Here is a 112,985-nt window from a genome sequence, read left to right on the forward strand (position 1 = left end):
CGTCGTCCTCCAGAAGTACCACTGGGTCGAGAAGATCGACCACGTCCATCACGCGGGCAACTCCTCCGGCATCGTGGACGGTGCCGCGCTCGTCGCGATCGGCTCCCGCGAGACCGGCGAGCGCTACGGACTGACGCCCCGGGCGCGGATCGTCTCCGCCGCCGTCTCCGGCTCCGAGCCGACCATCATGCTCACCGGCCCCGCGCCCGCCAGCCGCAAGGCCCTCGCCAAGGCCGGGCTGACCATCGACGACATCGACCTGGTGGAGATCAACGAGGCGTTCGCGGCGGTCGTCCTGCACTACGCGGCGGAGATGGGCCTGTCCCTGGACAAGGTCAACGTCAACGGTGGCGCCATCGCGCTCGGCCATCCCCTGGGAGCCACCGGCGCGATGATCCTCGGCACGCTGGTGGACGAGCTGGAACGCCAGGACAAGCGGTACGGCCTGGTCACGCTCTGCGTCGGCGGCGGGATGGGAGTCGCCACCGTCGTGGAACGCCTGTGACCGCCTCCGGCCGTTCCCGTCCCCTCCCTCCTCGTCTCCCCTCTCCCCCCTTCTCATCTCCTCTCACGCGGCCTTACGGAGCAGCAGCATGAGCGAGTCCACCACCCCGGTGCCCCCGGTGCCCGCGGCATCCCCGGCGATCCGCTGGGAGCGGGACGGAACCGGCGTCGTCACCCTGGTCCTGGACGATCCGCGACAGTCCGCCAACACCATGAACCAGGAGTTCCGGGCGGCCCTCACGGCCGTCGCCGACCGTGCCGAGACCGAGAAGGACGGTATCCGCGGGATCATCGTCACCTCCGCCAAGAAGACGTTCTTCGCCGGCGGCGACCTGAAGGACATGATCCGGCTCGGCCCCGAGGACGCCCGTGCGGTCTTCGACACCGGCATGGCCGTCAAACGGGCGCTGCGCCGGATCGAGACCCTGGGCAAGCCGGTCGTGGCGGCCCTCAACGGGTCCGCCCTCGGCGGCGGTTACGAGATCGCCCTCGCCTGCCACCACCGCATCGCCCTCGACGCCCCCGGATCCACCGTCGGCCTGCCGGAGGTCACGCTCGGGCTGCTGCCCGCAGGCGGCGGGGTGACCCGTGCCGTACGGCTCCTGGGTATCGCCGACGCGCTGCTCACGGTGCTGCTCGACGGCACGCGGTACCCGCCGCGGCGCGCGCTGGAGCACGGCCTGGTCCACCAGGTCGCCGCCACCCGGGAGGAGATGCTCGACGCCGCCCGCGCGTTCATCGACGCCCATCCGGAGTCCTGGCAGCCGTGGGACGTCGAGGGCCACCGGATCCCCGGCGGTACGCCCGCCGCACCGCGCCTCGCCGCCGAACTCGCGGCCTTCCCCGCCCGGCTGGAGCAGCGGATCGCGGGCGCCCCCTACCCCGCTCCGCGGGCGATCCTGGCGGCGGCCGTCGAGGGCGCGCAGGTCGACTTCGAGACCGCGCAGACCATCGAGGCCCGGTACTTCACCGAGCTGGTCACAGGGCAGATCGCCAAGAACATGACGCAGGCCTTCTTCTTCGACCTCCAGGCCGTCGACTCCGGTGCGAGCAGGCCCCGGTCCGTCGCGCCGCGCGAGGTGCGCAAGGTCGCGGTCCTCGGCGCGGGGACGATGGGCGCGGGTATCGCGTACGCCTGCGCCCGCGCCGGACTCGACGTCGTCCTCAAGGACGTCTCCCGGGAGGCCGCCGAGAACGGCAGGGCGTACTCCGCGCGGCTCCTGGCGAAGGCGATCGCCCGGGGCCGTACGACCGAGAGCGAGCGCGACGCGCTGCTCGCCCGGATCACGCCGGCCGACGGCACCGCCGAACTCGCCGGGTGCGACGTGGTGATCGAGGCGGTCTTCGAGGACGCGGCCCTCAAACGCGAGGTCTTCCAGGACATCCAGGACACCGTCGCGCCGGACGCGCTGCTCTGCTCCAACACCTCGACGCTGCCCGTCACCGGACTGGCCGAGGCCGTCGACCGGCCCGCCGACTTCCTCGGGCTGCACTTCTTCTCGCCCGTCGACAAGATGCCGCTGGTCGAGATCGTCCGGGGCGGGCGGACCGGGGACGAGGCGGTGGCCCGCGCCTTCGACCTGGTGCGCGCCCTCGGGAAGACCCCCGTCGTCGTGGGCGACGCGCGCGGCTTCTTCACCTCCCGGGTGATCGGCCGGTTCCTCGACGAGGGCGTGGCGATGGTCGGTGAGGGCATCGAGCCGGCGTCGGTCGAACAGGCCGCGGCCCAGGCCGGCTATCCAACCAAGGTCCTCGCCCTGATGGACGAGTTGACGCTCACGCTGCCGCGCCGGATCCGTCAGGAGGCGCGGCGGGCGGCCGAGGAGACCGGCGGGGCCCGGCCCGGCCATCCGGCGGACGCGGTCGTCGACCGGATGGTGGACGAGTTCGGACGCACGGGGCGGGCCGGCGGGGCGGGCTTCTACGAGTACGGCGAGGACGGCGCGCGCCTGCGGCTGTGGCCCGGCCTGCGCGAGCACTTCGGCCGGCCGGAGGGAGGGGCCCCGGCGGTGCCGTTCGCCGACATGAAGGAGCGGATGCTCTTCGCGGAGGCGCTGGAGGCCGTGCGCTGCCTGGAGGAGAACGTCGTCTTCTCGGTCGCGGACGCCAACGTCGCCTCCCTCCTGGGGATCGGCTTCCCGGGCTGGACGGGGGGAGTGCTCCAGTACGTCAACGGCTACGAGGGCGGACCGTCCGGATTCGTCGCGCGTGCCCGGAAGCTGGCGGAGCGGTACGGGGAGCGGTTCACGCCGCCCGCCCTGCTGCTGGAGAAGGCGCGCCATGGGGAGACGTTCAGGGACGGGTAGCGGCGGCGCGCGGCGGGGCGGGCCCGGGATCAGGCCGCGCGTGGCTCGCCGCGCACCGGAGACGACGGTGTGACGGCGCTCGACGCCGACCCGCCCGCCCGGCTGACAACGGTGCGCGACATCGGCGAAATGTGGACGTGTGTGCGGCTCGGGCCCGCTCATAGGATCATGCTCATGCGCGTACTCTTCGCCTCGACCGGCGGCTCAGGTCACTTCCAGCCCCTCATCCCGTTCATCGACGCCTGCACCGCGCGGGGGGACGAGGTCCTCGTCGTCGGACCGCCGAAGCTCGAAGCGGCGCTGGCGGCCCGCGCGGAGCCCTACCGGATCGGCGGGGGGCCGTCCGACGAGGAGCTGGGCGCTGTCATCGCGGGGGTGGCGACGATGACGCCGAGGGAGCGGGAGACCACGCTCATCCGGGAGCTGTTCGGCCGGCTGGGCGCCGGCGCGCTGCTGCCCGCTGTCGAGGAGGCGTGCGACGACTGGCGGCCCGACCTGGTCCTGCACGAGGTGGGCGAGTACGCGTCGGTGATCGCCGCCGACCGCCGGGGGATCCCGCACGCCCAGATCTCGGTATCGGCGGCGGAGATGCAGGACTTCGCGCTCGGCGCGGCCACGCCCGTGCTCGAGTCGTACGCGACGGGCCTCGTGGACCGGCTGCGCGCGTCGCCGTTCGTCTCCCGCTTCCCCGGCTCGCTGGACCCGTCCCCCTTCGCCGGGACCCGGCGGTACCACGACGCCGGGGCGCCGAGCGGCGCCGGCTCGCTGCCGGACTGGTGGGAGGGGAACGACGACCCGCTGGTCTACCTGACACTGGGCACCGAGGCCGGCGGGCTGCCGGACACCGCCGCCGTGTACCGGGCGGCGCTGGAGGCCGTGGGCGGGCTGCCGGTGCGCGTACTGCTCACGGCGGGGCGGGCCACCGACGTGTCCGCGCTCGGTCCCATTCCGGCCAATGTGCGCGTCGAGGCGTGGGTCCCCCAGGCGGACGTCCTGGCGGAGGCGTCCGTCGTCCTCTGCCATGGCGGTTCGGGCACCACCTTCGGCGCGGTGGCGGCCGGCCTGCCGCTGGTGATCCTTCCGCTCTTCGCCGACCAGCCGGTGAACGCCCGGCTGGTCGGCGAGGCCGGGGCGGGCCTGGCGGTGACGCCCGCGGGGCCGGAGGAGGGATGGGCCCTGTTCGGTCCGCAGGACGTGCCGAGGATCCGCGCGGCCGTCGAGTCGGTGCTGAAGGAGCCGTCGTACCGTGCGGAGGCCGAGCGCCTGGCGGCCGAGATGCGGGGCACACCCACGGTCGCGCGGGTCCTGGCCGATCTCACCGCCGAGCTGGTGCCGGACCGGCCGTAACCGCGCGGTCGGCGACCCCGCCCGGCCCTCGTACGCCGGGTCCGGCGGGGCCGCCCGGTGTTCCCGCCGTCCGGTCGCCCGGTGTCCTTGCCGTCCGGCCGCGTGGCCGGACGGCCGGCGTCCGCGCCGCTCCCGCGACTCAGGGCCGGGCGCCGGCTCAGGCCGAGGCCCGGCGCACCAGCGTGGTCGGGGTGATCACCGACTCCGGGGCGGGCCCGCCCTCCCGCTGCCGGTCCAGACCGCGCAGCAGCAGCCGGGCCATCAGGCGCCCCTGGCCCTCGACGTCCTGGCGGACGGTGGTCAGGGGCGGGTCGGTGGTGCGGGCGACCGGGTCGATGTCGTCGAAGCCGACCAGCGCCACATCGTCCGGCACCGACCGCCCGCGCGCCTTGAGCACGCCCAGCGCGCCCGACGCCATCAGGTCGTTGGCGGCGAACACCGCGTCCAGGTCCGGACACCGCAGCAGCAGCCGCTCCATCGCCCGCGCCCCGCTCTCCTCGGTGAAGGCGCCCTCGGCGACCAGCTCCGGCTCCGCGTCGGGCAGCACGTCGCGGTAGCCGTCGAGCCGGTCGGTGGCCGAGGTCTGGTCCGGCGGGCCGCCGATGTGCGCGATCCTCCGGCGGCCCAGCCCGCACAGGTACCGCACGGCCGTCCGCGCGCCCCCGCGGTTGTCCGCGTCCACGTACGGCACGGCCTGACCGTCCGCGCCCGCGGTCCAGCCGGGCCGGCCCCCGAAGACCGTCGGCAGGCCGGCCCGGCGGACGAGCGCCGGGATCGGATCGTCCGTGTGGAGTGAGAACGCGAGCGCGCCGTCCACATGGCCGCCCGCCAGATAACGGCCGATCCGGTCGTAATCGCCCGGCCCGTCGACCAGCAGCAGCACCAACTGCGTGTCCTGGGCGGTCAGTTCCCTGCTGATGCCGCGGATCTGCTGGGAGAAGAACGGGTCGGAGAAGATCCGCACCTCCGGCTCCGCGATGATCACGCCGACGGCGCCGGTGCGCCGTGTGACCAGGCTGCGGGCCGCGTGGTTCGGTACGTACCCCAGATCCTCGACCGCCCGCCGCACCCTTTCGGCCAGCGGCCGACGCACTCCCGCACCGCCGTTGACGACCCGGGAGACCGTGGCCCGGGAGACACCGGCGCGTTCGGCGACGGCCTCCAGGGTGGGGCGCGGGGCGGGGCGGGACCCAGGGGACGGCTCGGGCACGGCAGGCGCTCCTCGTCGGCGGTCATGGCGGGGACGGCGCGGCGGCGCCCCGTCGTACGGCGGATCCCCGTCGTACGGGGACGGCCCGCCGGACCGGTACAGCCTACGCCGCGACCGCTCATCTGAGCGCACACCAGGGCGGGCGGACGGCCTCTCCACTCTCCCGACTGCCCTGTTTCGCACAGTAGTTGGACCGGGTACCGTCCGCCCCATGGAGATCAGAGGGCGGAACGCCCGCCGATGGAGCGCGACACCGGTTCTGGCACTCACCGCCGCGCTGCTGGTGTCGCTGCTGGGTCCGGCGGACGCCCGGGCCGCCCAGACCGCACCCGCCGGCCCCGAGCGGCCGGCCCGGGAGAGCGGAGCGGTCTACTCGTACGAGGACGCCATCCGGGAGTCCGTCTGGGTGGACACCGGAATCGACGGCGACGAGGACGGCCGGACCGACCGCGTCGCCGTCGACATCGTCCGGCCGCGGGAGGCCGCGCTCGCGGGCCGCGACATTCCCGTGATCATGGACGCCAGTCCGTACTACTCCTGCTGCGGCCGCGGGAACGAGAACCAGAAGAAGACCTACGACGCGGACGGCGACCCCCTCGGATTCCCCCTCTACTACGACAACTACTTCGTGCCGCGCGGCTACGCCTTCGTCGCCGTCGACCTCGCCGGCACCAACCGCTCCGACGGCTGCGTCGACGTCGGCGGCCGCTCCGACGTCCAGTCCGCCAAGGCCGTGATCGACTGGCTGAACGGCCGCGCCCGCGCCTACGGCAGCCGCACCGGCACCCAGGGCGTGCGCGCCGACTGGACCACCGGCGCCACCGGCATGATCGGCAAGAGCTACGACGGCACCGTCGCCAACGGCGTGGCGGCCACCGGCGTCGAAGGGCTCCGCACGATCGTCCCCATCGGCGCGATCAGCTCCTGGTACGACTACTACTTCGCCCAGGGCGCGCCCCTGTACGACTCCGGCCCCGACTGGCTGTCCGACTACGTGGAGAGCCCCGAGGCCCGCTCCCGCTGCCGGGCCGTCCAACGACGGCTGGTCGAGGGCGCCCCGCGCACCGGCGACTGGACCGGACTGTGGACCGAACGCGACCACGTGAAGGACGCCCGCTCGGTACGCGCGAGCGTCTTCGCCGTCCACGGGATGCAGGACCTCAACGTCCGTACCAAGCACCTCGGCCAGTGGTGGGACGCCCTCGCGTCCGCCGGCGTGGAGCGCAAGATCTGGCTCTCGCAGACCGGGCACGTCGACCCGTTCGACTTCCGCCGCGCCGAGTGGGTCACCACGCTGCACCGCTGGTTCGACCACTACCTGCTCGGTTACGACAACGGCGTCGACCGCGAGCCCATGGCCGACGTCGAGCGCGCGCCGGGCCGCTGGTCCACCGACCGCGTCTGGCCGCCGAGCGGCACCGCCACCACCCTGCGCCCCGGCACGGGCGACGTCCCCGGCGTGGGCACCCTGGGCACCGCCCCCGCGCGGCCCGGTGCGACGGAGACCTTCACGGACGACCCGCGTCAGGGGGAGACCGACTGGGCCACCGACATCGACCGGCCGACCCCCGCGAAGGCCGGCTTCACCACCCGCCCGCTCAGCCGCGACCTGCGGCTGTCCGGCTCCGCCACGGTGACCGTCACCGCCACCCCCTCCACCACGTCCGCCCACCTCTCCGCGGTCTTGGTCGACCTCGGCCCGGACACCATCCGCGACTACGGCGCCGCGGGCGAAGGCATCACCACCCTCACCGAGCGCACCTGCTGGGGCGCGAGCACGGCCTCCGACAGCTCCTGCTACCGCGAGACCGCTCCCCGCACGGCGGACGTCGGCCACACCGTCTTCAGCCGGGGCTGGGCCGACCTGGGAACCGCCGGCTCGCCCGGCCGGGGCCGCCCGCTCACCCCGGGAACGCCCTACACCCTCACGATCCGGCTGGCCGCGAGCGACCACGTCGTCCCCGCCGGACACCGGCTCGCCCTGATCATCGGAGGGACGGACCGGAACCTCATCGACCCGCCGTCCACCACCCCCACCCTCGCCCTCGACCTGGCCCGTACGGCCGCCCGGCTGCCGCTCGTCGGCGGCCCCGACGCCCTCGCCCGTGCCACCACCGGCCCCGCGCCGTCCCTGGGCACGGCACCCGAGTCCCGCCCGAGCGGCGTGGTCGTGCCGCACCGCATCCCACCGATCCCGGGAGACCGCACCTGATGCCGTTCCGCTCCGGTCCCGTACGAGCCGTACGCTCCATACACCCCGTACGCGCCATACGTACCTCACGTGGCGCGCGTTCCGCGCGTGGCACGCGCCCCTTGCGCGCTCTCGCCCTGGCGACGGCCGTCGCCTCCCTCGCCACCCTCGCCGCGCCCGTGGCCACGGCCCCCGCCCACGCGGCCCCGGCCCCGCCGCGCACGGAATTCGAGACCAGCGACGGCGCGCGCTGGACCGGCCAGGCACAGGAGCAGGACTTCCTGGCCGCCGTCGCCGGTGGCGGCGCACGCGTCTCGCTCACCACCATCGGCACGACGAAGCGGGACCGCCCCCTCCAACTGGTCGAACTCGGCGCGCGGCACGCCCCCACGACCGTCCTGCTCGTCTGCAGCCAGCACGGTGACGAGCCGTCCGGCCGTGAGGCCTGCCTGACCACCGTGCGCGACCTCGCCTACACCCAGGACCGGGACACCCGCCGCTTCCTGGACCGGACGAAGGTCCTCGTCGTCCCCACCGCCAACCCGGACGGCCGCGCCGCCGACACCCGGGGCAACTCCGACGGCGTCGACATCAACCGGGACCACATCGCGCTGAGGACCGCGGAGGGCCGGGCCCTGGCCGCGGTCATCCGCGACCGCCGCCCCGACGTCGTCTACGACCTGCACGAGTACGGGGCGACCCCGCCGTACTACGACAAGGACCTGTTCGACCTCTGGCCGCGCAACCTCAACACGGCCGCCCGCGTGCACGACGAGTCCCGCACGCTCTCCGAACACCATGTGCGCCCCGCCGCGCGCGATGCCGGCCACTCCATCGGCACCTACGGCATCTGGACCGACCCGGTCACCGGCGACCCCGTCAAGCAGACCGCGGGCGACGGACAGGAACGCATCCTGCGCAACGCGGTCGGCGTCAAACACGCGGTCGGACTGCTCATCGAGAGCCGCGTCGATCCGCTGACCGATGCCGAGAAGGCCGACGGAGCCCTGAACAACCGGCGCCGGGTCACCAGCCAACTCGATTCACTGAAGGGTCTGTTCTCCTTCGCCGACGAGCGCCGGGGCGCGATCGCCGCCGCCACGGTCACCGCCCGGCTCGCCGGGCTGGCCGACCGCGGCCCGGTCCACCTCGGCGGCGCCGACAACGAGCCGGCGGCCCCGGAGGAGATCCTTCAGGACCCGCCGTGCGGCTACGCCCTCGACGCCGGCCAGTACGCGGACGTGAAGGACGAACTCGCCCTGCACGGCGTGGCGTCCGTGCCCGTCGGCACGGGGGCGTTCGTGCCGCTGCGCCAGTCGCAGCGCGCGCTGGTCCCCCTGCTCCTCGACGCCCGCGCGGAGTACCACCTGACGGAGGGGACGCCCCGGCGGTCCTGCTGACGGCACGCGACGGCACGAGCCTCGGGCGGCGGCGCCGGACGCCCGGCTCATTCCAGCGCGAGCCGGGCGGCCTCCTCCGCACATCCCCAGGCCACGGTGACCCCGGCGCCGCCGTGTCCGTAGTTGTGCACCAGCCGTGCGCCGCCGGGCCGGGTCACGGCCTCCAGCCGGACCCGGGCGCGCCCCGGCCGCAGCCCCACCCGGTGCTCCAGCACGCGCGCGCCCGCCAGCTCGGGACGGACCGCGGCGCAGCGCGCGACGATCACCTCCGCCTCGGCCGGGTCGATCCGCAGGTCCCAGGAGTGCTCGGTCGTCGTGCCGCCGAGCAGCAGACCGTACGGGTGCGGCATCAGGTAGGTCGTGCCGGCCGAGCCGGGCAGGGCCGCCACGAACCACTCGTCGATCCCCGGGTTCTCCACGACCACCACTTGGCCGCGCACGGGATACAGCGACACGTCCGGCGCCAGCTCGCGGGCGCCCAGCCCCGTGCAGTTGACCACGACGGGCGCCAGGCTCGCCGGTTCGGCCAGATCCGTGACCGCGCGCCGCTCGACCGTGCCGCCCGCCGCCCGCAGCCGCGCCTTGAGGTACCGCAGATGAACGGGCATGTCGACGAGCGGCACCGCGGCCCGCACCCCCTGCGCGAACCCGTCGGGCAGCTCCTCGGGACGTGCCTCGCGCAGCTCGCGCACCCGCGCGGCCCAGCCGCCGAGGCTGTCGGGCCGGGTGTTCGCCATCAGCCCGGGGACGATCCGCACCCCGGTCGTTCCGGGGCGCTCCGCGAGCCGCTCGTAGTGGTCCAGCGACCGCTCCAGCCAGGCCGAGACCCGGCGAGCGGGCTCGATGCGGTACGGCCAGACCAGCGCGCCCGCCACCGCCGAGGTGGTCCGGCCGACGGGATCGCGTGTCCACAGGCTCACACGGAGACCGCCCTCCGCGAGTACCACCGCCGTCGTCAGACCGATGACGCCACCACCGACCACGAGCACATCGCTCTTCCTGCCGTTCATGCCCGGGACCGTAGCGGAACGAGGCTTGTCAGGCCCATTCCACGACGCCAGCGGGCCACGGGCGCTCGCCCGGCGGACGCGCGGAGCGGCGCTTCGCGCTTCCCCGCGCCGTCAGTGGCCGGTCGGCGGCGGGGTGGCGGCGGGGTGGCCGCCGGTTAGTATCAGCACCCTGATGACTGCCACGCTCGTAGCCAAGGACCTCTCCGCGGGCCATGGCGACCGCACGCTCTTCTCCGGACTCGACCTGGTCGTGGCGCCCGGTGAGGTGATCGGACTCGTGGGCGCCAACGGGGCCGGAAAGTCCACCCTGCTCCGGCTGCTCGCCGGCCTCGACACCCCCGAGGACGGGGCCCTCGCGCTCTCCCCGCCCACGGCCGCCGTCGGCCATCTGCCCCAGGAGCCCGAGCGCCGCGCGGGGGAGACCGTACGTGACTTCCTGGGCCGCCGTACCGGGGTGACGGCCGCCCAGGCCGCCCTGGACGAGGCCACCGAGGCGCTCGTGGCGAGCGCGCCGGGCGCCGACGACGCCTATGCCCTCGCCCTGGAACGCTGGCTCGGCCTCGGCGGCGCCGACCTGGACGAACGCGCCGAGGAGACCATCACCTCGCTCGGCCTGACCGTCGGCCTCGACCAGCCGATGACCACCCTCTCCGGCGGCCAGGCCGCCCGCGCGGGCCTCGCCTCGCTGCTGCTCTCGCGGTACGACGTCTTCCTGCTGGACGAGCCCACCAACGACCTGGACCTGGACGGCCTGGCCCGGCTGGAGTCCTTCGTGACGGGACTGCGCGCGGCCACGGTCCTCGTCAGCCACGACCGCGAGTTCCTCGCCCGCACCGTCACCAAGGTGCTCGAACTCGACCTGGCGCAGCAGAAGATCACCCTCTACGGCGGTGGCTACGAGGCCTACCTGGAGGAGCGGGAGACCGCGCGCCGCCACGCCCGCGAGGAGTACGAGGAGTACGCGGACCGCAAGGCGGCCCTCCAGGAGCGGGCGCACATGCAGCGGTCCTGGATGGACAAGGGCGTGAAGAACGCCCGGCGCAAGACGACCGACCACGACAAGATGGGCCGCAAGGCCCGGACGGAGGCCAGCGAGAAGCAGGCCGCCAAGGCGCGCCAGACGCAGCGGATGATCGAACGTCTGGACGTGGTCGAGGAGCCCCGCAAGGAGTGGGAACTCCGCATGGAGATCGCCGCCGCGGAGCGCTCGGGAGCCGTCGTGGCCACCCTGCGCGCGGCCGAGGCCCGGCGAGGCGACTTCCGCTTCGGACCCGTCTCGCTCCAGATCGACCGCGGTGACCGCGTCGCCATCACCGGAGCCAACGGTTCCGGCAAGTCCACGCTGCTGGCGGCGCTCCTCGGCCGCCTTCCCCTGGAGGCGGGGCACGCGGCCCTGGGCTCCGGGGTGGTCGTCGGCGAGATCGACCAGGCCCGGGCCCTCTTCCACGGCCCCGAGACCCTCCTGGACGCCTTCCGGCGGGCCGTGCCCGACACCGAGCCCGCCGACGTCCGGACCCTCCTCGCCAAATTCGGCCTGAAATCAGCTCATCTGCTGCGCCCGGCGACCACGCTCTCGCCGGGCGAACGCACCCGCGCGGCGCTGGCCCTGCTCCAGGGCAGGGGCGTGAACCTGCTGGTCCTGGACGAACCCACGAACCACCTGGACCTGCCCGCCATCGAGCAACTGGAGTCCGCGCTCGACTCCTACGCGGGCACGCTTCTGCTGGTCACCCACGACCGCCGCATGCTGCACGCGGTCCGCACGACGCGGAACCTGACGGTGGCGGCGGGCCGGGTGACGGAACACTGAGGCCCGCCCGGCCCGCCGCTCCCAGTGCCGCGACCGGCACTGGACGATCACCGATCCGTCAGTCCCGCCCGTCGCAACGCGTCCGCCATCGCGCTGTTCACCGGCGCCGGCGCCGAGGAGCCCTGACGGCGTGCGCGGCCACCGGCCCCGCGACCCCCGCCCGTCCGCGGCTGCGGCGTACGGCCGCCGTCACCGGACCGCTCCGATCGCTCCCCCCGGTCGGACCGCTCCGAACGCGCCGGGCGAGCCGGGCGCGACCCCCCGGACGCAGGACCCGAGGCCGTGACCTCGTCGTCCAGCCGCAGCGTCAGCGAGATCCGCTTGCGCGGGATGTCGACGTCCAGCACCTTCACCTTGACGACGTCACCCGGCTTCACGACCTCCCGGGGGTCCTTCACGTACGAACGGGACATGGCCGACACGTGCACCAGCCCGTCCTGGTGCACCCCGACGTCCACGAACGCCCCGAACGCCGCCACGTTCGTCACGACGCCCTCCAGCACCATCCCGGGCGCCAGGTCGCCGATCTTCTCCACGCCTTCCTTGAACGTCGCGGTCTTGAAAGCCGGCCGCGGGTCGCGGCCCGGCTTCTCCAACTCGCGCAGGATGTCCGTCACGGTCGGCAGACCGAAGGACTCGTTCACGAAGTCGGCGGGCCGCAGCGACCGCAGCACCGGTCCGTTCCCGATCAGGGCCGCGACCTCGGTGCCCGTGGTCTTCACCATCGACCTGACCACCGGATACGCCTCGGGGTGCACGCTCGACGCGTCCAGCGGGTCGTCGCCGCCGCGGATCCGGAGGAAGCCCGCGCACTGCTCGTACGCCTTCGGACCGAGCCGCGCCACGTCCTTGAGCGCGCGCCTGGAGGCGAACGGACCGTTCGCGTCGCGGTGGGCCACGATGTTCTCCGCGAGGCCCGCGCCGATGCCGGACACCCGGGAGAGCAACGGCGCGGACGCCGTGTTGACGTCCACTCCCACACCGTTCACACAGTCCTCGACCACCGCGTCCAGCGAGCGCGACAGCTTCACCTCGGAGAGGTCGTGCTGGTACTGGCCGACCCCGATGGACTTGGGGTCGATCTTCACCAGCTCGGCGAGCGGGTCCTGCAGGCGCCGCGCGATGGACACCGCGCCGCGCAGCGACACGTCCAGTTCCGGCAGTTCCTGTGAGGCGAACGCGGAGGCCGAGTAGACCGAGGCACCGGCCTCCGAGACCATCACCTTCGTCAGCTTCAGCTCGGGGCGCGCCGCGCACAGCTCCGCGGCGAGCTTGTCGGTCTCCCGGGACGCCGTGCCGTTGCCGATCGCGATCAGCTCGACCTTGTGCACCTCGGCCAGCCGGGCCAGCGTGGCCAGCGACTCCTTCCACCGGTTCGCGGGGACGTGCGGATAGATCGTGTCGGTGGCGACGACCTTGCCCGTGGCGTCCACGACCGCGACCTTCACACCCGTACGGAACCCGGGGTCGAGGCCGAGCGTGGCGCGGGTGCCGGCGGGAGCGGCCAGCAGCAGGTCGCGCAGGTTCGCCGCGAAGACCCGGACCGCCTCGTCCTCCGCGGCCGTGCGCAGCCGCAGCCGCAGGTCGATGCCGAGGTGCACGAGGATACGGGTGCGCCACGCCCACCGGACCGTGTCCGCCAGCCACTTGTCCGCCGGCCGGCCGCGGTCGGCGATGCCGAACCGGTGCGCCACCGAGACCTCGTACGAGCTGGGGCCGGGCTCGTCCGACGGCTCCTCGGGCTCCATCACCAGGTCGAGGACCTCCTCCTTCTCGCCCCTGAGCATCGCCAGGATCCGGTGCGAGGGCAGCTCCGTGAACGGCTCGGCGAAGTCGAAGTAGTCGGCGAACTTGGCACCGGCCTCCTCCTTGCCCTCCCGCACCTTCGCGGCCAGCCGGCCCCGGGCCCACATCCGCTCGCGCAACTCACCGATCAGGTCGGCGTCCTCGGAGAACCGCTCGGTGAGAATGGCCCGCGCGCCCTCCAGCGCGGCGGCGGGCTCCGCGATCCCCTTGTCCGCGTCCACGAACGCGGCCGCCGCCGCGAGCGGTTCGACCGACGGGTCGCCCAGCAGCCCGTCGGCCAGCGGCTCCAGACCAGCTTCCCGGGCGATCTGCGCCTTCGTCCGCCGCTTGGGCTTGAACGGGAGGTAGATGTCCTCCAGACGCGCCTTCGTGCCGGCGGCCCGGATCCGCGCCTCCAGGGCGTCGTCGAGCTTGCCCTGCTCGCGCACGGACTCCAGGATCGTGGTCCGCCGCTCCTCCAACTCCCGCAGGTAGCGCAGCCGCTCCTCGAGGGCGCGCAACTGCGCGTCGTCGAGCATCTCGGTCGCTTCCTTGCGGTAGCGCGCGATGAACGGCACGGTCGACCCGCCGTCGAGCAACTCGACGGCCGCCTTCACCTGCCGCTCCCGTACGCCGAGTTCCTCGGCGATCCTGCCTTCGATGGACGTCGTCACGATCACGCTCCGCTGTTCTGGGGTCCGCCGACTGCATTGTGGCAGGTGGCACCGACAGCGGTGGGCGCGACCGGCTGCGGACCGCGCGGACGCCGTGTGCCGACGGGGGAGGGGCACGGGCGGGTGCGGCGCGCGCGTACGGGCAGGCAGGAGGGCCCGGCGCTTCGCGTGGGGATCAGCCGTGCGCGGCGCCGCCGAAGAGGCGGGCGAGCGCGCGGAAGGGAAGCGTCACCACGGATGCGAGCGTGGAACCGATGGCACGCAACACATCGGCGATGGCACGGAACACGTCGGCCTCCTTTCCAGGTGGCTCCGGGGCGGCCACGTGGACGCCCGCGCACACCGCGCACGGGCCGTCGCCTGCGTGCGGGGCACGCGCCGTGAGCGTCCTTCGTACGGTGGGTGGGACCGTGGCCTCACCACCTGTGGAGAAGCGGGTATCCGGTCGTACGGTTCGTAAACACCGCGCGGCACGGCACCCGGCCCGGCACCCGGCCCGGTCGATCAGCGCTTGGCGAAGATCTGCGCGGGGAACGCCCCCGCCGCCCGTGCCGCCGCGGTGAGTCCGGCGGCCAGCTCGGTCAGCCGGGCCACTCCCGCCGCCCCCAGGTGCTCGTAGGGCGCCGCGTCCAGCCGGTCGGTCTCGTCCTCCAGATCGGCGCGCAGCTTCTCACCCGACGCCGTCAGCCCGCCCGCGTCGTCCAGCAGCCCGCGGTCCCGCAGCCGAGCCTGGGCCGCCGCCCACTCCTCCTCGCTCCAGCCCCGGCTGGAGCGGACCCACCCGGCCGCCGCCCCCTGACTGCTCGCCGTGTGGCTGACCAGCGCCTCCAGCGGGCCGAGCCCGGCTGTCGTCAACGCCATCAGGTGGCCGTCGCCCCGGTGTTCGCGCAGCAGCGTCGCGGCGTGCCAGAACGCCAGGTGCGGCTCGCGCGGGACCGGCAGGTCCGCGTTGGCGGCGTACAGCGGGCGGGCCGGGCGGGCGCACGCCTCGGCGGCCCGCAGCGCCAGCTCCGCCGCCTCGGCCAGTTCCTTCGAGTCCAGTACCTCCTCGCCGAGCAGCCGCCGCAGCAGCGAGTCGACCGCGCGCAGCCGTACGCCGAGGGCCTCCTCGGGCGAGAGGGTCTCCCATATCCGGGGGACGTGGAGCGCCACGAGGTCGTGCTTGAAGTTGTAGAAGGTCGCGGTGACGGCTCCCGCGCCGACCCGGCCCAGCGGGGCGGCCCGGTTCGCGAAGTAGACGGCGGCCGGGGCGTCGAGTCCGGCGGCGGCGAACTCGCGGCCGATCTCGGGGGAGAAGTAGACGGTCGAGTGAATGGGGTTGACGACGGAGTAACAGCGTCGCACGGCGTGCTCGGGCAGAGTGGTCATGGCGCTATGTTACCGACTGGTCGGTACGAACGAACGGCGGATCCAGGCCATGGATGGGCCCGGTTCATCGGTCGTCCCCCTCGTCGGCGGACCCGTCCGCGGCCCCCGGGGCGGTCCAGGTGAAGCGCGGCTCCCGGCGCTCCAGGAAGGCGGCGACTCCCTCCGCCGTCTCCCCGCTGTCGCGCGCCTGCCGGGCCCAGTGGGCGTCGCGGTCGGTGCAGCCCGACACGGACTCCTTGGCCGCGGCCTGGGTCAGCCGCGACCGGGCGACCAGGACGCGGGTGAACTCCGCGACACGCTCGCCGAGTCCGCCCGCGGGCAGCACCTCGTCGACCAGTCCGGTGCGCAGGGCGCGCTCCGTACCGATCAACTCGGCGGAGTACAGCAGGTAAGAGGCGCTGGACGGCCCCACCAGCGAGACCAGTCGGCGGGTGGACGACGCCGGGTAGGCGATGCCCAGGCGCGCCGGAGTGATGCCGAACCACGCTCCCTCCTCCGCGAACCGCAGGTCGCAGGCGACCGCCAACTGGCAGCCGCCGCCCACGCAGTAGCCGCGCACGGCGGCGAGTGTCGGCTTGGGGAAGGCGGCCAGTGCCTCTTCCGCCGCGACCACGGGAGCCCGCGTGTCCTCGTCCGGATCCCGCAGCGAGGAGATGTCGGCCCCGGCGCAGAAGGTGTCGCCCGCGCCGGTCAGGACCAGGACCCGGACGGCGGGGTCGGCCGCCAGACGCGCCAGCAGCGGGGGCAGTCGGCGCCACATCGACGGGGTCATCGCGTTGCGTTTGTCGGGACGGTGTATGACCACGGTCGCGACGCCGTCGGCCACGGTGTGCGGCAGCTGGGGCTCCATGCGCGGGATGCTATCCGCCGGAAGATGCGCTGGTATCCCGGAGGCATGTGCACCTGCTCCAAAAACATTATTAAAAGGTCAAGGCCGAACCTCTTGTCATCATCTGCGTGCACTTCCGGTCGCACTCCACCAATAACCATTGACTTCTGTTCAGTAATTGAGTAGTGCCCGGCGGATCCCAAGACTCGGTCCCTGACGGACGAGGCGCGACATCGTCCGCACCGGTCGAACCGAGGGGAACGAGGGGATGAGGGGATGAGGATGGGGCCGCAGAGGGAGAGCCGCGGGAGTGTTCCGGGCCCGGCGCCGCTGCCGTACGAAGGGGTCTGGCGGTTCACCGCGCCCGCCGTCGACGTCTCCGTACCGAGGACCAGACGCGCGGTGCGGGACCTGCTGGAGCGGCGGTGCGTGCCCGCCGGGGAGGCGGTCGTGGGGGCCCTGCTGCTGATCCTCTCCGAACTGGTCACCAACGCCGTCCGGCACGCCGCCGTGGTGTCACCGGAGATCGCCGTCGAAGTGGGGGTCGGCGCGGGGTGGTTAGGGGTCTGTGTCGAGGACCGCCATCCCTACCGGCCCACGGTCCTGGAGGCCGACCCGGAGCGCACGGGCGGCCGCGGGCTGCTGCTCGTACGGGAGATCACCCAAGAGGCCGGCGGCGGCTTCGACATCGAGCGCACCGCGGACGGCGGAAAGGCCGTCCGGGCGATCCTGCCGTTCGAGCCGTCGGCCACGGTACCCGGGCCCGTCGGGACACCGTCGCGCACGACCGGAGCGCAGGCGCCGACCGGCGAGGCACCGTCGGCCCGGCCCCGTCCCCGCGCCGCCGCGTCGCACGACGCGCTCCCTCGCGCCGTACCGCCCCGTACCCCACGAGACCTCGGACCGCAACAGAGTGACCCGCGGGACGACTTGCGAGAGCGTGACCCACGAGACCGCGACGCGGCGTCGTGGGGCGGTGTCACCAGCCCCCGGCGGACCCCGTGAGCTCCCTGATCGCCGGACGCGCCGCGTCCAGGACGGTCATGAACCACGCCGAGAACGGCGCCGCGGCATGCCGCTCGGCCAGTTCCGCCGGGCTGACGAACGCAGTCTCGCCGACCTCCTCCGGATCGGGCCGGGGCGCCGCCTGCGCCAGCCCGACGAACAGGTGGTTGTACTCCTGCTCGACCAGTCCGGAAAGCGGGTCGGGGTGGTTGTAGCGCACGGTGCCGGCCTCGGCGAGGAGCGAGGGCGAGACGCCCAGTTCCTCGTACGTCCGGCGGGCCGCCGCGGCGAACGGCGACTCGCCGGGGTACGGATGACCACAGCAGGTGTTCGACCACACCCCGGGAGAGTGGTACTTGCCCAGGGCGCGGCGCTGGATCAGCAGCCGCCCCTGCTCGTCGAAGAGGAACACGGAGAACGCCCGGTGCAGCTGTCCCGGCGCCTGGTGCGCCGAGAGCTTCTCGGCGGTGCCGACGGTGTTGCCGCTCTCGTCGACGAGCTCCAGCAGGATCGGTTCTCGGGTGCCGCTCGACGCGTCGCTCGCCGTGCTCGCCGTCGTGACTGGTGTGGTCGGCATAGCCATCCTTCGCTTCGGGCCTGGCACCCAAGTCTGCCCCACGGGGACCCGGTCCTCGCATCTCGGGCGGGTGGGCATGTCCGTTCTCGTCACCGCCCGTGGGTGTCGTCCGCGCCCGCTCCCGCCAGGTCAGGACGGGGGTGCGCCGGGTCGGGACGGGCGCCGTCGGCGGGTCCCGTCCCGACCCGGTGGTCCGCCGGCGGCCGTCAGTGGCAGAGCTTCGCCTCGTGCGCCGCGTGGCCCCGGGGCTCCAGTTGGAAGGTGCAGTGTTCGACGTCGAAGTGGTGACCGAGACAGCCCTGGAGGTCGTGCAGCATCTTCTCGTGCCCCTCCGTGTCCAGCGCCTCCTGGTCCACCACCACGTGGGCCGAGAGCACCGGGAGCCCGGAGGTGATCGTCCAGGCGTGGAGGTCGTGGACGTCCGCCACGCCGGGCAGCGCGAGCATGTGGGCCCGTACCTCGCCCATGTCCACGCCCTTCGGCGCCGCCTCCAGCAGGACGTTCAACGTCTCCCGCAGCAGCTTGACCGTGCGCGGGACGATCATCAGGCCGATCAGCAGGCCCGCGATCGGGTCGGCCTGCTGCCACCCCGTGAGCAGTACGATCCCGGACGAGACCAGGACGGTGAGCGAGCCGAGGGTGTCCGCGAGGACCTCCAGATACGCCCCGCGCACATTGAGGCTGTCCTTCTGGCCCCGTACGAGCAGCGAGAGGGAGACCAGGTTCGCGACCATGCCGACGAAGGCCACGATGAGCGCCAGGCCGCCGCGGGTCTCGGGCGGCGTGACGAAGCGCTCGACGGCCTCGTACAGCAGGAAGCCCCCGACGCCGAGCAGCAGCACACAGTTGGCCAGCGCGGCCAGGATCTCCGCGCGGGCATAACCGAAGGTGCGGTTGGCGGTCGCCGGGCGGTTCGCGAAGTGGATGGCGAGCAGGGCCATCCCGAGCCCCACGGCGTCCGTCGCCATGTGCGCCGCGTCCGCGAACAGCGCGAGGGAACCGGCGGCCACACTGCCGACGATCTCCACCACCATCACCGACAGCGTGATCGCGAGCGCGATGCGCAGCCGCCCCCGGTAGGCCGAGGTCGTCGTTCCCGTCGGTGGTCCGCCGTGCGTGTGCCCGTGACTGTGGCCTGCCCCCATGTGGACGCCTCCCGGTCGTTCCGACGCTCTCGACGATCTGCCGACGACGTCAGTGAACTACGGGTGGGGGGTATCCGGCAACACGGCACTGAACACCGTTGTCATATGCTCTGACCTGCGGAAATGAAACGCAGGTCAGGCGCTCGCGGGGGGAGCCGTACGGCTCTGCGACCGGTCGTCCGGTCGCCGACGCGGCGGAGCCTCAGCGGCGCGCGGCCGCCGGGTGGGACAGCAGCCAGCCCTCCCAGGCGGACTCGACCATCTCGCGCAGGCCCCGGCTCGCGGTCCAGCCCAGCTCCCGTTCGATCAGGCCGACCGCCGCCACCGCCGTCGCGGCGTCGCCCGGCCGACGCCCCTCGACCACCGGCGGCGTGCGGTCACCGGTGACATCGGCCACCAGGTCCGCCAGTTCCCGGACCGAGACACCCTCACCGCGGCCGATGTTGACCGTGAGGTCTCCCGGGTCCCCGGCCGCGTCCCGGTCGGCCAGCCGGCGCGCGGCGGTCAGGTGGGCGTCGGCGAGATCCGCGACATGGATGTAGTCACGGACGCAGGTGCCGTCCGGGGTCGGGTAGTCGTCCCCGAAGATCCGTGGTGCCTCGCCCCGGGTGATCCGGTCGAAGTACATCGGGATGATGTTGAACACCCCGGTGTCGGAGAGCTCGGGCAGCGCGGTCCCCGCCACGTTGAAGTAGCGCAGACATCCGGTGGAGATCCCGTGTGCCCGGCCCGCGGCCCGTACCAGCCACTCGCCCGCGAGCTTCGTCTCGCCGTACGGATTGATCGGTACGGTCGGCGTCCCCTCCGTGATCAACGGCACATCGGGGACCCCGTACACGGCGGCGGAGGAGGAGAAGAGGAAGCGCCGCACCCCCGCCGCGACGACCGCGTCCAGCAGCACGGTGAGCCCGTGCACGTTCTCCCGGTAGTACCGCAGCGGCTGCTCGACGGACTCCCCGACCTGCTTCTTGCCCGCGAGATGCACCACACCGGTGACCCCGTGGCCGGCGAGCGTACGGTCCACCAGCTCCCGGTCCGCCAGCGAGCCGCGGACCAGCGGAACGCTCCCGGGCAGCCGCTCGGCGAGGCCCGACGACAGGTCGTCGAGGACGACCACGCGCTCCCCGGCCCCGGTCATGGACCGCACCACATGTGCCCCGATGTACCCCGCACCGCCTGTGATCAGCCACGTCATCCCGCCACCCTAACGGCGTACGGACCGCGACGGCCTCGTCGCGCCGCCCCGGGCGCGACGTTCCTGCGGCCGGAATCCCGCCCGTGTGGTTTGTGGGGCGGGTCACCGATCGACGATGATGATCTCCGCGCGCACCACTCCCGCCCAGATCAGGGCGTCGGTCGCGTAAACGGGCGGTGAACTAGGCCTTCTGTTCATCCGATAGCCTCTGCCGACACGCCGCCGTCCGGATTCCCGGGCCACGTCTTCGCGCGCCCTGCCCCGCCCTGTCAGTGCCAAGGAGTGAGTTCGTCTGTCGACCGCCATCCTCACCGGTTCCCCGGTACCCGGATCGCCGCTCGAAGGCCATCTGCGGTCGCTGGGTTTCGACGTACGTACCGCGCCGGGCGCCGACGAGGCCCGGAGCCTGCTCGCCTCGGCGCCCGCCGCCGAGCGCGTCGCACTGGTCGACGCCGGCTTCGTCGGCCACCTGCACGCCCTGCGGCTGGCACTGACCGACCCCCGCTTCCCGGCCGCCGCCGTACCCGGGGCGCTCACCGCCAAGCCGGAGGCGCGCGCCGCGCTGCTGCGCGCCCTGGCGTCCGTCGCGGACGGCCCGGGCGAAACGGCGAGTATCCCGAGCACACCGGGGGCGGCGGGCGGTACCGGGGCCCCGTCGGCCGGCGTCGCCGCGCCGGCCCCCACCGACGATCCCTCCGCCGCCCCCGCTGCGGCCCCGGCCGAAGGACCGGCCGCCACCGCCGTCGCTCCGGCCGCCTCGCTCGCCGACCGGGTCGCCGTCGCCCTCGGCACCGGCGGCACCGCCGTGCACCGCCCCGAACTGGGCTCGCTCGTCGCCGCCGTACCGGCCGGCCCCGACGCCCGGGAACAGGCCGAGACGGCCGTGGCCGCCGTGGACGACGAGGCCGTACGCCTGCGCTCCGCCGTGAAGGCGCGCGACGGGTTCTTCACCACCTTCTGCATCAGCCCCTATTCCCGCTACCTCGCGCGCTGGTGCGCGCGCCGGGGCCTGACCCCCAACCAGGTCACCACCGCGTCGCTGTTCACCGCGCTGATAGCGGCGGGCTGCGCCGCCACCGGCACCCGGGGCGGCTATGTCGCCGCCGGGTTGCTGCTCCTCTTCTCGTTCGTGCTCGACTGCACCGACGGCCAGCTCGCCCGCTACTCGCTCCAGTACTCCACGATGGGCGCCTGGCTGGACGCGACCTTCGACCGCGCCAAGGAATACGCGTACTACGCGGGCCTCGCGCTCGGTGCCGCCCGGGGCGGGGACGACGTCTGGGCCCTCGCCCTGGCCGCGATGGTCCTCCAGACCTGCCGCCACGTCGTGGACTTCGCCTTCAACGAGGCACACGTCGACGCCACCGCCGCGACCTCCTCCGGCAAGGCCGTGACCGGCACCCCCACCACCGCGCTCTCCACCCGGCTCGACAGCGTCGGCTGGACGGTGTGGGTACGCCGGATGATCGTGCTCCCGATCGGCGAGCGCTGGGCGATGATCGCCGTGCTGACCGCCCTGACCACGCCCCGCGTCGTCTTCTACGCGCTGCTCGTCGGCTGCGCCTTCGCCGCCTGCTACACCACGGCCGGGCGGGTGCTGCGCTCGGTGACGCGCAAGGCCACCCGTACCGACCGCGCCGCACGGGCGCTGGCCGACCTCGCCGACTCGGGACCGCTCGCCGAGGCCGTCGCACGGGTGCTGCGCAGCCCGGCCGGTAAGCTCCCCGGCCCGCTGCCCCTCCTGATCGCCGTCGCCGGCGCCGCCACGGTCCTCGCGACGGCCGCCCTCGCGCCGCTCACGGCCCCCTCCTCCGGGTACGCGCACTTCGGCGGCCTCGTGATCATCGGCGGTGTGGTGTACGTCCTGACCTCGGGGCTGGCCGTCGCCCGGCGGATGGGCGGCGCGCTCGACTGGCTGATCCCCCCGGTCTTCCGGGCGGCCGAGTACGGCACGATCCTGGTCCTCGCCGCCCGCGCCGACGTGCCCGGCGCTCTCCCGGCGGCGTTCGGGCTGGTGGCGGCGGTCGCCTACCATCACTACGACACGGTGTACCGCATCCGCGGCGGCGCCGGCGCCCCGCCCCGTCGGCTCGTCCGGGCCCTCGGCGGCCACGAGGGCCGCACGCTGCTGGTCATCGTGTTCGCCGCCCTCTCCACGCGCGCATTCGACCTCACGCTGGAGCTGACGCTGATCGCCGCCGCCGTGGCGCTGGTCGCGCTGGTGGAGTCCATCCGGTTCTGGGTGTCCTCCGGAGCCCCAGCCGTACACGACGAAGGAGAACCCGCATGATCGGCCTCGTACTGGCCGCCGGTGCCGGACGGCGTCTGCGCCCCTACACCGACACGCTCCCGAAGGCCCTCGTGCCCGTGGACCCGGCGGGGGAGGGGACCACCACGGTCCTCGACCTCACCCTGGGCAACTTCGCCGAGGTCGGCCTGACCGAGGCCGCGATCGTCGTCGGCTACCGCAAGGAGGCCGTGTACGAGCGCAAGGCCGCGCTGGAGAAGACGTACGGCATCGAGCTCACCCTGGTCGACAACGACAAGGCCGAGGAGTGGAACAACGCCTACTCCCTGTGGTGCGCGCGGGACGTGCTGCGCGAGGGCGTGATCCTCGCCAACGGCGACACCGTCCACCCGGTCTCCGTCGAGAGGACGCTGCTCGGCGCGCGCGGCGCGGGTCGGCGGATCATCCTCGCCCTGGACACGGTCAAGGAACTGGCCGACGAGGAGATGAAGGTCGTCACGGACGGCCCCAAGGGCGTGCGCAGGATCACCAAGCTGATGGACCCGGCCACCGCCACCGGCGAGTACATCGGAGTGACGCTGATCGAGCCCGAGGCCGCGGCGGATCTCGCCGACGCGCTGAAGACCACCTTCGAGCGCGACCCCGACCTCTACTACGAGGACGGCTACCAGGAACTGGTGAACCGCGGCTTCACCCTCGACGTCGCCCCCATCGGCGACGTCCCCTGGGTGGAGATCGACAACCACGACGACCTCGCGAAGGGCCGTGAGATCGCGTGCCTGTACTGACGCGGCTCATCCCGTCGCCCGTCGTCGTCGACATCAGGCCGGGCGCCCTGGACGACCTCGCCGGGCTCCTCGCCGATCAGCGGATCTCCGGCTCGGGCAGGCTGTCGATCGCCATCAGCGGCGGCTCGGGCCGGGCGCTGCGGGAGCGGTTCGCCCCGGTGCTGCCCGGTGCCGACTGGTTCCCGGTCGCGGACGGCACGATCGACTCGGCGGTCAGGCTCGCGGACGACATCAAGGGCAGCCGCCGCTACGACGCCGTCGTCGGACTCGGCGGCGGCAAGATCATCGATGTGGCGAAGTACGCGGCGGCCCGGGTCGGGCTGCCGATGGTGGCCGTGGCCACCAACCTCTCGCACGACGGCATCTGCTCACCGGTCTCCACCCTGGACAACGACAACGGCCGCGGCTCCTACGGCGTCCCCACCCCGATCGCCATGGTCGTGGACCTCGACGTCATCCGGGACGCCCCGGTCCGCTTCGTCCGCTCCGGCATCGGGGACGCCGTCTCCAACATCTCCGCCATCGCCGACTGGGAGCTCTCCCACCGGATCAACGGCGAGCCGGTCGACGGACTGGCCGCCGCCATGGCCCGGACGGCCGGCGAGGCGGTTCTGCGCCACCCGGGCGGGGTCGGCGAGGACGAGTTCCTCTCCGTCCTCGCCGAGGCGCTGGTCCTCTCCGGCATCGCCATGTCGATCAGCGGGGACACCCGCCCCTCGTCCGGCGCCTGCCACGAGATCAGCCACGCCTTCGACCTCCTCCACCCCAAGCGGGCCGCGCTGCACGGCGAGCAGGTCGGCCTCGGCGCCGCCTTCGCCATGCGGCTGCGCGGCGCCCACGAGGAGTCACAGCTGTTCACGGAGGTGCTGCGGCGCCACGGGCTGCCCGTGCTGCCGGAGGAGATCGGCTTCTCCGTGGACGAGTTCGTACGGGCCGTCGCCTACGCGCCGCAGACCCGTCCGGGCCGCTTCACCATCCTCGAGCACCTCGACCTGTCCACCGACCAGATCAGGGACGCGTACTCCGACTATGCCTCGACCATCAGTAGCTGAACTCCGCCCGGTCGTTCACCCGGAGGGAGTGAAGGACCGGCGCAGCGGAGAGCACTGGGCCGGGCGACTGTACATGCGGGAGATCTCGCTGCACGTCGACCCGTTCCTGGTGAACACCAGGATCACGCCGAACCAGCTCACGTACCTCATGGTGGTCGTGGGGATCGCCGGCGGGGCCGTCCTGCTCGTGCCCGGGCTGACCGGGGCGATCCTCGCGGCCGTCCTGTTCCAGATCTACCTGCTGCTCGACTGCGTCGACGGCGAGGTGGCCCGCTGGCGGAAGCAGACCTCCATCACGGGGGTCTACCTCGACCGCATCGGCCACTACCTGTGCGAGGCGGCCCTCCTGGTCGGCTTCGGTGTGCGCGGTGCGGACGTCTTCCACCAGGACGGCTCGTCGACCAACTGGCTGTGGGCCTTCCTCGGCACGGTCGCGGCCCTCGGCGCCATCCTGATCAAGGCGGAGACCGACCTGGTCGACGTGGCCCGCCAGCGCAGCGGGCTGCCCGCAGTCAAGGACGAGGCGTCCACGCCCCGGTCCTCCGGCCTGGCGCTGGCCCGCAGGGCCGCCGCCGCGCTCAAGTTCCACCGGCTCGTCGGGGGGATCGAGGCCAGTCTCTTCATCCTCGTCGTCGCGATCGCCGACATGGTCCGGGGCGACCTGTTCTTCACCCGGCTCGGCATCGCGGTCCTGGCGGGCATCGCCGTCCTCCAGACGCTCCTGCACCTGGTCTCCATCCTGGCGTCCAGCAGGCTGAAGTGAGCGACCTGCGGCTCGGCGCGGTCATCATCACCATGGGTGACCGCCCCGGCGAGCTGCGGGCGCTGATCGACTCGGTCGCGCGGCAGGAGGGCGAGCCGGTCGAGGTCGTGGTGGTCGGCAACGGCGCCCCGGTGGGCGACGTGCCCGCCGGGGTGCGGACGGTGGAGCTGCCCGAGAACCTGGGCATCCCGGGCGGCCGGAACGTCGGTATCGAGGCGTTCGGGCCGGCCGGGCGGGACGTGGACGTGCTGCTCTTCCTCGACGACGACGGGTGCCTGCCGAACGCCGACACCGCGCGGCTGGTCCGCGAGGCGTTCACCGCGGACCCCCGCCTCGGCGTCGTCAGCTTCCGCATCGCCGACCCGGACACCGGCCGCACCCAGCGCCGGCACGTGCCCCGGCTGCGCGCCTCGGACCCGATGCGGTCCTCGCGGGTGACGACGTTCCTGGGCGGGGCCAGCGCCGTGCGCACGCGGGTGATCGCCGAGGTCGGTCCGCTGCCGGGGGAGTTCTTCTACGCGCACGAGGAGACGGATCTCGCCTGGCGGGCCCTGGACGCGGGATGGATGATCGACTACCGGGCCGACCTGGTGCTCACCCACCCCACGACCCAGCCCTCCCGGCACGCCGTCTACCACCGCATGGTGGCCCGCAACCGGGTCTGGCTGGCCCGCCGCAACCTGCCTCTGCCCGTCGTCCCGTGCTACCTGGGCGTATGGCTGCTCCTCACCCTGTTCCGGAGCCCGTCCCGGGCCGCGCTCACGGCGTGGTTCGGCGGGTTCCGGGAAGGCTGGGCGACGCCGTGCGGTCCGCGCCGCCCGATGAAGTGGCGTACGGTATGGCGCCTGACCCGGCTGGGCCGACCGCCTGTCATCTGACAAGCTCGGCTCTGAGAGCATCGGGGGGAGACCGGTCGGTCTCGCCCCCGGGGCCTGGCCCTCTCGCGCCTGTGCCCGTCCGGCTGCGCATCTTGAAGACGAAAGTTTCAACTTGTGAGTGACACAACCCATGAGGGTGCGATCGCTGTGAGCGCCCCCCCGTCGCCCGACGACGGACTCTCCCCGGCCGAGCTCGCCGCCAAGCACGGCCTGTCGGTGAGCGGTGCCCGGCCTTCGCTGGCCGACTACGTACGCCAGCTGTGGGGCCGGCGTCACTTCATCCTGGCGTTCTCCCAGGCGAAGCTCACGGCCCAGTACAGCCAGGCGAAGCTCGGTCAGCTCTGGCAGGTGGCCACCCCCCTGCTGAACGCCTTCGTCTACTACCTGATCTTCGGCCTGATCCTGGGCACGAAGCGGGGCATCCCGCAGGACGTCTTCGTGCCGTTCCTGGTCACCGGCGTCTTCGTGTTCACCTTCACCCAGAGCTCGGTGATGGCCGGCGTGCGCGCGATCTCCGGCAATCTGGGGCTCGTGCGGGCCCTGCACTTCCCCCGGGCGTCCCTGCCGGTCTCGTTCTCGCTCCAGCAGCTCCAGCAGCTGCTGTTCTCGATGATCGTGCTGATCGCCGTGGCGGTCGCCTTCGGCAGCTATCCGCGGCTGAGCTGGCTGCTGGTCCTGCCGGCGCTGGCGCTCCAGTTCGTCTTCAACACCGGCCTCGCGCTGATCATGGCGAGGCTCGGGTCCAAGACCCCCGACCTGGCCCAGCTGATGCCGTTCATCATGCGCACCTGGATGTACGCCTCGGGCGTGATGTTCTCCATTCCCCTCATGCTCAAGGACCGGCCGGGCTGGATCACCGACGTCCTCCAGTACAACCCGGCGGCCGTCTACATGGACCTCGTCCGCTTCGCGATGATCGACGGCTACGGCTCGGAGAACCTGCCCGCGCACGTCTGGCTCGTCGCGGTGGCCTGGGCCGTGCTCCTGGGCATCGCGGGCTTCGTGTATTTCTGGAAGGCGGAGGAGCGGTACGGCCGTGGCTGACGACATCAAGCAGGACCGCGTACCCACCGTCATCGCCGACGACGTGCACATCGTCTACCGCGTCAACGGCGGGGGCGGCGGCCGGGGCAGCGCCACCGCCGCGCTGAGCCGCATACTCCGCCGCGACAAGGGGCAGTCCCGGGGCGTCCGCAAGGTCCACGCCGTACGGGGGGTCAGCTTCACCGCGTACCGCGGCGAGGCGATCGGCCTGATCGGCACCAACGGCTCGGGCAAGTCGACCCTGCTGCGCGCCATCGCGGGTCTGCTGCCCGCCGAGAGCGGCAAGGTCTACACCGACGGCCAGCCCTCGCTGCTGGGTGTCAACGCCGCGCTGATGAACGACCTGACCGGTGAGCGCAACGTGATCCTCGGCGGACTGGCCATGGGGATGACACGGGAACAGATCCGCGACCGCTACCAGTCGATCGTCGACTTCTCCGGCATCAACGAGAAGGGCGACTTCATCACGCTCCCGATGCGGACGTACTCCTCCGGCATGGCCGCCCGGCTGCGCTTCTCCATCGCCGCGGCCAAGGACCACGACGTCCTGATGATCGACGAGGCGCTCGCCACCGGTGACCGGAAGTTCCAGATCCGCTCCGAGGAACGGATCCGTGAGCTGCGCAAGCAGGCCGGCACGGTGTTCCTGGTCAGCCACAGCAACAAGTCGATCCGGGACACCTGTGACCGGGTGCTGTGGCTGGAGAAGGGCGAGTTGCTGATGGACGGCCCGACCGACGAGGTCATCAAGGCGTACGAGAAGGAGACGGGCAAGTGACGCATCCGTAGGGCCGCCGCTCCGCGCCGGTACGCACGCCCGACGGGCCCTCGCCGGATCACCCCGCGAGGGCCTCGCCGTTCCCGCCGTCACGGCGGCCGCCCGGCACGGTGCCCGCCGGCCCGGCCGGCCCGGTCCGGCGGCAACGTAGAGTGATCACTGACCGTCAAGGGCCGGTCAAGTCCACGGGAGCCGGGGATGGTTGGCGCGTCATGCGATGTTCTCGTGGAGGGCACCTCACCCAGCGGTGTTCCGCGCACCTGTACAACGTAAGCTGGACGGGTGCCGATTCGTGGCAAGTGGGGTCATACCCCCGGAGGGCTTCAGCCGCCGGACAGGCTGCTGGACCGGACCGACCGGGCGGCGTGTCCGAAATGAGTTGTATTGCGTCGGCAGTGTAGAACGGGAGATGTGACGGCAATGACAGGAAATCTCCGGCTCTGCGAGGATTCCGCCGTCCCCGTGCCGGGCAGCCCCCAGTGACGGGCCCCCCGCAGGTGCGATCCGTCGATTCCTCGCGTTCCTCGCGTACGACGCTGGACAAGGCCGCGGACGAGAACTTCCCCGTGGCCCCTTTCTTCGTCCCCCGTGCCTGGCGCGCCGACCTGATGGCCGTCTACGGCTACGCCCGGCTCGTGGACGACATCGGCGACGGAGATCTGGCCCCCGGCGGCGCCGACGCCCGCCACCTGGGCGTTCCCCCGGACCGCGGCGACGACCGCGCGGCCCTGCTCGACGCCTTGGAAGCCGACCTGCGGCGCGTCTTCGACCTCGAGGGGCAGGCCCCCGGCCACCCCCTGCTGCGTGCCCTGATCCCCACCGTACGGCGCCGCTCCCTCACTCCCGAGCCCTTCCTCGGGCTGATCGGGGCCAACCGCCAGGACCAGGTCGTGCGCCGCTACGAGACGTACGACGACCTGCTCGCCTACTGCGAGCTGTCCGCCAACCCCGTCGGCCGGCTCGTCCTCGGGATCACCGGCACCACGAGCCCCGAGCGCGTGCGCCGCTCCGACGCCGTCTGCACGGCGCTCCAGATCGTCGAACACCTCCAGGACGTGGCCGAGGACCTCGCCCGGGACCGCGTCTACCTGCCGGCCGAGGACATGAAGCGGTTCCGCGTCACCGAGGCCGACCTCGCCGCTCCCACCGCGAACGCGTCGGTCCGCTCACTGATCGCCTTCGAGGCCGAACGCGCCGGACAGCTGCTGGCCGAGGGAACCGCGCTGGTGGGCAGCGTCCACGGCAGGCTCCGGCTGCTGCTCGCCGGATTCGTCGGCGGCGGGCGCGCCGCCCTCGCCGCGATCGCGGCCGCCGGGCACGATGTGCTCCCCGGACCGCCCAGACCCGCCAAGGCGCGCCTGCTGCGCGAAGTGGGAGCCGTCTTGCGAAATGCACACAGAGAGGGATGAGCCGGACCATGGAGGGAACGACGCCCATGTCCGCGCCGGTACTGGCGGCCTACAGCTACTGCGAGGCCGTCACCGGGCAGCAGGCCCGCAATTTCGCCTACGGCATCAGGCTGCTGCCGGCAGAGAAGCGGCAGGCCATGTCCGCGCTGTACGCCCTCTCGCGGCGGGTGGACGACATCGGCGACGGCACGCTCTCGGCCGAGGCCAAGCAGGTCCGCCTCAAGGAGACCAGGGCCCTGCTCGACCGGGTCAGGGACGGCCGGGTGGCCGAGGACGACACGGACCCGGTCGCCGTCGCCCTGGCGGACGCCGTGCGCCGCTTCCCCATTCCCGTCGGCGGACTGGACGAACTGATCGACGGCGTTCTGATGGACGTGCGGGGCGACACGTACGAGACCTGGGACGACCTGAAGGTGTACTGCCGGTGCGTCGCGGGGGCCATCGGGCGGGTCTCGCTGGGCGTGTTCGGCACGGCGCCCGGCGCGCCCGGCGCGGAGCGTGCCCCGGAGTACGCCGACACCCTCGGCCTCGCCCTCCAGCTCACCAACATCCTCCGGGACGTCCGCGAGGACGCCGCCAACGGCCGTACCTACCTGCCCGCCGACGACCTGGCCAAGTTCGGCTGTTCGGCCGGCTTCCACGGCTCCACCCCGCCGCCCGGCGCCGACTTCCCCGGCCTGGTGCGGTTCGAGGTACGCCGCGCCCGCGCGCTGTTCGCCGAGGGACTGCGGCTGCTGCCCCTGCTCGACCGCCGCAGCGGCGCCTGCACGGCCGCCATGGCCGGGATCTACCGCCGGCTGCTGGACCGGATCGAGCGCGACCCCGCCGCCGTGCTGCGCGGCCGGGTCTCCCTGCCGGGCCACGAGAAGGCGTACGTCGCCGTGCGCGGCCTGTCCGGGCTCGACGCCCGGCAGATCTCCCGGCAGGCCGTCAGGAGGCGCGGCTGATGCGCCATCCGTCCCGCGCCGGCTCCCGCGACTCCCGTGCGGGCGGGCACGCGTCCGGCTCAACCCGGCGTCGTCCCGGCGCGTCCCTGACCGAGAAGGCCGGAGGGGGAGCCGCATGACCACTGCCCAGGGCCCGCGCCCGCGCCCGCGCCGGGCGGTCGTGGTCGGCGGCGGGCTCGCCGGGACCACCGCCGCGCTCCGGCTCGCCGACGCGGGAGTGGAGGTGACGCTCCTGGAAGGGCGCCCCCGGCTCGGCGGACTCGCCTTCTCCTTCCGCCGGGGCTCCCTCACCGTCGACAACGGGCAACACGTCTACCTGCGCTGCTGCACGGCGTACCGCTGGTTCCTGGACCGGGTCGACGGCGCCGCGCTCGCGCCCCTGCAGGACCGGCTGGACGTCCCCGTGCTCGACGTCGGCCGCCCCGGCGGACCGCGGCTGGGACGCATCCGCCGCACCGCGCTGCCCGTGCCCCTGCACCTGGCCCGCGGGCTGGCCGCGTACCCGCACCTCTCGCTCGCCGAGCGCGCCTCCGTCGGGCGGGCCGCGCTCGCCCTGAACCGGCTGGACCCCGCCGACCCCGCCCTGGACGGCATCGACTTCGCCACCTGGCTGGGCCGGCACGGACAGTCCCCACGGGCCGTGGAGGCGCTCTGGGACCTGGTCGGCGTGGCGACGCTCAACGCCACCGCGCCGCACGCCTCCATGGCGCTCGCCGCCATGGTCTTCAAGACCGGTCTGCTCTCCGGGCCGGGCGCCGCCGACATCGGCTGGGCCCGGGTCCCGCTCGGCGACCTGCACGACACGCTGGCCCGCAAGGCCCTGGACTCGGCGGGCGTACGGACCGAGCTGCGCACCAAGGTGTCGGCCCTCACCCGCGCCGAGGACGGCGGCTGGCACGTCGACACCGACGGCGAGCGCCTCGACGCCGGCACCGTCGTCCTCGCCGTACCGCAGCGCGAAGCCCACGCGCTGCTGCCCGACGGCGCGCTCGACCGCCCCGACCGGCTGCTGGACATCGGCACCACGCCGATCCTCAACGTCCACGTCGTGTACGACAGGAAGGTGCTGCGCCGCCCCTTCTTCGCCGCGCTCGGCAGCCCCGTCCAATGGGTCTTCGACCGGACCGAGGCCTCCGGGCTGTCCGACGGGCAGTACCTGGCGCTCTCCCAGTCCGTCGCCGGGGACGAGATCGACACGCCCGTCGCCGAACTGCGCGCCCGCTACCTCCCCGAGCTGGAACGGCTGCTGCCGGCGGCCCGGGGCGCCGGGGTACGGGACTTCTTCGTCACCAGGGAGCGGACGGCGACCTTCGCGCCCGCGCCCGGCGTGGGCCGGCTGCGCCCCGCGGCCAGGACCCGCGCACCCGGCCTCTTCCTGGCCGGCGCATGGACCGCCACCGGCTGGCCCGCGACCATGGAGGGCGCGGTGAGAAGCGGCTTCGCCGCCGCCGACTCGGCCCTCCGCACCGTCGGCCGCGGAGACGAACACCCCTTGCAGGAGGCGGCATGAGCCCGAGTACTGCACCGATGAGTACTGGAACAAGAGGAGAGACCGTGCCGACTGTGCCGCCGGTGAACCCGGCTGTCGACACCGTGGACGTGAACGCGTTGCTGGAGCGCGGCCGGACCCTGGCGACACCGGTGCTGCGCGCCGCCGTCGACCGGCTCGTCCCGCCCATGGACACCGTCGCCGCCTACCACTTCGGCTGGATCGACGCCGAGGGCCGGCCCTCCGACGCCGACGGGGGCAAGGCGGTGCGCCCGGCGCTCGCGCTGCTCTCCGCCGAGGCCGCCGGCGCGCCCGCCGAGACGGGGATCCCCGGCGCCGTCGCCGTGGAGCTCGTCCACAACTTCTCGTTGCTGCACGACGACCTGATGGACGGCGACGAACAGCGCCGGCACCGTGACACCGTCTGGAAGGTGCACGGCCCGGCCCAGGCCATCCTCGTGGGCGACGCGCTCTTCGCGCTCGCCAACGAACTGCTGCTGGAGATCGGCACCGTCGAGGCGGGCCGGGCGACCCGCAGGCTGACCACCGCCACCCGCAAGCTGATCGACGGTCAGGCGCAGGACATCTCCTACGAGCACCGGGAGCGGGTCACCGTCCAGGAGTGCCTGGAGATGGAGGGCAACAAGACCGGCGCGCTGCTCGCCTGCGCCGTCTCCATCGGGGCGGTCCTCGGCGGCGCGGACGACCGGCTGGCCGACACGCTGGAGTCGTACGGCCATCACCTCGGCCTCGCCTTCCAGGCCGTCGACGACCTGCTCGGCATCTGGGGCGACCCCGAGGCCACCGGCAAGCAGACCTGGAGCGACCTGCGCCAGCGCAAGAAGTCCCTGCCGGTCGTCGCCGCGCTGGACGCGGGCGGGCCGGCCTCGAAGCGGCTCGGCGAGCTGCTCGCCGCCGATGCCAAGAGCAGTGACTTCGAGAACTTCTCGGAGGAGGAATTCGCCGCCAGGGCGGAACTCATCGAAGAGGCGGGCGGCCGGGAGTGGACCTCGCAGGAGGCCCGCAGGCAGCACGCCGTCGCGATCGAGGCCCTGAACGGTGTGGAGTTGCCGGAACACGTCCGCGCCCAGCTGACCGCGCTCGCGGACTTCGTCGTCGTACGAAAGAGATGATCACCATTCCCATATGACCCGCAGTCGCCGTCCACGGCCCTCCTCCAGGGCACCGGACGACGTCGGAACCCCAGGCACAGCAGGAAGTACACCACTGCACGAAGGGGAAACCATGACAGCGACGACCGGCGGAAGCACCGGGGCCCTCGACCCCCGGGCGACCACGGCCAGCGGACCGACCGAAACCACACCCCCCGCCGGCGGCGGCCCGCGCGCCGCCGCCGAGCGGGCCACCGCACGCTCCGTCGAGCACCTGCTCGGCCGGCAGGACGCCCAGGGCTGGTGGAAGGGCGATCTGGCCACCAATGTGACGATGGACGCCGAGGACCTGCTGCTCCGTCAGTTCCTCGGGATCCTGGACGCGGACACCGCCGGCGCGGCGGCTCTCTTCATCCGGGGCGAACAGCGCCCGGACGGCACCTGGGCCACCTTCCACGGCGGGCCCGGTGAACTCTCCGCCACCATCGAGGCGTACGTGGCCCTCCGGCTGGCCGGTGACGATCCGGGGGAGCCGCACATGGCGAGTGCCGCCCGGTGGGTGCGCGAGCAGGGCGGCATCGCGCGGAGCCGGGTCTTCACCCGGCTGTGGCTGGCCTTGTTCGGCTGGTGGAAGTGGGACGACCTGCCCGAGCTGCCGCCCGAACTGATCTTCCTGCCCTCCTGGGTGCCGCTCAACATCTACGACTTCGGCTGCTGGGCCCGGCAGACGATCGTGCCGCTCACCATCGTCTTCGCGAAGCGCCCGGTGCGCCCGGCGCCGTTCCCGCTGGACGAGTTGCACACCGACCCCGCGAACCCCGGCCCCGCCACCGCCCTGGCGCCCCTGGTCAGCTGGGAGGGAGTCTTCCAGCGGATCGACAAGGCGCTGCACGTCTACCGCGGGATCGCGCCGCGAAGACTGCGCCGCCTCGCGGTCCAGACGGCGGCGCGCTGGATCATCGAGCGCCAGGAGAACGACGGCTGTTTCGGCGGCATCCAGCCCCCCGCCGTCTACTCCGTGATCGCGCTGCACCTGCTCGGCTACGACCTCGACCACCCGGTGATGCGCGCCGGGCTCGACTCGCTCGACCGCTTCACCGTGTGGCGCGAGGACGGCGCCCGGATGGTGGAGGCCTGCCAGTCCCCGGTCTGGGACACCTGCCTGGCCACCATCGCCCTCGCCGACGCCGGGCTCAGCCCCGACCATCCGGCCCTGGTCAAGGCGGCCGACTGGATGCTCGGGGAGCAGATCGTCCGCCCCGGCGACTGGGCCGTCCGCAGGCCGGGCCTGGTCCCGGGCGGCTGGGCGTTCGAATTCCACAACGACAACTACCCGGACATCGACGACACCGCCGAGGTCGTCCTCGCCCTGCGCCGGGTCGCCCACCCCGACCCGGAACGGGTCGAGGCCGCCGTGCGGCGCGGCGCCCGGTGGAGTGTGGGCATGCAGTCCAGGAACGGGGCGTGGGGCGCCTTCGACGCCGACAACACCAGCCCGTTCCCCAACCGGCTGCCCTTCTGCGACTTCGGTGAGGTCGTCGACCCGCCCTCGGCGGACGTCACCGCGCATGTCGTCGAGATGCTCGCGTACGAGGGCAAGGCCCACCATCCGGCCGCCCGGCGGGGCGTGGCCTGGCTGCTGTCCCACCAGGAGCCGAGCGGTGCCTGGTTCGGGCGCTGGGGCGTCAACTACATCTACGGCACGGGCGCGGTGGTGCCCGCGCTGACCGCCGCCGGGGTGCCCGTCTCCCACCCGGCGGTCCGCCGCGCGGTGGCCTGGCTCACGTCCGTGCAGAACAAGGACGGGGGCTGGGGCGAGGATCTGCGTTCCTACCGCGACCCGGCCTGGATCGGGCGCGGTGACAGCACCGCCTCCCAGACCGCCTGGGCCCTGCTGGCGCTCCTGGCGGCCGGGGAACGCGAGAGCGAGGCCGTCGCACAAGGCGTCGCCTGGCTCGCCGCGACTCAGCGGGAGGACGGCTCGTGGGACGAGCCGTACTTCACCGGCACCGGCTTCCCCTGGGACTTCTCCATCAACTACCACCTCTACCGGCAGGTCTTCCCGCTCACGGCGCTCGGCCGGTATCTCCACGGGGAGCCACGGGCCCTCGCCGCCCGCGCGGCCGGCCGCAAGGCGGGCTGATGACAGGGTCCGCGGGGCCGGCCGGCCCCGGTCGGGGGCGCGGGCCCGACCGGGCGGCCGGACCGGGCCCCCGGCCGTCGGCCGGGCCCCCCGCCGACCGGCCCGGGCCGCCGCTGCTGATCGCCTGCGCGCTCTCCATCGAACGGCTCGCCCTGCGCGGCGGCGACGACGAGCGGACGGCGGCGGGGCCGGTGACCGTACTCCGTACGGGCATGGGCCCCCGTAACGCCGCGCGCGCCGTCAGCCGCGCCCTCGCCCGGCCCGCCGCCCGGGACGCGGCCGTCATCGCCTCCGGCTTCTGCGCCGGACTGGAGCCGGGGATGAGTCCGGGCGATCTGATCGTCGCCGACGAGACGCGGGGTCCCGGCGGCCGTACGGCGTGCACGGGCACCGCGACCCTGGTCGAGGCACTGGCCGCGATCCTGCCCGGCCGTACCGTCCACACCGGTCCGCTGACCGGTTCCGACCATGTCGTGCGCGGTCGTGAACGGGTCGCACTGCGCGCCACGGGGGCGCTCGCGGCGGACATGGAGTCCGCCGCGACGCTCCACAGCGCGCTCAGCGCCGGGCCGCGTCCGGTTGCGGCCGTCCGGGTGGTCGTGGACGCTCCAGAGCATGAGCTGGTCCGGATTGGCACAGTGCGCGGTGGAATATCGGCCTTTCGAGTACTTCGCTCGGTTCTGCCAGCTTTTCATGAATGGCACCGTTCTTCGACGCTCCCCAGGAGGTGAGCCAGATGGCCATGCCGCTCCGCCAGACCATCAGGGTCGGGACATACCTCGTCGAACAGAAGCTCCGCAGGCGCGAGAAATTCCCGCTCATCGTAGAGCTGGAACCCCTTTTCGCCTGCAATCTGAAATGTGAGGGGTGCGGCAAGATCCAGCATCCGGCCGGCGTGCTGAAACAGCGCATGCCCGTCGCGCAGGCCGTCGGGGCCGTCCTGGAATCCGGTGCCCCCATGGTCTCCATCGCCGGCGGCGAACCGCTGATGCACCCGCAGATCGACGAGATCGTGCGGCAGTTGGTGGCCCGGAAGAAATACGTCTTCCTCTGCACCAACGCGATGCTGCTCCGCAAGAAGATCGAGAAATTCACCCCGTCCCCGTATTTCGCGTTCGCCGTGCACATCGACGGGCTGCGGGAGCGGCACGACGAGTCCGTCGCGAAGGAGGGGGTGTTCGACGAGGCCGTGGCGGCCATCAAGGAGGCCAAGCGGCGCGGCTTCCGGGTGACCACCAATTCCACCTTCTTCAACACCGACACCCCGCAGACCGTGATCGAGGTGCTCAATTACCTGAACGACGATCTGAAGGTGGACGAGATGATGATCTCGCCCGCCTTCGCCTATGAGAAGGCACCCGACCAGGAGCACTTCCTGGGCGTGGAACAGACCCGGGAGCTGTTCAAGAAGGCGTTCGCGGGCGGCAACCGGTCACGCTGGCGCCTGAACCACTCACCCCTCTTCCTGGACTTCCTGGAGGGCCGGGCCGACTTCCCGTGCACGGCGTGGGCCATTCCCAACTACTCGCTCTTCGGCTGGCAGCGCCCCTGCTACCTGATGAGCGACGGATACGTACCGACGTACCGGCAGCTCATCGAGGAGACCGACTGGGACAAGTACGGCCGGGGCAAGGACCCGCGCTGCGCCAACTGCATGGCGCACTGCGGTTACGAGCCCACCGCCGTCTTCGCCACCATGGGCTCCCTCAAGGAGTCGCTGCGGGCGGCCCGCGAGACGGTCGCCGGGAACTGAACGGCGACGCGGGGGCGCGGGCCGGGCCGGTGCGGCGCCGGCCCGGCGGGAGGCGGTGGCGACACGGGAGGAGAACGTGGAATGAACAAGGCCGAAGAGCACGACGACACGCCGGAGACCGCTCGGCGCAAGCCGTTCGACCTGGGCCGGCTGCTCGCCGAGCGCGGCGCCGAGCGCTACGAGCTGTACACCCGGCACCTCAACCACCAACTGCCGCGCATGCTGCACACGATCGGCTTCGACCGCGTCTACGAGCGGGCCGAGGGCGCCTACTTCTGGGACGAGGACGGCAACGACTACCTGGACATGCTCGCAGGCTTCGGCGTGATGGGCCTCGGCCGCCACCACCCCGTCGTGCGCGAGGCGCTCCACGACGTCCTCGACGCCTCGCTCGCCGACCTCACCCGGTTCGACTGCCCGCCGCTGCCGGGCCTGCTCGCCGAGAAACTGCTCGCCCACAGCCCGCACCTGGACCGGGTGTTCTTCGGCAACAGCGGTACGGAAGCGGTGGAGACGGCCCTGAAGTTCGCCCGGTACGCGACCGGCAGGCCCCGCGTCCTGTACTGCGCGCACGCCTTCCACGGCCTGACCACCGGATCGCTGTCCGTCAACGGCGAGGCCGGCTTCCGGGACGGCTTCGCCCCGCTGTTGCCCGACACCGCCGTAACCCTCGGGGACCTCGGCGCCCTGGAGCGCGAGCTGGCGCGCGGTGACGTGGCCGCCTTCGTGGTGGAGCCGATCCAGGGCAAGGGCGTCCACGAGGCGCCGCCCGGCTTCCTGCGCGCGGCCCAGGAACTGCTGCGGCGCAAGGGGGCGCTGCTCATCGTGGACGAGGTGCAGACCGGACTGGGCAGGACCGGTGACTTCTACGCGTACCAGCACGAGCCGGGGGTGGAGCCCGACCTCGTATGCGTGGCGAAGGCGCTGTCCGGCGGGTACGTGCCCGTGGGCGCGACCCTCGGCAAGGACTGGATCTTCAAGAAGGTCTACTCCTCGATGGACCGGGTGCTGGTGCACTCGGCGAGCTTCGGCTCCAACGCCCAGGCCATGGCGGCCGGCCTCGCGGTGCTGTCGGTGATGGAGGACGAGGGGATCGTCGCCCGGGCGCGCGCGACCGGGGACCTGCTCAGGAGCAGGCTGGCCGCGCTCGTGGACCGCTACGAGTTGCTGCACGAGGTCCGCGGCCGGGGCCTGATGATCGGCATCGAGTTCGGCCGGCCGGAGTCGCTCAAGCTGCGCGGTCGCTGGGCCATGCTCCAGGCGGCCCGCAAGGGGCTGTTCGCGCAGATGGTGGTCGTACCCCTGCTCCAGAAGCACCGGATCCTCACCCAGGTCTCCGGTGACCATCTGGAAGTGATCAAACTGATTCCGCCGCTGATCATCGGGGAGCGGGAGGTCGACCGGTTCGTCGAGGCGTTCACGGCGGTCATGGACGACGCCCACGGGGGCGGCGGGCTGATGTGGGACTTCGGCAGGACGCTGGTGAAGCAGGCCGTCGCCAACAGGTGACACGGGGCGGAGCGTTTTTTGCCTGTGAGGCAAGAAATTTGCCTCACAGGCAGGATGCTGGCGCAATGGGACCATGAGCACACCGTCCGCGAGGCAGACCTCCGACGCGCTGCCCGATCAGCTTCCCGACGTGGCCCCGCGCCTGCGCGACCTGCGCCGGGGCCGTCGGCTGACGCTGGAGGCCGCGGCCCGGCGGGCGGGACTCTCGCCCGCCCACCTCTCCCGGCTGGAGACGGGCCACCGACAGCCGTCCCTGCCCATGCTGCTGGGGCTCGCCCGTATCTACGGTACGACCGTCTCCGACCTGCTCGGTGAAATCCCGCCGGAACGTGACCCCGTCATCCGGGCCGGCGGCGCGGAGCCCGTGGAGGCCGGCGGCTGGACCTACCACCAGGCGGGCGCCGCCGGGCGGGCCATGCAGCCGCTGCGGGTCAGCGTGCCGTACGGGGCCCAGGGCGATCTCGTCCGAGTGCACCCGGGGGAGGAGTGGCTCCATGTTCTCGAGGGACGGCTGCGGTTGAGCCTCGGAGACGCCACGCATGTGCTCGACCCCGGGGACAGCGCGCACTTCGACTCGCTGACACCGCACCGGATCGCGGCGGACGAGCCCGGCGGGACCGAGCTGCTGTTCGTCCACACCCTGGTGCAGAGCGCCGCCGCGGAGCTGTGTCTCGGCGGGGATGTCCCCCGTCGCTGACGGCTCGTCGTGCCGCGACGTCGCGACGTGCCTGGCGCACCCGACGCACCCCCGGTGCGCGCGATGTCCGCGCCACCCACGCCGTCCCGCCGATTCGCCCGAGAGAGGCCTGCCACGATGACGGAGCGCCCGGCCCAGGACCCCGCCGTACCCGAGAGCGCGCCCGGGGGGCCCGTGCCCTCCGTACCGCCGCCCGCGGCCGGGGGCGAACAGACCATGCGGGAAGAGAAGTCGTTCCCCCGCGGACTGGTCATCAGGCTGTTCGCCTATCTGATCGCCGGGCATCTCTTCGCCGGCTTCCTCTACCTGCTGTTCCACCTGGGGGCAGGGCAGTAGAGCGGGGCGTCGCCTTGCGCCCGCACCGGGGTGCGGGCGGGGTGCCGTCGGCTCAGGGGGAAGCGAGTTCGAGCAGCCGCGCCACCGGCTCGTCGCCGTCCAGGAAATCGACGAGTTCGGCGAGGGTCGGGCCGGTGGCGGGACCGGGCCGGCCGACCGCGAAGGCGCCCGCGGCGTTGGCGCCCCTGGCGGCCGAGAGCGGGTCGAGACCGCTGCCGAGCAGGGCGAGGAAGGCGCCCGTGTGGGCGTCGCCCGCGCCGTTGCTGTCGACAGCGGTCACCGTGCGCCCCGGAACGTGCACGGCCTCCTCACCGGGCGCCACCAGCAGGCACCCGGCCGCGTCGGCCCGTACGACCACGCCGGTGTCCGGTCCCAGCCGGCCGACGAGCGCCGCGGCGATCTGTGCGGCGTCCTCCAGACCGGTGAGCAGCGCTCCCTCGCGCCGGTTGCAGCTGACCCAGTCGCAGCGTTCCAGGACGGGATCCAGCACGCCCCGGGGGATGTCGGCGACCAGCGGCCCCGGATCGAGGAAGATCCGGACCTCCCGGGGCAGCCGGGCGACGAGCGACGCCAGGACGGCACCGCCCGTCGGGTAGGCGAGACCGTACCCGGAGATCTGCACCAGGTCGTGCGGGCGCAGGGCGGCGAGCACCGCCGCCGCGTGGTCCTCGGTCAGCCGGGACTCGGCCCCGAGGCTGGTGGCGAAGGTCCGCTCGCCGTCGTCGTCGACGAGGGCGACACAGAAACCGGTGTCCACGTCCGGCAGCGGGGGCACCAGTACCTCGACGCCCTCACGGGCCAGGTCCGCGCGGACCCGGTCCGCGAACGGCCCCGAGCCATGGGCTCCGGCGTACAGGGCGGGCAGCCCCAGGCGGCGGGCGGCCGCGAGGACGTTGAAGCCGCCCCCGGTGGCGAACGTGGTGTCCGTGGCGATGGTGTCGCCCCCGCGTTCCGGCACTCCCGGCACCCGCATCACCAGGTCGACGATGGCGTTGCCGACGAGGACGAGCCGGCTGTCCTTCCGGCCGCCCATGGCGGCGTTCTCGCTGTTCACACGTGCTCCCGCGCCGTCGGTGCGGTCGGAGCGCGCTCTTCCGTGCGGCGCGCGCCGGCCTCCGTCCCGGCACCGCCCGCCAGCCTCCGCAGCAGGGCGTACAGACCCGCGGCGAGCGTCAGGGTCACCACCCACCCCAGCCCGTTGCTGCCGATCCAGCTGTCCGCGAGCGGTCCGGAGAACCAGACGTCCGTCGCGCCGGTACTGGCCTCCGTGAAGAGCAGACCCACCACGATGGCCGCCGCCCAGGCGGTCGTCGCCGGCCAGGAGAAGCCGCCCCGGTACCAGTAGCGGCTGGTGCGGCCGACATTCATCAGGGCGTCGGTGTCGTATGACCTGCGGAGCAGCATGTCGACGGCGAACACTCCCACCCAGGCGGTGATCGGCACGGCCAGCAGGGTGAGGAAGGTGATGAACGGCCCGTAGAAGTTCTCGGCGATCAGGATGAAGTAGACGCCGCCGACGAAGGTGACGACCATGTCCAGGGCGACGGCCACGGTGCGCCGGACCCGTATGCCCAGGGTGATCATGGTCAGGCCGGCCGAGTACACGGACAGGTGGTTGGAGAGCAGCAGGCCACCGAAGGCGGCGATCAGATACGGGATCGACATCCACGAGGGCAGAATGGTGTTGATCGCCGCCACCGGGTCGGCGGCGGAGGCGAGGCCCGGCTCGCCCGCCGCGAGCAGCGAACCGAGCGAGATGAGGACGATCAGCGGGATACCGGCGCCGAACGCGGAGGCGACGACGAGCCGGCCGCCGGGGATGTCACGGGGCAGGTAACGGGCGTAGTCCGCGCCCGCGTTGGCCCAGCCGATGCCGGTACCGGCGGCGATCATGCCGGTGCCCACGACCATGGCGCTCATCGGCCCCGCCGGCGCCTGCAGGACCCGGTGCCAGTCCACGGTGGCCGCCAGGAAGGCGATCACGACCAGATTGAGCAGGCCGAAGGCGTACGTGGCCCACTTGTTGATCCACATGATGGTGGCGTGCCCCAGACCGCTGATCAGCAGGGTGCAGCCGATGAAGACCAGCAGACAGACCACGGTGAGCACGGTGTTCCGGCGCAGGCCGAAAGCGACGTCGAGCAGCGCCAGCAGGGCGAAGGCCGCCGTGGTGGTGTTGATCGTCTCCCAGCCGAGCCGGCTCAGCCAGGTGACCAGCGTGGGGCCCGCGTTGCCCCGCACCCCGAAGACCGCGCGGGAGAGGGTGAGGGCCGGGGCGCCACCGCGCTTGCCGGCGATGCTGAGCGCTCCCACCAGGGCGAACGAGCCGACGGAGCCGAGCACCGCCACCACCACCGCCTGCCAGATGTTCAGCCCGCGGAAGCTGACCAGCGCCGCGCCGAGCGGCAGGCCGAGAATGCTGATGTTGGCCGCGAACCACGTCCAGAACATCTGTCCCGGATGGCCGTGGCGCTCGGCGTCGGGTACGGGTTCGATGCCCCGTGTCTCCACCGCGCCGACGCGGTCGTTGTCTGATCCGGCCATGGTCGTACCTGTCTCTCTGTTCGGGGAGGTCGAGCCGTCCGCGTGGCCCCCGGGGACGGGTGCGCGACGCGGAGGCGAGCGGGCGGTCACCCGGCCGCGGCGGCCCGCAGCGCGAGGAGGGAAGTGGCCAGCGGCTCGAGATCGAGGCCGTTGACCGAGCGGAGGGTGGCGAGGGCGTCGGCGGGCAGAGCCGACGCTCCACCGAGGGAGCCGGCGACGGCGCCCGCGATGGCGCCGACGGTGTCACAGTCGCCGCCGAGGTTCGCCGCCAGGAGGCACGCGCGCCACGGCTCGCCGTCGGCGAGGGCCAGCACGGCGAACGCCGCGGGAATCGACTCCTGGCTGGCGACGCTGGTGCCCACGAGGTCGCTGATACGGTCCAGGGCCCGCTCCTCGGGGAGTCCGCGCACCAGCTCCACGGCCCACTCGATACGGGCCGCGATCGAGGGCCCGTAGACCCAGTGCCCGCGTTCGGCACCGGCGCGCGCCGCGGTGACCGCCGCCGCGAGCGCGTCCTCCAGGTTGCCGCCGGCGACCCCCCGGCTCACCGCCGCGGCCACGGCCGCGGCCGAGGAGATGCCGAGGGTGGTGTCGTGGGTGACCTGGCATGCCGCCGCGACCCGGTCGACGAAGGACTCCAGCGGCGTGTCCGGAAAAGCGATGCCGACGGGGGTGATCCGCATGGCGGCGCCGTTGGTGGCACCGGACTTGCCCGCTTCCTCGGGGGGCACGCCCCGGGAGACGGCCTCCAGCGCGGCCTTGGTGGAGGGACCGAGCAGGTCGAAGGAGCCCTTGGCCTTCATGACCCGCTCCCACTCCAGGAGTTCCCGGGCGAGCGTGAGCGGGTCGACGCGTCCGTTGCCCTCGGTCAGCAGCCGGCCCACGATGACGGCCTGGTCGGTGTCGTCGGTGACCGACCCGGCGGGCATTCCCGCGCTCACGGGATTGTCGGCGGGGCCCGGTTCGAAGCCGGTGACGGTGCCGAACCGGGCGACGATCGACCTCCGGGACATGATCTGGGTCGGCATGCCGAGGGCGTCGCCCATCGCCAGGCCGTACAGAGCTCCGAGCGCGCGGTCGTGCTGGTCGTTCATCAAGGCTTCCTGTCGGTGCGGGGGGTATGAGGGGGTGCGGCCTGGTGTGGTGGGGATGTCGGGGGCATCGGGGATGCCGGGAGGCTTGGGGAGGCGGCGATTCAGCGGTGCGGCTCCCCCGGCGCGCCGGTCCGGCGGTCAGCGCGCCGGCTCTTCGAATCCGAGGTGGAGTTCGAAGCGGGCGGGGTCCAGCAGACTGGTCACGTGCTCCACGACGTCGCCCTCCGGTCCCCGGCTGACCCGGCGCGTACGAAGGAAGACGTCCCCTTCGCCGCGGCGCAGCAGCGTCGCCTCGCCGGCGTCCAGCCTGGTGACGGACGCCCACTCGTCCCCGTGCGTGGCACGGATGCCCGCGGCGGCCAGGGTCCTGGTCAATGAGCCGTCCACCAGGCCGCGCGCCGGTACTTCGGCGAGGGCCGGCAGCAGGGGGACCCTGCTGCGCTCCAGGGCGACGGGGGCCCCGCCGGGCAGGATGCGCAGTCGGTCCAGGGCCATGAAGTCATGGCCCTCCAGGCCGAGTTCCCCGGCCAGTCCGGGGTCCCGCACCGTCTCCAGGCGCAGCACCTCGGTGGTGATCCGGGCGCCCTGGTCGGCCAGGGCCCTGGTCCAGCCCAGCTGGTTGTCCAGCAGATGGCCGTCGAAGGTGACGAACGAGCCGACACCCGCGTGCGTGGAGATCAGCCCCTGCTTGCTGAGCTCGTCCAGGGCCTGGCGGACGGTGGTCCTGCTGACCGAGAAGCGCCGGGTGAGCGCGTGTTCGCCGGGCAGCTTGCTGCCCGGTTTCAGAGCGCCGCTGTGGATCTCACGGGCCAGAACGCGGGCGATGCGCTGATGCTTGAGCACCCCTTCAGTCATGGCTGGAAACTAGCCATACATGTCCAGTCCTGTCTAGTAGCGGGGTGCGTCTTTCTCCTGGCCGGTTCTTCCGGCGGCAGCGGCGGAGGCGGCCCCGCCGGGTGCCACCCGTCACGGGAGGCGGGTTCGGCGGGGCCGGGCAAACGTTGCCGGTGGCTAGCTGTTCTCGTCGAGAAGGCGGGCGCGCAGTCGCTCCCGGGTCCGGGGGGTCAGGCCGAGCCCCTCGGCGAGATAGCGGTCGGTTCCGCCCCAGGTTGTCTCGATGGTCTCGAACGCGGCGGCGAGGTATTCGGCACGCGCGTCGAACAGCGGGCTCAGCAGTTCCATCACTTCCTGGGACGTACCGGCGGGAGTGCTGTCACTGCGTCGCACCGCATAGCGGCGGCCCGGGGCGTTCGACTTGAGGTAGTCCGCCTCGATCGCGTCGCGCTCGACACCGATCGCGAGCAGACAGACGGCGACCGAGAGCCCGGCGCGGTCCTTGCCCGCCGCGCAGTGCACGAGCGCGGGGAGGCTCTCCTCGGCGAGTGCGTGCAGGACGCGGCTGTGCTCGGCGGTGCGGTCCTTGATGATCGACCGGTACGAATTGATCATTCGGGCCGCGGCCTTTCCGTCCGAGAGCAGGTCCCGCAGCTGATCGAGATCGCCGTCCCTGACCATGCGCCAGAAGTCGGCTCCCTCCGCCGGGTCGGAGAGGGGAATGTTCACATTCCGTACGCCGGGCAGTTCCACGTCCGCGCCGTCCAGCTTCAGATCGGCCGCATTGCGGAAGTCGAAGACGGTATGCAGGCCGAGCGAGGAAAGGAAAGCCGCGTCGGCGGCTGTCGCATTGGCGAGATGGCCACTGCGGAAAAGCCTGCCGTACCCGACCCGGCGGCCGTCGGTGGTCGGTAGTCCGCCCACGTCGCGGAAGTTGCGCACGCCGGTCAGTTCCGGCTCCGTCCGCGCGGACTGCGGCATCTCTCGCGTCACGGCCTGCTCCTCCGTGTCAGCCGCCGACGCCCGCCGCCGACGGTACCGACTGCCGACCCTACGGCATCCATTCCGGCCGCAAAGGGCTCGGCGGCTCGATCCGGATGTGCACGATCCCGGACAATCAACGCCATGGGAATTGACCGTAAATGGCCGTCTGTCCGTATTGCTGTATTGAGACGCATTGGGCCCAACCTGCCCCGGTGGTGACCGAGATGGGTGGTGTCAGGTGAGCAGGATCATATTCGTGACGTTCCGTGCTGGTGATCTTCCGCCCTATCGCGATGCCGTCCGGAAATGAGCCGTGTGAAATCCACGCAGGGTGACGAGCGGGCCCGGCCGATAACCGGGCGGCCGACCCCGTCGGTCAAAGACCTGCTTGTTCCGCCCGGGCGACTCGCTTACGTTCAGCCTCAATCCGGACGGAACGCCGAATCCTGCCGCCGCCCGGAATTCGCATCCATCGATCCACGCGTGGCAGGAGCGGGGGACCCAGGTAGTACGCCGGGCGGGTCTACGGACCCGGACGGCTCGGGGTGAAGTCACGCGCACGCGTGGCCGGGCAGCTCCAGCCCGAACCCGACAGCTCACCTCGTAGGCGCCGGAGAGGAATGCGCCATGCCCGGTAAGGGTAAGCACCGACGCCCCAAGACCCGTACGTTCTCGCGGGGGTTCGCCGCCGCCGGAACGGGCGGAGCCGCCATCGCCCTGCCGTTCATCGCCGCCACCGGCGCGCACGCCGCCCCGAAGGCCGCGCCCGCCACCGCGCCGCAGGCCGTCTCCGCCCACGCGGCCGAGGGCGTGTCCCGCACCGCCCAGGCGTCCGTGACGCAGACGTCCACCGCGCCGCGTCAGGCCGCGGCCGCGGCGACCACGACGTACGCCGTGGTCGCGGGCGACTACCTGTCGAAGATCGCGGACGAGCACAAGGTCCGGGGCGGCTGGCAGAAGCTGTACGCGGACAACCGCTCGGTCGTGGGTGACGACCCGTCGCTGATCCACCCCGGTCTCGAACTGACCATCGGCGGGAAGTCCGCCGGGGGCGACGGCGCCAAGAAGCCGTCGTCGGCGCGCTCCGAGACGCCCCGGGCCTCCTCGGCTTCCGCCGCTCCCGCGGCCGAGGGCGCGGGGAAGGCCACCGGCGGCACGGCCGCGAAGTCCGCGGCCGACACTGCCGCGAAGAGCGACACCGGCGGCTTCACCAAGCCGGTCGACGCGCCGGTGAGCACGCCGTACCGCGCCTCCGGCGGCATGTGGTCCAGCGGCTACCACACCGGTGTGGACTTCACGGCGTCCTCCGGCACTCCGGTCAAGGCGGTCGGCGCCGGTACGGTCGTGACCGCGGGCTGGGGCGGCTCGTACGGCAACCAGGTCGTCATCAAGCACGACGACGGCCGGTACTCCCAGTACGGGCACCTGTCGTCCCTGGCGGTCTCCGCCGGCCAGTCCGTCGGCGCGGGGCAGCAGATAGGCCTCTCCGGAGCCACCGGCAACGTCACGGGCCCGCACCTGCACTTCGAGATCCGCACCGGTCCCGAGTACGGCTCGGACGTCGACCCGATCGCCTACCTCCGTCAGAACGGCGTCAGCCTCTGATCCGAGGGTCCGGCCCGGCAGGTCTTCCGGGAGCCGCTCCGGAGACGTCCCCGTCGCCCCCGCCCGGCACCGCGCGTGCCGGGCGCCGGGCGGCGGGGACGAGCGACGCCCGGGCTATTCCCGCTTGGGCGAAAATTGACCGATGGCATATATCACGCGTCGTCAACCCCTCCTTACGGTCGCGTAGGTCACATCCGCGGGTGAAGGATGAACGGCTGTGGGAGACGACGATTCGAGAACAAGTAAGAGTGGCGTATTCGGGTCGTACGCAGCGCTCGGGGACAGCTTCACGGAGGGCGTGGGCGACCCCGGACCCGACGGGCTGTTCGTCGGCTGGGCGGACCGGCTGGCGGTCCTGCTCGCCGACCAGCTGCCGTCCTCGGGCGACACGCCCGACACCGCGCACGGCGACTTCCGGTACGCCAACCTCGCGGTACGCGGCAAGCTCCTCGACCAGATCGTGGCGGACCAGCTGCCCCGGGCGCGAGAACTGGCCCCGGACCTGGTGACGTTCTGCGCCGGCGGCAACGACATCATCCGGCCGGGCAGTGACCCGGACGATGTCGCCGAGCGGTTCGAGCGGGCCGTCGCGGACCTGACCGGTGTGGTCGGCACGGTCATGGTGACCACCGGCTTCGACACCCGTGGCGTACCCGTCCTGCGCCATCTGCGCGGCAAGGTCGCCACGTACACCGCGCACGTCCGCGCCATCGCCGACCGGTACGGCTGCCCGGTGCTCGACCTGTGGTCCCTCAGGTCCGTCCAGGACCGGCGGGCCTGGGACGGCGACCGGCTCCATCTCTCGCCCGAGGGCCACACCCGGGTCGCGCTGCGCGCCGCGCAGGTGCTGGGCGTACCGGTGCCCGCCGACCCGGACCAGGCGTGGCCGCCGCAGGCCCCCCGGGGCACGCTGGAGACACGCCGGGACGACCTCCACTGGGCGCGTGAGTACCTGGTGCCCTGGATCGGCCGCCGCCTGCGGGGCGAATCGTCAGGTGATCACGTGGCGGCAAAACGGCCCGACCTCCTGCCCCTGGAACGCTGAGCGCCTCCCGGCGGGCCCTTCGGACGCCGGGGAGAACGGGCCCCGGGGCCCTGCCGGGGCTTGTCCGCGCCCGTACGGGCCGCGGGGCGGTACCGCGCGGCCCCGGCAGGTCCGTCAGGCTCTCGCCGGGATCCTCTCCAGCACGCCGCCCGCGAAGACGTCGTACAGCGGCAGCGTCTCCAGGTGCACGTAGCCGATGTGGCAGTCGCACACCGCCAGCGGGCACGCGCGGGGCGCCAGTGCCCGGCGGTACGAGCCGTCGTACAGGTTGCCCAGCTCGGACGGCACGAAGTGGCAGCGCCGTACGGTCCCTTCGCCGTCCACCGAGATCACGGACTCGCCCGTGCGGCACGGCAGGCCGGCCGAGCGGTGGGGGTGCCGGCTGTAGGGGAAGAGCGGGTCGAGGTCCGTCCAGCGGGCGGCCTCCTCGTCCGTGTAGGTGTGCCCCTCGGCCGCGTTGATCCACAGGTAGACATGGCCCGGCAGCGCGGCACGCAGCCTGCGGGCGTGCTCCAGGTGCTCGGGCAGGCCGACGACGCCCACGCTGAACCGGGCCCCACGGTCCGCGAGGTCATGGCACTTGGCGAGGAAACGGTCGTACGGCGTCTGCCCCGGGTGGTACGTGCACCACAGGGCCAGCGTCCCGAGGTCGGCGTCCGCCAGCCAGTCCGTACGACAGCTGAGGTTGGTCTGGATGGCCACCCGGCGCAGATGCGGCAGGTGGGACAGCTCGGCGAGGGTCCGCCGGTACCAGGAGCGCACCAGACCCTCGCCCCAGGGCGTGAACAGCACGGACAGCCGGTCCCGCGACTGCTGTGCCGCCCAGTCGGCGAAACGTTCCAGCGCGGCCCGGTCGGCACGCAGCCGCTCGGGGCTGTCCCGCCGCTTGGCGAAGGGACAGTACGGACAGTCGTAGTCGCAGGAGGCGAGCGGGCCGCGGTACAGGATCGTCAGGTCCATGCCGGGCTCACTTCCACGCGTACGCGGCCATCGCGGCCCGTACGGCGGGTGAGAAGAGCGCGGGTCCCAGCGCGTCCGAGTACGCCAGCCCCTCGGGCGACAGCCGGAGCAGGCCCGGGTCCACGTCCTCGGCCAGCCAGCCGAGCGCGGCGAACCGCGCCAGTTCGGCGGGGAAGTCCTCGGCGGGGGTGGTGCCGAACCGCCCTCGGTAGTCCGCCACTTCCATGCCCCGCGCCTGGAGCAGCGACTGGAGCAGATGACGGCGGCGTGCCTCGTCACCGTCGACGCGTCGGCCGACCTCGGCCCGGGAGAAGTCCTCGGTGGTGGTGTAGGTGTCGATGATGCGGCGGATCTCGCGCATGTCGACGGCGTAGTCCAGGGAGTAGTGCAGCGTGGACGTGTACGAGCGGGCTCCGCAGCCGAGGCCGATCATGCCGTCGGTCTGGCAGGCGTAGTCGTCCGCCCCCTGGGGCGGGGCGTCCGCCCGGCGGAACATCCGCATGGAGACCTGCTCGTATCCCTGGGCGAGCACGTGGTCGCGGCCCTGCCGGTACAGGCGCAGCCGCTGGTCGTCCCAGGCCGCGTCGCCGTGCGCGCCGAGCCTGCCGAGGCCGGTGAGGGGCCGGACGTAGAGCGGGTACAGGTACAGCTCCTCGGGCCGCCAGGCGAGCGCGGCGTCCAGGGAACGGCGCCAGGTGTGTTCCGTCTGGCCGTCGATGCCGTAGATGAGGTCGATGTTGAGGACCGGGATCCGCGCCTCGCGTATCCGCCCGAGCGCCGCCTCCACGTCGGCGCGCCGCTGCGGCCGCACGGCGGCCCTCGCCTCGGCGTCGTCGAAGCTCTGGACTCCGATGCTCACGCGGGTGGCGCCCCGGTCGGCGAGCACGGCCAGCCGGTCGGCGGTGGCCGTGGCGGGGGAGGTCTCCACGGAGAGCGGGACGTCCGTCAGCCGCACCCCCATGCGCCGCTCCGCGATGTCGCAGAGCCGCGTCAGCTCGGCGGCGTCGAGGAAGGTGGGGGTGCCCCCGCCGAAGGCGGCGGTGGCGAACCGTACGGTGGCGGCACCGGCCCGGGCCGCCGCCCCGTCGAGCGCCTCCCGCACCGCTGTCGCCTGTCGGTCCAGGGCGTCCAGGTAGCGCGTCGTCAGCTCGTCCGGGGCGCCGATCCGGGTGAAGAGGTTGCAGAAGCCGCAGCGGACCTCGCAGAAGGGGATGTGCAGGTAGAGCGAGAGCGCGTCCAGGCGCTCGCCCGCCCACAGGTCGCGCAGCGCGGGACGGTCCGGCAGCGGACGGTAGGCCGTCTTGTGCGGATAGGCGTAGACGTAATTCTCGTACGGGCGTGGTGTGGTGGCGCTCGCCGCGACCGGCTCCGCACCGGGATCGGTGGCCGCGTCCTCATGGGCGCGGAGGGTGTCAGTGGTGCTCATCAAGGGCCCCGTTTTCCAGGAAGAAATGGGCGTACGGCACGGTCCAGACGGACTCGTGGGCCAGGCGGTGACCGGTCCAGCCGTCGTCGCCGTAGGCGGTGCCGTGGTCGGAACAGACGATGGTGAAGCAGCGCCGCCGGCTGCTCGCGGCGGCGAAGAGCCGGCCGATGTGCCGGTCGACGTAGGTGAGCGCGGCGGCGTGCGTGGCGCGGGAGTCGCCCGCCTCGCGGGTGGCGCCGGGCAGATGGAACCAGTTGGGCTGGTGCAGGGCGGCCACATTGACGAAGAGGAACAGCCGCTGCTCGCGCGGCAGGCCGGCCACGACCTGTTCCGCGCGGGTGACCTGTGCCTCGAACGAGGTGGGTGAGGCCACGCCGAACTCCGGTTCCCAGTGGCTCTCCTGGAACATGCCGGGCAGGACCGAGCCCAGCGCGCCCCGCTTGTTGAAGAAGCCGACGCCGCCGACGCACACCGTGCGGTAGCCCGCCGCCGCGAGGGCCGAGGGCAGATCCGGCGTGTCGAAGACGTAGGTCCGGCCCGCTGTCGTCTCACTGCCGCCGAAACGCCCGGCGAACAGCCGGGGGTGGCGGCCCGGCACCGCCGGGGTGGGCAGGAACCCGGCGAACATCGCCTGGTGGGAGGCGTAGGTGAAGCTGCCGGGGGCGTGGCGTTCCTCCCAGCGCCCGCCCGGCAGATGCCGGGCGAGGTGGGGGATGCGGCCTTCGGCGGCGAGTTCGCTCGCCACGTCGTGGCGCAGGGTGTCGAGGGTGACGAACAGGAGATCGTCCCGGCCGACGACCTCGTTCATGTCAGGAATCACGTCGGGCGTTGTGTCGGCAGGCGGGTGTGCCGGTGTCAGCTCGGGCGGGTGCATTGCCGCACCTCCTTCCCCGGACTGCGGGGCATGCTCCGGGGCAGCGTGGCGAGCTGCGCTCCGTAGGTGTCCAGACCCTCGCCGGCGCTGCCGGGCAGGCCGGTCAGCCGGGGCAGCAGGTCACCGAAGGCGTTGACCTCGCAGACCGCGAACCGCCGCCAGTTCGGGGCCGCCAGCAGATCGACGCCCACGCAGTGCGTGCCCGGAAAACACTCGGCCGCCCGCTCGCACACGGCCATGGCCGCGGCCCAACCGGCTCCGGACGCGTCCATCGCCGCCCGTGCCGCGCCGAGATCCCCACGGGAGCCGCCCAGATGGAGATTGGTCATCGGGGAGCCGCTGGTGCGCACCACCGCGTGGGTGGCACGCCCGGCGACGATGACGACGCGCAGATCGGCCGACCGGCCGCCCTGTGTCGCCTTGGGCAGCCACTTCTCGATGTGCAGCCCGTCGGGGGCGAGGGTGTCCACGATCGCGGCCACCTCCGCCTCCGTCGTATAGCGACGCACCCGCAGCGAGTTGAACAGACGTCCCTCCGGGTCACGTTCGACGGAGGTCGTGGCCCGCACCCGGCCGGGCCCCGCCGTCTCCAGCGCGATCACCCCGGACGCCGAGGACCCGTGGGCCAGCTTGACGAACGCCCGGGACAGCCCGGCGTCCGCCATCAGGGTCCGCACGTCGTCCCAGCCGGACACGGCGGGCGCGCCGGGGCCCGAGGTGGGCGAGAGGGGCACCGTGACGCCCGCCCCGTCCAGCACGCCGTGGCAGAGCCTCTTGTCGAACAGCACCGCGATCTCCCCGGGGTCGTCGAGCAGCAGCGCCCCGGCGTCCGCCGCCGCGCGTCCCACCTCCCGGGCGGCGGCGGTGAAGTGCCTGTACCAGCGGCCGGTGCCCTCCACCCGGGTCGGATCGTCCGCGTCGCGCAGCAGCCGGTCCACCTCGGTGTCCTCGCCCGGGGAGTCGATCCGCACCGTCTCACCGGCCCCGAACGCGGCCCGGCCGCGCAGCACGTCGAGCCAGGAGACCTCCCTGGCGGCGGGCAGGCCGGCGGCCCGTACGGCGTCCTGGAAGAGGATGACGCGGCGGTTGGCCGGATTTCCGACCACGGCCAGGGCGTGTCGCGAAAGCCCCGCCTGGTCGGCGGGCGCGTTCGGGGACGGTGCCATGGCTTACTCCGACACCGCTGTGTAGCGGCCCTCGACACCGTCGGAATCGCCGTCCGCCGTCTCGGCCTCCGAGATATCGACTTCCACCCCGGCCGCGCCGAGCGTGGTCGTCAGCCGCTCCCGCATCGCCTCACTCAGGAAGTGGTGGTGCAGATCGAGCTTCTTGAGGTGGGTGAGCGGCTGTCCGCTCAGGAGCGCCTCGGCACCCTCGTCGCCGAGCGTCCCCATGGAGAGGTCCAGTACCTCCAGACCGGCCACGACCGGGGCGCCGGCCAGCGCGTTCGCGATCCGGTCCTGTATCTCGCTGTTGCGCAGCGCCAGATGCCGCAGCCGGGGGAAGCGCTCCCCCGAGAGGAACGGCGCCAGGTCGGCCACTTCCGTGGTCCCGCCGTACCAGGAGACGCCCAGCCAGAGGTCCAGGTGCTCCAGCGCGGGGAGGTCGGAGGCGCCGACCGACCGTACGACCTCCGCGTCCAGACCGCCCGTCTCGATGGTGAGCGAGCGCAGCCGTTCGTGCCGGACGGGGGAGAACCCCAGGTCCTGGCCGCCGCGCACGCCGAACTCGGTCAGCTCGGGGAAGGCTTGGAGCAGGGGGGCGACCTGCGTCTGATGCATCCAGGAGATCTCACACTGGTCGAAGGTGACGTCCCCGAGAAAGACCGCGCGCAGCGCCGGCAGCCGGTCGCGCGCCGCGACGAGTGTTTCGATGACGTCGTCGGGGCCCGAGTCGTAGACGTCGCTCCAGGCTCCGACGATCAGCGCTCGCACCCGCGTCGGATCCACGGCCTCGGTGAAGCGGGCGAACGCCTCGTCCCACTGCTCGTCGCTCTCGTACGCCTCGACGGCGATGCGCCAGGCCACGGAGGCCGGGTCGGGAAGGGAGTCCTCCGATCCCGCTTCGGGGAAGTCGAACGCGGGCAGGCCGTACAGCTCGTTCAGTTGGTCCGAGACGGTCATGGTGGATCGCTCCAGTGCACCGGTGTGACGTTGGTCGGTTGATGTGGAGAAGTTCTACCAAGGCCCACTGACAAGGCCCTCGCCGGGACTGAACGAGGCCCTCGCCGGGACCGGACCGCGCCGTCGTCGGGGCCGGTTGTCAGACCCTCGCCGTAGCGTTCGTCTCAGGTCGGCGCGCTCGGCGCCACCGGATCGAGGGGAGAGCCATGTTCCGGCAGGGAGACGTACTGATCACGCCCGTCGCACAGGAGACCGTGCCCGCGCGACTGCTGGACGAGACGGGCGTGCGGGGCGAGCCGAGGGACGCGCGGGGCCGCCTGGTGCTCGCGCTCGGCGAGGTCACCGGACACGCCCACGCCGTGCCCGGACCCGGGCGCCTGGTCCGCGAGTCCGGTGACATGTCGGCACCGATGTACCTCCACCTCCCGGACGGCGGGCGCGTGGTGCACGAGGAGCACGCGGCGATAGCGCTGCCCAAGGGATGGTTCCGGGTGGTGCGCCAGCGCGAGTACGTGCCGGGGGCGTTCCGGGTCGTCGCGGACTGACCGGGGCGATCGCGGATCAGGACGCGGCGGGACAACGGCGTACGAGTACTGCAGGGGACGGGTAGCGAGGTATGGGTGCGGAAATGAGCGGTGTGGACATGTGGCGGGCCGTCGCGGCGGCGACGGGGGCGGCGGACCGGGCCGCGGCCGAGCGGGGCGTGCGCCTCGCCTACCGCAAAGCGGGGCTGACGGAGCCGGAGCGAATCGTCTGGGCGGCGTCACCGTCGGCCGGTGTGCGGGCCGTACGAGAGCTGGGCGACGCGGGTGCGTCGGTGCGCGACGACGTGCGCACCTACCCATGGGCCGGCGAACGGCGTCGACTTCACCAGGAGTTGGGGGTCGCCCGCTGGGCGGAGCACTGGAGTGCCACCGGGGCCCGCCTGTGGGACACCACCCGGGCGCTCGCCGACCGGATACGCGCCGGCGTCGTGGAGGCGCTCGCGAAGGAGTCCGTCGAGGCGGCCGATGTCCGCGCGGTGCTGCTCGACGCGGTCCTCGGGCAGCACGACGCGGCCTGGCTCGCCGCGTTCGACGGGCACGGCGAGCGGCTCGAGGGACTCGCCGAGGTCGCGCGGCACGCCGGCTGGTGGTGGCCGTACGAACGTGCCGTCGTGATCTGCGAACGCCCCACCGAGCTGCACCGGGACGAGGCGGGCCGGCTCGACCGCGGGGACGGGCCCGCGCTGGCCTACGCCGACGGCTTCGCCCTGTACGCGTGGCGCGGCATGCCGGTCCCGGCCGAGTTCCTCGACGAGTTGGCGTCGCTGACGCCCGAGCGGATACGGACCGAGGGCAACGCGGAGCTGCGCCGCGTGATGCTGGAGTACTACGGCTACGACCGCTATCTGAGCGAGTCGGACGCCCAGCCCGTGCACAAGGACGAGACCGGCGTCCTGTGGCGGATCCGGCTGGACGACGACGAGGACGTCGTGATGGTCGAGGTCGTCAACTCCAGTCCGGAGCCGGACGGTTCGTACCGCACCTACTGGTTGCGGGTGCCGCCCGCCACCCGGACGGCCAAGGAGGGCGTCGCCTGGACGTTCGGGCTCGACGAGGAGGCGTACGACCCTCTGCGGCAGACCTGAGCCGCCGCCGTGGTTCGGCGCCCGGGCCCGAGATCGGGCCCGGATCACCGTGGCCCGTTGTCCGGGACGGGACACCGGGCCCGCATCGGGGGCCGGTACCCGGCGTGCCCGGCGCCGCTCAGGCCGGGGCCGCGAGCAGGGCGTCCTGTCCGATGAGCGCGGTACTGCCCTCGCCCGTACAGGCGTGGGCGCCCGCCACGGCACCGAGCCGGGCACACGCCTCCAGGTCCCGCCCGGCCAGCCGACCGTAGAGGAAACCGCAGACGTACGCGTCGCCCGCGCCGTTGGAGTCCACCACCGGTGCGGGGGGCACCGTCGCGGGAACGGGCCGCGGGGTACGGCTGCCGTCGCGGCTCATCACGTACGACCCGCCCGCGCCCGCCGTCGCGACCACCGCCTCCGCCCGCCCCTCGCGCAGGATCTCCCGCATCACGGAGGCGATCCGCTCACCCGCCCCCACCGCGCTGAGGAACACCAGATCGGAGCGGAGGGCGAAGTCCCGGTGGTAGTCGCTCAGCCCGTCCCAGTCGTGCAGATCGGTCGAGACCGGGACTCCGAGCGCCTCGATGTCGTCGTACAGGAACCGCGTGAAGTTGGTGATCGAGAGATGGACATGACGGGCACGTTCGAGGTGGGGCAGGTAGAACTCGCGCGGCATCCGCAGGTGCTCCGGGTCACGAGCGTCGTGGAAGGACATCCGGCGGCCGGTCTTCTCGACGAGGTTGACCGCGCGCCGGGTCCCCGTCTCCGAGACCAGCGTCTCGAAGTCCACACCGCCGGCCGTGAGCCGGTCGCGGACCAGGCCGCCGATCCAGTCGTCCCCTATGTAGTCGAGGAACTTCACCTTCAGACCGAGCGCCCGGCAGCCCAGGGCCACGTTCCCGCCGGTGTGCCCCGGCCACTCGTGGATCGGGCCCACACCGACCGAGTCGGCCAGCGGCACCGGCAGGGAGTCGACTCGGACGATGGTGTCCACTCCGCTGCCGCCGACGACGAGTACGTCGTGGGCGGCGTCGACGGTGCTGCCCGTTTCGGCCGCCTCGGTCGTGTCTGTCTGCTGATGGCTCACGAGATCCCTTTCGGTTCTGCGTCCCTGTCCGTGTCCGGGGGCCCAGTATGGCCGCCGCGGGACGGCGGCGACGTCGGCCCGCGGAGACAGCCATGACCGGCCGGCCGGCGAAGCGATCGTCCCGTTTCCCCCGGATTCCACCGGTCGATTCCTCCGGCCTGATTCCTCGCACGCATGCGTGCCCGGGAATCCTCGGGGCAATGACCACGTTGGACGATCGGCTGGACGGAACGTACCGAGGGGCGGCGGCGTGATCACTCGGCCCGCACCGCGGGACGCCGCTGGCGATAATGAGGACGACACTGAACCCCAGGAGGTGCTGTGACAGGCGCTGGTTCCTCCCTCTCGTTGCGCTCACGGCTGCGCTCGATCCGACCCGCGGCCTTCGGGGCCGACTCCGCGGGGGAGCGGTTGGAGCGGATCCACCGCTCACCCAACTTCGCGGACGGGTCATTCCAGAACCCGGTGGGAGCCAGGATCAGACCGTCCGGCGGCTCCGGCCTGGAGCTCGCGAAGGTCTACTTCCAGAAGGAGGCGCGGGCACGTCGCGCTCCCGCGGGCACCATCCCCGTGCACCCCACCACCCTCACCGACCTCGCGGCGCCGCCCCCCTCGGGGCTCCGGCTCACCTGGATGGGGCATTCGACCGTACTCGCCGAGATCGACGGCCGACGTGTGCTCTTCGATCCGGTCTGGGGCGAACGCTGTTCCCCGTTCGCCTTCGCCGGCCCGAAGCGGCTGCACCCGGTGCCCGTCCCGCTGCGCGCCCTGGGACCCGTCGATGTCGTGGTGATCTCCCACGATCATTACGACCACTTGGACCTGCCCACCATCCGCGACCTGGCCTCGACGGACACGGTCTTCGCCGTGCCGCTCGGGGTCGGCGCGCATCTGGAGCGCTGGGGCGTGCCCGCGTCCCGGCTGCGCGAGCTCGACTGGAACGAGTCCGCCGAGGTCAGCGGCATCCGGCTGACCGCCACGCCCGCGCGGCACTTCTGCGGCCGGGGACTGCGCAACCAGCAGCACACGCTGTGGGCCTCCTGGGCGGTGGCCGGGCCCGAGCACCGGATCTACCACAGCGGGGACACCGGCTACTTCTCCGGTTTCCGGGACATCGGCACCGAGCACGGTCCGTTTGACGCGACCATGATCCAGATCGGTGCCTACAGCGATTACTGGCCCGAGAACCACACGGATTCCACCCCGCTGCCCGGCGCGTGGCCGGACATTCACATGAACCCCTCGCAAGGGGTCCAGAGCCACCTCGACCTGCAGCAAGGCCGACCCAGCGGTGTCATGCTGCCGATCCACTGGGGGACGTTCAATCTCTCGTTGCATCCCTGGGCCGAGCCCGGCGAGTGGACGCTGGCCGCCGCCGGTGCGGTCGGACAGGCAGTCGCCGTCCCGGTCCCGGGCCAGCCCTTCGAACCCGCTGGGGACCTCCCCGCGCGCCCTTGGTGGCGGGATGCGTCGCTGCCGCTGAACCGTAAGTGGCCCGTTCCCGAGATCACACCGGCGGCGTCCACCGACGGTCTCGATCTTGTGGGCGAGAACTGACCACGGATGAGCCGAAGTGCGTGATGGAAGTCCTCTCGGGCTCATCGGTGAGTCCTGGGCATTGTTGACGGCGGTGCCTGCGGAGGCGAGGTGTTGGACGCCGGCCTTCTGCGCGGCGTGGACGATGTTGGCGTGCTGCGTGAGGACGGACTCCAGCCCTCGACCCGGCTGTCACCCGTGACCGGGCCGAGGGCGCGGTCCGGTCACGGGCCGGCACTCCGACGGGTCAGGACGAGACCGCCCGCGGTGTCCTGGCGCGGCGGCGGTTCCGGGCGCGCTGGACCAGCAGGCCGGTGACGCCGAGCGCGAGCACGAGGTAGAGGACGATCGTGATGGGGCTCGACACCAGCACCGACGGGTCGCCCTCGCTGACCGCCATCGCGCGGCGGTACTCGGTCTCGGCGAGCGGGCCGAGGATGACTCCGATGAGGACCGGGGCGACGGGCAGCCCGTACCGGCGCATGGCGAAGCCGAGCAGGCCGATGGCCAGGACGAGGACGAGATCGAGGACCTTGCCGCTGGTCGCGTAGACACCCAGCATGGCGAACACCGTGATCCCGCTGTAGAGGTAGTGCCGGGGAACTTTCAGGAGCTTCGCCCACAACGGCGCGAACGGCAGATTGAGTACCAGCAGGACGGTCATGGCGACGAAGAAGCTGGCCAGCAGGGCCCACACGAGGTCACTCGCACGCTCGAAGAGCAGCGGGCCGGGCTGGAGTCCGTACTGGCGGAACGCGGCCAGCAGTACGGCGGCCGTCGCCGACGTCGGCAGGCCCAGCGCGAGCAGGGCGCCCATCGCGGTGCCGGCGGTCGCGTTGCCCGCCGCCTCCGGTCCGGCCACGCCCTGGATGGCGCCCTTGCCGAACATGGAGTCCGCGCGTCGCGATCCGAGCCTGCGCTCGGTGCCGTAGGAGAGGAAGGTCGGCACCTCGGATCCGCCTACGGGGATGATGCCGAACGGCACACCGATCGCGGTGCCGCGCAGCCATGCCGGCACCGCCAGCCGGATCTCCCGGCGCGACAGCCACAGCCGGCCGGTGGACGGCATGACGCGCAGGTCCTCCTTGGTCCCGCGTCGTGCGGCGACGGCGACGACCTCGCCGAGCGCCAGCAGGCCCACGGTGATCACCACGATGTTGATGCCGTCGAACAGCTCCGGCAGGCCCCCGGTGAAGCGTGCGGCGCCCGACATGCCGTCGACGCCGACCAGCGCGATCGCGAGTCCGATGACCAGGGCGGCCAGGCCGCGGAGGACCGACTCGCTCACCACGGCCGAGATGGCGACGAACGCGAAGACCGCGAGCGCCAGGTACTCGGCGGGGCCGAAGAGCGTGGCGAGTTCGGCCAGCGAGGGGGCGAAGAACACCACGAGGACGGAGGAGAGGATGCCGCCGATGAACGCGCCGATGGCGGCGGTCGCGAGCGCTTGGGCGGCGCGACCGGATTTCGCCATCCGGTGCCCCTCGATGGACCCGGCGATCGCGGTGCTGTTGCCGGGGGTGTTCATCAGGATGCCGGCGGTCGAGTCACCGAACAGTCCGCCGAACAGCACGCCGGCGAACATGATGAACGCGCCGATCGGGTCCAGCGAGAAGGTCACCGGCAGCAGCAGTGCCACTGCCATCGCCGAGCCGAGGCCCGGAAGTACGCCGACGGCCGTGCCCAGCAGAGCGCCGACGAGCACCCACAGCATGTTCATGGGCGTCAGGATCGTGAGGAACCCGTCGCCGAGGTTGCCCAGTGATTCCATCAGAGGACTCCTGCCAGGATGCCCGGGGGAAGGCTGAGGCCCAGTCCTGCGGAGAAGGCCAGTTGAACGGTGGACGAGATCGCGATCGACAGGAAGGCGTCGAACACCGGCCGACGGCTGCCCAGCGCTCTGGCGACCCCCCAGAACAGCAGCGCGCCGGACAGCAGCCAGCCGAGGGGGACGAGCAGGGCTATGAACGCCGCGATCGTGCCGACGAGTCCGAGCACCGCCCAGCGGTTGCTCCGGACCCTGCCCGGGTCGACGGCGTCGTCGGCGTCGGACCCGGTGGTGTCCGCGGCGGCGGTGGAGACGGCGGTGCCGGTGGCCTCGGCGGCGGTATCGGTGCCGGTGGGCGGAGTGCCGTTGGCCGGGGCGGCGACCTGCTCGGGCTCGGGGCGGCGCACCACGTCGACGCCCAGGAGGACGGCGAACACGACGCACGCGACGGCGACCACCGTGGGGAACATCCGGGGCCCCGGTGAGGCGACGTTGGCCGGCACCTCCATGGTGAGTGTTCCGGCACCCAGCACGACGCCGGTGACGAGCAGCAGCAGCGGGACGATCAGGCCGGTGCGGCGGCGCAGGAAGGCGGCCGGTCCCGTGTCCGGCACGGGGTGGGTGGTCACAGCCCCAGCTCCTTGATGATGGTGTTCACCCTCAGCTGGTCCTGGCGGATGAACTCGGCGAACTCGTCACCGGTCAGGAGGCTGTCCACCCACTTGTTGCGGGTGAGGGCGTCCTCCCACTCGGCCGTGCGGGTCCCCTCGGTGACGATGTCGGTCAGTTCCTGTCGCTGTGCGTCGCTGATGCCCGGCGGGGCGACCAGGCCGCGCCAGTTGGGCAGCGACACGTCGACGCCCTGCTCGATGAAGGTAGGGGTGTCGATTCCCGGCACCGGCCTGTCGGCCGAGACCGCGAGGGCCCGCAGGTTGCCCGCCTCGATCTGGTCGCGGAAGTCGTTGTAGCTGCTGACCCCGATCTCGACGGTGTTCGACAGCAGTGCCGTGAGTACCTCACCGCCGCCCGCGAACGAGATGTAGTTGACCTCCTTCGGGTCGATGCCGGCCTCGCGCGCGGCGAGTCCGGCGAGCAGATGGTCGGTGCCACCGAGCCCGCCGCCGCCGACGGCGTGGCTGTGCGGGTTCTCCTTCCACGCGGCCATGAAGTCCTGGAGCGTCCGGTACGGGGAGTCGGCCGGGACGATGAAGACCTGGTAGTCCTCGGCGAGCCGGGCGATCGGCGTGGTGTTCTCCAGGTTCACGCGCGATTTGTTGACCGTGATCGCGCCTTCCATCACGGTGCCGGTCATCATCAGCCGTGTGGGGTCGTCGCCGAACTCGACGAACTGCCCGAGCCCGATGGTGCCGCCGGCTCCCGGCACATTGACGACCTGCACGTTGTTGACGATCGAGTCGCCCCGCAGGGCCTGCTGGAACTCGCGAGACGCGAGGTCCCAGCCGCCTCCGGGCGCGGCCGGGGCCGTGACCGTCAGTTTCGACCTCGGAGTGGCGCCCGAGGTGGAGTTGCTCGCGTCCACCGCGGCGGCGCCCGCGAGCACCACGGTGCTCAGGACGCCGGCGACGGCGAGCATGAAACGTTTCCTCTGCACGATCACTCCCTTGTGACCCCGGACCGAGCGTGACGTCGTGCCTGGCTGGATTCGCGGTGGTCGGCTACCTCAGTGTGTCCATCTGGTGGATACTGATGACCGCCAGATGGTAAACATCATTTCCGGGGCGAGGCAATGGAGATGACACAACGAAGAAGGGAACCGATGTCTCCGACATCTGACGGGGGTGGGATCCGGGCGGTGAGCCGGGCGTGGCAGGTGCTGCGGGCGTTCACACCGGAACGCATGTCACTCACACTGACCGACCTTGTCCGCGAGACGGGCCTGCCGAGGACCACCGTGCTCCGGCTCGTGGAGACGCTGGCCGGAGAGGGACTGGTGGAGTCCGGGCGGGACGGGCGGGTCCGGGTCGGCACCAGCCTGATCGCCTTCGCGGCCTTCGCCGACACCGCCTGGACGGTCCCGCCCGCCTCACTGGCGCGGATGCGCGCCCTCGCCGCCGAGACCGGTGAGACGGTGAGCCTCTACGTCCGCGAGGGCACGGGGCGGGTCGTGGTCGGTCAGGCTCCCAGCCCCAACACCCTGCGCCATGTGGTGGAGCCGGGTGACGTCCTGACGATGTCCGTGGGATCCGCCGCGTACGTACTGCTCAGCCTCGAACCGCCGGAGGAACGGGAGCTGCTCTTCGCGCGCATCGCCGCGGAGTCCGACGGGGACGCCGAGGCGCTCCGCGCCGGAACGGAGGCCGCGGCCGAGAGGGGCTGGTGCGTCACCCACGGCGAACGCGAACCGGGCAACAGCGGTCTGGCGGTACCCGTCCCGTTCCCGGGCGACGACGCACCCGCCCGCCCGCCGGTGCTCGCCGTCGGCGGACCGACCGTGCGGTTCACCGAGGACAAGATCCCCGGCTTCGTGCTCGCGGTGCGCCGCTGCGCCGAGGACATCGCGCGAACCGGTCTGCCTCCCGCCCTGTACTGACCCGCCGAACTACCGCGCCGTACCGACCCACCGGCCGTACCGACCCACCGGCCGTACCGACCCACCGAAGGAGAACCGTGCACCACTATCCGCCTCCCGGGGCGTTCCCCGTCGCCACCGTGTCCGACGCGATGGACCGCTTCGGCGTCGCCGACGGCATCCGCCCGCTGTGGCCGGGCGCGGTCCTGTCCGGCCCCGCGTTCACCGTGTGGACGCGGCCGGGTGACAACAAGGGCCTGCACGCGGCGTTCGAGACGATACGGCGCGGGGAGGTGCTCGTCGTCAACGGAGGCGGCGACGTCACCCGTGCGCTGATCGGCGAGCTGGTGGTGCAGAAGGCGAGGGCGCTGGAGATCGGCGGCATCGTCCTCGACGGCGCTGCCCGGGACGTCGTCGAGCTGGCCGGGCTCGGCGTCCCGGTCTTCGCCCGAGGCGTGACGCCCGCGGGACCGTGGAAGACCGGTCCGTACCGCGTGGGCGGCCCGATCGCCGTCGGTGGGGTGCCGGTCGGCCCCGGGGACTGGGTGGTCGGTGACGACGACGGTGTGGCAGTCGTACCGGCCGGGGAGGCCGACGACGTCATCGCCGGCACACGCCGGCTCCTCGAGGGCGAGACCGAGCGTCGGGCGGCCAACCAGCGGCTGGTGCCCCGTGACTGACCGCCCGCTCGTCTGGATTCCCCGGCCGGTCCACGAGGACGCCCTGGCGCGCCTGCGCCCGCACGCCGACGTGCGCCTCGGGTACGGCACGCAGGGCGTCCCGTTCGACGAGATCAGCGATCGGGTCACCGCCATCCTGCTGCGCACCGAAAGGGTCGACGGCGCCATGCTGCGCGCCGCGCCGCGGCTGCGCATCGTCGCCCGGCACGGCGTCGGCGTCGACACCGTGGACATCGACACCGCGCGGGAGCTGGGGATCACCGTCACCACCACCCCGACGGCCAACAGCCGGTCCGTCGCCGAGCACGCCATGGCGCTGCTGCTCGCCGTGCGCCGGGGCATCGGCATCGCGGTCCGCGACGAGGGGGATGCCCGTGCCGCGATCCGCGGGCGTGAGCTCTCCGGCGCGACACTCGGGCTGATCGGCTTCGGCCGGATCGCCCGTGAGGTCGCGGCGATCGCCGGTCAGGGCTTCGGTATGCGTGTCCTGGCCCACGACCCGATGGTGCCCGCCTCCGTCATCGAGGAGGCGGGCGTCGAACCCGTGAACCTGCCGGTCCTGCTGTCCCGGGCCGACAACCTCAGCCTGCACGTGCCGCTGGTCGAGACGACCCGGAACCTCATCGGTCTGCCGGAACTCCTGGCACTGCCCGAGGGCGCGGTGGTGGTGAACACCTCGCGCGGGGGCGTCATCGACGAGTCCGCCCTGCTGGACGCCGTCCGGCGGGGCCACCTGGCGGGCGCCGGGCTCGACGTCACGGCCGTCGAACCGCTCCCGTCGGACCACCCGCTGCGTGACGAACCGTCGGTCGTCATCACCCCGCACACCGGCGCGCAGACCGCGGAGGCGCTGCGCCGCATGGCCACCGAGGCCGCCGACCACATCGTGGCCGCCCTCACCTGACGGGGCGTCCGTGGCACCCGCCGCCTCGGACGGGGTGTGCCACGGGCGGTCGCCCCACACGTCGGAGCACGTGCGCAGGTCTGCCCCGACGAGAGAAACGAACTGACGTTCGTACCACTAGGTGGTTTGTTTGTGCTGCCAAATGGTTTCGTGGTCTGATGGTACGGCCCGCTCACCGGCCGGGGGCCGCCTCGCCGGTTGTTCCGACACGAGGGAACGGCATGCCTGAATCCGACGCCGGTGGTGTCCGCAGTGTGCAGCGCGCGGTGGACCTGCTCGCGCTCTTCGACGTCGAGCACCCCAGCCGGTCCGTACGCGAACTGGTCGACGCCACCGGACTGCCGAAGACCACCGTGGTGCGGCTGGTCCACACACTGGAACAGTGCGGTCTGCTCTGGAGCCGGGGCGACGGCCATCTCGTTCCAGGCGCCGGACTTCTCCGGTGGGCGGAACTGGCCAACCGGACCTGGCGGTTGCCCGAGGAGGCCCTGCGCCGCCTGGCCGAGCTGAGCGAGGCGAGCGGGGGCGAGACGGTGTCCGTCTACGTCCGTCAGCAGAACAGCCGCGTCTGCGTCGCCCGCCACGAAGGCACCCGCACGCTGCGTCACGTCGTCCGCGTCGGGGCGGAGCTGCCCCTTTGGTCGGGGGCCGCGAGCCATGTCCTCCTGTCCCGCTCGGACCGCGCCGACGTCGCCGCGGTGGCGTCCCGCGCACCGGGCGACGACTGGTGCGAGCCGCTCTGGGAACGCGCCCGGAAGGCCGACGCCGACGGCATGGCCGTCAGCCACGGCGAACGCGAGCCCGGCGTCTCCGGCGTCGCGGCCCCGGTCTTCGCCGCCGCGTCGGGCCGCCTGACCGCGGCGGTCGCGCTGGGCGGCCCGACCACCCGCTTCACCGACGAGGCCGTCGCCGGCCTCACCCCCGCCCTGCTGGACACGGCACGCGCCCTCACCGCGCTCGACTGCATCGGAGGCACCGCCTGATGACGACCCCCCTTCTGGAGGGCGTACGGATCCTCGATCTGACCAACGTTCTCGCCGGCCCCTTCGCCGGCTATCAGCTCGCTCTGCAGGGCGCCGATGTCGTCAAGGTGGAGATGCCGGAATCCGGTGATCTCGCCCGCCAGTTGGGCGCCGACCGCGCCCTGGGGGAGGAGCTGCTGGGCGCCTCCTTCCTGGCACAGAACGCGGGCAAGCGCTCGCTCACCCTCAACCTGAAGGATCCGGACGGGCGGGAGGCGCTGCTGCGCGCGGTCCGCGAGGCCGACGTGCTGCTGGAGAACTTCCGCCCCGGTGTGATGGACCGCCTCGGTGTCGGCTGGAAGACACTGCGCGCCGAGAACCCCCGGCTCGTCTACTGCGCGATCTCCGGTTTCGGGCAGACGGGCCCCCTGCGTGACCGCCCGGCATACGACCAGATCGTCCAGGGCCTCAGCGGCATGATGAGCGTCACCGGCACAGCGGACACGGCGCCCCTGCGGGCCGGGTTCCCCGTAGCGGACACGCTCGGCGGCATGGCGGCCGCCTACGCGGTCGCGGCCGCCCTGGTACGCCGCGGACGTACCGGGGAGGGCGCCTTCGTCGACGTCTCCATGCTGGAGTCCGCGCTCACCGCCATGGGCTGGGTCACGTCCAACTACCTGATCAGCGGACGCGTGCCCGAGCCCATGGGCAACGAGAACTTCACCGCGGCTCCCTCCGGCACCTTCCGCACCGCCGACGGGTACCTCAACATCGCCGCCAACCGGCAGCAGCAGTTCACGACCCTGTGCCGGCTCGTCGGGCGCGAGGATCTGACGACCGACCCCCGCTTCACCCACCCCGCCGACCGCAAAACGCACCGCGACGCGCTGCGCGACGAGGTGGAATCGGCCCTGGCCGCCCGACCGGCGGCGGACTGGGAGGAGATCCTCTCCGACGCCGGGGTCCCGGCGGCACGCGTACTGTCCGTGCCGGACGCCCTGGGCCTGGAGCATCTGGCCACACGTGGCTTCGTGTACGACCTCCCCTTCCCCGACGGACGCGAACGCCCCCTGCACGTGCTGGGCAGCCCGCTGCGCGTGGACGGTGAACCGGCTACGACTCCCGCTCCGCCACCGCTGTTGGGAGAGCACACCGACGACGTGCTGACGGAACTCGGTTACACCCCGGCGGAGATCGCCGCGCTGCGCGAAGGCGGTGCCATATGAGCGACACGGCCGTACCAGTGGGCGACGGACCGGCGCGGGAGCCCGGGAGCGGTGGCGGGGCGGGCGGGAGCGAGGCGCTGATCTCCGAGCGTGCCGTGACCGACTGGTGGTCCACGGCGGTGAGCGAGATCCGGCCCGGCGAGATCCGGCTGCGCGGCTATCCGGTCGAGGAGCTCATCGGCCGGATCACCTTCGCCGAGCAGATCTGGCTCATGCTCCGCGGTGAACTGCCCACGCCTCCCCAGGGCCGCCTTCTGGAGGCCGCGCTGGTCGCCGCGGTCGACCACGGCCCGCAGGCCCCGTCGATCGCCGCGGCCCGTATGGCGGCGACCTGCGGCGTGGGACTGAACAGCGCCGTCGCGACCGGCGCGGGCCTGCTCGGGGACGTCCACGGCGGGGCGGGGCAGCAGTGCATGGAGATCCTGCGCCGGGTCGCCGACGGTGAGGACGCCCGCGCGATCGTCGCCGAGTACCGTCGACGCCGTGCCTACATCCCCGGATTCGGCCACCGTTTCCACCCCCGGGACCCCCGGCGGGACCCCCTGCTCGCGCTGGTGCGGGAGGCGGTCGCCGAGGGCGAGACCCCCGGGTGGGCGCTGGAGGCCGGACTGGCGATCGAGGCCGCGCTCGCCGAAGGCCGGGACCGCCCGGTACCCATGAACATCGACGGGGCCACAGCGATCATCTACGCGGAACTCGGCTTCCCGTCCGAACTCGGCCGGGGCTTGTTCGTCCTCTCCCGCAGCGTCGGGATTCTCGCTCACGCCTGGGAGGAGACGGAGAACGGGGCCCGCATCAAAGGACCACTGCCCCGGCCGCTCCTCGCCGGTTACCACGGCACTCCGAAGCGCCACCTGGACCGGGGAGCCTGATCCGCCCCGGACCCTCCGGTGGCCGCGCCCGCCGCCCGGGCGCCGGACGGGCTGTTGCGGCCGACCCGGGCTCGTGCGAGGTACGGCCGACGAGGCGTCCCCGCACGGCCCGGGCGCGGTGCGGTCAGCGCACCGTCAGGCGCCGCAGGCGTGCCACCGCCGCCTGCGCCCCGTCGACCTCGACGCTGACGTAGCGGGCCGTCCCCGAGACGGTCAGCCGGCGCAGGCGGCCCCGACCGGTGAGTGGTCCGGCGTTCCGGTAGGTGATGCCGTCCGTGCTGAAGCCGGCCTGCGCGCCCGGCACCGTGCCGGCCGTCCACTCGGTCTCCACCAGGCGGACCGGAAGGGCCGCGCCGAGGTCCACCACCATGCGGCCGCGCGCGCCCGGCTGCCACGCTGTGCGGGCGTCGCCGTCCACGGCCGCCGCGGGGTCGGACATGCCCTCCGGCAGGGGGCTCGTGGGGAAGACGGTCCTGCCGAGGGCCAGGTCGTCGTGCGGGTAGGCGGTCGCGCCGTCCAGGACGACGGTGATCGTCCGGTCCGCTGTGACCGAGGCGACCCTCGCACGCCCCTGGGCCTGGACGCGCAGGGCGCAAGAGACCCCGGACAGGCGCACGGTCGCACCGTCGACGACCTGGACCCGCAGGCCCGGCGGCAGTCGCCTGCCCGTGAGAGGGGTGAGCGTGAAGCGCGGGGCCAGCACGACCGCCGAGGCGGCGGGCAGCGCGGCCTCCAAAGAGGTGCCGTCGGCGGTCAGCGTCTGCGTGCCCTCGAAGACCACGGTGTCCGTGCTGGTGCGCGGGATCGCGATCCTCGTCCTGACGGGCTCGCCGGAGAGGTTGAACAGGGTCAGGTGCCCGTCCGTCAGCGTTGTGCGCACCTCGGTGGTCTCCGCCGCGGGCGCGGGCCGCCGGGCGATCGTGCGCAGCTCCCCGGCCGACGTGCCGGGGAAACCCTCGACGAGGAGAGGTGCGGCCGGGCCGTCGCCGAGGACGACCACGTCGTCGTAGACGCTGATCGGGTTCCGGCCGTCACGCACCACGAGCCCCGCGCGCCCGTCGACGTCGAGCCAGCCGCCGCGGCTGCTCACCGCCGGCCTCGGCCCGGTCACCAGGTCCTTCCAGTCCCGGCCGTCCGCGGAACCCTGGACGCGGTAGGCGCGACCGGCCGCCGATTCCCAGCGCAGGGTGACGCGGTCGACCGTGCGCTCGACGCCGAGGTCGACGGCCAGCCAGCTGTCGGCGCGCGGACGGTCGGCCCTGGACACCGCCCAGCGTGTGGTCGCGTCGCCGTCCACCGCGAGGGGCGCTCCCCTCCCGGCGTCGGCCGACGAGGCGGTGGCGGACCCGCCGCGCGCGAGGTCCTCGCCCTGGGTGCCGTCGCGCACCTCGAAGGCGTACAGGGAGTAGCCGTAGGACGGGTCCGGCCGCACCCCGAGCATGCGGACGTGGCGCACCGTCGTGGGCGTGAAGCCGAGCTCGTCCACCCGCCCGGCTGGGGTGCCGGTGGAGGTGTCGCGGGCGCGGACGGTCGCCTCGCCCTCCTCGAAGCGGTAGGTGCGTGCCCCGTCGAGTCCCGGCATGCCGGGCATCGTCAGGTTGTGCACGTCGAGGTGGCCCTCCGCATCGGCGGTGCCGCTGCTCGCGTAGACGACGGCGCCCGTCGGCAGCGTCGCGAAGCCGGCCCAGCCGCCGTCCAGGCGCAGCAGCGTCGCGCTGCCGTCGAAGCCGTCGCGCAGGGACTCGTACACGCGCACCGTACGGCCCCGGACCTTCGCGCCGGTGGCCGGCAGGAACATCGGGGTCGCGCCACTGAGCCGGAACAGCCAGTCGTCGTGCCCCGGCTGCCAGGCGAACTTCACGAACCCGGGCTTGGTCACGGCACCGGCCCACGCGGCACGCGACTGGTGCGACACCAGCCCGGGGCCGGTCCCGAAGTCCGTGACACCGGAGGCGCGCGCGAACAGTTCCTCGCGCGACAGTGCCGTCACGGGCCGACCGGAGGCCGCCGCCCACACGTGCAGCAGATAGCTGATCGCGATCTCGGCACGTGCCTCCGGTTCGTACTTCGGCTCCCCCGAGAACTTCACCATCCGGTGCGCGGGCGGGTATTGCTGGTAGGCCTCCAGCCGCGACGCCAGCTCCTGCTCCGCGCGCGCCGCGGCCCGGTCGCCCATCACCTGGGAGAGGAAGGCGAGCGGAATGACGTCCCTGCCGTAGAGGTGCTCACGGTCGTTGACCATCGGCATCAGTGGCTCGCCCGCGTCGCTCATGACGCCGAGCAGGGTGCGCCACAGCCGCTGGGCGTTCGGCTGCCGCACGAGGACCTGCGGCAGGGGGCGCCCGGCGGCGAGGAAGTGTGCGGAGTTGCGGCCGGAGGTGCGCCACAACTCCTCCTGGTAGTGCGGGCCGAAGGAGCCGTGGTTCTCGACGATGAAGGTGTCGTACAGATTGCGGGCGGTGTTCTCGGAGACGGCGACGCCGTCCACGCGGGCCGGGTTGGCGAGGTCGGCGGGTGGCAGCCCCGCCTCGTTGCGCGACCAGATGCCGTACCACCTGGCCCAGTCGGCGGCGCGGCGGTCGTCGTGGGCCCACGCGAGCGCCGGTGCGAGGGTCTGCGCGTACAGGCCCATCTCCTCCAGCTTGGTGTCGCCGACGTGTCCGCCGAGCAGGCCGTTAGGCGTCCAGTCGCCCGAGGCGGGGTCGTCGCCGCTGCCCAACGACACGGTATAGGCGGCCTGTTCGCGGACGATGGTGTCGACGTTCGTCCGCGTCGTGGTGTCGAGGTCCTGCCACAGAAGCCGGGCGGCGAGGATGAAGTACGACTGGAACGTGGTGTCGAAGAACAGCTTGCGGCCCCACTCGTCGCCGCCCGTGAGCCGGCTGGACGCGGCGAAGTGGCGGATCGTGGCGAGTGTGCGCCGCTTGAGCGTCTCCGGGTCCGTACCCGCGCGCTCCGCGTCGTAGGTGCCGTGGGTGAGCAGGACCGCGTTGCCGAGGACCACGGCGAACCCGAAGTCCTTGGCCCTGTAGCGGCCCAGCGCCTCGTCCCACTGGGTCTCGGACCACCGGGTGTGGTCCTGGAGCACACGGAGGTAGGTGGCCGCGACGGCGTCGGGGGGCGTGTCCGTGCGGCCTTCCGCCGCGTACGGGCTCGCGGTTGCGCTGAGCGGGGGCAGGGCGGCCAGCGCTCCCGTGAGACCGGCGAGGTGCAGGAAGCGGCGGCGGTCGAGGGGCAGGGGATGCGACACGGGCGAAACCTCGGAGGCTAGACAACGTTGTCAAATGGGCCTCGCACATTGTTCGGCGGTCCCGGTGTGCGCGTCAACGGGTGTGACGTCAGCAATTCTCGGTCGACGTCTCGCCGGTCGACGTCTCGCCGGTCGACGTCTCGCCGGTCGACGTCTCGCCGGTCGACGTCTCACCGTCGGCGTCGGCGAACAGCGTCGTCGACGCGTGACGCGCGCCGGACGCGGGCTCGCCCCCGAGCCCGCGTCCGTTGGACGCGCGCGACGCCGGCGACCGGTGAGGCGCCGCCCGTTCAGCTTTGATCCAGTGCCGTGACCACGAACGTTCACGGTGTCGGCGGCCATGCCGTCGGCCCGCGGGTGTGGCGGTGGGAGTTCAGCTGACCTCGTTGCGGACGGCGGTGTCGAGGTCGGTGGCGGTCAGGCCGAAGGTGTCGGCGGTCTCCGTCGCGTCCATGTGGAACGGCGCGTACCACTGGTAGTCCATCTCGGCCATCTCGCGGGCGATCGGCACGATCAGTCCGGCCGTACGCGTCACGGAGCGCGGTATCTGGATCAGTTTGACCGGTGGCCGGCCCGCCGCGACGGCGTAGCGCCGCGCCAGCTCGCGAATGGTGACGGCCGGCGCGGACGGCACGTGCCAGGGTCGGCCCCACGCGCGTTCTTCGGAGGCCAGCGTGATGAGGGCCTGTGCCATGTCGCCGTTGAAGGTGAAGGTGTGCGGCATGTCCAGGTGGCCGGTGATCCAGGCCGCTTTTCCCTTCTCCAGGGCCGACTTGATGAGCAGGGAGTAGATGCCGTTGGCGTCCTTGCCGATGTAGTCGGAGCCGCGGACCTCGACGGTGCGGATCCCCCCGGCAAGGGCCTGTTCCCACATGCGTCTGCGCAGGCGGCCCTTGTGCCCGGTGGCGGCCATGGGGGTGTGTTCGTTCATCCGGCCCCCGGGCTGCGGACCGTAGGCGTAAAGGCTGCCGGTCAGCGCGAGGACGGCGTCGTTCGCCTTGGCGGCGGTGATGGCCGCCGTCTGCAGGGGCGGCAACAGGCGCTCCCACACCGTGTATGAGGGTGGATTGGCGCAGTGGTAGATCACTTCCGCGCCGCGGGACAGCTCGGTCAGGCGGGACGGGTCGGACGCGTCCGCGGCGACCCGGTCGACCAGCGGGTGCTCGGGGCCGGAGCCGCTGCGGGTGACGATCCGGACGCTCTCGCCGCGCTCGGCGAGCAGACGAGCGACGTTGGTACCGATGGAACCGGCACCGATGATGACGTGCTTGGCCATGACGGTTCTCCTTCTCCGGGGTATCGGTCAGTCGTCCACGCCGGAGCCGGTATAGGTGGGCACGTCTGCGAGCATGCCGGCGATCTGCGGGTTGAGCTCGTTGCGGCGCCGGTGCAGTTCCTGGATCTTGGCGTTCAGGTCGGGGTCGTCGTCGTCACTGACGTCGAAGATCTCCAGCCGTTCGACCAGGTGCAGCCCGAGGTGGTCGGTCTGGTAGGTGGTCGGGTGCGTCAGGTAGGCGAAGAGCCCGTCGAGATGTTCGACGACGAACACCGCGCCGTACGTGTAGTCGCCGCCGTGGTCGCGGCCGACGACGAAGGACTTGATGGCGGGGTTCGACCGGCCCTGATTGCGCCAGCTCTCCAGCACCCCTTCGATCTGCTCAGGCGTCGCAGTGGCCTTCATCGTGACTCTGTTGATGTGGTAAATCATGACTTACTATCCGTTCCTAACGTCGTTAGATTTCCTAACGCCGTTAACTATGGCGTGCGTCGCCGACGCGGTCAAGACGGTGACTAGTGTTCGGGAACACCATCGAAGCGAAGTGACAGACCATGCCGACCAGCACAAGACGGGCCCGCGAACGGGCGAACACCCGGGAGCGGATCATCGAGGCCGCGCTGCACGTCCTCGAGACCGAGGGCATCGCGGCCCTGACGATCCGGCGCATCGCCACCGACGTCGAATATTCCGCGCCCGTCGTCTACCAGCACTTCGCCAACAAGGACGCGCTCGTTCTGGAGCTGGTCGCGTACGGTCACCACCTGATGCTGACCGAGTTCCGCCAAGCCGCGCGGGAGCCCGATACGGATCGGCGCATGACGCGCATTGCGTCGCAGTACGTCCGGTTCGCCGGCGAGCACCCCCACCTCTTCCAGGTCATGAACGACCCGATGGTCGACGCGGACGAACGCCGACGCGTCGCGGAACCGGTCATCGACGTCATCAAGGAACTGCTCACCTCCTGGTCGGCTGCACACGACGTGGTCCTGGCCGATTTCGACCAGGCTTGCGAGATCCTCTGGGGCACGCTGTACGGCATCGCGTCGCTCAGTCACCTCGGCAACGTGGGCAGCGATCGCGCCCACCGCCTCGCCGAACAGGCGCTCCGCGCGATCCTTCTCGGCTGGCAAAACGAGGCGCCGGCGAACGGTCGACCGGCGAGCAGCTAGTGCCGCGACCGGCAAGGTTTGCCCGTCAAGGAGCGGCGTCCGGTGCGTGTGATCGCAAGGCGGTCAGAAGTCCATGTAGCGGAGCTACCTGGGCTTTTGGCCAACGCGGCGAGCGCGCGTGCCGGGCGTCGCGACGGGGCAAACGTTGCCGGGAGGGGCACTAGGAAACGCCAACAACCGCAACCGCATGGTTCGGCGACTTGGCTACCTGATGCACGACGGCGCCCGGATCACCGCCGGGCGCCACAAATGGAAGGCATCGCCGGGCATCCGCCGCCAACGCGGGGCGGCCGCCCGGGCCATCCGTTCGTGCGGCGTCTCCATCCCGCCGGCCGCGCGGGGCGCCGCCCAGCCGGTGCCGGACCCTGCCGACCATCCCACCGCGGCGACGGTGGCCGCCGTACCTGGCATGGTGTGGGCTGCCCGCAGGCCATTGACCGGCGCCGTGGGTCCCGCTCACGGTGTCCGTGGGGGCCTGTGGCGTGTCGGCCGGTGCTCCGAGCCGCGCGGGCCGGTGTACCGGAGGATCCACACGCCTTGGTTCTTGTCCGATATGTAGATGCAGCCGCGGCGGTCCACCACCACGTCCTCGGTCTGGGTGACGAGGCGGTCCTCGGGCATCGGGCCGTGACGGCGGCTGGGATCCGGGGGCAGGAAGTAGCCGACTTCGCGCGGCAGCCGCACGTTGGAGACGTCGTAGATCCGCAGCCCGGCATTGAAGTGCGCGACATAGAACAGGTTGCCCTGGCGCTCCACGTCCGGGTGGTGCTGATGGTGGTTGATGTTGTGCGGGCCGCGCCAGCCACCCCGGGTCGTGAAGTCGTCGTACGGGGCGTTCTTCGGCGGGACCGGCTCCGGGAACAGTGACAGCAGGTACGGCTCGGCCGGTTTCGAGATGTCGACGATCGAGTTGTGGTGAGCGGGGCCCTCGGCGTACGTGACGTTCTCGGAGTTGGCGAAGGCGATGCCGCGCTCGGGCAGGGGAAGCACGCTGTGCACGCCGAAGCGGGAGTGGAAGGGCGGGCTGAACCGGAGCGTGCTCACCGGCGTCGGCCGGGACAGCTCGGAGATGTCGAGGACGATCATGCCGGCGGCGCCGTAGGGCAGGTACGCGTGGTGGCCCGCCACGTACGCCGGACCGTGCAGCGACACGTCCGCGCCGGTGGGGCAGCAGAAGCCGTGCCCGGCTGGTGCCGCGGTCGTCGCCCCGTCCCGCTCGGACGCCCGGTCCGGCCCGGATGCCCCGTCCCGCTCGGCCGCCTCGCCGTCACGCTGGCCGGGCACCCACCAGCGGCCCGCCTCACGCGGGCGGCGCCGGTCGGCGATGTCGAGAATCAGGTAGATGTTGCCGGTGTGGCCGGGCAGTCCGGCGGCCAGGTGCACGTACCGTCCGCCGGGGTAGTGGTTGCGGTGGGTACCCGTTCCGCCGGTGCGGAAGTGGCCCAGACGCTTCGGTCTCAGCGGTTCCTCGATGTCCCAGATCAGCACACCGTCCTCGAACTCGGCGTCCGGGTCCCCGCCGAAGTTGGGAAAGATCTGCTCCAGCGCCGTGACCATGGTCGTCCCGGACAGGTCGACCTGCAGGGTCCAGGTGTCCGGGGGGCCCGGCACGAAGGCGGCCACCTCGGGTCGCGCCGGATCCGTGACATCGACGACACTCCAGCCGGAGTCCCAGAAGTGGCCGGTGTAGAGATACCACCGTCCCGCCACCTCGCGGATCGCCATCTTGAACGCCGGCCGGCCGTCCATGTCGCAGTAGCCGACGGCTTCCACGTTCCACGCGTACCCGCCCCCGGGCATGCCGTGCCCCTCGGCGGCGGCCCGAGTCCCCGGTAACGCCGCGACCGCCGCGGACGTCATCCCGGCCCGCACGGCCTGCCGCCTTGTCCAACGCCCGCCGCTCACACGGCCTCCCGCTGCCTCGGTGACGCACGATTCGTCCGCTGCCCCACTCCATTGACGCAGATCCGGGGTAAGGGCCCTGTCAGCCGGTGAGGTAGCCGCCGGACGCGTCGATGTCGGTGCCGACCACGGCGCTCGCTTCGTCCGAGCTGAGCCACATCACCACCGAGGCCATCTCCTCGGCGCGGACGATGCGTCCGATCGGGTAGTCCCGCGCGATCTCCTCGTAGGTCATCCCGAACGCTTCGGCGGCCCGCCGCAGCATCGGGGTGTCCACCGCGCCGGGCGCGAACGCGTTGACACGGATGTTGTCCGCGGCGTACTCCAGAGCCGCCACCTTGGTCAGCGAGGCGACAGCGTGCTTGCTCGCGTTGTAGGGCGCGATGGTCCCGAACCCGACCTCCGCCGAGATGGACGCCGTGTTCACGATCACCCCGCCCCCTTGCGCCAGCATCTGCGGGATCTCGTACTTCATGCCGAGGAAGACACCGCCGGCGTTGGTGCGCCAGACGTCTTCCATGTCCGTGAGGGACTGTTCGTGCAGCCGCGCCGCACGAGGACTTTCGACGCCGGCGTTGTTGACCGCGACGTCGAGTCTCCCGTAGCGGCTGACGCAGGCGCGGACGAGGTCCCGCACCTCGCCCTCACGGCGCACGTCGGCGCGGAGGAACGTCGCCTCCCCGCCGGCCGCCCGGATGCCGGCGGCCACGTGCCGGCCCAACTGCTCGCGCCGACCGCAGAAGAAGACCCTGGCCCCCGCCCGCGCCATGGCGCGGGCGGTCGCCTCGCCGATGCCCGACGTGGCGCCGGTGATCAGGACGACCTTGCCTGTGAACCGTCCGGATCCCGCGCCGGACGGCGCCGTCGCCACGGAAGTCGCCGCGGATGCCGTGGCCCCGGGCGCGGTCGCCGCGGTGGCAGCCAGTCCGAGGGTGCCGGCGGCCAGGACCCCTCGGCGGGAAGGAAGATGTCGGGGCATCGGGAAACCTCCGGTCGGCGCTGGGCAGGATGCTCGGTCGGAGCGCCGGGGGAGTGTCGCCCCGGTGCACCGTTACCGGTCAGGAAAATCGCGCAGACCCTCCGGCGTCCAATACCTGCGCTCATACGCTTGGGGCATGAGGGGCGACTCGGGCGGGGCCATGGACATCGACACACGAGTGCTGCGCTACTTCGTCGCGGTCGCCGAGCGGCTCAGCTTCACCCAGGCGGCGAGGGAACTGTTCGTGTCGCAGCCCTCGTTGAGCCGTCAGGTCCGCCGGCTCGAAACCCGCCTCGGCACCGAACTGTTCACACGCAGCACAACCGAGGTCCGGCTCACCAGGGCCGGAGAGGTGCTGCTCGACGCCGCCCGCCGCCACCTGGCCGACTGGCAGCGCACCACCCACATCGTGCGCGCCACCGCCGCAGGCGAGCGCAAGGTCCTGCGCTTCGGTTTCGTGGCCGCGGGAGGCGGTGCGCTCGCCCGCCGAGCCCGGTCGGTGTTCGCCCGGCGACATCCGGACGCCACGGTCGAGCCCAAGCGCTTCCCCTGGGGCGGCGAGGCCGACGCACTGCGCCACGGGCTGGTGGACGTGGCGTTCCTCTGGCTGCCGGCCGACACCTCCGGGCTCCACGCCGAGATCATCGCGACCGAGACGCGTTGGGTGGCCGTGGCCCGCGCCCATCCGCTTGCCGCGTCGGACAGCGTCACCCTCCACGACATCCGTGACGAGCCGCTGATGTGGACCCGCCGCGCACCGACCGCGTGGGTCGACTGGTGGGCGGTCAACCCGCGTCCCGACGGCTCCGAGCCGGTGTGGGGACCGGAGAACGACAACGTCGAGGAAATGCTCGAACATGTCGCCGCCGACGACGCCGTCTGCATCGGCTCGGAATCGATGGCCGCCTACTACTCACACCCCGATCTGATCTGGCGGCCCGTCACCGACATCGATCCATTGCGCATCGCCATCGCCTGGCCGCGGAACGGCACCCCCAATCTCCTCGTCCCCGATTTCGTCCGTATCGTGCGTGCCCTCGCCCGGCAGGGCTGAGCCTCGTTCCGGAAGGCCGCCCCGACGCTCGGGCGGTGCTCGGGCCGCGCTCGGGCGGCGCCGTGTGACGCCGGATCCCGGTGCGCCTCGCGCGGTACCGGGGCTCTGCCGCGGGCACCGTAATTGATCATTCGTAGGGGGGCGTGCGGGCATAGTGAAAGCACCCCTAAATGTCGTCCACCGGCTCGCCCTCCGCCTGGGACGGCTCGGTCCTGGGGACGTCCGGATGCTGTTCCACGGCCGCGTTCTCGGCCGGTTCGTCGCGCTCGCCCTCGGCCTGCGAGGGCGTGCGCGAGTACAGCCAGCGGTCGTCGTACGAGGCGCCGGTCTTCATGGCGGGCCTCCCTCGGTCGCTCATCTCCATACTCCTCCCGGGGGCGCCACGAGGCGAGTGTGCTCCGTGGCGCGTACGCCGTCGGCGCCGTGCCGCTCCGGCCGGAAATCGTCCCGGCGCCGGAATTCACGCGCCCCCAAAAGTGACGATCAATTCCCGATACTTGATATTCGTAACGCACCCGAACCGGCGTTTTGAGGTGAACCCGGAGGGATCGAATCGCGCCAATGGGAAGTCGTACGCATCCCCGCGGCCGAAAAAACGCTTGGACGGCCTGGGTGCCGTCACGGGAAACTGCCGTTCTCGCGGCGCTTTCGACGTGCGAGTAGCGGAAGGCAGGGGGATGGGATCTCCTGAAACGCACGACGCAATGCCGGGCAAGGGCTCGGTGCTCCTCGCACTTCGTTACTACCGACGGGAACTGGTCCGTCTCCGGTGGCTGACGGTTCCCGGGATGCTGCTTCCGGCGCTGGGCAACATCGGCATCTACTACATCGCTCCGTTGCTCGTCGCGAAGCTCGTCGGCGGCATCGCGGGCGACACCGGCACCGACGTCGGCGCGGCACTGCCCTACGTCCTCGGCTTCGCAGGTGCCCTGTTCCTCGCGGAGGCGGTGTGGCGCGTCGGCCTGCACTGTCTGAACCGGGTCGATGCCCGCGGCATCGAGCACTTGTACGTGATCGGAATGGACGAGCTGTTCGCCAAGGACGCGGCGTTCTTCCACGACCACTTCGCCGGCTCGCTGACCAAGCGGGTCCTGAGCTTCGCCGCCCGCTTCGAGCAGTTCGTCGACACGCTGACGTTCTCGGTCGTGGGCAACTTCGTGCCGCTGCTGTTCGGAGCGGTGGTGCTGTGGCGCTACGAGCCGCTGCTCGTCGTCGGGCTGCTGGTGATGATCGCGGTGACGGGGCTGTGCGTGGTGCCCCTCATCCGCCGTCGCCAGGCCCTTGTCGCCCAGCGCGAGCGGGCGGTCGCCCGGGTCTCGGGCCATGTCGCCGACAGCCTCATGAACATGGACACCGTACGGGCGTTCGCCGCCGAGGACCGTGAGGCCGCGGAGCACCGGTCCCGCGTGGCGGAGTCGCGGCGGCTCACGCTGAGGTCGTGGGACTACGGCAACCTGCGAATCGACACCCTGGTCGCGCCGATGTCCGTGATGACCAACGTACTGGGCCTGCTGCTGGCGGTCACGCTCGGCGGGGGCGGGCAGGGAGTGGAGGCGGTCGTGGTCGCTTTCACGTACTACACCAACGCGACGCGGATCATGTTCGAGTTCAACCAGATCTATCGCCGTCTGGAGAGCTCGATGACGGAGGCCGCTCAGTTCACCGAACTCCTGCTCGAGCCGCCTACCGTGCTCGACCCCGCCTCGCCCGAGCCGCTGCGGCCCCGGGCCGCCGACATCCGCTTCGAGAGGGTGACCTTCGCCCACGCGGGCGCGGAGCCGCTCTTCGAGGGCCTCGACCTGGCCGTGCCGAGCGGGGCGAAGATCGGTCTCGTCGGCCGGTCCGGCGGAGGCAAGACCACACTCTCCCGGCTGCTGCTGCGGATGACGGACATCGACGCCGGCCGGATCCTGATCGGCGGCCAGGACATCAGCAGGCTGCGCCAGGCCGACCTGCGCGGCCTGATCGCGTACGTGCCCCAGGAACCGGCGATGTTCCACCGCACGCTTCGGGACAACATCGCGTTCGCCCGGCCGGGGGCCACCGAGGCCGAGATCCGCCGCGCGGCGGAGGCGGCGCACGTCACCGAGTTCGCCGACGTGCTGCCGGACGGTTTCGACACCATGGTGGGCGAGCGGGGCGTCAAGCTGTCCGGCGGGCAGCGTCAGAGGGTCGCCCTCGCCAGGGCGATCCTTCGCGACGCGCCGATCCTGCTGCTCGACGAGGCCACCAGCGCCCTGGACTCCGAGAGCGAACTCCTCGTCCAGGAGGCGCTGTGGCGGCTCATGGAGGGGCGGACGGCCCTGGTCGTGGCGCACCGGCTGAGCACGGTCGCCACCATGGACCACCTCGTCGTCCTCGACCGGGGACGGATCGTCGAGCAGGGCACGCACCACGAACTGCTCGCGTCGGACGGTTCCTACGCGAGGCTGTGGCAGCATCAGTCGGGTGGCTTCCTCGACGACAGTCCCGTCGGCGACAGCCTTGTTGGCGACAGCCCTGTCGGCGGCATGGCTGTCGACGGCACTCCCGCGCCGGCCGACCTGCACTGAACGCGGACTGCCCGCCACTGCCGCCCCGGAGCGGGGCGGGCGCCGCCGGAACGCGGTGTCGTGGTCAGGACGGCGAACCCGGCTCCGGCGCGGATGCCGGCCGCGTGCTCGGAGAGGATGCCGTACCCGGGGTGACGGCGGCGCGGTCCCAGGTACGGGAGGTCACGCCGCGCTCGCGCAGGGCAGCCTTGCGGACCTTGCCGGTCTCGGTGAGCGGCAGCGCCGGAACCGTCTCCACGAAGCGGGGAACGGCGAAGGCGGGCTCGACCGCGACGGCCGTTGCGTCGGGGCCGTACCGTTCCGGGATCCGGAGGGACCGTGGCCCGCCGTCGCACCCGTCACCTGAGCGATCCGGCGCTCAGAGCAGCCCGTCCTCCAACCGCTGGATGTGCGCCATCAGTTCCGCCGCGGACGCCTTGATGGTGTCCAGTCCCTCCCGCCCCCAGCGCCGGGGCTCGGTGTCGACCACACAAACGGTGCCCAGGGCCAGCCCCGTACGGTCGATGAGCGGGGCTCCCAGATAGGAACGGACACCGGTCTCGTCCACCAGCGCGTTCGTGGCGAATCGCGGGAAGTCCCGCACGTCCTCCAGGACCAGGGCCTTCCGCCGTACCACCACGTGCGGGCAGTAGCCCAGGTCGCGCCCCAGCGACCTGGCGTCCCCCGCGCCGCGCGGCGTATGGAGTCCGGCGAAGAACTGCAGTTCCTCACCGATGAAGTTGACCATCGCGTACGGCGCGCCGGTCAGCTGCGCCAGCCGCCGGGCGAAGGCGTCGAAGGCGGGCTCGGGCCGCTCCCCGAGCCCGAGCCGGCGCAGCCGCGCCACGCGGTCCGGCGCCTCCCGGTCGACGGGGGTGAGCAGCAGACGGCCGATCGGATCGTATGTCATGCGCGGGCTCCGTTACGCCGGGCCGGCCGGCTCGTTGGCCGGCTCCATGGCCGGTGCCGAGGTGATCAGATGCTGGACGAGAGTGACCAGGGTGTGGATGCCGGAACTGGCGATGCGGGCGTCGCAGAGCACGATCGGTACCCCGGGATCCAGGTCCATGGCGGCCCGGACCTCCTCGGGACCGTACCGGTACGCCCCGTCGAACTCGTTGACGGCGACGATGAACCCGATGCCGCGCTGCTCGAAGAAGTCGACCGCGGAGAAGGAGTACTCCAGCCGCCGGGTGTCGGCCAGCACGACCGCGCCGAGCGCGCCCCGGGACAGCTCGTCCCACATGAACCAGAAGCGTTCCTGACCGGGAGTGCCGAAGAGGTAGAGCACGTGCCGGTCGTCCAAGGTGATCCGGCCGAAGTCCATGGCGACCGTGGTCGACGTCTTCGCCTCGACACCCGTCAGGTCGTCGGTGGCGGCGCTGACCTGGGTCAGCAGCTCCTCCGTGTTGAGCGGCGCGATCTCACTGACGGCCCCCACGAAGGTGGTCTTGCCGACCCCGAAGCCGCCCGCCACCAGGATCTTCACCGCGGTGGGAAAGGGCTCGCCGACGGCACCGGCGGCGCCGTCGGAGGACTCAGAGCTGTCGTCGTAGGCCATCGAGCACTGCCTCCAGCAGGAAACGGTCGGTGGGGTTGTCGAAGCTGTCGGGCGGCCGTGTGGTGATCGCGCCGCAGGCCATCAGGTCGGAGAGCAGGACCTTGGTGACCGTCACCGGCAGTTCCAGGTGCGCCGCGACCTCCGCGACCGAGAGGGGCCCCCGGCACAGGTCGACGGCCTGGGCGTGTTCGGGTCCGAGGTGCGGCGGCGGCGCGGTGCCGGTGGCCCGCACCAGCGTCAGCAGGTCGAGGGCGGTGGCCGGCCGGGTCCGGCCGCCGCTCACGGTGTACGGGCGGATGAGCCGGCCGGCCGCTTCGTCCAGCCAGGGCCCCTCCGTGGGGACCGGCACGCTCACCGCCTCGGGAGACTGGGTGCGGCGCCGGGCCCGCCCGGCGCGCTTCCCACGCCCTGCCGCAGCGGTGTGGCCAGGTACGGTCGTACGCTCTTGACCAGCATCGCCATCTCGTAGCCGAGCACCGCCGCGTCCGCCTCGCTGTCCGCCAGCACGGCGAGACAGGTGCCGGAGCCGGCGCTGGAGACGAACAACAGCGTGGAGTCGAGCTCCACCACGACCTGGCGGACCTCGCCGCCGTCGCCGAAGCGGACGCCGGCGCTGCGGCCCAGGGAGTGGAGTCCGGAGGCGAGGGCGGCCAGGTGGTCGGCGCTGTCCGGGTCCAGCCCGTGCAGGGATCTGACGAGCCCGTCGGCGGAGAGCAGCACGGCGCTGCGGGTGTACGGAACGCGCTGGACGAGGCCGCTCAGCAGCCAGTCGAGGTCGGAGACGTGGCCGGTCGGCAGTTCGCTCGCCATCGTGTGTCTACTCCTTGGGGGTGGTGGGGTGGCGCTGCGGTTCCGGCGGTTCCGGGAGCGGCTGTGGCAGGGCGGGCGCGGGGGCGTCCAGGGCCCGCGCGGTGTGGCCCGCCGCGGGCCGGGACCCGTAGGCGCGGGCGGACTCGGACGCCGCCCCGGAGTCCGACGCGCACGTGTACGTGGACGTCGACGTGGCCTCGCCCGGCGCGGATTCGGAGATGGACGGGGACGGCGGCCGGCCCCCCGGCTCCGGCCCGGCCCCTGACTCGGACCGGGACTCGGCGAGGCCGATTCCGCGCCGGAAGGCGGCCATCAGACCGGGATTGTGCAGCACGTGTTCCTGCCCCCGGACAGGCGGTGGCACGGGCCCGCCGCGCAGTTGCGGTACGAGGTGCTCCTGCCCGCGGCGCCGGGGCAGCGGGGGTCTGCCCGGACGCGCGGTCTGCACGCCGTCCGAGCCGGGGGCGCCGAAGCCGGCACCCGGGGGAGCCCCTTGGGGGAGGCGGGCCGGGGCGACGGGGGCGTGCGACGGCCGCGGGGGCGCCTGCCGGGGCACGGGCAGGGGAGCGGTCGGTGCCGTGGCCCGGCCCGTGCCGGTGACCGGTGCGGGAACGTGCGACGTGACCGGGACCGGGACCGGGACCGTGGCGGGGGCGGGTGGCTGCACGGCCCAGGGGGCGGGAGCGGTGGTCGTGGCCGGGACCGGAGCCGCTTCGGGCCGACCGTCGCTGCCTCGCTCCTCGGCCTGCTCGGGCCGCTCGGCGTGGTCGGGCCCATGGCCGTGGTCGGGTCGGCCGGCGCGGCCGGCCGCGCCGGTCCCGTCGGCCCGGTCGGATCCGAGCAGACCGGGCGGCAGGACGAGAACGGCCTGGATCCCGCCGTAGATGTTGGACTGGAGCCGGACCGCGATCCCGTGCCTGCGCGCCAGGGCGGCGACGACGAACAGTCCGATCCGTCCGTCCTGGAGGAGTCGTGCGACGTTGACCTGGTCGGGGTCGGCGAGCAGGTCGTTCATCTTCTGCTGCTCGGCCGGTGGCATGCCGAGTCCCCGGTCCTCCACCTCGACCGCCAGACCGGCGGTCACCCGCTGGGCGCGGAGCAGTACCTGGGTGTGCGGGGAGGAGAACAGTGTGGCGTTCTCCACCAGTTCGGCCAGCAGATGGATGACGTCGGCGACGGCGTGCCCGCGCAGCGCGCCGTCGACCGGCGGCACGAGTCTGACCCGCGGGTACTGCTCGACCTCCGCGACGGCGGAGCGCAGGACCTCGGTCATGCTGACGGGCCTGCTCCACTGGCGCCGGGAGACCGCCCCGCCGAGGACGGCGAGGTTCTCGGCGTGCCGGCGGATCCGGGTGGCCAGGTGGTCGACGTGGAACAGGCCCTTGAGCAGTTCGGGGTCCTCGACCTCGTTCTCCAGTTCGTCCAGCAACTGGATCTCCCGGTGCACCAGGGACTGGAGCCGTCGGGCCAGATTGACGAAGACCTCGACCTTCTGCTCGTCGCCCACGCTGCTGGAGAGCCGGGACGCCTGTACGACCGCGCCGACGGCCGCCTCGTGCGACCGGCCCAGCTCGTGCGTCAGGTGGTCGAACTCGTCCGCGTGTGCCCCGGCGGACGACGGCGGCGTACGGGGTTCCGGCACCCGCTCACCGCGCCGCAGGCGCTCCACGACCGCGTCCAGGTCCGCCTGCCGGCGGGCGGTCGCGCGGCGCAGCGCGTTGCACCGGCCGAGGACGGACCTGGCCGTACGTTCCGCTCCCAGCGCGGCCGTGGCGATCGCGGCGAAGGCCATGAGGGCGGTCCCGCCGAGGGCCGCCCAGGTCAGGCCGGACGGTTCCGCGGCGGAAGCGCGCAGGACGAGGATCACGGCGGTGGCGCCGCTGAGCGCCGCGACTGTCGCCGGGAGGACGGCGGTACGCAGAAGCCGGGACCGTAGGCGGGAGTCCGGCGCAGCCGCGGGGTCCGCCCTTCCCGTGGCCACCGGCGGACGGGGGCCGTGCGGCCGGCCGTGCCGCCCGCCCTCTCGGCGTTCCGCCCGCGCGGCGGGTGCGCGAAGTTGAGACATCAGTGTCCTCGGTAGGTGGGGCCCGCGATATCGGCAGCGCTCGTGTTTCGGTCCTGGTGCGCGGTGGCGGGGCCGACGCACGCGCCAGCCCTCCGTTGATCACCGGGTACACACCGTAGTCGGCAATTCGGCGCGCAAGGTGGGTAGTTGACAATCTCCTCCCAGAGCGTCCCGCTTCCGCATGAGTGATCGCACATCAGCGCGAAATGGAGCATTCGGGGGAGAGGGGGTGTCGTCGCCCGTTCCGGAGCGGTGCCCTCGTCGGCCTCGCAAGGGCTGTGTCTCCCCCGTACCTCAAGAAGGCCCCCCGCCGGATCATCCGCGATGACGAGACGTCATAAACCGTGTGGAGGGCCCTGCCTCGTCCCGTCGGACGAGGCAGGGCCCCTCGGGCGCCGGAAGAATCGAACGCGTCACGGTCCGACCGGCCGTGACCGATTCACGGGGAGGACGATTCATGAGAAAAGCCGGGTTCGTCGGCGCTGCCATCAGTACCGTCCTGGTGATGACCACCCTCGCTCCGGCCGCCGCCGCCACCGTGCGGGATCCCGCCGCACCCGCCGCCGGGGCACCGGCCTCGGAGACCCGGGGCCCGGGGGCCCCGGCGTCGGGGGCCCTGGACCCGAAGGCCTTGCGCACCACTCTCGACGCCGTCACGGCCGCGGGCATGTACGGCACGTACTCCTCCGTGCGCGACGGGGGCCGGAGCTGGACCGGTGCGTCAGGGCTGGCCGACGTGGACACCGGACGCCCGGTCGAGCCGGGCATGCGCCACCGCGTGGGCAGCGTCTCCAAGACGTTCACCGCCGTCGCGCTCCTCCAGCAGGTGGAACGCGGCAGGATCGATCTCGACGCGCCCGTCGCCGACCATCTGCCGGACCTGCTGCCGCCCGGACTCGGCTCCACCGTCACCGTGCGCATGCTCCTCAACCACACCAGCGGCATCGGGGACTACGTCCTGGGCGCGTTCCCCTCGCTGGCCGAGAACTCGACGGCCAGCCTGGACGAGGAGCGCTTCCGCTCCATCGAACCGGAGGAACTCGTACGGCTGGGCCTGAAGGCCCCGGCCACCGGCGCGCCCGGCGAGCGCTTCTCGTACTCCAACGTCAACTACGTGATCGCCGGACTGCTCCTGGAGAAGGTGACCGGCCAGGACGCCCGGACGTACATCACCCGCGACGTCATCCGCCGGGCCGGGCTGCGCGACACCACCTACCCGCGCACCCCGTACATCTCCGGCCCGCACGCCCGGATGTACGAGTCCTTCTACGGGCTGATCGACCCGCCGCGCGACTACAGCGTCTACGACATGTCCTGGGCGAGCACGGCCGGTTCGATCGTCTCCACCACCGATGACCTGAACCGGTTCTACCGCGCGCTGCTCGGAGGCGAGCTGATCGGCCCCGCCGCACTGACCGAGATGCTGCGGACCGTACCGGCGGGCGGCATACGGTACGGGCTCGGCATCTACGCCATGGACCTGCCCTGCGGCCGTTTCTGGGGTCACGACGGAGCGGTGTTCGGCGCCGGAACGATCGCGCTGTCCAGCCCGGACGGCGCGAAACAGCTCGCGCTGGGCTGGAACCTGATGAAGTATCAGCGCCTCAACCCCGACGGCACGCTGGAGCCGAGCCCGATCGACCAGGCCCTGAACGGCCACATCTTCCAAGCGCTCTGTCCCGCCGGGGGGGACGGCGGCACGGCGTCGGCCACGCCGGCGGAGTCCGCGGCGGCGGCCCGTGAGGCCCTGCCCGACGGCCTGCCCGGCGTCGACCTCTCCCCGGGCCCCTGGCGGCCCGCGCCCCGCTGACCGGCCCCGCGCGGACGGCTCCGAGGCTCGCTCCCGGTGCGGCCGTGCCCTCGGCCGCACCGGGAGCGGCGCGGTGACGGAGCGGCCGCGGGCGCGGAGCCCGGTCAGGGGCGTTCCAGCCAGCCCCGGACGAAGGCCGCCTGCCCGACGTGCTGGAGGTCGTCGGAGACGACGCTGACCAGGCGTACGCCGAGGGTGACGGGGGGCGACCAGGTCTCGTCGATGACCCGCTCGTAGTCCGCGTCACGGAGGGTGTCCAGATATCCGACCGTGCTGTCGTGCACGGCGTCGTGGTAGCCCGTGAGGAGTTCGGCCGAGACGCCCCCGAGTGCGGCCACGTTCTTGGGGGAGTGGCCGTAGCCGGTGGCACCGGGCGAGAAGGGCAGGCCGAACCGGCTCACCCAGTCCTGGCCGGTCCACGCCTGCTCCGTGCCGGCCAGGTCGCTGACATGGTCGTCCTGCACCCGGGTGAGGTGCCAGACGAGCCAGGCGACCGAGTTCGCCCCGTGGTCGATCCTGACCGCCAGCTCGTCGGGGGAGAGGCCGTCGACCACCTCGTGCACGGTCTCCCGGATGCGCCCGAAGGCGTCGATGAGCAGGTCTCCGCTCGCGGTCATGGCGGGCTCCCTTCCTGTGGCTGCGGTGGTCCGGTACGGCGCGTCCGTACCGCCGCTTCCGTCCAGGTTCCCCCGGCTCCCCGGACGACGCGCCCCGGCGCCCGGCCGGATGGCGGCGCCGGCGTGGCGGCCCAGGGCCGCGGAAAGCGATTCGTGACCACGGGGCCGAGTGCGGTATTGTTCTCATGCACGTTCGGCACGGGGAAACCCCAGGTCAGACGGGCAACGGGACGTGGCGCAGCTTGGTAGCGCACTTGACTGGGGGTCAAGGGGTCGCAGGTTCAAATCCTGTCGTCCCGACTTGTGAGAGTCGTGGTTCAGGGCCGGTTTCGGAGAAATCCGAAACCGGCCCTCGGTCATTCCCGGGGACCGGTTGGGGGACCGGCGTCCTTGACCCGGGGTCAGCGGACGGCGCCGGACGTACACGAGATCGCGGCCGCCGGAGCAACGCCCTCCAGGAGGCGGCCGGGTCTTGCTCCTTCCGTGCTCTGTGTGCGATCTTTGAGGCATTCCCGCTATGGAAACGTTTCCACGAGGAGGTGGAGCCGGTGACCACGATCAAGGACGTCGCGGCACGGGCCGGGGTCTCGCTGGGTACCGCGTCCCGGGTACTCAGCGGCAGCAGCCAGACCTCGGCCGACTCCCGGTCCCGCGTTCTCGCCGCCGCGGCCGAGCTGGGCTACATCGCCAACGGCCCCGCACGTTCCCTGCGGCGCTCCCGTACCGACGTGCTGGGACTGCTCGTCTCCGACATCCGCAACCCGTTCTTCTCCGAGCTCGCCCACGCCGCGGAGCAAGAAGCGCGTCACCACGGCTACACCGTGCTGCTGGCCAACGCGAACGAGGACGCCGAACAAGCCGACGCGTACCTGCGGACCTTCGCCTCGCAACGCATCGACGGCCTGTTGTTCTCCCCGCAGGGCACGGTCTCGCCGCAACTCGCGGCCACGCTGGCCTCCGGGCTGCCGCTCGTCTTCCTCAACCGTACGATCGAGGGCGTCGACGCCCCGTTGTACGGCACCGACAACGCGCAGGGCGTCGAGCACGTCCTGACCTGGCTGCGGCAGCGTGGACACCGCGACGTGGCGTTCATCGGCGGCCCCGACGCGATCTCCACCGGCGCGGAACGCCGCGCCGCCTACCTCGCCGGGCGTGAGAAGCACGGGATCAGCACCGACGAGAGGCTGCTCGACGCCGGTGACTTCCTGGCCGGCGGCGCGGCCGAGGCGATGTGCCGAGTCATCGACCGGGGCGCCCCCTTCACGGCCGTTTTCGGCGCGAACGGCCTGACCACCCTCGGGGCCGTCCGCGCGCTGCGCGAGCGGCTCGGCGCGGAGCGGGCCGCCCGCATCGAGGTCGTCTCCTTCGACGACCTCGAGTGGTTCGAGTTCGCGTCACCGCCCATCAGCGCGGTCCGCAACGAAGCGTCGTCGATCGGCCGCCTCGGTGTGCGCGGACTGGTCGACCTGCTCGCCGGCCGCGCGGCGACCGGTCAACGCGTCGCCACCTCCTTTGTCGACCGGTCGCCGAAGGGTGTCCGATGAGCACGCGCGTCACCGTGGTGGGCAGTATCAACATGGACGATGCCATCCGGCTCAGGCGGCTGCCCGGCCCCGGCGAGACGGTCGGAGCACACTCGTCGATGACGGCCCTGGGCGGTAAGGGCGCCAATCAGGCCGTCGCCGCCGTCCGCGCCGGTGCCTCCGTGCGTATGGCGGGTGCCGTGGGGGCCGCGGACGGCGCCGTCCTGCTTGATCTCCTCGCTCGCGACGGCATCGACATCGGCGCTGTCGCGCGGCTGGAGGACACCTCCTCGGGCCGGGCCGTCGTCCTCATCGACGACGCGGCGGAGAACTGCATCGTGGTGGTGCCCGGCGCCAACCACGCGATTCCCGCCGCTGATGTCGACCGCGCCTGCGCGGCGCTGCGGTCAGGCGAAGTCCTGCTGTTGCAGAACGAGGTTCCCGCCCACATCTCGGCCCGCGCGGCCCGCCGGGCACGGGAAGCCGGGGCCCACGTGATCTGGAATGCCGCACCGGCGCCTGTTTCACGCGATGACATCGTCGCCGACCTCGACCTGCTCGTCGTCAACGAGCACGAACTCGTGGTCGTCGCCACGTTGCTGGACATCCCCGGCCAGGATCTCCGGTCCCGCCTCGCCGATCTCTCGGACGCGCTCGGCACCGACGTCGTCTGCACGCTCGGCTCCGACGGCGCGGCCTACCACCTCCGTGGCGGCGAGAGCGGGCACGCGCCCGCACCCCGCGTCAGCGCCGTCGACACCACAGCCGCGGGCGACACCTTCACCGGTTACCTCGCGGCGCTGCACACACTGCCCTTCGAACAGCGGCTGCGCGCGGCGCTCGCCGCCGCCTCGCTCGCCGTCACGCGGCCGGGCGCCGCACCCTCCATTCCCCACCGGGCCGAACTCGAGCCCGCCCTCTTCGAACGGACCAGCCGATGAAAGTCGCCCTCGGCGCAGACCATGCCGGGTACCCGCTGAAAGACGCCGTGCGCCGGGCCATCGAGGACCTCGGCCACGAGGTCCTCGACTGCGGCACCCACAACTCCGACCCTGTCGACTTCCCCGACATCACCCGGGCCACCTGTGACCCGGTGCTCTCCGGAACCGCGGATCGGGCCGTGCTCGTCTGCGGCACCGGTCAGGGCGCCGTCATGGCCGCGAACAAACTGCCCGGCATCCGCTGCGGGCTGACGCACGAGCCCTACTCCGCCCACCAGGCCGTCGAGCACGACGACGCCAACGCCATCGCCATGGGTGCCTGGCTCGTTCCGCACGCACTCGTTCCCGACATCGTCCGTGAGTTCCTCGCCGCCACGTTCGACGACAGCGAGGACACCCGCCGCAGAGTCACCAAGCTCAACGCGCTCGACACACTGTCCTCACCGGCACCCTGACCCCACCGGTCCGACCCGACCGCTCTGACCGCACCGGTCCGACCCGACCGGCCTGGCCCCACCGGCCTGACACCGCCGGCGGGCAGTCCGCCCGCGGGCGATGTCCCGCCGCGCCCTCTTCGTACGACGCCGCCGACCACCGCCGCGCGTCACCCCGGCATATCCGGAAGCACCGGACAGGAACCCCGGCCATGCCGTGCGGTCCGCGGGCCTCCCGCGTCACGCACCCGCGATCCGGAGCCCACCTGCAAGGAGAGAACACTCATGTCCACCAGCACCGTTGCCGGACGGCGGAGCGTGCTCGGCTCGAAGGACCGCGTCAAGACCGCGGTCGCCGCGGCCGTCGGCACCAGCGTCGAGAACTACGACTTCATCGCCTACGGAACCGCGTCCGCGCTCTACTTCGGAGCCGTCTTCTTCCCCGAGAGCGACCGGTTCGTCGGCACACTCCTGTCGTTCGCCACCCTCGCGGTCGGCTTCGTCATGCGCCCGCTCGGCGGCGCGATCGGCGGCTACTTCGCCGACAAGCTCGGCCGCAAGCCCGTCCTGGTCGCCGCCATGATCGTCATGGGCGCCGCCACCTTCCTCATCGGTGTGCTGCCGACCTACGAGCGGGTCGGTGTGCTCGCGCCGATCCTGCTCGTAGCGATCCGCATGGTCCAGGGCCTGGCCTTCGGGGCCGAATGGGGCGGGGCGATCACCATGGCCTACGAACACGCCCCGTGGCACCGCCGCGGTATGTTCGCCGCCATCCCCCAGTCCGGTAACCCGCTGGGCATCGCCCTCGCCGGCGGCGTATTCGCCTGGAGCGCCACACTCGACGGCGACTGGCAGTGGCGAACCCCCTTCCTGCTCAGCGCCGTCCTCGTCATCGTCGCGCTCGTCGTGCGCTCCCGGCTCTCCGAATCCCCCGAGTTCCAGGAAGCACGGGCCAGCGGCACGACCGAGAAGAACCCCCTCCTCGCGACCCTCCGCGACGACTGGCGGAGCATCCTGCGTGTGATCGCCCTGCGCGTCGTCGAATCCTTCGCCTACTACTCCACCGCGACCTACCTGCTCAACTACATCACCGAACGCGACCCCGACCTGCGCCCCGTCGCTCTCGGCGCCATCACAGCCGCCAGCATCCTGGCCATCGCCGTCACCTTCCTCGCCGGCGCGCTCACCGACCGCATCGGACGCCGTCCCGTCTACATCACGGGCTGCACGGCGGCGATCCTCTTCGCCTTCCCGATGTACCTGCTCACCAACACCGCCCATCCCGCACTGATCGTGGCCGTGTTCATCATCGGAATCGGGCTCATCCACGCCTCGCTCACCGGGACACAGGGGTCTCTGCTCACCGAGCAGTTCCGCACCGCCACACGCACCTCGGGAGCCTCGCTCGGCTACCAGGTCGCCGCGGCCATAGGCGGCTTCGCACCGCTGCTCGCCGCCGCCCTGGTGGGCGCCTTCGGCTGGCCCGGCGCAGCACTGCTCTACCTCGGCGCCGCCGTTGTCGGCCTCGTCGGTATCCTCGCCACCAAGGAAACCTGGGGCCGCCACGAGCGCGAGCGGGTACTCGCCCTCGTCGCCGAGGAACGCCGGCCCTGACACCGGGGCTCAGTGGCCGACGCGGAAGGTCGCGTCCTCCCGCTCGGCCACCTCCCGGGCCACCGCGTCGAACGGATCCTCCGCGTGCTCGACCCTGCCGCCCCGAAGAGTCCACGTACTCTCGCCCCGCGGCGGTACGTGACGGGCGAGCAGCACCCGTCCGTCCTCGACGCACACGGCGTACGCCGCCGGCCGGAGACTCGAGGCGGCGTCACCGGGGCTCATGCGCGTCCTGCGCGGAAGGGCGGGGGCGACGGGCCCATGCCGCGGCCGCCGCCACGCTTGTCGGCACTACGGCGAGGAGAGCCCAGGAGAGCCGGGTGTTCTGTTTGCCCGAGCAGACATTGAGCACCTGGTGGCCCCAGTCGGCATCGTCGGACACGCTCGCCTTGCTGTCTTCGAACGCTTCCCTGCCCTCCTTGCCGAATCCGAGGCTCAAGGCGGGACGGCACTCCCCGCCGCTCACTCCCGAGTCGGGTGGACTCAACAACAGCCAGAGAACCAGTGCGAGGCCGGCCAAGGCGAAGCCCAGGAAAGGCAGTTGCTGACGGCTGCTCATGTGTTCATGCTATCGACGCCTCGCGGGACTTTGCCTTGTCTTTGCCGTGGGGGAACCCGGTGACTCCCGGGGGCGTTCACCTGGGGGACCGCGAAGAAGCGCGACCGACGACCAAGGCCGGACAGACAGCAGCAGAAGTCGAGGTGGCACCAGTGGCTATGTGGGACCGGATCAAGGACCAGGCCAAGAACCTCCAGCAGTCCCAGAGCGCTCGGGGATCGGGCGGGCACGGGCAGGGCCCCTTCGGGCAGGGGCAGCCGAGCGGCCACGGGCCGGGCCATGGCTCGGGCTCGTCCTCCGGCGGCTCCAAGGCGCAGCTGATCGGCGTGCTGAAATCTCAGCTCGCGTCGGTCAAGACCGAGCTCAAGAGCGGCGCTTACCGGGACGCCAGCATGGCGATGTGCGCGCTGGTGGCCGCGGCCGACGGGCATGTGGAGCCGGCGGAGCGGCAGCGCGTGGAGGAGCTGATCGTCTCCAACGAGGTCCTGCAGAACTTCCCGGCGGACCAGCTCCGCCAGCGGTTCAACAAGCACGTGGACCGGCTCGTCGCCAACTTCCAGGCGGGCAAGGCGGAGGCGTTGCAGGAGATCGCCAAAGCCGCCAAGAAGCCGGCGGAGGCTCGCGCGGTCATCCAGACGGGCATCGTCATCGCCGGTGCCGACGGGTACTTCGAGGCGTCCGAGCAGTACGCCATCCGCGAAGCCTGCGGCGCGCTCGGCGTGTCGCCCACGGAGTTCGGTATCTGACGGTGCCGTGCCGCTCGATGACGTCATCGGGGGGAGGGTGGACGTGCGCGGTCCCGGGGCGCTGAGGCCGCCGCACGCCCCCGTGGCGGGGGCCTCCTCGGAGTGTCGGCCGTCGCGTCAGGCGGCCGGGCGCCGGCCGAGGGCCGGGCCGAGTCCGGTGACGATGTCGGTGAGGATCTGCGCATAGTCCTCGTGGTCGAAGGTGAACGGCAACGCGAAAGCCACCTCGTCGACTTCACGGAACGCCGCATGGGCGAAGAGCCGTTCGGCGATCTCGGCGGAGGGCCCGACGAGGTCGGGCGCGAACAGCATGCGTCCCGGTCCCTGGGGCGTGGCGGTGCGCGGCAACCGCTGCCGGGCGTAGTCCTCGTACTTCGCGCGCTGTGCGGGCGAGGCGGTGTCGGTGGGGAGGACGACGAGCCCCTGGGAGACCCGGGCTTCGTCGCCGTCCGGGTGGTGGGCGCGGAAGGTCCGTATGTGCGACAGCTGGATCTCGGCGAAGTCCTCCGACTCCTCAGCCTTCACGACACTGCTGGTCAAGAGGTTCATTCCGTGCTCGCCCGCCCACCGCGCCGACCGCAGGCTCCCGCCCCCGTACCACATGCGGCGCCCCAGGCCGCGGGCGTGGGGCTGGACGCGGTCGGAGAACACCTCGAAGCCCTCCGTGCCGCTGAAGTCGGTGGCGGGTTCGCCGCGTACGAAGTCCAGCAGCCGTCGCACGCGTGCGTAGCCGAAGTCCTCCGTCTCCGCGGTGTCGGGGTACAGCGCGGCCTTGACCCGCTCGTAGTGCATGGGTGGCCCGACGCTGACCCCCGGGTTGAGGCGGCCACCGGAGAGGATGTCCACCGTCGCCAGGTCCTCCGCCAGCCGCAGCGGGTTCTCCCACCCCAACGGGATGACCGCGGTGCCCAGTTCGATGCGGCTGGTGCGCTGGGAGGCCGCCGCCAGGACGGTGAGCGGGGAGGAGATGCCGTACTGGAGATGACGGTGCCGCACCCAGGCGCTGTCGAAGCCCAGCCGCTCACCGAGCTCGATGATCTCCAGGGTCGACTCGTGGCCCCGGCGGGGGTCCGCGCCGTCGAACAGGCCGATGGTCAGGAAGCCCAGTTTCCGCAAGGGGCGTGGGGTCGTCGGCACGGGAAGCCGTCCTCGTCCGTAGGTGCTCTTTCCGCCGCACCTACAGTACGTGGGACCCGCGGGTTCCGGGCTCGGATCAGAGGCCGGGGCACGGAGGCGGCAGGCGGACCGCCTCCCCGGCGGGCCGGCCGGCCGCGGGCGGCGTACCGGCCCCGACCGAAGGTCAGTCCGCCACCGTCTCGGCCACCTTCCCGATCGCCTCCGTCAACTCGTCCTCGCCGATGGTCAGCGGCGGCGCCAGCCGGATGGTCGAGCCGTGTGTGTCCTTGACCAGCAGACCGCGTGCCATGAGCCGTTCGCTGATCTCCCGGCCGGTGCCGACCGCGGGGTCGATGTCCAGCCCCGCCCACAGGCCACGGGCCCGGTAGCGCAGGAGGCCCCGGCCCACCAGCGGACGCAGGTTCGCCTCCAGCACGGCGCCCAGACGCGTGGCGCGCTCCTGGAACTCACCGGTGCGCAGCAGGCCGATCACCGCCTGCCCGACGGCCGCGGCCAGGGGGTTCCCGCCGAAGGTGGAGCCGTGCTCGCCCGGGCGCAGGACGCGCATCACGTCCCGGCGGCCCACGACGGCGGAGACGGGCACGATGCCGCCGCCGAGCGCCTTGCCGAGCAGCACCAGATCGGGCGTCACGTTCTCGTGCTCGACGGCCAGCGTGCGGCCCGTGCGGCCCAGCCCCGACTGGATCTCGTCCGCGACGAACAGCGTGTTCGTGGCCCGCGTCACCTCCCGTACGCCGGCCAGATAGCCGTCGTCGGGGATCAGGACGCCCGCCTCGCCCTGGATCGGCTCCACCAGCACGGCGGCGGTGGTCTCGTCGACGGCCGCCTCGAGGGCCCCGAGGTCGTTGTACGGCACCACCCGGAACCCCGGCGTGAACGGGCCGAATCCGTCGCGGGCGACAGGGTCGGTGGAGAAGGAGACGATCGTCGTCGTACGGCCGTGGAAGTTGCCGTCCGCGACGACGACCGTCGCCCGGTCGGCCGGCACGCCCTTGACCTCGTAGGCCCACTTGCGGGCGATCTTGATGGCGCTCTCCACCGCTTCCGCGCCCGTGTTCATCGGGAGCGTGACATCCAGGCCGGTCAGCTCGGCGAGCCCTGCCGCGAGTCCGGCGAGCCGGTCGTTGTGGAAGGCGCGCGAGGTCAGCGTGAGCCGGTCGAGCTGGTCACGGGCCGCTTGGACGAGAGTGGGGTGGCGGTGGCCGAAGTTGAGGGCCGAGTAGCCGGAGAGCAGGTCGAGGTAGCGCCTTCCCTCGACGTCCTCGACCCAGCATCCCTCGGCGCGCGCGATCACGACGGGCAGCGGGTGGTAGTTGTGCGCGAGGCCGGCTTCCTCCGCCCGGATCACCTCGGCGGAGGGGCGCGCGTCGGCGCCGGGTCGGGCGGCGGGCGTGGGCCCGGTCGGCGTGGGCGTGTGCTCGGCGGGCGCCGCGGCTGCGGGTGCGGCGGACTCGGTGACGGTCCGGCCGTCCGTGGTGGTGGTGACGCTCATGAGATACGGATCTCCTGGGTGCAGCATTTGATCCCGCCGCCTGCCTTGTGGAGTTCGGACAGGTCGACGGGTACGGGCGTGTAACCGCGGTCCGCGAGCCGCGCGGCGAGCGCGGTGGCCGCCGGAGCGATGAAGACATGACGGCCGTCGGACACGGAGTTGAGGCCGAAGGCCAGGGCGTCCTCGCGCGTCGCGAGCACGGCGTCGGGGAACAGCGTCCGCAGCACTTCCTGGCTGCCGGCGGAGAACGCCCCCGGGTAGTAGGCCACGTTCGTGTCGTCGAGCGCGAACAGCGCGGTGTCGAGGTGGTAGAAGTACGGGTCGACCAGACGCAGGCTCACGGTCGGCCGGCCGAAGTGCTCCTGTGCCTCGTGGTGCGCCGCGGTGGTGGTACGGAAGCCGGTGCCCGCGAGGACGAGATCCCCGACCGGGGTGAGGTCACCCTCCCCCTCGCACACGGACTCCGGCTCCCGCACGTCGAACCCCGCCTCCTTGAACCAGAGGTGGAACAGGGCCGATTCCGCCTGCCGCTGGGGCGCGTGGAACCGCGAGCCGAGCACCCGGCCGCCGACCACCGCCGCCCCGTTGGCGGCGAACACCATGTCGGGGAGGCCGGGAGCGGGTGCCAGTTCCTCGACCGTGTGTCCGTACGCCCGGTAGGCGTCGGCGAGCGCCCGCCACTGGGCCGTCGCCCGGCCGCGGTCGACGGTGACGTTCCGCCTCATCCAGGGGTTGATCACGTACGACACGTCGAAGTACGTGGGCGCGCACAGCAGAAAACGGCGTGGCCGGCCGGGTGCGCCGGACGTGACGACGGACGGGGCGACGAACGGTGCGGGCGGAGCAGACGGGACGGACGACGCGGCGGAAGCGACGGACGGGGCGGACGGCGGGTCCACGAACGGCGACGGGGGTGCGACGGGGGATGAAGCCATGACGGACGTGTTCCTCTCGCCAAGGACGACTCCGGTGCCGTCCGGCGCGTGCTCGGTGCGCCGGGCGGCTCGATGTCTCCACGGTAGGAATTCCGGGAAATCGCCGACAAGCCGTCATGATTGCGCGCCCACGCAGCGTTCTTGCGTGAGACGGCGCCTCAGCCACCGTTCGTTGCGTCGCTCAGTCCGGCGGGGCTGCCGGCGTCCGGGCTGCCGGGCAGCAGATGGGTCAGGACGATGGTGCTGTCCGTTCGGCGGATGAACGGCTCGTTCCTGATCTGCTCCAGGACGTTCTCGAAATGTTCGATGTCGGCGGCCCGGATGTGCAGCAGCGCGTCGGCGGCTCCGGTGACGGTCACGGCGGCCACGATCTCCGGGTACTTGCGGGCGACCTCGGCGATCCGGCGGGGCGGCGCGGCACTGTCGCAGTACACCTCCACGTACGCCTCCGTACGCCAGCCGAGTGCCCCCGGGCGCACGATGGTGGTGAAGCCGGTGATGACCTCGGCCTCGCGCATCCGGTCCACCCGTCGCTTGACGGCGGGCGCGGAGAGCCCGATGCAGGCGCCGATCTCGACGAAACTCGCGCGGGCGTTGGCCACCAGCGCCGAGAGGATCTTGCGGTCCAGCTCGTCGAGCGGGAGCGAGGAGCGGCGCTGGGTCACGGGTGCACCTGTCTTTCCGGAGACGTACATGTGTTCTGCGGCCGGTGGGTCGCGGCTTCGGTCATGACCTGTCGCTCATGGCCTGTCGCGTTGTGCGGGGCGGAGTTGTTGTGCGGTGTGGCTTCCGGCGGGCGTCCGCGCGCCGGTCCGGACGGTCACGGCCCGGCCGGTACGGTGCCGCGCGTCCGCCTATGATCGCCGGACCGCGCGGGGCCCCGCTCCCGGCCGGACGTGCCTCGCCCCCGGTCACGGTGTCATGCGGCCAGAGGAAACGGGGCACTCGATGCCGGAACCCGGAAGCCGGACGAGTCGGAGCCGAAGAGGAGGCGGATGCGGTGGCGGGGCGTCGGCCGTGGGCATCGCTGTGGTGGTGGCTGAGCTGGGAGGTGTCGGCCGTCCGCCGGTCCTCGGCCGCGGCGCTGCGGGCCCCGGGGCCCGAGCGGGACACGATGGTGCAGGCTCTCAAGGCCGCGGGCGCGGCCGTCGCCGCGTGGGCGCTGACGGGGTGGTGGCTCGCGGCGCCGCTCGCGCTGATGGCCCCGTGGACGGCGCTCGTGCTGATCGACGCGACGGTCTACCGGTCGCTGCGGGCCGGGATGCGGCAACTCGCGGTGATCGTCGCGGGCACGCTGTGGGCGTCGGCGGCGATGGTGATGACGGACGGCGACACGCTGGAGGCGATGCTGATCGCGCTGCCGGTGATGGCGCTGGCCGGTACCTACCGCAGACTCGGCGCGCAGGGCGTCTACGGTGCGACGACGGCGCTGTTCGTCATCACCTACGGCGCCTACTCCCCGTCCGAGATCGGCCATCGGCTGCTGGAGACGCTGATCGGGGCCACGATCGGGGTCTGCGTCAACGCCTTCGTCCTGCCGCCCGTCCACCTGCGGGACGTACGCGAGCAGCTACGACGGCTGGCGCGGGACAGCGCGGGGCTGCTGCGCGCCATGGCCGACGGACTGCGCACGGAGTGGGACGCCTCGGACGCGGCGGGCTGGCACGACCGGGCCCGGCGGCTGGACCAGGTGCTGCGCGCGCTCACGGAAGCGCGGGGATGGAGCGCGGAGAGCGCCCGGTTCAACCCCGGACTGCGGTTGCGCCGACGGCCGCTTCCCCAGCCGCCGGCGGAGGCCGACGCGCTGTGGGACGGCGTCGTCGGCCACCTGACGGCCCTCACCCGCACCCTTGCCGGCACGGCGGGCGAACGGGCCGGGCTGACCGCGCCCGACGCGGCGTTCCTCGCCCGCTTCGCCGACCTGGCCGAGGAGATGGCCGGGTTGTGTGACGCGGAGGAGGAAGCCCTCGCGGCGGCGTCGGTACGTCCGGGGGGTGTGCAGAGGGACGACGCCTCCGCCGAGGAGCGGGCCTGGTCGCTCTACGAGGAACTGGCCGCCGGCTTCCGGGCCCGGACCGGGGCGACGGCACGGGTCAGTGGCGGCCTGCTGCTGGAGGCCGAACAACTGCTGTCACGCCTCGGCCCTCGACGCGAGGAGCCGGAGCCGGACGGCTGAGGGCCCGGGCACGCGAGCGGGACGGCACGGGGCGGGAGGTGTGCGCCCGCGGGACGAGTGGAAGACGGCGCACACGAGTGCGTACATGAAGGTGAGTGCGTACATGAACGCCATGAGCGTCACGAGTGCCACGAACGACCGCACTCGGACGGATCGAAGGAGGACTGGACGATGAGCGGGAACGGTGACTCCACGGACACGGCCGCCGACGAGGTGTTCAAAGAGGTGGAGGAGGCCGAGACGCGGCTCCCGGGCGAGGACGAGGGCCGGGGCGGAGAGAGCGGCGGGGCCGGAGACGCCCTCAGCCCCAACCAGGGCGCGCAGGAGGACGCCGAGAGCGACAAGGGCTGAGCCGACGGCCCGGGGCCCGTCGGGCGGCCACGCCCGGATACCCGGCCCCGGGCCCGGCGAAGCCGGCGGACCCCGCTTTTCCCGTGTGCCCGCCTCGGGTACCCGGCCGGGGCCGGCCCCGCGGAGCCGTGCCACCGGCACGACGCGCCTTCCCGACGCGCCTTCCCGGGGCGTCGGCCGCGGGTGGCGACGGCCTCGCCCCCGTCGGCACTCGACAGGACCGCGCCACCGCGCGTCGGCCGCCGACCCGCCACCGGCGGAAGGCCGTTACTCCCATTCGCCCCGCACGCCCCACGGAGCCGGGGTAGCGTCCGGTGTCGTACGGACAGGCAGGAAGGAGGCCGCCGTGAGTGCATCGCCCGAACGCCCTCAGCAGCCCGCGCGGCGTACGGTGCTCGAACCCACCCGGATCATGCGCCGTCGCCGGCCCCGGGAGCTGACGGACTTCGACGACCTCTTCAGGCCCGACCACACCGGCACCACCGACCCGGCGGCCGACCGGGGCGGGGCGTGGGAGCAGGTGCCGGTGGCCGACGGTGCCGCCCGGGGCACCGATGAGTCGGCGTCGGACGACCGCTCGGACGACCGCTCGGACGTCCCTTCGGACGGCCGCCGGGCCGGGGACGCGAAGGACGAGGAGTACGACACCGAGGAGATCCCGTCCGTACGGGGACGGGAGCGGACCTATGGCCATCGGCCATGGAGCGGCAGGGGCGTCCTGGTCACGTCCGTGGCCGCGGCGGGCCTCTCCGGACTCGCCGTGGCGCTGCTCCTGACCTGGCGCGGCATGGAGGACCGGTCCCAGGCCGCGACACCACCTCCGGGGGCCGCGCCCACGGCCTCCGCCCCCGACGCCGCCGCCCCGAGCCTCCCCGCGTCCCAGGCACCGCCGGCCGCCGACCCCGACGGGCCCGGCGTACTGAGGGAGGGCGACAGCGGGCCGGAGGTGGCCGACCTCCAGGAACGGCTGCTGCGCATTCCCAATGTGTACGACGGCGGCAGTGTCAGCGGTACGTACGACACCACGCTGACCGAGGCCGTCGGCCGCTTCCAGCTCTGGTACGGCATACGGGGCGACGAGACCGGCGTGTACGGCGACGACACCCGCCGCGACCTGGAGTCCCGGACCTCCACCTGATCCTGGACCCGAACCCTCGGCCCGGCCCCGCGCCCCCGGCCCGCTCCCGCGCCCCCGGCGGGGGACGCGCGGCCGTCAGGGCGACGGCCGGCGCGACCCGGCCCGGCCCCCGCCGTCCTCCCCCTCGTTCCGCCCGCCGGCGGCCGCCTCCCGGCCCAGCCGGCCGCGGGTTCCGGTGATCTCCAGCAGCCGGTCCAGCGCGGGCCGACACTCCGACAGGACCAGCCGTACGCCGTCGCCCTCGGTGAGACGTCTGATCAGCAGCAGGGCCGACAGCCCGGCCGAGTCGCACAGGGTGAGACCGCCGCAGTGCAGCTCCAGGGTGCGCACACCGCGGTGGGAGCGCAGCAACTGCCGTACGGTGTCTACCACTTCGTACGCCGTCTCGAAATCCATCGCGCCGTCGAGCCGCACCACGACGGTGTCGGCCCGGGGCGTGGTGACCACCACGGCCAGGGGATCGGGCAGCGGTCTCGGCAGCGACTCGGTCATCGGTGACCGAGTGCGCTGTCGAGACCGGCGTCGCTCCTCATGGGATCCCAGGATGCCACGGGTTTCGGGTAGTTGACGCGGCGGGTCGGAGCACGGGTACCGGGCGTCCAGGCCCCGGGCGCCATGGGCGCCCCGGGCACCGGCCACCGCCCGCGCCGCTCGGACGGTGTGCCGCGCCGGTCCCCCCGGCGTGTGTTTTCCCCACCGTGCGCCGATCGGCGTCGGCAGGGTCGCATATGCTTTCCCGCCGGAAGACATAGGCGGGCCGTGCCGCCATGCGAGAGGGGTGCACATGGTCGAGTCGCCCGTCGGCCTCTCCTCCCGGCCGGTGCCGGAGCGCCGTCCCCTGGGAGCTTTGGGTTCACCGGCCCCCGCCGGTGACACCGCGCCCGTACGGGACGGCGGCGTACCGGACTCGCTCCGGTCCGGGGACGCGGCGCTGGTGCTGGTCGAGGACGACGCCGGTGACGCGCTGCTCGTCGAGGAACTGCTCGCCGACAGCGATCTGGACTCCCCGCTCACGTGGTGCAAGACGCTCGCGGAGGCCGAGCGGTTCCTCTCGGGCCGCACCACGCCGGTCTGCGTGCTCCTCGATCTCCACCTGCCCGACGCCCAGGGACTCGACGCCGTCACCCGTATCGTCCGCAGTGCCCCCGAGGCGGCCGTGGTGGTGCTCACCGGCATGGCCGGGGGCGACACGGGGCTGTCCGCCGTGGCGACCGGCGCGCAGGACTACCTCGTCAAGGGACGGTTCGACCCCGAGACGCTGAGCCGGGCGCTGCGCTACGCGCTCCAGCGCAAGCAGGTCGAACAGGCCGCCGCCGCGCTCCGCGCCAATGAGCGGATCGCGCAGGAGAACGCCCGGCTGGAGCGGGGGCTGCTGCCCGTGCCGCTGCTGCGCGGCGAGGACTTCGAGGCGGTCGCGCGGTACGAGCCGGGACGCGCCCACGGCCTGCTCAGCGGTGACTTCTACGATGTCGTGCAGACCGTGGACGGCACGGTCCACGCGGTCATAGGCGACGTGTCGGGGCACGGAGCGGCGGAAGCGGCACTCGGGGTCTGTCTGCGGGTGGCCTGGCGCACGGCGGTGCTCTGCGGCACGCCGCAGCTGGAGCAGGTACGCCTGCTGGAGGAGATCCTCGTCGCCGAGCGGGCCGACCCCCATGTGTTCGCGACCGTCACCTCCGTGGTCTTCCCGCCCGACCGCCGGGACGTGCGGGTCCTGCGCGCAGGCCACCCCGGACTGCTGGTCCGCCACGGCGGCGCGGTCGCCTGGGAGGAGCCGCCCGTCGGCATGGCCCTCGGGCTGCTGCCCGGGACGGGCCACTGGACGGAGTCGGCGCTGCCGCTGCCGCTCGGGGGGCATGTGGTGCTGTTCACGGACGGGCTGTTCGAGGGGCGTACGGGGCCGGCCACCCGGCTGGGGGAGAGCGGGCTGCTCGGGCTGGCCAGGAAGCACGGCGCACTGCCTCCGGATGCCTTCGTGGACGCGCTGGTCGACGAGGCCGAGGAGGGGGCCGCGCCGTACGGAGGTCTCGCCGACGACGTCGCCGTGCTGCACCTCGGCTGGGGCGGCGGGCGATGACGGCGGCGCCGGAGGGAGCGGAGCCGGGCCGGCCGCGAGCCGCCGTACCCGGGGGCGAGCAGCCACCGCCGGGGCGCTTCGCGCGCTCCCGGCTCTCCGTGCAGGGCTGGGTCCGGTTGATCCTCGCCCTGCTGGTGCTGGTGGTCTGCGGCTGCGCGCTGGTCGCCGGGGCGTTCATGGTGCGGGCCAACGACCGCACCGACGACCTGGTGGACCGCATCCAGCCCGCCCGGTCGGGCGCGTTCCAGCTCCAACGGGCCCTGCTCGACCAGGAGACCGGCGTCCGCGGCTACGCCCTGACCGCCGACCCGTCCTTCCTCGCACCGTACGACCAGGGCCGCGCGGAAGAGCGCCGGTTCGTCCGGGGCATGCGCGCCGTCGTCGCCGAGGACGCCGTCCTCGCCACGGACCTCGACCGGATCGCGCGGGCCGCCGAGCGGTGGCGGCGCGAGGACGTGGCTCCGCTGATCGGGGCCGTACGAGCCCGGGGGGCCGAGTCGGCGTCCGCACAGCGGCTGGCCCGGAGCAAGGCGGGCTTCGACGAACTGCGCACCCTCTTCGCCGTACAACAGCGCCATCTGGATGTCGCCAGGGACCGGGCACGCGCCGAGCTGGACGACGCCCGGGCGCAGCGGGACGCCGCGTCCGTCGCCGCCCTCGGCGTCTTCGTGACGGCCGTGGTGGTGCTCGCTCTCGTGCTGCACCGGATGGTCGGCCGGCCGCTGAACGCGCTGCGCGCCGCGTCCGACGACGTGCGCGCCGGGGCGTTCGACCGGCGCATCGAGACGGGCGGGCCGTCCGATCTGCGCGCGGTCGGCGCCGCCGTCGAGGACATGCGCCGGCGTCTCGTCGCGGAGATCTCCGCGACGCAGTCGCGCGAGGCCCTCCTCGCGGAACAGGCCGACGAACTGCGTCGCTCGAACTCGGAGCTGGAGCAGTTCGCGTACGTCGCCTCGCACGACCTCCAGGAGCCGCTGCGCAAGGTCGCCTCGTTCTGCCAACTGCTGGAGAAGCGTTACGGCGACCAGCTGGACGCCCGCGGCAAGCAGTACATCGACTTCGCGGTCGACGGCGCCAAGCGCATGCAGGTCCTCATCAACGACCTGCTCACCTTCTCCCGGGTGGGCCGGGTGCACGACGCCTGGCAGGACGTCGACATGGGCGCCGCGCTGGACCGGGCGCTGGGCAATCTCGCCCTGGTCGTCGAGGAGGCCGGGGCCACCGTCGTACGGGAGTCGGAGCTGCCGAGGATCACCGGCGATCCCACCACCCTGGCCATGCTCTGGCAGAACCTCGTCGGCAACGCGGTCAAGTTCCGCCGGCCCGAGGTGCCGAGCCGGATCACCGTCGGCTGCGTCCGGGAACGCGCCGAGGCCGACGGGGCCGAGGTGTGGCATGTCACCGTCTCGGACAACGGCATCGGGGTGGCGCCGGAGTTCGCGGAGAAGGTCTTCGTCATCTTCCAGCGGCTGCACGGGCGGGACGAGTACGAGGGCACGGGCATCGGGCTGGCGCTCTGCCGCAAGATCGTGGAGTTCCACGGCGGCAGGATCTGGCTCGAGTCGCCGCCGGAGGGCGGTACCCGTGTCCATTTCACGCTGCCCGCGCTCCTCGTGCCCGAGCAGCCGGGGGAGGCCGGGGAGGCCGGGGAGGCCGCTGGGACCGTCGCGGTGGAGAAGGCGCCCGGCCCTGCGGGTACGGTGGCCCTGCCGCCCGCCGACGGTCCGGCCGCGCCTTCCGCGACCGTCCCCGACCCGTCGGACGAACGACCGCCGACCAGCCCACCGGGAGCCGCTCCGTGACCAACGTGAACCCGCCCGCGCAACCCATCGAGGTCCTGCTCGTCGAGGACGACGCGGGGGACGAGTTGATGACGCGCGAGGCGTTCGAGGACAACAAGATCCGCAACACCCTCCATGTGGTGCGCGACGGCGAGGAGGCGCTGGACTTCCTCTACCGGCGCGGCGCCCACCCGCAGGCCCCTCGCCCGGATCTCGTCCTGCTGGACCTCAACCTGCCGAAGTACGACGGACGTCAGGTGCTGGAGCAGATCAAGACGGACCCGGAACTCGCGGCGATCCCCGTCGTCGTGCTGACCACCTCCTCCGCTGAGGAGGACATCCTGCGCAGCTACAGGCTGCACGCCAACGCGTACGTGACCAAGCCGGTCGACCTGGACCAGTTCATCGCGGCCGTCCGCCAGATCGACGAGTTCTTCGTGACCGTGGTCCGGCTGCCCGGGCGCAACTGACGGCCGTCGCCCGTGCCACCCGTACATGACAGACGTACGTGACGCCCTTCACGAAACCGGTCGGCATACCGTGCGCGTGGTGGGGCATAAGGGAACCCGAGAAGGGATCCCCCGATCGCCTTCACCGGTGCCCGGGCAGGAGAGTATGAACGAACAGACCATCGGCGGCAGGACCTTCGCGTCCCTGGCGGATTCCGGGCAGCCGCTGCGCCGGGCCGCCGAGTACAGCGGCGAACCCGGGTGCATAGCCGAGGCCCGGGCGCTCGCCGTCAGGTTTCTGCAGCAGCTCGAAGCCGAGTGGTTCGCCGATCTCGGCGGCCGCACGGGTGACGATCTGCTGCTGGTCGTCAGCGAGTTGGTCACGAACGCGGAGCGGCACAGCCACGGGCCGTATCTGCTGGAGCTGGAGGGGACGGCCCGGCAGGTGATCGTGACCGTGTACGACAGCAGTACGGCCCTCCCGCGCCGCTTCCCGAGGGACCCGGCCAGGCTGGGCGGCCACGGCATCGAGATCGTGCACGCGCTCAGCGACCGGCTCACCGCCGAGCGGGTCCCCGTCGGCAAGCGCGTCCAGGCCGTGTTCGACCTGGAGCGCCGCAAGGTGACCGCGGGGACGACCGCCTGACGCGGGGGCCGGGCGCGGCGCCCGGGGCCCACCGTACGTGGAACCGGGGTGCTGCCCCCGGAGCCCGCCGCCGAGCCGTGGGCGCCGCCGCCCGCAGGACCGTGGAGCCCGCCGCCGGGCGCCCCTACGCGACCGGTTCGTCCGCTCTGCCGAACCAGTCCAGGCACAGCACCAGCGCGTCGTCCGTCGACTCGGCGTCGCGGTAGGCCGCCAGCTCGCCCAGCATCGCGCGCGGCACCATGGCGGCCGGCAGCAGGCTTGTCGAGCCGATCGCGCGCGCCAGCGCCCGGTCGCCGAACGCCTCGCCCTGCGGCGAGACCGCCGCGTACACCCCGTCGCTGACGAAGACCAGCCGGTCACCGGGCAGCACCTGGAAGGTCTGCGCGGCGTAGTCCGACTCCTCGAACATGCCGAGGGGCAGCTGCGGGTCGAGCGCGATGCGTTCGACCGACTTGCCCCGCCTGCGCCACAGCTGGGGCGATCCGGCGTCCACCGCCTCGACCCGGCCCGTCGCCAGCTCGAAGCGCAGCAGCAGCGTCGAGACGTACGCCGCGCCCCGGTGCTGCTCGTACAGCGCCTGATCCGCCAGCGCCGCCTGGTCCGCGAGGGCGATACCGGCCCGGCGGGCGTTGCGCAGCGCGTTGACGGCGAGATTGGTCAGCAGCGAGGCGTGGATGCCCTCGCCCATGCCGTTGGTCACCGCCAGCGTCAGCTCCTCGGCGTCGGCCGCCCAGTCGAAGTTGTCGCCGTGGATGGCGTAGGCGGGCTCCAGCTGGGCGCCGATGGCGTACTCCCGCGCGGCGCAGGCCCGCGCGGGCAGCAGGTCCCACTGCATCTCGGCCGCCAGGGTCAGCCGGCTCGCCCGGCGAACCCGCTGGTAGAGATCGGTGTCCCGTTCGGCCACCAGGATCTCGTGCCCGAGCAGCTCGGCCACCTGGGTCAGGTCCGCCACGACGGCCGGGGTGGAGCGGTCGCCGGGCAGCCGGACCGTGAGGATCCCGAGCCGTTCCCCGCGCACGGTGACCGGCAGGTGGTGGTCGACCGCGTCCCCGTGCCTCACCTGGTGTTCGCGCGGCTCCTGGCTGCCGAAGGCGCGGCCCTCGGGGCTGTTGTGCAGGGACAGTGCCTCGCCGGGGTGGGTGACGGTGTCGACCGGCCGGAGTACCGTGAGGCCGTAGTCGGCGAGATGGAGCCGTACGGATGCCGCCCCGTACGCATCGGTCAATGCTGTACGAAGCGTGTCGACGAGGGCATGCGGGGCCGCCGCACGGACCGCTCTTTCCACATCCGCGAGTAGAGTCACTGTCGCTCAGCCTTCTTCTTCCATGGGTGGATCCGTCTGAGCTGACAAAGGTCCGAGCCGGATGAAAGGGTGGATCGATGTCCCGCTTCACCGGTCAGCCGAGCCAGCGCGAACAGGTCGCCGAGGCCGCCTGTGCCGCCTCGGAACTGCTTGAGGTGCTGTGGGGGCGTGGCCAGGAGGCGGCGCCGTCCGGTCCGGTCTCACCCTCCCAGCTACGTGCCCTTCTCGTCATCGAGAAGCATGAGGGCGCGAATCTGCGGACGCTCGGCGAGGTCCTCGGCTCGCGCGCGTCCTCGGTGAGCAGACTCTGCGACCGGATGGAGGCGATGGGGCTCGTGATGCGCTCGCCCAGTCCGACGAGCCGCCGGGAGGTCGAGCTGCGGCTGAGCCGACGCGGCCACAACGTGCTCGACGAGTACCGCGCCTTCCGCACCCGTGAGGTACGCATCGTGCTGGAGTTGATGGACCCCTCGGACGTCATCGCGCTCGCGAAGGGGCTGACCGCTTTCCGCGCCGCGGCGACCGGGCGGTTCGGAGCCCTCGACAGCGTCGCGCCCGCGGCCTCGGAGCCAGGCACCGTGGCGGACAGCGCTTAGCTTCATTCGAGCCCACTTCCTGGCGATCGGCCGGATTACTGTCCGTGTGCTGTCCGCGCCGAGCGTCGTGCGGAAGCGGGTGACAGATTGTTGCCTAGATTGTTGCCCACCAGTGAATGTTGTCAAATGGCAACTATTGCTTCTATCGTGGGGTCGCTCCGTCCCCGGCCCAGAAGGATCTACGTGCACCCTCCCCACAGCGCAGGCAAGGCCATGGGAGTGGCCAGGAGGCAGGACGGCGACGGGATGGTCCTCGCCGTCAGCGGCGATCTCGACCTGGAGAGCATCGCCCCCCTCACCGCCGCACTGACCGAAGCGGGAGTGGCCGTCCCCGGCGCGGTCGTCGTGGATCTGTCCGGTGTGTCCTTCGCCGATTCGAGCACGGTGAACATCCTCCTCCAGGCGCACGGCGTGCTCGGTGCCCGGCTGCGCCTGGCCCGTCCGTCCGCGTTCGTCCGGCGGCTGTTCGGGGTCATCGGCCTCGAACGGGCCCTGCCGGTGTACGACACGGTCGAGGAAGCGCTGGCGGTGGGGCAGGCGTCCTGACGCCTGCCGGGTGCACGGCGTCCCACCTGCGTAATCGGCCCGCGCGCCGGGCCGGATCACCGGGACCCTTGGATTCGCTTCGCGGGGGTAAACGGCGGGCAAGACGGTCGAACGTGATGACCAGCCGACGGGGTGAGTGCCGATGAATCATCCGCTGATGCGGGACGACGAGTCCGACCGGTATGCCGAATGGACCTGCCGGCCGGAGCGGGCGGCCGATGCCCGGGAAGCGAGTTACCGGTTTCTGGCGGCCCTCCGCCCGACGCCCGGCACGGCCACCGCGCAGGACCTGGTGCTCGTGGTGTCCGAGCTGGTGACCAACGCCCTGCGGCATGCGGGCGCGGTCACCTCTTTGCAGTTGCGGGCCGACGCGCACAGCCTGCGGATCGTGGTGTCCGACCCCAGCCCGGTGTGGCCGAGCGACCGAACCCCCGACCTCACCGGGCAGAGCGGCGGCTTCGGCTGGCCCCTGGTCCAGCGACTGGCCCAGCGGGTCGCTGTCCGGCCCGGGGCGGGCGGCGGCAAGGTGGTCCTGGCCGTCCTCGCACGCTAGTGCCGCGACCGGCAAGGTTTGCCCGTCAAGGAGCGGCGTCCGGTGCGTGTGATCGCAAGGCGGCCGGAAGTCCATGTAGCGGAGCTACCTGGGCTTTTGGCCAACGCGGCGAGCGCGCGTGCCGGGCGTCGCGACGGGGCAAACGTTGCCGGGAGGGGCACTAGTACGGGGCGTGTGTGGCGTTTCCGCCGGTCCGGGCCCGCGCATCCTTCCGCCAGGAGGACGCCGGGAAACCCGGCTCGGGCAGGACGACGAGGGGGCCGTACCGAATGCGCGCACACCGCCGCAGGCCCGCACCAGGGCCGGACGTGGTCCGTGGCGCCGCCGCCGTGGCCGGACCGCTGCTCGTGTCGCTGACGGGGGCGCTGCTGACGGGCTGCGCCGGCGGAGCCGGGACGCAGCCGGCACCGGGGGCCGAGCCCTCCGGAAGCCGGACCGGGACCGCCCCGGCCACCGCCGCCGCTCGCCCCGGGACGAGCGGCGAGCCGGGCGGGACGCCGGACGCCTGCGCGGACGCCGACTGCGAGGTGCGGCTCGTCGCCGGGGACGGAATCCGTTTCACGGGTCCGGCCGGCGCGGCCCGCTTCGAGATCGGCGCGGTGGACGACGGGGCCGTGACCTGGAGCCTGCCGGGAGCGCGGCGGTGCGGGACGTCAGGGCCGGGGAGCATCCGGGTGACGAGCGACGGCGCGGGCTGCCGGGGGACGGTCGGACCGGGTACGACGCTCCGGGCGGAGGGCGTCACCGTGACCTTTCTCGACGTGGGCGCGGACACCGTGCTCGTACGGCTGCGGCCCCGGCTCTAGAAGGTTGTCCGGGACCGGGACGGGTGTCGACCGGCTCCGACGCCGGATCCACCCCTGGACCGGTGCCGGATCCGCCCGGGCCGGCACTGGGTCGGATCCCGGATCAACCCGTTGACATCGCCATACGTCCACCATACGTTTCTGTCGCGGAAAGCGCTTGCTAGAACCCCGTCCGAGATCCCTGTCCGCACGAGCAACTCGAAGCCCGAAGGGGAGTGTTCGCGACGTCTCCGCGCAACCTGACAGACCGGCGGATCCGCGCCGCCGTCATCGGCACCGGACAGATCGCCAAGGGCGCGCATCTCCCGGCCCTGCGTACCCTCGACGACGAGGTCGACATCGTCGCCGCCTTCGACATCGACGAGGAGGCCGTCCGCGCGTTCTGCGCCGACGGGGACATCCCGCACCCGTACACCGACCTGGCCCGCATGCTCGACGAGCAACGCCCGGACCTGGTGTCCATCTGCACCCCGCCCGTCTTCCACCGTGAGCAGACGGTGGCCGCGCTGCGCTCCGGCGCCTGGGTGTGGTGCGAGAAACCGCCCTGCCCCTCCCTCGCCGAATTCGACTCCATCGAGGCGGCGGAGGGCACGGAGGCGGACGGCGGCCCGTTCGCGGCGATCGTCTTCCAGCACCGGTTCGGCTCGGGCGCGGACCACGTCCGCTCCCTGCTCGCCGACGGGTCGCTGGGCCGCCCCCTGGTCGCCCACTGCCAGACCACCTGGTACCGCGACACCGACTACTACGCCGTGCCCTGGCGCGGCAGGTGGGCCAGCGAGGGCGGTGGTCCCGCGATGGGCCACGGCATCCACCAGATGGACCTCCTGCTGGACCTGCTCGGACCATGGTCCGAGGTGCGCGCCATGACCGGCCGCCTGGTGCACGACGTCGAGACCGAGGACGTCTCCACCGCGCTCGTCCGGTTCGACGGCGGCGCGCTGGCCACCGTCGTCAACAGTGTGCTCAGCCCCGACGAGGTGAGCCGTATCCGGATCGACTGCGAGCGCGCCACGGTCGAACTGACCCATCTGTACGGCTACGGCAACGACGACTGGCGGATCACCCCCGCGCCCGGGACCGCGGCCGCGGAAGCGGCCCGCTGGCAGGACATGGGGGAGAACGTCCCCAGCTCCCACCTGGCCCAACTGCGCGGACTCGTCACCGACATGAGGGCGGGGCGCCGACCGCGCAGCAGCGGCGCCGACGGCCGCAAGAGCCTGGAGCTGATCACCGCGCTCTACAAGTCCGCGTTCACCGACACCACCGTGCGCGCCGGGGAGATCGGCCCGGGTGATCCGTTCCACACCGTCCTGCACGGTGGCGCGCCCGGCTGGGCGCCGGACGCCGAGGCCGGGGACGCCCCCGTACCCGCGCGGGCTCCGACCGCCACGCCTGACCCGACCGCCGCATCCGCCGAACCTGCCGCACCAACCACGGAGATCCCCGCATGACGACGTTCGACACCGCCCCCGACGCCGCCTCGGATTCCGTCGTCGCGACCGCCGCCGGTACCGCGGCCCGTCCCGCGGACCAGGCGCCCGCCCCGGCCGGGCTGCTGCTGACCCACGCGCACGGCGACCGGATCGAACTGCGCGCCGGGGACGTCACCCTGCTCAGCTACGTCTACCGGCCCGAGGCGGCCTGGGAGGCGCCCAAGCCGTATGTGCACCCGCTGCGCACGCTCTCCGGAGGCGTGGTCACCGACTACCGTCCCAACGACCACCGCTGGCACAAGGGCCTCCAGCTCACCGCGTCCCACCTGTCGGGGCAGAACCTGTGGGGCGGCAACTCGTACGTGCACGGCCAGGGATACCTCCGGCTGCCCGAGCGCGTCGGCTCGATGAGCCACGAGGACTTCGACGAGGTGTCGGCCGGGGACGGCCGGGCCGTCATCGCCGAACGGCTTCTCTGGCGCCACCACGACGGCACCCCCTGGGCCGGGGAGACCCGCCGGATCGAGATCCACGACATCGACCGCACCGCGGGCGCCTGGACCCTGACCTGGTCCAGCGCCGTCACCAACCGCCGCGACGAGGAACTGCGCTTCGGCAGCCCCACCACGGCGGGCCGCGAGATGGCCGGTTACACCGGCCTGTTCTGGCGCGGGCCGCGCGCCTTCCGGGACGGACAACTGCTCGGGCCCGAGCTGGCGGGACAGGAACTGATGGGCACTCAGGCTCCCTGGGTCGCCTACAGCGGTGAGTTCGACGGACGGGACGGCCACGCCACACTCGTCTTCGCGCACGCCCCGGAGAACGACCACACCGGCGCCGGGGGGCGGCACCCCGCCCACTGGTTCGTACGCAGCGACCCGTTCGCCGCCGTGGCCCCCTCGTGGGCCTTCCACGAGGAACTGGTCCTGCCGCCCGGGGACACGCTGGCCCGGCGCTGGCGCGTGGTGATCGCCGACGGGAGCTGGGACCGCGAGAAGATCACGGACTACCTGGCAGGGCTGCCGTGGTGAGCCCGGACGCCGGGTTCCCCGGACTGCCGGGGGCCGTCGCCGTCTCGCACTTGAGCGTGTACGACTGGGAGAGCTCCGACGGAGTGCGCGGCGGCACCCCGCACCTGCACCTGACCTGCTCCGAGGCGTACGTGGTGACCGAGGGCCGGGGCGCGGTCCAGACGCTCAGCGCCGGGAGTTGCGAGACCACACCGCTGGAGCCGGGAGCCCTCGTGTGGTTCACGCCCGGCACGATCCACCGGCTGGTGAACGAGGACGGGCTGCGCATCGTCGTCCTCATGCAGAACAACGGACTCCCGGAGGCCGGGGACGCCGTGCTCACACTGCCGCCGGAGTATCTGGCCGACCCCGAGACCTACGCCCGGGCCGTACGGATCCCGGCCGCGGGCGACGCGACGGAGGCCGAACGCGCCGCCGTGGCGCGCCGACGCCGGGATCTCGCCATCGAGGGCTTCACCGCGCTGCGCACGGCGTGGCAGGCGGGCGACCCCGAGCCGTTGCTCGGCTTCCAGCGGGCCGCCGCCGAGCTCGTACGGCCCAAGGCGGCGGACTGGCGGGCGCGCTGGGAGGCGGGGGCCGCGGAGGCGGCCCGGCAGACCGGCGCCCAGCTCGACCGGCTGGCGGCGGGCGACGCCTCCTATCTGGCGGAGGCGGGCGTACGCGCACGGCAGCCGGCGGCTCGGGGCGGGTTCGGCATGTGCGGCCTGCTGGACACGTACGACATCCTGCGGGCGGACGCTTCGTAGCGGTGCGCCGGTGTTCCCGTCGCGCCGTCACGCGTCGGCGGACGGCGCGACCGGGGATCGGCCGACGCCCGCGGCTCCGGCGGCCGTGCGGCCGGGCCCGGGCGTCCGAGCACCGATTCACGACCGGCGTTGCGGAGTGCTGCCGGCTGTCCGATTCTTCGGACCCGCGCGACGTCGTCTCCGGTACAGGCGAGCGAGCAGCCAGAGCGCCGAACCGGTGAACAGCAGGGCGGTGACGACCAGCCACCGGGAGAGGAAGACGTCGGCGGGCAGCCCTGTGCCGCGTTCGTAGTGCTCCACGCGCCGGGTGATCAGCGGGAACCACACCAGGAGCAGCAGACCGCTGAGGGCGGCCGGTACGCGGACGAAGTTCATCCATTCCCGGCCCCGAACCCCGGGCAGGCTCCGCAACGCGCGGTCGGCGAGCGCGTACAGCGGCAGCAGCACCAGGTCGTGTACGAGGGCCGAGCCGACGAACCACAGAGCGACGGCGAACCAGTCGCCGTTCAGCAGGCGCAGCCCCGCGTAGCCGGTCACGGCGAACGAGGCGGCCAGTAGCAGCAGGTGCAGCGGCCCTTCTCCGTACCGGGGCCGGAACCGGGCCGGCCGGTGGTTCCTCATTCCAGTTCCCCGAAGGTCATCCGGGCCACCCATTTGGTGTTGAGCACGCCGGGCGCGGCGGGAACGATGATCCTCGCCGGGTAACCGTGGTCGGGTGAGAGGCTTTCGCCGTTGACGCTCAGGGCGAGCAGCGACCGGGGGTCGCGTACCTGGTTGTGGCGCAGCGCGGCGTTGCGGAACGCCCCGCGGCGTTGGAGGGACTCCACGAATACGTCCGGCGGTTCGTCCGCGTCCTCGTACCCGGCCAGGGCGGCAAGGTCGCGGAGCCGCACTCCGCTCCACCACTGGTCCCCGGTTGACCAGCCTTCCACGCAGGCGATGGGCAGCGCGGCGCTGTGCTGGGGGAGGGCCAGCAGCTCGTCCCTGGACAGGTGGAGGTCCGCGCGGCGGCCGGAGAGGGCCAGCCGCCACGCCTTCCCGGTGTCGGTCCGGTGGATGCCCGCGGCCGCGATCGTCTTGTTGATCTGGAAGCCGTTGGGCCCGTTCCCCGGGTCGCCGCCACCGTGCGGGGCGAGGAGCGCGGTCCGGCGCAGGGGGCCGTCGAAGTTCTGGCCCGCCGTGGTGGCCAGCAGCAGGAGCGAACCTCCGCCGGCCAGACTCAGCGCGCCGCGCCGCGAGAGTGTCGGTTCCGCGGGCCGGGGGGAGACGAGCCCGGTCCCGTCGTCGGGCTCCGGGTGGCCCGCCGGCCGCACGTGGCCGCCAGGCCGCGGAGGGCCCGCGCGCCGTAGGTGCGCCCGCACTCCCTGTTCCCGCAGCGTGTGGACGGTCCGGGGGAGGCGCAGAGCCACATGGACGACGAAAGCCGCCATGAACACCCATGCTCCGTAGAAGTGCAGGGGGTAGAAGGAGCCGGGGAAGAGGTAATCCAGCTGGATGTTGAGGATTCCGGTGACGAACTCGAACAGTGCCCCACCGACCAGCAGCAGCAGTGACAGCCGCTCCAGCGCGTGCCCGGGAGATCGTGCCGGGGGCAGCGCGAACAGCTTGGGAATGACGGACCACAGCTTCGCGAGCAGTACCGGGAACAGGGCGATGCCGACGGTGACGTGCAGGCCCTGATTGAGGCGGTAGAGCCAGTGCGGATCAGTTGGCCAGTCGAACAGGTAGAAGCCCAGTACGCCCTTGTCCGGCGTCTTGTCGTTCACGGGTGACAGATTCGGGTTGTACGCGGCGTACGACAGCAGACCGGTCACGAACAGCAGCGTGATGCCGGCGAGCAGGACGACACCGAGCACGGACGTCAGCCAGGGCCCGCGCAGTGGGCTGCGCCAGAACGCGGGGGAGGCCGACGGGCGGTCTGATCTGAAGAACCCTTTGCGCATGATGCGGCCATCCTCGGCGGTCTACGCGACGTCCGGCCGTCGCACTGGCTCGACGGTAGGCCCGGCGGGTGGTCTTGGTGGGGCGGCGACCGATGACGAAACGCTGACGTCCTCCGCCCGTACGCCAGGCCGTCCCAGGATCTGACGGTTGTGTGACGTCCCCCCGCGATGCGGCCCGGACTTGGTGGTTCCCTCCTACCGTGCAGGCGTGGAACACCATGACACCCTCACCCGTCACTCACGCCCCGGTGTGCGAAGCGATGTCGCGGCGGCCGGCGCGGCGGCCCTTCTGGTCGTGCTGGCGGTGATCGTCGGCAGCGCCGTCCAGCGCGCTGACGGGAGCCTCCGCGTCGGTTGGCCGCCACTGCTCGCCTCCTGGTCCCCTCATACCGGTCCCGGGACCCCGGCCGCGCTCGTGGTGGCCGTCGCCGTGATCGTGTACGGGCCGGTGCTCGCCGGCAGGCTGCCCTGGCGGGGGCTGCTCCTCGGCTCGTGGCTGACGTCGATGGCCTGGACCTGGTCCCTGGCGCTCATCGACGGTTGGCACCGCGGCATCGCGCGGCGGCTCACCACCCGGAACGAGTACCTCCAGGTGATCGACCGGTTCGACGACATCCCGGCCGCTCTGCGCGACTTCACCCGGCACATCCTGATCGACTCGCCCGACAACTGGCCCGCCCACGTGGCCGGACACCCCCCGGCCGCCACCCTCACCTTCGTCGGCCTGGACCGGATCGGGCTCGGCGGCGGCGCCTGGGCCGGGACGTGGTGCATCACGGTCGGGTGTACCGCGGCGGCGGCGGTGCTCGTCACCGTCCGTGCCCTGGCCGGCGAGCCGCTCGCACGCCGGGCCGCGCCGTTCCTCGTGCTGGCCCCGGCCGCGATCTGGGTCGGCGCCTCGGCCGACGGCTACTTCGCCGCCGTCACCGCCTGGGCGATCGCCCTGCTGACCCTGGCGGCCACCCGTGCCCCCCGCTTCCCGGCCGCCGCCCTGGGCTCCGGGCTGCTGCTCGGCCTCACCTGCTACCTGTCGT

Annotated in this window: 103 protein-coding genes, 1 tRNA gene, 2 pseudogenes and 1 riboswitch (2 of these 107 running past the window's edge); of the genes and pseudogenes, 60 read left to right on the forward strand and 46 right to left on the reverse strand. The window is 72.5% G+C overall.

All coding sequences use genetic code 11. The features are described 5' to 3' along the window. From ACU6P3_RS29275 to ACU6P3_RS29285, 3 genes are all read left to right on the forward strand, one after another. Positions 1–505, forward strand: partial view of an acetyl-CoA C-acetyltransferase gene (locus ACU6P3_RS29275; protein ID WP_447194847.1) — the final stretch only. Its footprint begins 710 nt before the window's first position; the window shows 505 of its 1,215 coding nt (coding positions 711–1,215); its start codon lies off the left edge, out of view; it ends in the stop codon at positions 503–505. 88 nt (positions 506–593) lie between these two features. Beyond that, positions 594–2,810: a 3-hydroxyacyl-CoA dehydrogenase NAD-binding domain-containing protein gene (locus ACU6P3_RS29280; RefSeq protein WP_447194848.1), complete on the forward strand. Its 2,217-nt coding sequence runs from the start codon at positions 594–596 to the stop codon at positions 2,808–2,810. A gap of 174 nt (positions 2,811–2,984) precedes the next feature. Continuing rightward, positions 2,985–4,157: a glycosyltransferase gene (locus ACU6P3_RS29285; RefSeq protein WP_447194849.1), complete on the forward strand. Its 1,173-nt coding sequence runs from the start codon at positions 2,985–2,987 to the stop codon at positions 4,155–4,157. A gap of 157 nt (positions 4,158–4,314) precedes the next feature. On the opposite strand, the gene ACU6P3_RS29290 is transcribed toward ACU6P3_RS29285, so the two are convergent. Then, positions 4,315–5,367 (reverse strand): LacI family DNA-binding transcriptional regulator, encoded by a 1,053-nt coding sequence (locus ACU6P3_RS29290; protein ID WP_447194850.1) that lies wholly within the window; start codon positions 5,365–5,367, stop codon positions 4,315–4,317. Between the two features lie 211 nt (positions 5,368–5,578). Between ACU6P3_RS29290 and ACU6P3_RS29295 the strand changes: the two genes are divergently transcribed. Beyond that, positions 5,579–7,579 (forward strand): Xaa-Pro dipeptidyl-peptidase, encoded by a 2,001-nt coding sequence (locus tag ACU6P3_RS29295; RefSeq protein WP_447194851.1) that lies wholly within the window; start codon positions 5,579–5,581, stop codon positions 7,577–7,579. Next, positions 7,579–8,958 (forward strand): M14 family metallopeptidase, encoded by a 1,380-nt coding sequence (locus ACU6P3_RS29300; RefSeq protein WP_447194852.1) that lies wholly within the window; start codon positions 7,579–7,581, stop codon positions 8,956–8,958. The genes ACU6P3_RS29295 and ACU6P3_RS29300 overlap by 1 nt, the downstream gene beginning before the upstream one ends. A 47-nt stretch (positions 8,959–9,005) precedes the next feature. On the opposite strand, the gene ACU6P3_RS29305 is transcribed toward ACU6P3_RS29300, so the two are convergent. Beyond that, positions 9,006–9,968, reverse strand: coding sequence for an FAD-dependent oxidoreductase (locus ACU6P3_RS29305; RefSeq protein WP_447194853.1), 963 nt, complete (start codon positions 9,966–9,968; stop codon positions 9,006–9,008). Positions 9,969–10,140: 172 nt separating this feature from the next. Here ACU6P3_RS29305 and abc-f point away from each other — a divergent pair, with 172 nt between their 5' ends. Beyond that, on the forward strand, positions 10,141–11,778 hold the full coding sequence (gene abc-f, locus ACU6P3_RS29310; protein WP_447194854.1) for a ribosomal protection-like ABC-F family protein: 1,638 nt from the start codon (positions 10,141–10,143) through the stop codon (positions 11,776–11,778). 47 nt (positions 11,779–11,825) lie between these two features. Here the strand turns inward: abc-f and ACU6P3_RS29315 are convergent, their stop codons facing one another. The 4 genes from ACU6P3_RS29315 to ACU6P3_RS29330 form a co-directional block, all read right to left on the reverse strand. Then, the gene (locus ACU6P3_RS29315; RefSeq protein WP_447194855.1) at positions 11,826–14,237 is read right to left on the reverse strand and encodes a Tex family protein; all 2,412 of its coding nucleotides are present in this window, start codon (positions 14,235–14,237) and stop codon (positions 11,826–11,828) included. A gap of 175 nt (positions 14,238–14,412) precedes the next feature. Beyond that, positions 14,413–14,526: an LPFR motif small protein gene (locus tag ACU6P3_RS29320; RefSeq protein ID WP_267958483.1), complete on the reverse strand. Its 114-nt coding sequence runs from the start codon at positions 14,524–14,526 to the stop codon at positions 14,413–14,415. Between the two features lie 215 nt (positions 14,527–14,741). Continuing rightward, on the reverse strand, positions 14,742–15,605 hold the full coding sequence (locus ACU6P3_RS29325) for an SCO6745 family protein (protein WP_447194856.1): 864 nt from the start codon (positions 15,603–15,605) through the stop codon (positions 14,742–14,744). Between the two features lie 64 nt (positions 15,606–15,669). After that, entirely contained in the window at positions 15,670–16,455 is a 786-nt protein-coding gene (locus ACU6P3_RS29330) for an enoyl-CoA hydratase/isomerase family protein (RefSeq protein WP_447194857.1), read from the reverse strand. 255 nt (positions 16,456–16,710) lie between these two features. Here ACU6P3_RS29330 and ACU6P3_RS29335 point away from each other — a divergent pair. After that, positions 16,711–17,184, forward strand: a pseudogene (locus ACU6P3_RS29335) (ATP-binding protein); the annotation flags it as partial. Between the two features lie 229 nt (positions 17,185–17,413). Here the strand turns inward: ACU6P3_RS29335 and idi are convergent. The 3 genes from idi to galE all read right to left on the reverse strand — a co-directional run bounded on the left by idi (position 17,414) and on the right by galE (position 20,356). After that, entirely contained in the window at positions 17,414–18,016 is a 603-nt protein-coding gene (gene idi / locus ACU6P3_RS29340; RefSeq protein WP_447194858.1) for an isopentenyl-diphosphate Delta-isomerase, read from the reverse strand. A 206-nt stretch (positions 18,017–18,222) separates the two neighbouring features. Further along, positions 18,223–19,161 (reverse strand): cation diffusion facilitator family transporter, encoded by a 939-nt coding sequence (locus tag ACU6P3_RS29345; RefSeq protein ID WP_447194859.1) that lies wholly within the window; start codon positions 19,159–19,161, stop codon positions 18,223–18,225. Between the two features lie 202 nt (positions 19,162–19,363). Beyond that, positions 19,364–20,356 (reverse strand): UDP-glucose 4-epimerase GalE, encoded by a 993-nt coding sequence (gene galE, locus ACU6P3_RS29350; protein ID WP_447194860.1) that lies wholly within the window; start codon positions 20,354–20,356, stop codon positions 19,364–19,366. Between the two features lie 292 nt (positions 20,357–20,648). Here galE and ACU6P3_RS29355 point away from each other — a divergent pair, with 292 nt between their 5' ends. The 17 genes from ACU6P3_RS29355 (at position 20,649) to ACU6P3_RS29435 (ending at position 39,302) form a co-directional block, all read left to right on the forward strand. Continuing rightward, on the forward strand, positions 20,649–22,646 hold the full coding sequence (locus tag ACU6P3_RS29355; protein WP_447198119.1) for a DUF5941 domain-containing protein: 1,998 nt from the start codon (positions 20,649–20,651) through the stop codon (positions 22,644–22,646). Continuing rightward, positions 22,643–23,392, forward strand: coding sequence for a phosphocholine cytidylyltransferase family protein (locus tag ACU6P3_RS29360; protein WP_447194861.1), 750 nt, complete (start codon positions 22,643–22,645; stop codon positions 23,390–23,392). The genes ACU6P3_RS29355 and ACU6P3_RS29360 overlap by 4 nt, the downstream gene beginning before the upstream one ends. Next, complete coding sequence (locus ACU6P3_RS29365; protein WP_030741343.1) at positions 23,380–24,444, forward strand: iron-containing alcohol dehydrogenase family protein; 1,065 nt, start codon at positions 23,380–23,382, stop codon at positions 24,442–24,444. The genes ACU6P3_RS29360 and ACU6P3_RS29365 overlap by 13 nt, the downstream gene beginning before the upstream one ends. Next, the gene (locus ACU6P3_RS29370) at positions 24,422–25,207 is read left to right on the forward strand and encodes a CDP-alcohol phosphatidyltransferase family protein (RefSeq protein WP_199813938.1); all 786 of its coding nucleotides are present in this window, start codon (positions 24,422–24,424) and stop codon (positions 25,205–25,207) included. The genes ACU6P3_RS29365 and ACU6P3_RS29370 overlap by 23 nt, the downstream gene beginning before the upstream one ends. A 5-nt stretch (positions 25,208–25,212) precedes the next feature. Beyond that, positions 25,213–26,085: a glycosyltransferase family 2 protein gene (locus tag ACU6P3_RS29375; protein WP_447198120.1), complete on the forward strand. Its 873-nt coding sequence runs from the start codon at positions 25,213–25,215 to the stop codon at positions 26,083–26,085. 114 nt (positions 26,086–26,199) lie between these two features. Beyond that, positions 26,200–27,129, forward strand: a complete 930-nt coding sequence (locus tag ACU6P3_RS29380) for an ABC transporter permease (RefSeq protein WP_030741336.1) — start codon at positions 26,200–26,202, stop codon at positions 27,127–27,129. After that, positions 27,122–27,907, forward strand: a complete 786-nt coding sequence (locus ACU6P3_RS29385) for an ABC transporter ATP-binding protein (RefSeq protein ID WP_447194862.1) — start codon at positions 27,122–27,124, stop codon at positions 27,905–27,907. Before ACU6P3_RS29380 ends, ACU6P3_RS29385 begins: the two co-directional genes overlap by 8 nt. A 497-nt stretch (positions 27,908–28,404) precedes the next feature. Next, positions 28,405–29,316: a squalene synthase HpnC gene (gene hpnC / locus ACU6P3_RS29390; protein WP_447194863.1), complete on the forward strand. Its 912-nt coding sequence runs from the start codon at positions 28,405–28,407 to the stop codon at positions 29,314–29,316. Next, positions 29,313–30,263, forward strand: a complete 951-nt coding sequence (hpnD, locus tag ACU6P3_RS29395) for a presqualene diphosphate synthase HpnD (protein WP_447194864.1) — start codon at positions 29,313–29,315, stop codon at positions 30,261–30,263. Before hpnC ends, hpnD begins: the two co-directional genes overlap by 4 nt. Positions 30,264–30,378: 115 nt before the next feature. After that, entirely contained in the window at positions 30,379–31,773 is a 1,395-nt protein-coding gene (gene hpnE, locus ACU6P3_RS29400; protein WP_447194865.1) for a hydroxysqualene dehydroxylase HpnE, read from the forward strand. A gap of 53 nt (positions 31,774–31,826) precedes the next feature. After that, positions 31,827–32,885, forward strand: a complete 1,059-nt coding sequence (locus ACU6P3_RS29405) for a polyprenyl synthetase family protein (protein ID WP_030741323.1) — start codon at positions 31,827–31,829, stop codon at positions 32,883–32,885. Positions 32,886–32,997: 112 nt separating this feature from the next. Continuing rightward, complete coding sequence (gene shc, locus ACU6P3_RS29410) at positions 32,998–35,007, forward strand: squalene--hopene cyclase (RefSeq protein WP_447194866.1); 2,010 nt, start codon at positions 32,998–33,000, stop codon at positions 35,005–35,007. Further along, positions 35,007–35,738, forward strand: coding sequence for a 5'-methylthioadenosine/S-adenosylhomocysteine nucleosidase family protein (locus ACU6P3_RS29415; protein ID WP_447194867.1), 732 nt, complete (start codon positions 35,007–35,009; stop codon positions 35,736–35,738). The genes shc and ACU6P3_RS29415 overlap by 1 nt, the downstream gene beginning before the upstream one ends. Before the next feature lie 5 nt (positions 35,739–35,743). Continuing rightward, entirely contained in the window at positions 35,744–36,760 is a 1,017-nt protein-coding gene (hpnH, locus tag ACU6P3_RS29420) for an adenosyl-hopene transferase HpnH (RefSeq protein WP_030741313.1), read from the forward strand. Positions 36,761–36,841: 81 nt separating this feature from the next. Next, positions 36,842–38,269 (forward strand): aspartate aminotransferase family protein, encoded by a 1,428-nt coding sequence (locus ACU6P3_RS29425; protein WP_447194868.1) that lies wholly within the window; start codon positions 36,842–36,844, stop codon positions 38,267–38,269. A gap of 73 nt (positions 38,270–38,342) precedes the next feature. Then, positions 38,343–38,966, forward strand: a complete 624-nt coding sequence (locus ACU6P3_RS29430; protein ID WP_030741309.1) for a helix-turn-helix domain-containing protein — start codon at positions 38,343–38,345, stop codon at positions 38,964–38,966. A 216-nt stretch (positions 38,967–39,182) separates the two neighbouring features. Beyond that, a complete protein-coding gene (locus ACU6P3_RS29435) occupies positions 39,183–39,302 on the forward strand; it encodes a DUF6126 family protein (protein ID WP_344280211.1) in 120 nt (39 codons plus the stop codon). Positions 39,303–39,354: 52 nt separating this feature from the next. Here the strand turns inward: ACU6P3_RS29435 and ACU6P3_RS29440 are convergent, their stop codons facing one another. The 5 genes from ACU6P3_RS29440 to ACU6P3_RS29460 all read right to left on the reverse strand — a co-directional run bounded on the left by ACU6P3_RS29440 (position 39,355) and on the right by ACU6P3_RS29460 (position 44,755). Next, positions 39,355–40,335: a PfkB family carbohydrate kinase gene (locus ACU6P3_RS29440; protein ID WP_447198121.1), complete on the reverse strand. Its 981-nt coding sequence runs from the start codon at positions 40,333–40,335 to the stop codon at positions 39,355–39,357. Between the two features lie 17 nt (positions 40,336–40,352). After that, positions 40,353–41,846: a purine-cytosine permease family protein gene (locus ACU6P3_RS29445; protein ID WP_447194869.1), complete on the reverse strand. Its 1,494-nt coding sequence runs from the start codon at positions 41,844–41,846 to the stop codon at positions 40,353–40,355. A gap of 86 nt (positions 41,847–41,932) precedes the next feature. Further along, positions 41,933–42,940, reverse strand: coding sequence for an ADP-ribosylglycohydrolase family protein (locus tag ACU6P3_RS29450; protein WP_447194870.1), 1,008 nt, complete (start codon positions 42,938–42,940; stop codon positions 41,933–41,935). A 138-nt stretch (positions 42,941–43,078) separates the two neighbouring features. Further along, entirely contained in the window at positions 43,079–43,795 is a 717-nt protein-coding gene (locus ACU6P3_RS29455) for a GntR family transcriptional regulator (RefSeq protein WP_447194871.1), read from the reverse strand. A gap of 156 nt (positions 43,796–43,951) precedes the next feature. Next, a complete protein-coding gene (locus tag ACU6P3_RS29460) occupies positions 43,952–44,755 on the reverse strand; it encodes a tyrosine-protein phosphatase (protein WP_447198122.1) in 804 nt (267 codons plus the stop codon). Positions 44,756–45,218: 463 nt separating this feature from the next. After that, positions 45,219–45,381: riboswitch (cyclic di-AMP (ydaO/yuaA leader) on the forward strand. Positions 45,382–45,385: 4 nt separating this feature from the next. On the opposite strand from ACU6P3_RS29460, the gene ACU6P3_RS29465 reads away from it, so the two are divergent. Next, positions 45,386–46,363 (forward strand): LysM peptidoglycan-binding domain-containing M23 family metallopeptidase, encoded by a 978-nt coding sequence (locus ACU6P3_RS29465; protein ID WP_447194872.1) that lies wholly within the window; start codon positions 45,386–45,388, stop codon positions 46,361–46,363. Positions 46,364–46,580: 217 nt separating this feature from the next. Beyond that, on the forward strand, positions 46,581–47,408 hold the full coding sequence (locus ACU6P3_RS29470) for an SGNH/GDSL hydrolase family protein (RefSeq protein ID WP_447194873.1): 828 nt from the start codon (positions 46,581–46,583) through the stop codon (positions 47,406–47,408). A gap of 114 nt (positions 47,409–47,522) precedes the next feature. Here ACU6P3_RS29470 and ACU6P3_RS29475 read toward each other — a convergent pair whose 3' ends face one another. Genes ACU6P3_RS29475 through ACU6P3_RS29495 form a run of 5 tightly spaced genes read right to left on the reverse strand, consistent with a single transcriptional unit; the run spans position 47,523 to position 52,791 of the window. Next, on the reverse strand, positions 47,523–48,368 hold the full coding sequence (locus ACU6P3_RS29475; RefSeq protein ID WP_447194874.1) for an STM4011 family radical SAM protein: 846 nt from the start codon (positions 48,366–48,368) through the stop codon (positions 47,523–47,525). Between the two features lie 7 nt (positions 48,369–48,375). Next, positions 48,376–49,794, reverse strand: a complete 1,419-nt coding sequence (locus ACU6P3_RS29480) for an STM4012 family radical SAM protein (protein ID WP_447194875.1) — start codon at positions 49,792–49,794, stop codon at positions 48,376–48,378. Beyond that, positions 49,781–50,602 (reverse strand): STM4013/SEN3800 family hydrolase, encoded by an 822-nt coding sequence (locus ACU6P3_RS29485; RefSeq protein WP_447194876.1) that lies wholly within the window; start codon positions 50,600–50,602, stop codon positions 49,781–49,783. Before ACU6P3_RS29485 ends, ACU6P3_RS29480 begins: the two co-directional genes overlap by 14 nt. 47 nt (positions 50,603–50,649) lie before the next feature. After that, a complete protein-coding gene (locus tag ACU6P3_RS29490) occupies positions 50,650–51,834 on the reverse strand; it encodes an STM4014 family protein (RefSeq protein ID WP_447194877.1) in 1,185 nt (394 codons plus the stop codon). 3 nt (positions 51,835–51,837) lie between these two features. Further along, complete coding sequence (locus tag ACU6P3_RS29495; protein WP_447194878.1) at positions 51,838–52,791, reverse strand: STM4015 family protein; 954 nt, start codon at positions 52,789–52,791, stop codon at positions 51,838–51,840. Between the two features lie 206 nt (positions 52,792–52,997). Here ACU6P3_RS29495 and ACU6P3_RS29500 point away from each other — a divergent pair, with 206 nt between their 5' ends. Together ACU6P3_RS29500 and ACU6P3_RS29505 are read left to right on the forward strand one after the other, a co-directional pair. After that, entirely contained in the window at positions 52,998–53,336 is a 339-nt protein-coding gene (locus ACU6P3_RS29500) for a DUF8820 family protein (RefSeq protein WP_447194879.1), read from the forward strand. Positions 53,337–53,419: 83 nt separating this feature from the next. Continuing rightward, entirely contained in the window at positions 53,420–54,421 is a 1,002-nt protein-coding gene (locus tag ACU6P3_RS29505) for a DUF6745 domain-containing protein (RefSeq protein WP_447194880.1), read from the forward strand. Positions 54,422–54,539: 118 nt separating this feature from the next. Here ACU6P3_RS29505 and ACU6P3_RS29510 read toward each other — a convergent pair whose 3' ends face one another. Next, positions 54,540–55,397 (reverse strand): carbohydrate kinase family protein, encoded by an 858-nt coding sequence (locus tag ACU6P3_RS29510; protein WP_447198123.1) that lies wholly within the window; start codon positions 55,395–55,397, stop codon positions 54,540–54,542. A 414-nt stretch (positions 55,398–55,811) separates the two neighbouring features. On the opposite strand from ACU6P3_RS29510, the gene ACU6P3_RS29515 reads away from it, so the two are divergent. After that, entirely contained in the window at positions 55,812–57,047 is a 1,236-nt protein-coding gene (locus ACU6P3_RS29515) for an MBL fold metallo-hydrolase (protein ID WP_447194881.1), read from the forward strand. A gap of 226 nt (positions 57,048–57,273) precedes the next feature. Here the strand turns inward: ACU6P3_RS29515 and ACU6P3_RS29520 are convergent, their stop codons facing one another. Genes ACU6P3_RS29520 through ACU6P3_RS29530 form a run of 3 tightly spaced genes read right to left on the reverse strand, consistent with a single transcriptional unit; the run spans position 57,274 to position 60,406 of the window. After that, on the reverse strand, positions 57,274–58,797 hold the full coding sequence (locus ACU6P3_RS29520) for a tripartite tricarboxylate transporter permease (RefSeq protein ID WP_447194882.1): 1,524 nt from the start codon (positions 58,795–58,797) through the stop codon (positions 57,274–57,276). Continuing rightward, a complete protein-coding gene (locus ACU6P3_RS29525) occupies positions 58,797–59,423 on the reverse strand; it encodes a tripartite tricarboxylate transporter TctB family protein (protein ID WP_447194883.1) in 627 nt (208 codons plus the stop codon). Before ACU6P3_RS29525 ends, ACU6P3_RS29520 begins: the two co-directional genes overlap by 1 nt. Beyond that, positions 59,420–60,406 carry a Bug family tripartite tricarboxylate transporter substrate binding protein gene (locus ACU6P3_RS29530; protein ID WP_447194884.1) on the reverse strand — a complete coding sequence of 329 codons (987 nt, stop codon included), beginning with the start codon at positions 60,404–60,406 and terminating at the stop codon, positions 59,420–59,422. The genes ACU6P3_RS29525 and ACU6P3_RS29530 overlap by 4 nt, the downstream gene beginning before the upstream one ends. A gap of 165 nt (positions 60,407–60,571) precedes the next feature. On the opposite strand from ACU6P3_RS29530, the gene ACU6P3_RS29535 reads away from it, so the two are divergent. The 6 genes from ACU6P3_RS29535 to ACU6P3_RS29560 all read left to right on the forward strand — a co-directional run bounded on the left by ACU6P3_RS29535 (position 60,572) and on the right by ACU6P3_RS29560 (position 65,968). Further along, the gene (locus ACU6P3_RS29535; RefSeq protein WP_447194885.1) at positions 60,572–61,345 is read left to right on the forward strand and encodes an IclR family transcriptional regulator; all 774 of its coding nucleotides are present in this window, start codon (positions 60,572–60,574) and stop codon (positions 61,343–61,345) included. Positions 61,346–61,422: 77 nt separating this feature from the next. After that, positions 61,423–62,004, forward strand: coding sequence for an RraA family protein (locus ACU6P3_RS29540; protein ID WP_447194886.1), 582 nt, complete (start codon positions 61,423–61,425; stop codon positions 62,002–62,004). Further along, positions 61,997–62,908 carry a hydroxyacid dehydrogenase gene (locus tag ACU6P3_RS29545; protein WP_447194887.1) on the forward strand — a complete coding sequence of 304 codons (912 nt, stop codon included), beginning with the start codon at positions 61,997–61,999 and terminating at the stop codon, positions 62,906–62,908. The genes ACU6P3_RS29540 and ACU6P3_RS29545 overlap by 8 nt, the downstream gene beginning before the upstream one ends. 221 nt (positions 62,909–63,129) lie before the next feature. Next, positions 63,130–63,891, forward strand: coding sequence for an IclR family transcriptional regulator (locus ACU6P3_RS29550; protein WP_447194888.1), 762 nt, complete (start codon positions 63,130–63,132; stop codon positions 63,889–63,891). Then, on the forward strand, positions 63,891–65,096 hold the full coding sequence (locus ACU6P3_RS29555; protein ID WP_447194889.1) for a CaiB/BaiF CoA transferase family protein: 1,206 nt from the start codon (positions 63,891–63,893) through the stop codon (positions 65,094–65,096). Before ACU6P3_RS29550 ends, ACU6P3_RS29555 begins: the two co-directional genes overlap by 1 nt. Continuing rightward, entirely contained in the window at positions 65,093–65,968 is an 876-nt protein-coding gene (locus ACU6P3_RS29560) for a citryl-CoA lyase (RefSeq protein ID WP_447194890.1), read from the forward strand. Before ACU6P3_RS29555 ends, ACU6P3_RS29560 begins: the two co-directional genes overlap by 4 nt. A gap of 124 nt (positions 65,969–66,092) precedes the next feature. On the opposite strand, the gene ACU6P3_RS29565 is transcribed toward ACU6P3_RS29560, so the two are convergent. The 3 genes from ACU6P3_RS29565 to ACU6P3_RS29575 all read right to left on the reverse strand — a co-directional run bounded on the left by ACU6P3_RS29565 (position 66,093) and on the right by ACU6P3_RS29575 (position 70,926). After that, positions 66,093–69,218, reverse strand: coding sequence for a discoidin domain-containing protein (locus ACU6P3_RS29565; RefSeq protein WP_447194891.1), 3,126 nt, complete (start codon positions 69,216–69,218; stop codon positions 66,093–66,095). Between the two features lie 373 nt (positions 69,219–69,591). Next, positions 69,592–70,494, reverse strand: coding sequence for an SDR family oxidoreductase (locus tag ACU6P3_RS29570; protein ID WP_447194892.1), 903 nt, complete (start codon positions 70,492–70,494; stop codon positions 69,592–69,594). Between the two features lie 27 nt (positions 70,495–70,521). Next, on the reverse strand, positions 70,522–70,926 hold the full coding sequence (locus tag ACU6P3_RS29575) for a Dabb family protein (RefSeq protein WP_109001494.1): 405 nt from the start codon (positions 70,924–70,926) through the stop codon (positions 70,522–70,524). 122 nt (positions 70,927–71,048) lie between these two features. Between ACU6P3_RS29575 and ACU6P3_RS29580 the strand changes: the two genes are divergently transcribed. Further along, entirely contained in the window at positions 71,049–71,666 is a 618-nt protein-coding gene (locus tag ACU6P3_RS29580) for a TetR/AcrR family transcriptional regulator (protein ID WP_447194893.1), read from the forward strand. 456 nt (positions 71,667–72,122) lie between these two features. Here the strand turns inward: ACU6P3_RS29580 and ACU6P3_RS29585 are convergent, their stop codons facing one another. Continuing rightward, on the reverse strand, positions 72,123–73,466 hold the full coding sequence (locus tag ACU6P3_RS29585) for an LVIVD repeat-containing protein (protein ID WP_447194894.1): 1,344 nt from the start codon (positions 73,464–73,466) through the stop codon (positions 72,123–72,125). 184 nt (positions 73,467–73,650) lie between these two features. Further along, complete coding sequence (locus ACU6P3_RS29590) at positions 73,651–74,547, reverse strand: SDR family oxidoreductase (protein WP_447194895.1); 897 nt, start codon at positions 74,545–74,547, stop codon at positions 73,651–73,653. A gap of 136 nt (positions 74,548–74,683) precedes the next feature. Between ACU6P3_RS29590 and ACU6P3_RS29595 the strand changes: the two genes are divergently transcribed. After that, positions 74,684–75,601, forward strand: a complete 918-nt coding sequence (locus ACU6P3_RS29595; RefSeq protein WP_447194896.1) for a LysR family transcriptional regulator — start codon at positions 74,684–74,686, stop codon at positions 75,599–75,601. Positions 75,602–75,767: 166 nt separating this feature from the next. Here ACU6P3_RS29595 and ACU6P3_RS29600 read toward each other — a convergent pair whose 3' ends face one another. Further along, positions 75,768–75,959, reverse strand: a complete 192-nt coding sequence (locus ACU6P3_RS29600; RefSeq protein ID WP_158712224.1) for a hypothetical protein — start codon at positions 75,957–75,959, stop codon at positions 75,768–75,770. Between the two features lie 319 nt (positions 75,960–76,278). Here ACU6P3_RS29600 and ACU6P3_RS29605 point away from each other — a divergent pair, with 319 nt between their 5' ends. Next, positions 76,279–78,153: an ABC transporter ATP-binding protein gene (locus tag ACU6P3_RS29605; RefSeq protein WP_447194897.1), complete on the forward strand. Its 1,875-nt coding sequence runs from the start codon at positions 76,279–76,281 to the stop codon at positions 78,151–78,153. Between the two features lie 64 nt (positions 78,154–78,217). On the opposite strand, the gene ACU6P3_RS29610 is transcribed toward ACU6P3_RS29605, so the two are convergent. The 6 genes from ACU6P3_RS29610 to ACU6P3_RS29635 all read right to left on the reverse strand — a co-directional run bounded on the left by ACU6P3_RS29610 (position 78,218) and on the right by ACU6P3_RS29635 (position 82,568). Beyond that, a complete protein-coding gene (locus tag ACU6P3_RS29610; RefSeq protein WP_447194898.1) occupies positions 78,218–78,391 on the reverse strand; it encodes a hypothetical protein in 174 nt (57 codons plus the stop codon). A 120-nt stretch (positions 78,392–78,511) separates the two neighbouring features. Beyond that, on the reverse strand, positions 78,512–79,042 hold the full coding sequence (locus tag ACU6P3_RS29615; protein ID WP_447194899.1) for a GAF domain-containing protein: 531 nt from the start codon (positions 79,040–79,042) through the stop codon (positions 78,512–78,514). 12 nt (positions 79,043–79,054) lie between these two features. Further along, positions 79,055–79,693 (reverse strand): GTP-binding protein, encoded by a 639-nt coding sequence (locus ACU6P3_RS29620; RefSeq protein WP_447194900.1) that lies wholly within the window; start codon positions 79,691–79,693, stop codon positions 79,055–79,057. Then, entirely contained in the window at positions 79,671–80,042 is a 372-nt protein-coding gene (locus tag ACU6P3_RS29625) for a DUF742 domain-containing protein (protein ID WP_425574146.1), read from the reverse strand. The genes ACU6P3_RS29620 and ACU6P3_RS29625 overlap by 23 nt, the downstream gene beginning before the upstream one ends. A 2-nt stretch (positions 80,043–80,044) precedes the next feature. After that, positions 80,045–80,503 (reverse strand): roadblock/LC7 domain-containing protein, encoded by a 459-nt coding sequence (locus ACU6P3_RS29630; RefSeq protein ID WP_447194901.1) that lies wholly within the window; start codon positions 80,501–80,503, stop codon positions 80,045–80,047. Positions 80,504–80,510: 7 nt separating this feature from the next. Continuing rightward, the gene (locus ACU6P3_RS29635) at positions 80,511–82,568 is read right to left on the reverse strand and encodes a sensor histidine kinase (protein ID WP_447194902.1); all 2,058 of its coding nucleotides are present in this window, start codon (positions 82,566–82,568) and stop codon (positions 80,511–80,513) included. A gap of 457 nt (positions 82,569–83,025) precedes the next feature. Between ACU6P3_RS29635 and ACU6P3_RS29640 the strand changes: the two genes are divergently transcribed. After that, positions 83,026–84,378 (forward strand): serine hydrolase domain-containing protein, encoded by a 1,353-nt coding sequence (locus tag ACU6P3_RS29640; protein WP_447194903.1) that lies wholly within the window; start codon positions 83,026–83,028, stop codon positions 84,376–84,378. 104 nt (positions 84,379–84,482) lie between these two features. Here ACU6P3_RS29640 and ACU6P3_RS29645 read toward each other — a convergent pair whose 3' ends face one another. Continuing rightward, positions 84,483–84,995 (reverse strand): mycothiol transferase, encoded by a 513-nt coding sequence (locus ACU6P3_RS29645; RefSeq protein ID WP_447194904.1) that lies wholly within the window; start codon positions 84,993–84,995, stop codon positions 84,483–84,485. A gap of 226 nt (positions 84,996–85,221) precedes the next feature. Between ACU6P3_RS29645 and ACU6P3_RS29650 the strand changes: the two genes are divergently transcribed. From ACU6P3_RS29650 to ACU6P3_RS29670, 5 genes are all read left to right on the forward strand, one after another. After that, a tRNA-Pro gene (locus ACU6P3_RS29650) sits at positions 85,222–85,295 on the forward strand. A gap of 248 nt (positions 85,296–85,543) precedes the next feature. Then, positions 85,544–86,539, forward strand: coding sequence for a LacI family DNA-binding transcriptional regulator (locus ACU6P3_RS29655; protein WP_447194905.1), 996 nt, complete (start codon positions 85,544–85,546; stop codon positions 86,537–86,539). Further along, complete coding sequence (locus tag ACU6P3_RS29660) at positions 86,536–87,459, forward strand: ribokinase (protein ID WP_447194906.1); 924 nt, start codon at positions 86,536–86,538, stop codon at positions 87,457–87,459. The genes ACU6P3_RS29655 and ACU6P3_RS29660 overlap by 4 nt, the downstream gene beginning before the upstream one ends. After that, entirely contained in the window at positions 87,456–87,914 is a 459-nt protein-coding gene (locus tag ACU6P3_RS29665; protein WP_030741124.1) for an RpiB/LacA/LacB family sugar-phosphate isomerase, read from the forward strand. Before ACU6P3_RS29660 ends, ACU6P3_RS29665 begins: the two co-directional genes overlap by 4 nt. 264 nt (positions 87,915–88,178) lie before the next feature. After that, the gene (locus tag ACU6P3_RS29670) at positions 88,179–89,507 is read left to right on the forward strand and encodes an MFS transporter (protein ID WP_447194907.1); all 1,329 of its coding nucleotides are present in this window, start codon (positions 88,179–88,181) and stop codon (positions 89,505–89,507) included. A gap of 42 nt (positions 89,508–89,549) precedes the next feature. Here the strand turns inward: ACU6P3_RS29670 and ACU6P3_RS29675 are convergent. Together ACU6P3_RS29675 and ACU6P3_RS29680 are read right to left on the reverse strand one after the other, a co-directional pair. Further along, a pseudogene (locus tag ACU6P3_RS29675) lies at positions 89,550–89,732 on the reverse strand (NUDIX domain-containing protein); the annotation flags it as partial. After that, positions 89,719–90,066: a hypothetical protein gene (locus ACU6P3_RS29680; RefSeq protein WP_447194908.1), complete on the reverse strand. Its 348-nt coding sequence runs from the start codon at positions 90,064–90,066 to the stop codon at positions 89,719–89,721. The pseudogene ACU6P3_RS29675 and the gene ACU6P3_RS29680, both read right to left, overlap by 14 nt. A gap of 152 nt (positions 90,067–90,218) precedes the next feature. Here ACU6P3_RS29680 and ACU6P3_RS29685 point away from each other — a divergent pair, with 152 nt between their 5' ends. Further along, positions 90,219–90,812, forward strand: a complete 594-nt coding sequence (locus ACU6P3_RS29685; RefSeq protein WP_447194909.1) for a tellurite resistance TerB family protein — start codon at positions 90,219–90,221, stop codon at positions 90,810–90,812. Positions 90,813–90,929: 117 nt separating this feature from the next. On the opposite strand, the gene ACU6P3_RS29690 is transcribed toward ACU6P3_RS29685, so the two are convergent. The 4 genes from ACU6P3_RS29690 to ACU6P3_RS29705 form a co-directional block, all read right to left on the reverse strand. Then, positions 90,930–91,949 carry an LLM class flavin-dependent oxidoreductase gene (locus ACU6P3_RS29690; RefSeq protein WP_447194910.1) on the reverse strand — a complete coding sequence of 340 codons (1,020 nt, stop codon included), beginning with the start codon at positions 91,947–91,949 and terminating at the stop codon, positions 90,930–90,932. 163 nt (positions 91,950–92,112) lie between these two features. Beyond that, positions 92,113–93,441 carry an ornithine--oxo-acid transaminase gene (gene rocD, locus ACU6P3_RS29695; RefSeq protein WP_447194911.1) on the reverse strand — a complete coding sequence of 443 codons (1,329 nt, stop codon included), beginning with the start codon at positions 93,439–93,441 and terminating at the stop codon, positions 92,113–92,115. Beyond that, on the reverse strand, positions 93,438–94,376 hold the full coding sequence (gene ddaH, locus ACU6P3_RS29700) for a dimethylargininase (protein WP_447194912.1): 939 nt from the start codon (positions 94,374–94,376) through the stop codon (positions 93,438–93,440). The genes rocD and ddaH overlap by 4 nt, the downstream gene beginning before the upstream one ends. A gap of 158 nt (positions 94,377–94,534) precedes the next feature. Next, positions 94,535–95,041: an Lrp/AsnC family transcriptional regulator gene (locus ACU6P3_RS29705; RefSeq protein ID WP_030741094.1), complete on the reverse strand. Its 507-nt coding sequence runs from the start codon at positions 95,039–95,041 to the stop codon at positions 94,535–94,537. Positions 95,042–95,376: 335 nt separating this feature from the next. Between ACU6P3_RS29705 and ACU6P3_RS29710 the strand changes: the two genes are divergently transcribed. The 3 genes from ACU6P3_RS29710 to ACU6P3_RS29720 all read left to right on the forward strand — a co-directional run bounded on the left by ACU6P3_RS29710 (position 95,377) and on the right by ACU6P3_RS29720 (position 98,041). Further along, a complete protein-coding gene (locus ACU6P3_RS29710; RefSeq protein ID WP_447194913.1) occupies positions 95,377–96,552 on the forward strand; it encodes an FUSC family protein in 1,176 nt (391 codons plus the stop codon). A gap of 171 nt (positions 96,553–96,723) precedes the next feature. After that, positions 96,724–96,903: a hypothetical protein gene (locus ACU6P3_RS29715; RefSeq protein ID WP_447194914.1), complete on the forward strand. Its 180-nt coding sequence runs from the start codon at positions 96,724–96,726 to the stop codon at positions 96,901–96,903. Positions 96,904–97,249: 346 nt separating this feature from the next. Then, positions 97,250–98,041, forward strand: a complete 792-nt coding sequence (locus ACU6P3_RS29720; RefSeq protein WP_447194915.1) for a peptidoglycan-binding domain-containing protein — start codon at positions 97,250–97,252, stop codon at positions 98,039–98,041. 75 nt (positions 98,042–98,116) lie between these two features. Here ACU6P3_RS29720 and ACU6P3_RS29725 read toward each other — a convergent pair whose 3' ends face one another. Beyond that, positions 98,117–98,533 (reverse strand): STAS domain-containing protein, encoded by a 417-nt coding sequence (locus ACU6P3_RS29725; RefSeq protein ID WP_447194916.1) that lies wholly within the window; start codon positions 98,531–98,533, stop codon positions 98,117–98,119. 292 nt (positions 98,534–98,825) lie between these two features. On the opposite strand from ACU6P3_RS29725, the gene ACU6P3_RS29730 reads away from it, so the two are divergent. From ACU6P3_RS29730 to ACU6P3_RS29745, 4 genes are all read left to right on the forward strand, one after another. Continuing rightward, positions 98,826–100,118 carry a PP2C family protein-serine/threonine phosphatase gene (locus ACU6P3_RS29730; RefSeq protein ID WP_447194917.1) on the forward strand — a complete coding sequence of 431 codons (1,293 nt, stop codon included), beginning with the start codon at positions 98,826–98,828 and terminating at the stop codon, positions 100,116–100,118. Then, positions 100,115–101,920 carry a sensor histidine kinase gene (locus ACU6P3_RS29735; RefSeq protein WP_447194918.1) on the forward strand — a complete coding sequence of 602 codons (1,806 nt, stop codon included), beginning with the start codon at positions 100,115–100,117 and terminating at the stop codon, positions 101,918–101,920. The genes ACU6P3_RS29730 and ACU6P3_RS29735 overlap by 4 nt, the downstream gene beginning before the upstream one ends. Before the next feature lie 5 nt (positions 101,921–101,925). After that, positions 101,926–102,369 carry a response regulator gene (locus ACU6P3_RS29740; protein ID WP_344281303.1) on the forward strand — a complete coding sequence of 148 codons (444 nt, stop codon included), beginning with the start codon at positions 101,926–101,928 and terminating at the stop codon, positions 102,367–102,369. 145 nt (positions 102,370–102,514) lie between these two features. Next, positions 102,515–102,994 carry an ATP-binding protein gene (locus tag ACU6P3_RS29745; protein ID WP_447194919.1) on the forward strand — a complete coding sequence of 160 codons (480 nt, stop codon included), beginning with the start codon at positions 102,515–102,517 and terminating at the stop codon, positions 102,992–102,994. A 124-nt stretch (positions 102,995–103,118) separates the two neighbouring features. Here ACU6P3_RS29745 and ACU6P3_RS29750 read toward each other — a convergent pair whose 3' ends face one another. After that, positions 103,119–104,297 carry a PP2C family protein-serine/threonine phosphatase gene (locus ACU6P3_RS29750; RefSeq protein WP_447194920.1) on the reverse strand — a complete coding sequence of 393 codons (1,179 nt, stop codon included), beginning with the start codon at positions 104,295–104,297 and terminating at the stop codon, positions 103,119–103,121. Positions 104,298–104,374: 77 nt separating this feature from the next. Between ACU6P3_RS29750 and ACU6P3_RS29755 the strand changes: the two genes are divergently transcribed. The 7 genes from ACU6P3_RS29755 to ACU6P3_RS29785 all read left to right on the forward strand — a co-directional run bounded on the left by ACU6P3_RS29755 (position 104,375) and on the right by ACU6P3_RS29785 (position 110,008). Next, on the forward strand, positions 104,375–104,893 hold the full coding sequence (locus ACU6P3_RS29755; protein WP_447194921.1) for a MarR family winged helix-turn-helix transcriptional regulator: 519 nt from the start codon (positions 104,375–104,377) through the stop codon (positions 104,891–104,893). Between the two features lie 213 nt (positions 104,894–105,106). Continuing rightward, on the forward strand, positions 105,107–105,439 hold the full coding sequence (locus ACU6P3_RS29760; protein WP_447198124.1) for an STAS domain-containing protein: 333 nt from the start codon (positions 105,107–105,109) through the stop codon (positions 105,437–105,439). 142 nt (positions 105,440–105,581) lie between these two features. Next, the gene (locus tag ACU6P3_RS29765; protein WP_447194922.1) at positions 105,582–105,992 is read left to right on the forward strand and encodes an ATP-binding protein; all 411 of its coding nucleotides are present in this window, start codon (positions 105,582–105,584) and stop codon (positions 105,990–105,992) included. 269 nt (positions 105,993–106,261) lie between these two features. After that, positions 106,262–106,798 (forward strand): hypothetical protein, encoded by a 537-nt coding sequence (locus ACU6P3_RS29770; RefSeq protein WP_447194923.1) that lies wholly within the window; start codon positions 106,262–106,264, stop codon positions 106,796–106,798. A gap of 215 nt (positions 106,799–107,013) precedes the next feature. Next, positions 107,014–108,249 carry a Gfo/Idh/MocA family protein gene (locus ACU6P3_RS29775; protein WP_447194924.1) on the forward strand — a complete coding sequence of 412 codons (1,236 nt, stop codon included), beginning with the start codon at positions 107,014–107,016 and terminating at the stop codon, positions 108,247–108,249. Continuing rightward, positions 108,246–109,262 (forward strand): DUF6807 domain-containing protein, encoded by a 1,017-nt coding sequence (locus ACU6P3_RS29780; RefSeq protein WP_447194925.1) that lies wholly within the window; start codon positions 108,246–108,248, stop codon positions 109,260–109,262. The genes ACU6P3_RS29775 and ACU6P3_RS29780 overlap by 4 nt, the downstream gene beginning before the upstream one ends. Next, a complete protein-coding gene (locus tag ACU6P3_RS29785) occupies positions 109,259–110,008 on the forward strand; it encodes a cupin domain-containing protein (protein WP_447194926.1) in 750 nt (249 codons plus the stop codon). Before ACU6P3_RS29780 ends, ACU6P3_RS29785 begins: the two co-directional genes overlap by 4 nt. 117 nt (positions 110,009–110,125) lie before the next feature. Here ACU6P3_RS29785 and ACU6P3_RS29790 read toward each other — a convergent pair whose 3' ends face one another. Both ACU6P3_RS29790 and ACU6P3_RS29795 read right to left on the reverse strand, forming a co-directional pair. Beyond that, positions 110,126–110,629 carry a hypothetical protein gene (locus tag ACU6P3_RS29790; RefSeq protein WP_447194927.1) on the reverse strand — a complete coding sequence of 168 codons (504 nt, stop codon included), beginning with the start codon at positions 110,627–110,629 and terminating at the stop codon, positions 110,126–110,128. Continuing rightward, a complete protein-coding gene (locus ACU6P3_RS29795) occupies positions 110,626–111,951 on the reverse strand; it encodes a molybdopterin-dependent oxidoreductase (RefSeq protein ID WP_447194928.1) in 1,326 nt (441 codons plus the stop codon). Before ACU6P3_RS29795 ends, ACU6P3_RS29790 begins: the two co-directional genes overlap by 4 nt. Positions 111,952–112,159: 208 nt before the next feature. Between ACU6P3_RS29795 and ACU6P3_RS29800 the strand changes: the two genes are divergently transcribed. Beyond that, a protein-coding gene (locus ACU6P3_RS29800; protein ID WP_447194929.1) for a hypothetical protein crosses the window boundary here: on the forward strand, positions 112,160–112,985 show its 5' portion. The gene runs 572 nt beyond the window's last position; only the first 826 of its 1,398 coding nucleotides appear in the window; the start codon lies at positions 112,160–112,162; its stop codon lies beyond the right edge, outside the window.

Source organism: Streptomyces hebeiensis (genome assembly GCF_052983195.1).

Bases quoted from the DNA above. Each gene is read 5' to 3' on its own strand.
- ACU6P3_RS29520 (WP_447194882.1), bottom strand. From the start codon at position 58,797: ATGGAATCACTGGGCAACCTCGGCGACGGGTTCCTCACGATCCTGACG.
- hpnD (WP_447194864.1), top strand. From the start codon at position 29,313: ATGAGCCGGACCATGGAGGGAACGACGCCCATGTCCGCGCCGGTACTG.
- ACU6P3_RS29715 (WP_447194914.1), top strand. From the start codon at position 96,724: ATGAGCGGGAACGGTGACTCCACGGACACGGCCGCCGACGAGGTGTTC.
- ACU6P3_RS29560 (WP_447194890.1), top strand. From the start codon at position 65,093: ATGAGCGACACGGCCGTACCAGTGGGCGACGGACCGGCGCGGGAGCCC.
- ACU6P3_RS29415 (WP_447194867.1), top strand. From the start codon at position 35,007: ATGACAGGGTCCGCGGGGCCGGCCGGCCCCGGTCGGGGGCGCGGGCCC.
- idi (WP_447194858.1), bottom strand. From the start codon at position 18,016: ATGCCGACCACACCAGTCACGACGGCGAGCACGGCGAGCGACGCGTCG.
- ACU6P3_RS29755 (WP_447194921.1), top strand. From the start codon at position 104,375: ATGTCCCGCTTCACCGGTCAGCCGAGCCAGCGCGAACAGGTCGCCGAG.
- ACU6P3_RS29460 (WP_447198122.1), bottom strand. From the start codon at position 44,755: ATGCCGCAGTCCGCGCGGACGGAGCCGGAACTGACCGGCGTGCGCAAC.
- ACU6P3_RS29370 (WP_199813938.1), top strand. From the start codon at position 24,422: ATGCCTCGACCATCAGTAGCTGAACTCCGCCCGGTCGTTCACCCGGAG.
- rocD (WP_447194911.1), bottom strand. From the start codon at position 93,441: ATGAGCGTCACCACCACCACGGACGGCCGGACCGTCACCGAGTCCGCC.
- ACU6P3_RS29475 (WP_447194874.1), bottom strand. From the start codon at position 48,368: ATGGACCTGACGATCCTGTACCGCGGCCCGCTCGCCTCCTGCGACTAC.
- ACU6P3_RS29725 (WP_447194916.1), bottom strand. From the start codon at position 98,533: ATGACCGAGTCGCTGCCGAGACCGCTGCCCGATCCCCTGGCCGTGGTG.
- ACU6P3_RS29595 (WP_447194896.1), top strand. From the start codon at position 74,684: ATGAGGGGCGACTCGGGCGGGGCCATGGACATCGACACACGAGTGCTG.
- ACU6P3_RS29500 (WP_447194879.1), top strand. From the start codon at position 52,998: ATGTTCCGGCAGGGAGACGTACTGATCACGCCCGTCGCACAGGAGACC.
- ACU6P3_RS29585 (WP_447194894.1), bottom strand. From the start codon at position 73,466: ATGCCCGGGGGCGGGTACGCGTGGAACGTGGAAGCCGTCGGCTACTGC.
- ACU6P3_RS29485 (WP_447194876.1), bottom strand. From the start codon at position 50,602: ATGAACGAGGTCGTCGGCCGGGACGATCTCCTGTTCGTCACCCTCGAC.
- ACU6P3_RS29495 (WP_447194878.1), bottom strand. From the start codon at position 52,791: ATGACCGTCTCGGACCAACTGAACGAGCTGTACGGCCTGCCCGCGTTC.
- ACU6P3_RS29305 (WP_447194853.1), bottom strand. From the start codon at position 9,968: ATGAACGGCAGGAAGAGCGATGTGCTCGTGGTCGGTGGTGGCGTCATC.
- ACU6P3_RS29600 (WP_158712224.1), bottom strand. From the start codon at position 75,959: ATGAGCGACCGAGGGAGGCCCGCCATGAAGACCGGCGCCTCGTACGAC.
- ACU6P3_RS29645 (WP_447194904.1), bottom strand. From the start codon at position 84,995: ATGACCGCGAGCGGAGACCTGCTCATCGACGCCTTCGGGCGCATCCGG.
- ACU6P3_RS29465 (WP_447194872.1), top strand. From the start codon at position 45,386: ATGCCCGGTAAGGGTAAGCACCGACGCCCCAAGACCCGTACGTTCTCG.
- ACU6P3_RS29430 (WP_030741309.1), top strand. From the start codon at position 38,343: ATGAGCACACCGTCCGCGAGGCAGACCTCCGACGCGCTGCCCGATCAG.
- ACU6P3_RS29505 (WP_447194880.1), top strand. From the start codon at position 53,420: ATGAGCGGTGTGGACATGTGGCGGGCCGTCGCGGCGGCGACGGGGGCG.
- ACU6P3_RS29440 (WP_447198121.1), bottom strand. From the start codon at position 40,335: ATGGGCGGCCGGAAGGACAGCCGGCTCGTCCTCGTCGGCAACGCCATC.
- ACU6P3_RS29295 (WP_447194851.1), top strand. From the start codon at position 5,579: ATGGAGATCAGAGGGCGGAACGCCCGCCGATGGAGCGCGACACCGGTT.
- ACU6P3_RS29325 (WP_447194856.1), bottom strand. From the start codon at position 15,605: ATGACCACTCTGCCCGAGCACGCCGTGCGACGCTGTTACTCCGTCGTC.
- ACU6P3_RS29535 (WP_447194885.1), top strand. From the start codon at position 60,572: ATGTCTCCGACATCTGACGGGGGTGGGATCCGGGCGGTGAGCCGGGCG.
- shc (WP_447194866.1), top strand. From the start codon at position 32,998: ATGACAGCGACGACCGGCGGAAGCACCGGGGCCCTCGACCCCCGGGCG.
- ACU6P3_RS29330 (WP_447194857.1), bottom strand. From the start codon at position 16,455: ATGGAGCCCCAGCTGCCGCACACCGTGGCCGACGGCGTCGCGACCGTG.
- ACU6P3_RS29735 (WP_447194918.1), top strand. From the start codon at position 100,115: ATGACGGCGGCGCCGGAGGGAGCGGAGCCGGGCCGGCCGCGAGCCGCC.
- ACU6P3_RS29590 (WP_447194895.1), bottom strand. From the start codon at position 74,547: ATGCCCCGACATCTTCCTTCCCGCCGAGGGGTCCTGGCCGCCGGCACC.
- ACU6P3_RS29635 (WP_447194902.1), bottom strand. From the start codon at position 82,568: ATGTCTCAACTTCGCGCACCCGCCGCGCGGGCGGAACGCCGAGAGGGC.
- ACU6P3_RS29425 (WP_447194868.1), top strand. From the start codon at position 36,842: ATGAACAAGGCCGAAGAGCACGACGACACGCCGGAGACCGCTCGGCGC.
- hpnH (WP_030741313.1), top strand. From the start codon at position 35,744: ATGGCCATGCCGCTCCGCCAGACCATCAGGGTCGGGACATACCTCGTC.
- ACU6P3_RS29680 (WP_447194908.1), bottom strand. From the start codon at position 90,066: ATGAGCAGCCGTCAGCAACTGCCTTTCCTGGGCTTCGCCTTGGCCGGC.
- ACU6P3_RS29765 (WP_447194922.1), top strand. From the start codon at position 105,582: ATGAATCATCCGCTGATGCGGGACGACGAGTCCGACCGGTATGCCGAA.
- ACU6P3_RS29660 (WP_447194906.1), top strand. From the start codon at position 86,536: ATGAGCACGCGCGTCACCGTGGTGGGCAGTATCAACATGGACGATGCC.
- galE (WP_447194860.1), bottom strand. From the start codon at position 20,356: ATGACGTGGCTGATCACAGGCGGTGCGGGGTACATCGGGGCACATGTG.
- ACU6P3_RS29455 (WP_447194871.1), bottom strand. From the start codon at position 43,795: ATGACTGAAGGGGTGCTCAAGCATCAGCGCATCGCCCGCGTTCTGGCC.
- ACU6P3_RS29575 (WP_109001494.1), bottom strand. From the start codon at position 70,926: ATGATTTACCACATCAACAGAGTCACGATGAAGGCCACTGCGACGCCT.
- ACU6P3_RS29490 (WP_447194877.1), bottom strand. From the start codon at position 51,834: ATGGCACCGTCCCCGAACGCGCCCGCCGACCAGGCGGGGCTTTCGCGA.
- ACU6P3_RS29730 (WP_447194917.1), top strand. From the start codon at position 98,826: ATGGTCGAGTCGCCCGTCGGCCTCTCCTCCCGGCCGGTGCCGGAGCGC.
- ACU6P3_RS29760 (WP_447198124.1), top strand. From the start codon at position 105,107: ATGGGAGTGGCCAGGAGGCAGGACGGCGACGGGATGGTCCTCGCCGTC.
- ACU6P3_RS29480 (WP_447194875.1), bottom strand. From the start codon at position 49,794: ATGAGCACCACTGACACCCTCCGCGCCCATGAGGACGCGGCCACCGAT.
- ACU6P3_RS29280 (WP_447194848.1), top strand. From the start codon at position 594: ATGAGCGAGTCCACCACCCCGGTGCCCCCGGTGCCCGCGGCATCCCCG.
- ACU6P3_RS29450 (WP_447194870.1), bottom strand. From the start codon at position 42,940: ATGAACGACCAGCACGACCGCGCGCTCGGAGCTCTGTACGGCCTGGCG.
- ACU6P3_RS29770 (WP_447194923.1), top strand. From the start codon at position 106,262: ATGCGCGCACACCGCCGCAGGCCCGCACCAGGGCCGGACGTGGTCCGT.
- ACU6P3_RS29605 (WP_447194897.1), top strand. From the start codon at position 76,279: ATGGGATCTCCTGAAACGCACGACGCAATGCCGGGCAAGGGCTCGGTG.
- abc-f (WP_447194854.1), top strand. From the start codon at position 10,141: ATGACTGCCACGCTCGTAGCCAAGGACCTCTCCGCGGGCCATGGCGAC.
- ACU6P3_RS29630 (WP_447194901.1), bottom strand. From the start codon at position 80,503: ATGGCGAGCGAACTGCCGACCGGCCACGTCTCCGACCTCGACTGGCTG.
- ACU6P3_RS29435 (WP_344280211.1), top strand. From the start codon at position 39,183: ATGCGGGAAGAGAAGTCGTTCCCCCGCGGACTGGTCATCAGGCTGTTC.
- ACU6P3_RS29780 (WP_447194925.1), top strand. From the start codon at position 108,246: ATGACGACGTTCGACACCGCCCCCGACGCCGCCTCGGATTCCGTCGTC.
- ACU6P3_RS29360 (WP_447194861.1), top strand. From the start codon at position 22,643: ATGATCGGCCTCGTACTGGCCGCCGGTGCCGGACGGCGTCTGCGCCCC.
- ddaH (WP_447194912.1), bottom strand. From the start codon at position 94,376: ATGGCTTCATCCCCCGTCGCACCCCCGTCGCCGTTCGTGGACCCGCCG.
- ACU6P3_RS29300 (WP_447194852.1), top strand. From the start codon at position 7,579: ATGCCGTTCCGCTCCGGTCCCGTACGAGCCGTACGCTCCATACACCCC.
- ACU6P3_RS29550 (WP_447194888.1), top strand. From the start codon at position 63,130: ATGCCTGAATCCGACGCCGGTGGTGTCCGCAGTGTGCAGCGCGCGGTG.
- ACU6P3_RS29555 (WP_447194889.1), top strand. From the start codon at position 63,891: ATGACGACCCCCCTTCTGGAGGGCGTACGGATCCTCGATCTGACCAAC.
- ACU6P3_RS29620 (WP_447194900.1), bottom strand. From the start codon at position 79,693: ATGGCCTACGACGACAGCTCTGAGTCCTCCGACGGCGCCGCCGGTGCC.
- ACU6P3_RS29670 (WP_447194907.1), top strand. From the start codon at position 88,179: ATGTCCACCAGCACCGTTGCCGGACGGCGGAGCGTGCTCGGCTCGAAG.
- hpnE (WP_447194865.1), top strand. From the start codon at position 30,379: ATGACCACTGCCCAGGGCCCGCGCCCGCGCCCGCGCCGGGCGGTCGTG.
- ACU6P3_RS29445 (WP_447194869.1), bottom strand. From the start codon at position 41,846: ATGGCCGGATCAGACAACGACCGCGTCGGCGCGGTGGAGACACGGGGC.
- ACU6P3_RS29570 (WP_447194892.1), bottom strand. From the start codon at position 70,494: ATGGCCAAGCACGTCATCATCGGTGCCGGTTCCATCGGTACCAACGTC.
- ACU6P3_RS29580 (WP_447194893.1), top strand. From the start codon at position 71,049: ATGCCGACCAGCACAAGACGGGCCCGCGAACGGGCGAACACCCGGGAG.
- ACU6P3_RS29790 (WP_447194927.1), bottom strand. From the start codon at position 110,629: ATGAGGAACCACCGGCCGGCCCGGTTCCGGCCCCGGTACGGAGAAGGG.
- ACU6P3_RS29795 (WP_447194928.1), bottom strand. From the start codon at position 111,951: ATGCGCAAAGGGTTCTTCAGATCAGACCGCCCGTCGGCCTCCCCCGCG.
- ACU6P3_RS29640 (WP_447194903.1), top strand. From the start codon at position 83,026: ATGAGAAAAGCCGGGTTCGTCGGCGCTGCCATCAGTACCGTCCTGGTG.
- ACU6P3_RS29345 (WP_447194859.1), bottom strand. From the start codon at position 19,161: ATGGGGGCAGGCCACAGTCACGGGCACACGCACGGCGGACCACCGACG.
- ACU6P3_RS29615 (WP_447194899.1), bottom strand. From the start codon at position 79,042: ATGACATACGATCCGATCGGCCGTCTGCTGCTCACCCCCGTCGACCGG.
- ACU6P3_RS29285 (WP_447194849.1), top strand. From the start codon at position 2,985: ATGCGCGTACTCTTCGCCTCGACCGGCGGCTCAGGTCACTTCCAGCCC.
- ACU6P3_RS29745 (WP_447194919.1), top strand. From the start codon at position 102,515: ATGAACGAACAGACCATCGGCGGCAGGACCTTCGCGTCCCTGGCGGAT.
- ACU6P3_RS29665 (WP_030741124.1), top strand. From the start codon at position 87,456: ATGAAAGTCGCCCTCGGCGCAGACCATGCCGGGTACCCGCTGAAAGAC.